This window comes from Arthrobacter sp. 05T420 (assembly GCF_056396305.1).
The window spans coordinates 1-111,386 of record NZ_JBFTLG010000016.1 but is presented as its reverse complement, the minus strand read 5'-3'; the positions used below and the strand labels follow the sequence as shown (position 1 = coordinate 111,386).

110 protein-coding genes and 2 pseudogenes are annotated in these 111,386 nt (G+C 65.8%); 60 read left to right on the top strand and 52 right to left on the bottom strand.

Features of this window, described 5'->3' with window-relative positions:
• Positions 1–19: 19 nt before the first annotated feature.
• The 3 genes from AC1DEM_RS16195 to AC1DEM_RS16185 form a co-directional block, all read right to left on the bottom strand.
• Positions 20–385 (bottom strand): DUF4386 family protein, encoded by a 366-nt coding sequence (locus tag AC1DEM_RS16195; RefSeq protein ID WP_476885323.1) that lies wholly within the window; start codon positions 383–385, stop codon positions 20–22.
• 703 nt (positions 386–1,088) lie between these two features.
• Positions 1,089–1,985 (bottom strand): SDR family oxidoreductase, encoded by an 897-nt coding sequence (locus tag AC1DEM_RS16190; protein WP_476885322.1) that lies wholly within the window; start codon positions 1,983–1,985, stop codon positions 1,089–1,091.
• Between the two features lie 38 nt (positions 1,986–2,023).
• Positions 2,024–2,629 (bottom strand): DnaJ family domain-containing protein, encoded by a 606-nt coding sequence (locus AC1DEM_RS16185; protein ID WP_476885321.1) that lies wholly within the window; start codon positions 2,627–2,629, stop codon positions 2,024–2,026.
• A gap of 257 nt (positions 2,630–2,886) precedes the next feature.
• Here AC1DEM_RS16185 and AC1DEM_RS16180 point away from each other — a divergent pair, with 257 nt between their 5' ends.
• Positions 2,887–3,120, top strand: coding sequence for a hypothetical protein (locus AC1DEM_RS16180; protein ID WP_476885320.1), 234 nt, complete (start codon positions 2,887–2,889; stop codon positions 3,118–3,120).
• A 142-nt stretch (positions 3,121–3,262) separates the two neighbouring features.
• On the opposite strand, the gene AC1DEM_RS16175 is transcribed toward AC1DEM_RS16180, so the two are convergent.
• Positions 3,263–4,246, bottom strand: a complete 984-nt coding sequence (locus tag AC1DEM_RS16175) for an MBL fold metallo-hydrolase (RefSeq protein ID WP_476885319.1) — start codon at positions 4,244–4,246, stop codon at positions 3,263–3,265.
• Positions 4,247–4,695: 449 nt separating this feature from the next.
• Here AC1DEM_RS16175 and AC1DEM_RS16170 point away from each other — a divergent pair, with 449 nt between their 5' ends.
• The 6 genes from AC1DEM_RS16170 (at position 4,696) to AC1DEM_RS16145 (ending at position 12,033) form a co-directional block, all read left to right on the top strand.
• Positions 4,696–4,899 (top strand): hypothetical protein, encoded by a 204-nt coding sequence (locus AC1DEM_RS16170; RefSeq protein ID WP_476885318.1) that lies wholly within the window; start codon positions 4,696–4,698, stop codon positions 4,897–4,899.
• 106 nt (positions 4,900–5,005) lie between these two features.
• On the top strand, positions 5,006–5,713 hold the full coding sequence (locus AC1DEM_RS16165) for a DeoR/GlpR family DNA-binding transcription regulator (RefSeq protein ID WP_476885317.1): 708 nt from the start codon (positions 5,006–5,008) through the stop codon (positions 5,711–5,713).
• A gap of 169 nt (positions 5,714–5,882) precedes the next feature.
• Entirely contained in the window at positions 5,883–7,481 is a 1,599-nt protein-coding gene (locus AC1DEM_RS16160; protein WP_476885316.1) for a PucR family transcriptional regulator, read from the top strand.
• Complete coding sequence (locus AC1DEM_RS16155) at positions 7,478–8,410, top strand: glutaminase (RefSeq protein WP_476885315.1); 933 nt, start codon at positions 7,478–7,480, stop codon at positions 8,408–8,410. Before AC1DEM_RS16160 ends, AC1DEM_RS16155 begins: the two co-directional genes overlap by 4 nt.
• A gap of 74 nt (positions 8,411–8,484) precedes the next feature.
• Complete coding sequence (locus AC1DEM_RS16150) at positions 8,485–9,999, top strand: amino acid permease (RefSeq protein WP_476885314.1); 1,515 nt, start codon at positions 8,485–8,487, stop codon at positions 9,997–9,999.
• 306 nt (positions 10,000–10,305) lie between these two features.
• Complete coding sequence (locus AC1DEM_RS16145; protein WP_476885313.1) at positions 10,306–12,033, top strand: thiamine pyrophosphate-dependent enzyme; 1,728 nt, start codon at positions 10,306–10,308, stop codon at positions 12,031–12,033.
• Positions 12,034–12,181: 148 nt separating this feature from the next.
• Here AC1DEM_RS16145 and AC1DEM_RS16140 read toward each other — a convergent pair whose 3' ends face one another.
• Entirely contained in the window at positions 12,182–12,721 is a 540-nt protein-coding gene (locus tag AC1DEM_RS16140) for a DinB family protein (protein WP_476885312.1), read from the bottom strand.
• A gap of 203 nt (positions 12,722–12,924) precedes the next feature.
• Positions 12,925–13,641 carry a DUF2306 domain-containing protein gene (locus AC1DEM_RS16135; RefSeq protein WP_476885311.1) on the bottom strand — a complete coding sequence of 239 codons (717 nt, stop codon included), beginning with the start codon at positions 13,639–13,641 and terminating at the stop codon, positions 12,925–12,927.
• Positions 13,642–13,773: 132 nt separating this feature from the next.
• Here AC1DEM_RS16135 and AC1DEM_RS16130 point away from each other — a divergent pair, with 132 nt between their 5' ends.
• A complete protein-coding gene (locus AC1DEM_RS16130) occupies positions 13,774–14,523 on the top strand; it encodes a TetR/AcrR family transcriptional regulator C-terminal domain-containing protein (protein ID WP_476885310.1) in 750 nt (249 codons plus the stop codon).
• A gap of 11 nt (positions 14,524–14,534) precedes the next feature.
• On the opposite strand, the gene AC1DEM_RS16125 is transcribed toward AC1DEM_RS16130, so the two are convergent.
• The 3 genes from AC1DEM_RS16125 to AC1DEM_RS16115 form a co-directional block, all read right to left on the bottom strand.
• Positions 14,535–15,323: an alpha/beta fold hydrolase gene (locus tag AC1DEM_RS16125; protein WP_476885309.1), complete on the bottom strand. Its 789-nt coding sequence runs from the start codon at positions 15,321–15,323 to the stop codon at positions 14,535–14,537.
• A 90-nt stretch (positions 15,324–15,413) separates the two neighbouring features.
• Positions 15,414–15,911 (bottom strand): SRPBCC family protein, encoded by a 498-nt coding sequence (locus AC1DEM_RS16120; RefSeq protein WP_476885308.1) that lies wholly within the window; start codon positions 15,909–15,911, stop codon positions 15,414–15,416.
• Positions 15,912–15,923: 12 nt separating this feature from the next.
• Positions 15,924–16,337 (bottom strand): ArsR/SmtB family transcription factor, encoded by a 414-nt coding sequence (locus tag AC1DEM_RS16115; protein WP_476885307.1) that lies wholly within the window; start codon positions 16,335–16,337, stop codon positions 15,924–15,926.
• A gap of 297 nt (positions 16,338–16,634) precedes the next feature.
• Here AC1DEM_RS16115 and AC1DEM_RS16110 point away from each other — a divergent pair, with 297 nt between their 5' ends.
• Both AC1DEM_RS16110 and AC1DEM_RS16105 read left to right on the top strand, forming a co-directional pair.
• Positions 16,635–17,648 carry a medium chain dehydrogenase/reductase family protein gene (locus AC1DEM_RS16110; RefSeq protein WP_476885306.1) on the top strand — a complete coding sequence of 338 codons (1,014 nt, stop codon included), beginning with the start codon at positions 16,635–16,637 and terminating at the stop codon, positions 17,646–17,648.
• Between the two features lie 286 nt (positions 17,649–17,934).
• Complete coding sequence (locus tag AC1DEM_RS16105; protein ID WP_476885305.1) at positions 17,935–18,507, top strand: MOSC domain-containing protein; 573 nt, start codon at positions 17,935–17,937, stop codon at positions 18,505–18,507.
• Between the two features lie 173 nt (positions 18,508–18,680).
• On the opposite strand, the gene AC1DEM_RS16100 is transcribed toward AC1DEM_RS16105, so the two are convergent.
• The 7 genes from AC1DEM_RS16100 to AC1DEM_RS16070 all read right to left on the bottom strand — a co-directional run bounded on the left by AC1DEM_RS16100 (position 18,681) and on the right by AC1DEM_RS16070 (position 23,336).
• Positions 18,681–19,112: an SRPBCC domain-containing protein gene (locus AC1DEM_RS16100; RefSeq protein WP_476885304.1), complete on the bottom strand. Its 432-nt coding sequence runs from the start codon at positions 19,110–19,112 to the stop codon at positions 18,681–18,683.
• A gap of 185 nt (positions 19,113–19,297) precedes the next feature.
• On the bottom strand, positions 19,298–20,347 hold the full coding sequence (locus tag AC1DEM_RS16095) for a sulfate/molybdate ABC transporter ATP-binding protein (RefSeq protein ID WP_476885303.1): 1,050 nt from the start codon (positions 20,345–20,347) through the stop codon (positions 19,298–19,300).
• On the bottom strand, positions 20,344–21,165 hold the full coding sequence (locus tag AC1DEM_RS16090; RefSeq protein ID WP_476885302.1) for an ABC transporter permease: 822 nt from the start codon (positions 21,163–21,165) through the stop codon (positions 20,344–20,346). Before AC1DEM_RS16090 ends, AC1DEM_RS16095 begins: the two co-directional genes overlap by 4 nt.
• An 8-nt stretch (positions 21,166–21,173) precedes the next feature.
• Positions 21,174–21,989, bottom strand: coding sequence for a molybdate ABC transporter substrate-binding protein (gene modA / locus AC1DEM_RS16085; RefSeq protein ID WP_476885301.1), 816 nt, complete (start codon positions 21,987–21,989; stop codon positions 21,174–21,176).
• Complete coding sequence (locus tag AC1DEM_RS16080; protein ID WP_476885300.1) at positions 21,986–22,396, bottom strand: TOBE domain-containing protein; 411 nt, start codon at positions 22,394–22,396, stop codon at positions 21,986–21,988. Before AC1DEM_RS16080 ends, modA begins: the two co-directional genes overlap by 4 nt.
• 126 nt (positions 22,397–22,522) lie before the next feature.
• Entirely contained in the window at positions 22,523–22,990 is a 468-nt protein-coding gene (locus AC1DEM_RS16075) for an SRPBCC family protein (protein ID WP_476885299.1), read from the bottom strand.
• Positions 22,965–23,336, bottom strand: coding sequence for an ArsR/SmtB family transcription factor (locus AC1DEM_RS16070; RefSeq protein WP_476885298.1), 372 nt, complete (start codon positions 23,334–23,336; stop codon positions 22,965–22,967). The genes AC1DEM_RS16075 and AC1DEM_RS16070 overlap by 26 nt, the downstream gene beginning before the upstream one ends.
• 187 nt (positions 23,337–23,523) lie before the next feature.
• Here AC1DEM_RS16070 and AC1DEM_RS16065 point away from each other — a divergent pair, with 187 nt between their 5' ends.
• Positions 23,524–24,135: a hypothetical protein gene (locus AC1DEM_RS16065; protein ID WP_476885297.1), complete on the top strand. Its 612-nt coding sequence runs from the start codon at positions 23,524–23,526 to the stop codon at positions 24,133–24,135.
• Between the two features lie 111 nt (positions 24,136–24,246).
• Here AC1DEM_RS16065 and AC1DEM_RS16060 read toward each other — a convergent pair whose 3' ends face one another.
• The 5 genes from AC1DEM_RS16060 to AC1DEM_RS16040 form a co-directional block, all read right to left on the bottom strand.
• Positions 24,247–24,627, bottom strand: coding sequence for a RidA family protein (locus AC1DEM_RS16060; protein ID WP_476885296.1), 381 nt, complete (start codon positions 24,625–24,627; stop codon positions 24,247–24,249).
• 68 nt (positions 24,628–24,695) lie between these two features.
• Positions 24,696–25,460 carry an amino acid ABC transporter ATP-binding protein gene (locus tag AC1DEM_RS16055; protein ID WP_476885295.1) on the bottom strand — a complete coding sequence of 255 codons (765 nt, stop codon included), beginning with the start codon at positions 25,458–25,460 and terminating at the stop codon, positions 24,696–24,698.
• Positions 25,457–26,407, bottom strand: a complete 951-nt coding sequence (locus AC1DEM_RS16050) for an amino acid ABC transporter permease (RefSeq protein WP_476885294.1) — start codon at positions 26,405–26,407, stop codon at positions 25,457–25,459. Before AC1DEM_RS16050 ends, AC1DEM_RS16055 begins: the two co-directional genes overlap by 4 nt.
• Before the next feature lie 12 nt (positions 26,408–26,419).
• Positions 26,420–27,379 (bottom strand): ABC transporter substrate-binding protein, encoded by a 960-nt coding sequence (locus tag AC1DEM_RS16045; protein WP_476885293.1) that lies wholly within the window; start codon positions 27,377–27,379, stop codon positions 26,420–26,422.
• Positions 27,379–28,692 (bottom strand): alpha-hydroxy acid oxidase, encoded by a 1,314-nt coding sequence (locus tag AC1DEM_RS16040; protein ID WP_476885292.1) that lies wholly within the window; start codon positions 28,690–28,692, stop codon positions 27,379–27,381. The genes AC1DEM_RS16045 and AC1DEM_RS16040 overlap by 1 nt, the downstream gene beginning before the upstream one ends.
• A 142-nt stretch (positions 28,693–28,834) precedes the next feature.
• On the opposite strand from AC1DEM_RS16040, the gene AC1DEM_RS16035 reads away from it, so the two are divergent.
• Entirely contained in the window at positions 28,835–30,508 is a 1,674-nt protein-coding gene (locus AC1DEM_RS16035; RefSeq protein WP_476885291.1) for a PucR family transcriptional regulator, read from the top strand.
• 89 nt (positions 30,509–30,597) lie between these two features.
• Here the strand turns inward: AC1DEM_RS16035 and AC1DEM_RS16030 are convergent, their stop codons facing one another.
• The 5 genes from AC1DEM_RS16030 to AC1DEM_RS16010 all read right to left on the bottom strand — a co-directional run bounded on the left by AC1DEM_RS16030 (position 30,598) and on the right by AC1DEM_RS16010 (position 35,374).
• Positions 30,598–31,719, bottom strand: a complete 1,122-nt coding sequence (locus AC1DEM_RS16030) for an NAD(P)/FAD-dependent oxidoreductase (RefSeq protein ID WP_476885290.1) — start codon at positions 31,717–31,719, stop codon at positions 30,598–30,600.
• A 48-nt stretch (positions 31,720–31,767) separates the two neighbouring features.
• A complete protein-coding gene (locus AC1DEM_RS16025) occupies positions 31,768–32,823 on the bottom strand; it encodes a Gfo/Idh/MocA family protein (protein ID WP_476885289.1) in 1,056 nt (351 codons plus the stop codon).
• On the bottom strand, positions 32,823–33,623 hold the full coding sequence (locus AC1DEM_RS16020; protein ID WP_476885288.1) for an amino acid ABC transporter ATP-binding protein: 801 nt from the start codon (positions 33,621–33,623) through the stop codon (positions 32,823–32,825). The genes AC1DEM_RS16025 and AC1DEM_RS16020 overlap by 1 nt, the downstream gene beginning before the upstream one ends.
• Complete coding sequence (locus AC1DEM_RS16015; RefSeq protein WP_476885287.1) at positions 33,620–34,408, bottom strand: amino acid ABC transporter permease; 789 nt, start codon at positions 34,406–34,408, stop codon at positions 33,620–33,622. The genes AC1DEM_RS16020 and AC1DEM_RS16015 overlap by 4 nt, the downstream gene beginning before the upstream one ends.
• Before the next feature lie 120 nt (positions 34,409–34,528).
• Complete coding sequence (locus AC1DEM_RS16010; RefSeq protein ID WP_476885369.1) at positions 34,529–35,374, bottom strand: ABC transporter substrate-binding protein; 846 nt, start codon at positions 35,372–35,374, stop codon at positions 34,529–34,531.
• A gap of 205 nt (positions 35,375–35,579) precedes the next feature.
• On the opposite strand from AC1DEM_RS16010, the gene AC1DEM_RS16005 reads away from it, so the two are divergent.
• The 3 genes from AC1DEM_RS16005 (at position 35,580) to AC1DEM_RS15995 (ending at position 38,643) form a co-directional block, all read left to right on the top strand.
• The gene (locus AC1DEM_RS16005; RefSeq protein ID WP_476885286.1) at positions 35,580–36,662 is read left to right on the top strand and encodes a LacI family DNA-binding transcriptional regulator; all 1,083 of its coding nucleotides are present in this window, start codon (positions 35,580–35,582) and stop codon (positions 36,660–36,662) included.
• A gap of 139 nt (positions 36,663–36,801) precedes the next feature.
• A complete protein-coding gene (locus AC1DEM_RS16000) occupies positions 36,802–38,097 on the top strand; it encodes a cation:proton antiporter domain-containing protein (protein ID WP_476885285.1) in 1,296 nt (431 codons plus the stop codon).
• 342 nt (positions 38,098–38,439) lie between these two features.
• Entirely contained in the window at positions 38,440–38,643 is a 204-nt protein-coding gene (locus AC1DEM_RS15995) for a hypothetical protein (protein WP_476885284.1), read from the top strand.
• A gap of 320 nt (positions 38,644–38,963) precedes the next feature.
• Here AC1DEM_RS15995 and AC1DEM_RS15990 read toward each other — a convergent pair whose 3' ends face one another.
• Positions 38,964–40,538 carry an FAD-binding oxidoreductase gene (locus tag AC1DEM_RS15990; RefSeq protein WP_476885368.1) on the bottom strand — a complete coding sequence of 525 codons (1,575 nt, stop codon included), beginning with the start codon at positions 40,536–40,538 and terminating at the stop codon, positions 38,964–38,966.
• Between the two features lie 707 nt (positions 40,539–41,245).
• Here AC1DEM_RS15990 and AC1DEM_RS15985 point away from each other — a divergent pair.
• The gene (locus tag AC1DEM_RS15985) at positions 41,246–41,500 is read left to right on the top strand and encodes a hypothetical protein (RefSeq protein ID WP_476885283.1); all 255 of its coding nucleotides are present in this window, start codon (positions 41,246–41,248) and stop codon (positions 41,498–41,500) included.
• Between the two features lie 32 nt (positions 41,501–41,532).
• Here the strand turns inward: AC1DEM_RS15985 and AC1DEM_RS15980 are convergent, their stop codons facing one another.
• A complete protein-coding gene (locus AC1DEM_RS15980; RefSeq protein ID WP_476885282.1) occupies positions 41,533–41,817 on the bottom strand; it encodes an Orn/Lys/Arg family decarboxylase in 285 nt (94 codons plus the stop codon).
• A 487-nt stretch (positions 41,818–42,304) separates the two neighbouring features.
• On the opposite strand from AC1DEM_RS15980, the gene AC1DEM_RS15975 reads away from it, so the two are divergent.
• From AC1DEM_RS15975 to AC1DEM_RS15960, 4 genes are read left to right on the top strand one after another with little or no spacing between them, the layout of a single operon-like run.
• Positions 42,305–42,736, top strand: coding sequence for a LexA family protein (locus AC1DEM_RS15975; RefSeq protein WP_476885281.1), 432 nt, complete (start codon positions 42,305–42,307; stop codon positions 42,734–42,736).
• 26 nt (positions 42,737–42,762) lie between these two features.
• Positions 42,763–44,043 (top strand): Y-family DNA polymerase, encoded by a 1,281-nt coding sequence (locus AC1DEM_RS15970; protein ID WP_476885367.1) that lies wholly within the window; start codon positions 42,763–42,765, stop codon positions 44,041–44,043.
• Positions 44,044–44,097: 54 nt separating this feature from the next.
• Positions 44,098–44,436, top strand: coding sequence for a hypothetical protein (locus AC1DEM_RS15965; protein WP_476885280.1), 339 nt, complete (start codon positions 44,098–44,100; stop codon positions 44,434–44,436).
• Positions 44,437–44,442: 6 nt separating this feature from the next.
• Complete coding sequence (locus AC1DEM_RS15960) at positions 44,443–44,835, top strand: hypothetical protein (RefSeq protein ID WP_476885279.1); 393 nt, start codon at positions 44,443–44,445, stop codon at positions 44,833–44,835.
• Between the two features lie 38 nt (positions 44,836–44,873).
• Here AC1DEM_RS15960 and AC1DEM_RS15955 read toward each other — a convergent pair whose 3' ends face one another.
• The 7 genes from AC1DEM_RS15955 to AC1DEM_RS15925 form a co-directional block, all read right to left on the bottom strand.
• Positions 44,874–45,668, bottom strand: coding sequence for an alpha/beta fold hydrolase (locus AC1DEM_RS15955; RefSeq protein ID WP_476885278.1), 795 nt, complete (start codon positions 45,666–45,668; stop codon positions 44,874–44,876).
• Positions 45,669–45,822: 154 nt separating this feature from the next.
• Positions 45,823–46,659 carry an ABC transporter permease gene (locus tag AC1DEM_RS15950; protein WP_476885277.1) on the bottom strand — a complete coding sequence of 279 codons (837 nt, stop codon included), beginning with the start codon at positions 46,657–46,659 and terminating at the stop codon, positions 45,823–45,825.
• Positions 46,656–47,600, bottom strand: coding sequence for an ATP-binding cassette domain-containing protein (locus tag AC1DEM_RS15945; RefSeq protein WP_476885276.1), 945 nt, complete (start codon positions 47,598–47,600; stop codon positions 46,656–46,658). Before AC1DEM_RS15945 ends, AC1DEM_RS15950 begins: the two co-directional genes overlap by 4 nt.
• A gap of 32 nt (positions 47,601–47,632) precedes the next feature.
• Complete coding sequence (locus tag AC1DEM_RS15940; RefSeq protein ID WP_476885275.1) at positions 47,633–48,478, bottom strand: DUF4097 family beta strand repeat-containing protein; 846 nt, start codon at positions 48,476–48,478, stop codon at positions 47,633–47,635.
• An 87-nt stretch (positions 48,479–48,565) separates the two neighbouring features.
• Positions 48,566–49,054 (bottom strand): histidine kinase, encoded by a 489-nt coding sequence (locus tag AC1DEM_RS15935; RefSeq protein WP_476885274.1) that lies wholly within the window; start codon positions 49,052–49,054, stop codon positions 48,566–48,568.
• 112 nt (positions 49,055–49,166) lie between these two features.
• Positions 49,167–49,460, bottom strand: coding sequence for an aldo/keto reductase (locus tag AC1DEM_RS15930; protein ID WP_476885273.1), 294 nt, complete (start codon positions 49,458–49,460; stop codon positions 49,167–49,169).
• 186 nt (positions 49,461–49,646) lie between these two features.
• A complete protein-coding gene (locus tag AC1DEM_RS15925; RefSeq protein ID WP_476885272.1) occupies positions 49,647–51,101 on the bottom strand; it encodes a purine-cytosine permease family protein in 1,455 nt (484 codons plus the stop codon).
• A 265-nt stretch (positions 51,102–51,366) separates the two neighbouring features.
• Here AC1DEM_RS15925 and AC1DEM_RS15920 point away from each other — a divergent pair, with 265 nt between their 5' ends.
• Positions 51,367–52,242, top strand: a complete 876-nt coding sequence (locus tag AC1DEM_RS15920; RefSeq protein WP_476885271.1) for a DUF6602 domain-containing protein — start codon at positions 51,367–51,369, stop codon at positions 52,240–52,242.
• Here AC1DEM_RS15920 and AC1DEM_RS15915 read toward each other — a convergent pair.
• Both AC1DEM_RS15915 and AC1DEM_RS15910 read right to left on the bottom strand, forming a co-directional pair.
• A complete protein-coding gene (locus AC1DEM_RS15915; RefSeq protein ID WP_476885270.1) occupies positions 52,235–52,729 on the bottom strand; it encodes a hypothetical protein in 495 nt (164 codons plus the stop codon). The two genes, AC1DEM_RS15920 and AC1DEM_RS15915, sit on opposite strands and share 8 nt — an antisense overlap.
• Positions 52,730–53,434: 705 nt before the next feature.
• Positions 53,435–54,610, bottom strand: a complete 1,176-nt coding sequence (locus AC1DEM_RS15910; protein WP_476885269.1) for a zinc-dependent alcohol dehydrogenase — start codon at positions 54,608–54,610, stop codon at positions 53,435–53,437.
• Positions 54,611–54,925: 315 nt separating this feature from the next.
• On the opposite strand from AC1DEM_RS15910, the gene AC1DEM_RS15905 reads away from it, so the two are divergent.
• The 5 genes from AC1DEM_RS15905 (at position 54,926) to AC1DEM_RS15885 (ending at position 59,828) form a co-directional block, all read left to right on the top strand.
• Positions 54,926–55,249, top strand: coding sequence for a hypothetical protein (locus AC1DEM_RS15905; protein ID WP_476885268.1), 324 nt, complete (start codon positions 54,926–54,928; stop codon positions 55,247–55,249).
• A 586-nt stretch (positions 55,250–55,835) separates the two neighbouring features.
• Entirely contained in the window at positions 55,836–56,612 is a 777-nt protein-coding gene (locus AC1DEM_RS15900) for an electron transfer flavoprotein subunit beta/FixA family protein (protein ID WP_476885267.1), read from the top strand.
• An 11-nt stretch (positions 56,613–56,623) separates the two neighbouring features.
• Positions 56,624–57,607 carry an electron transfer flavoprotein subunit alpha/FixB family protein gene (locus AC1DEM_RS15895; RefSeq protein WP_476885266.1) on the top strand — a complete coding sequence of 328 codons (984 nt, stop codon included), beginning with the start codon at positions 56,624–56,626 and terminating at the stop codon, positions 57,605–57,607.
• A gap of 605 nt (positions 57,608–58,212) precedes the next feature.
• Positions 58,213–59,304, top strand: a complete 1,092-nt coding sequence (locus AC1DEM_RS15890; RefSeq protein ID WP_476885265.1) for a cytochrome b/b6 domain-containing protein — start codon at positions 58,213–58,215, stop codon at positions 59,302–59,304.
• A 47-nt stretch (positions 59,305–59,351) separates the two neighbouring features.
• A complete protein-coding gene (locus AC1DEM_RS15885) occupies positions 59,352–59,828 on the top strand; it encodes a hypothetical protein (protein WP_476885264.1) in 477 nt (158 codons plus the stop codon).
• Positions 59,829–60,129: 301 nt separating this feature from the next.
• Here AC1DEM_RS15885 and AC1DEM_RS15880 read toward each other — a convergent pair whose 3' ends face one another.
• The 4 genes from AC1DEM_RS15880 to AC1DEM_RS15865 all read right to left on the bottom strand — a co-directional run bounded on the left by AC1DEM_RS15880 (position 60,130) and on the right by AC1DEM_RS15865 (position 64,470).
• A complete protein-coding gene (locus AC1DEM_RS15880) occupies positions 60,130–61,608 on the bottom strand; it encodes an HNH endonuclease signature motif containing protein (protein WP_476885263.1) in 1,479 nt (492 codons plus the stop codon).
• Between the two features lie 41 nt (positions 61,609–61,649).
• Positions 61,650–62,552, bottom strand: a complete 903-nt coding sequence (locus AC1DEM_RS15875; RefSeq protein WP_476885262.1) for an aminoglycoside phosphotransferase family protein — start codon at positions 62,550–62,552, stop codon at positions 61,650–61,652.
• 207 nt (positions 62,553–62,759) lie between these two features.
• Positions 62,760–63,065, bottom strand: coding sequence for a hypothetical protein (locus AC1DEM_RS15870; RefSeq protein WP_476885261.1), 306 nt, complete (start codon positions 63,063–63,065; stop codon positions 62,760–62,762).
• Between the two features lie 136 nt (positions 63,066–63,201).
• Complete coding sequence (locus AC1DEM_RS15865) at positions 63,202–64,470, bottom strand: COG4705 family protein (RefSeq protein WP_476885260.1); 1,269 nt, start codon at positions 64,468–64,470, stop codon at positions 63,202–63,204.
• A gap of 128 nt (positions 64,471–64,598) precedes the next feature.
• Here AC1DEM_RS15865 and AC1DEM_RS15860 point away from each other — a divergent pair, with 128 nt between their 5' ends.
• Together AC1DEM_RS15860 and AC1DEM_RS15855 are read left to right on the top strand one after the other, a co-directional pair.
• The gene (locus tag AC1DEM_RS15860; protein WP_476885259.1) at positions 64,599–65,297 is read left to right on the top strand and encodes a response regulator transcription factor; all 699 of its coding nucleotides are present in this window, start codon (positions 64,599–64,601) and stop codon (positions 65,295–65,297) included.
• Positions 65,294–66,670, top strand: coding sequence for a sensor histidine kinase (locus AC1DEM_RS15855; protein WP_476885258.1), 1,377 nt, complete (start codon positions 65,294–65,296; stop codon positions 66,668–66,670). Before AC1DEM_RS15860 ends, AC1DEM_RS15855 begins: the two co-directional genes overlap by 4 nt.
• Positions 66,671–66,744: 74 nt before the next feature.
• Here the strand turns inward: AC1DEM_RS15855 and AC1DEM_RS15850 are convergent, their stop codons facing one another.
• Entirely contained in the window at positions 66,745–67,698 is a 954-nt protein-coding gene (locus AC1DEM_RS15850; protein WP_476885257.1) for a LysR family transcriptional regulator, read from the bottom strand.
• 142 nt (positions 67,699–67,840) lie between these two features.
• On the opposite strand from AC1DEM_RS15850, the gene AC1DEM_RS15845 reads away from it, so the two are divergent.
• The 5 genes from AC1DEM_RS15845 (at position 67,841) to AC1DEM_RS15825 (ending at position 74,600) form a co-directional block, all read left to right on the top strand.
• Positions 67,841–68,983 (top strand): PrpF domain-containing protein, encoded by a 1,143-nt coding sequence (locus AC1DEM_RS15845; protein ID WP_476885256.1) that lies wholly within the window; start codon positions 67,841–67,843, stop codon positions 68,981–68,983.
• A 35-nt stretch (positions 68,984–69,018) separates the two neighbouring features.
• On the top strand, positions 69,019–70,104 hold the full coding sequence (locus AC1DEM_RS15840) for an ABC transporter ATP-binding protein (protein ID WP_476885255.1): 1,086 nt from the start codon (positions 69,019–69,021) through the stop codon (positions 70,102–70,104).
• Positions 70,104–71,912 (top strand): ABC transporter permease, encoded by a 1,809-nt coding sequence (locus AC1DEM_RS15835; RefSeq protein WP_476885254.1) that lies wholly within the window; start codon positions 70,104–70,106, stop codon positions 71,910–71,912. Before AC1DEM_RS15840 ends, AC1DEM_RS15835 begins: the two co-directional genes overlap by 1 nt.
• Entirely contained in the window at positions 71,909–73,027 is a 1,119-nt protein-coding gene (locus AC1DEM_RS15830; protein ID WP_476885253.1) for an ABC transporter substrate-binding protein, read from the top strand. The genes AC1DEM_RS15835 and AC1DEM_RS15830 overlap by 4 nt, the downstream gene beginning before the upstream one ends.
• Before the next feature lie 130 nt (positions 73,028–73,157).
• On the top strand, positions 73,158–74,600 hold the full coding sequence (locus tag AC1DEM_RS15825) for an SLC13 family permease (RefSeq protein WP_476885252.1): 1,443 nt from the start codon (positions 73,158–73,160) through the stop codon (positions 74,598–74,600).
• Positions 74,601–74,654: 54 nt separating this feature from the next.
• On the opposite strand, the pseudogene AC1DEM_RS15820 reads toward AC1DEM_RS15825, so the two are convergent.
• Positions 74,655–74,789: pseudogene (locus AC1DEM_RS15820) on the bottom strand (short-chain dehydrogenase); the annotation flags it as partial.
• Positions 74,790–74,899: 110 nt separating this feature from the next.
• On the opposite strand from AC1DEM_RS15820, the gene AC1DEM_RS15815 reads away from it, so the two are divergent.
• A complete protein-coding gene (locus AC1DEM_RS15815; RefSeq protein ID WP_476885251.1) occupies positions 74,900–75,991 on the top strand; it encodes a type I restriction endonuclease in 1,092 nt (363 codons plus the stop codon).
• A complete protein-coding gene (locus AC1DEM_RS15810; protein WP_476885250.1) occupies positions 75,988–76,656 on the top strand; it encodes a hypothetical protein in 669 nt (222 codons plus the stop codon). The genes AC1DEM_RS15815 and AC1DEM_RS15810 overlap by 4 nt, the downstream gene beginning before the upstream one ends.
• Positions 76,657–76,727: 71 nt before the next feature.
• On the opposite strand, the gene AC1DEM_RS15805 is transcribed toward AC1DEM_RS15810, so the two are convergent.
• Complete coding sequence (locus AC1DEM_RS15805) at positions 76,728–77,507, bottom strand: SDR family NAD(P)-dependent oxidoreductase (RefSeq protein WP_476885366.1); 780 nt, start codon at positions 77,505–77,507, stop codon at positions 76,728–76,730.
• A gap of 83 nt (positions 77,508–77,590) precedes the next feature.
• On the opposite strand from AC1DEM_RS15805, the gene AC1DEM_RS15800 reads away from it, so the two are divergent.
• Together AC1DEM_RS15800 and AC1DEM_RS15795 are read left to right on the top strand one after the other, a co-directional pair.
• Positions 77,591–78,196 carry a TetR family transcriptional regulator gene (locus AC1DEM_RS15800; protein WP_476885249.1) on the top strand — a complete coding sequence of 202 codons (606 nt, stop codon included), beginning with the start codon at positions 77,591–77,593 and terminating at the stop codon, positions 78,194–78,196.
• A 128-nt stretch (positions 78,197–78,324) separates the two neighbouring features.
• Positions 78,325–78,627: a putative quinol monooxygenase gene (locus tag AC1DEM_RS15795; RefSeq protein ID WP_476885248.1), complete on the top strand. Its 303-nt coding sequence runs from the start codon at positions 78,325–78,327 to the stop codon at positions 78,625–78,627.
• Here AC1DEM_RS15795 and mmuM read toward each other — a convergent pair.
• Entirely contained in the window at positions 78,596–79,594 is a 999-nt protein-coding gene (mmuM, locus tag AC1DEM_RS15790; RefSeq protein ID WP_476885247.1) for a homocysteine S-methyltransferase, read from the bottom strand. The genes AC1DEM_RS15795 and mmuM overlap by 32 nt on opposite strands.
• A gap of 116 nt (positions 79,595–79,710) precedes the next feature.
• On the opposite strand from mmuM, the gene AC1DEM_RS15785 reads away from it, so the two are divergent.
• The 3 genes from AC1DEM_RS15785 to AC1DEM_RS15775 are packed head-to-tail and all read left to right on the top strand — an operon-like array spanning position 79,711 to position 81,718.
• Positions 79,711–80,160, top strand: a complete 450-nt coding sequence (locus tag AC1DEM_RS15785) for a hypothetical protein (protein ID WP_476885246.1) — start codon at positions 79,711–79,713, stop codon at positions 80,158–80,160.
• On the top strand, positions 80,157–80,909 hold the full coding sequence (locus tag AC1DEM_RS15780) for a cyclase family protein (RefSeq protein WP_476885245.1): 753 nt from the start codon (positions 80,157–80,159) through the stop codon (positions 80,907–80,909). Before AC1DEM_RS15785 ends, AC1DEM_RS15780 begins: the two co-directional genes overlap by 4 nt.
• A gap of 32 nt (positions 80,910–80,941) precedes the next feature.
• The gene (locus tag AC1DEM_RS15775) at positions 80,942–81,718 is read left to right on the top strand and encodes an IclR family transcriptional regulator (RefSeq protein ID WP_476885244.1); all 777 of its coding nucleotides are present in this window, start codon (positions 80,942–80,944) and stop codon (positions 81,716–81,718) included.
• Here AC1DEM_RS15775 and AC1DEM_RS15770 read toward each other — a convergent pair.
• Genes AC1DEM_RS15770 through AC1DEM_RS15760 form a run of 3 tightly spaced genes read right to left on the bottom strand, consistent with a single transcriptional unit; the run spans position 81,715 to position 85,056 of the window.
• Positions 81,715–82,515, bottom strand: coding sequence for an IclR family transcriptional regulator (locus AC1DEM_RS15770; RefSeq protein ID WP_476885243.1), 801 nt, complete (start codon positions 82,513–82,515; stop codon positions 81,715–81,717). The two genes, AC1DEM_RS15775 and AC1DEM_RS15770, sit on opposite strands and share 4 nt — an antisense overlap.
• 37 nt (positions 82,516–82,552) lie before the next feature.
• Positions 82,553–83,602 carry an alanine racemase C-terminal domain-containing protein gene (locus tag AC1DEM_RS15765; RefSeq protein WP_476885365.1) on the bottom strand — a complete coding sequence of 350 codons (1,050 nt, stop codon included), beginning with the start codon at positions 83,600–83,602 and terminating at the stop codon, positions 82,553–82,555.
• 14 nt (positions 83,603–83,616) lie between these two features.
• A complete protein-coding gene (locus AC1DEM_RS15760; protein ID WP_476885242.1) occupies positions 83,617–85,056 on the bottom strand; it encodes an amino acid permease in 1,440 nt (479 codons plus the stop codon).
• Positions 85,057–85,358: 302 nt separating this feature from the next.
• Here AC1DEM_RS15760 and AC1DEM_RS15755 point away from each other — a divergent pair, with 302 nt between their 5' ends.
• The 3 genes from AC1DEM_RS15755 to AC1DEM_RS15745 all read left to right on the top strand — a co-directional run bounded on the left by AC1DEM_RS15755 (position 85,359) and on the right by AC1DEM_RS15745 (position 89,332).
• Positions 85,359–86,411, top strand: a complete 1,053-nt coding sequence (locus tag AC1DEM_RS15755; RefSeq protein ID WP_476885241.1) for a homoserine dehydrogenase — start codon at positions 85,359–85,361, stop codon at positions 86,409–86,411.
• Positions 86,404–87,819 (top strand): aldehyde dehydrogenase family protein, encoded by a 1,416-nt coding sequence (locus tag AC1DEM_RS15750; RefSeq protein WP_476885240.1) that lies wholly within the window; start codon positions 86,404–86,406, stop codon positions 87,817–87,819. Before AC1DEM_RS15755 ends, AC1DEM_RS15750 begins: the two co-directional genes overlap by 8 nt.
• Before the next feature lie 103 nt (positions 87,820–87,922).
• Entirely contained in the window at positions 87,923–89,332 is a 1,410-nt protein-coding gene (locus AC1DEM_RS15745; RefSeq protein ID WP_476885239.1) for an aspartate ammonia-lyase, read from the top strand.
• Positions 89,333–89,345: 13 nt separating this feature from the next.
• On the opposite strand, the gene AC1DEM_RS15740 is transcribed toward AC1DEM_RS15745, so the two are convergent.
• A complete protein-coding gene (locus AC1DEM_RS15740) occupies positions 89,346–89,822 on the bottom strand; it encodes an Lrp/AsnC family transcriptional regulator (RefSeq protein WP_476885238.1) in 477 nt (158 codons plus the stop codon).
• 74 nt (positions 89,823–89,896) lie between these two features.
• On the opposite strand from AC1DEM_RS15740, the gene AC1DEM_RS15735 reads away from it, so the two are divergent.
• Together AC1DEM_RS15735 and AC1DEM_RS15730 are read left to right on the top strand one after the other, a co-directional pair.
• On the top strand, positions 89,897–90,616 hold the full coding sequence (locus AC1DEM_RS15735) for an HAD hydrolase-like protein (RefSeq protein WP_476885237.1): 720 nt from the start codon (positions 89,897–89,899) through the stop codon (positions 90,614–90,616).
• A 157-nt stretch (positions 90,617–90,773) separates the two neighbouring features.
• The gene (locus tag AC1DEM_RS15730) at positions 90,774–91,175 is read left to right on the top strand and encodes an aldo/keto reductase (RefSeq protein WP_476885364.1); all 402 of its coding nucleotides are present in this window, start codon (positions 90,774–90,776) and stop codon (positions 91,173–91,175) included.
• Between the two features lie 318 nt (positions 91,176–91,493).
• Here the strand turns inward: AC1DEM_RS15730 and AC1DEM_RS15725 are convergent, their stop codons facing one another.
• Positions 91,494–93,533, bottom strand: coding sequence for an ABC transporter ATP-binding protein (locus AC1DEM_RS15725; RefSeq protein WP_476885236.1), 2,040 nt, complete (start codon positions 93,531–93,533; stop codon positions 91,494–91,496).
• The gene (locus tag AC1DEM_RS15720) at positions 93,530–95,272 is read right to left on the bottom strand and encodes an ABC transporter ATP-binding protein (protein ID WP_476885235.1); all 1,743 of its coding nucleotides are present in this window, start codon (positions 95,270–95,272) and stop codon (positions 93,530–93,532) included. The genes AC1DEM_RS15725 and AC1DEM_RS15720 overlap by 4 nt, the downstream gene beginning before the upstream one ends.
• Before the next feature lie 191 nt (positions 95,273–95,463).
• On the opposite strand from AC1DEM_RS15720, the gene AC1DEM_RS15715 reads away from it, so the two are divergent.
• Together AC1DEM_RS15715 and AC1DEM_RS15710 are read left to right on the top strand one after the other, a co-directional pair.
• Positions 95,464–95,991, top strand: coding sequence for a DUF427 domain-containing protein (locus AC1DEM_RS15715; protein ID WP_476885234.1), 528 nt, complete (start codon positions 95,464–95,466; stop codon positions 95,989–95,991).
• 81 nt (positions 95,992–96,072) lie between these two features.
• The gene (locus tag AC1DEM_RS15710; protein WP_476885233.1) at positions 96,073–96,453 is read left to right on the top strand and encodes a VOC family protein; all 381 of its coding nucleotides are present in this window, start codon (positions 96,073–96,075) and stop codon (positions 96,451–96,453) included.
• Between the two features lie 65 nt (positions 96,454–96,518).
• Here the strand turns inward: AC1DEM_RS15710 and AC1DEM_RS15705 are convergent, their stop codons facing one another.
• On the bottom strand, positions 96,519–97,439 hold the full coding sequence (locus AC1DEM_RS15705; protein ID WP_476885232.1) for a 2-hydroxyacid dehydrogenase: 921 nt from the start codon (positions 97,437–97,439) through the stop codon (positions 96,519–96,521).
• Positions 97,440–97,574: 135 nt separating this feature from the next.
• Between AC1DEM_RS15705 and AC1DEM_RS15700 the strand changes: the two genes are divergently transcribed.
• The 13 genes and pseudogenes from AC1DEM_RS15700 to AC1DEM_RS15640 form a co-directional block, all read left to right on the top strand.
• On the top strand, positions 97,575–98,498 hold the full coding sequence (locus AC1DEM_RS15700; RefSeq protein WP_476885231.1) for a serine hydrolase: 924 nt from the start codon (positions 97,575–97,577) through the stop codon (positions 98,496–98,498).
• Positions 98,499–98,979: 481 nt separating this feature from the next.
• A complete protein-coding gene (locus AC1DEM_RS15695) occupies positions 98,980–99,645 on the top strand; it encodes a response regulator transcription factor (protein ID WP_476885230.1) in 666 nt (221 codons plus the stop codon).
• 64 nt (positions 99,646–99,709) lie between these two features.
• Positions 99,710–101,251, top strand: coding sequence for a sensor histidine kinase (locus AC1DEM_RS15690; RefSeq protein WP_476885229.1), 1,542 nt, complete (start codon positions 99,710–99,712; stop codon positions 101,249–101,251).
• Between the two features lie 215 nt (positions 101,252–101,466).
• The gene (locus AC1DEM_RS15685; protein WP_476885228.1) at positions 101,467–102,801 is read left to right on the top strand and encodes a glycosyltransferase; all 1,335 of its coding nucleotides are present in this window, start codon (positions 101,467–101,469) and stop codon (positions 102,799–102,801) included.
• Positions 102,788–104,008 carry a glycosyltransferase gene (locus AC1DEM_RS15680; RefSeq protein ID WP_476885227.1) on the top strand — a complete coding sequence of 407 codons (1,221 nt, stop codon included), beginning with the start codon at positions 102,788–102,790 and terminating at the stop codon, positions 104,006–104,008. Before AC1DEM_RS15685 ends, AC1DEM_RS15680 begins: the two co-directional genes overlap by 14 nt.
• Positions 104,005–105,180 carry a glycosyltransferase family 4 protein gene (locus tag AC1DEM_RS15675; RefSeq protein ID WP_476885226.1) on the top strand — a complete coding sequence of 392 codons (1,176 nt, stop codon included), beginning with the start codon at positions 104,005–104,007 and terminating at the stop codon, positions 105,178–105,180. Before AC1DEM_RS15680 ends, AC1DEM_RS15675 begins: the two co-directional genes overlap by 4 nt.
• Complete coding sequence (locus tag AC1DEM_RS15670) at positions 105,177–107,063, top strand: ABC transporter ATP-binding protein (RefSeq protein ID WP_476885225.1); 1,887 nt, start codon at positions 105,177–105,179, stop codon at positions 107,061–107,063. Before AC1DEM_RS15675 ends, AC1DEM_RS15670 begins: the two co-directional genes overlap by 4 nt.
• A complete protein-coding gene (locus AC1DEM_RS15665) occupies positions 107,060–107,188 on the top strand; it encodes a hypothetical protein (RefSeq protein WP_476885224.1) in 129 nt (42 codons plus the stop codon). Before AC1DEM_RS15670 ends, AC1DEM_RS15665 begins: the two co-directional genes overlap by 4 nt.
• The gene (locus AC1DEM_RS15660) at positions 107,185–108,327 is read left to right on the top strand and encodes a phosphotransferase (protein WP_476885223.1); all 1,143 of its coding nucleotides are present in this window, start codon (positions 107,185–107,187) and stop codon (positions 108,325–108,327) included. The genes AC1DEM_RS15665 and AC1DEM_RS15660 overlap by 4 nt, the downstream gene beginning before the upstream one ends.
• Before the next feature lie 228 nt (positions 108,328–108,555).
• Positions 108,556–109,392: an alpha/beta fold hydrolase gene (locus tag AC1DEM_RS15655; protein ID WP_476885222.1), complete on the top strand. Its 837-nt coding sequence runs from the start codon at positions 108,556–108,558 to the stop codon at positions 109,390–109,392.
• A 156-nt stretch (positions 109,393–109,548) separates the two neighbouring features.
• The gene (gene uraD / locus AC1DEM_RS15650; RefSeq protein WP_476885221.1) at positions 109,549–110,046 is read left to right on the top strand and encodes a 2-oxo-4-hydroxy-4-carboxy-5-ureidoimidazoline decarboxylase; all 498 of its coding nucleotides are present in this window, start codon (positions 109,549–109,551) and stop codon (positions 110,044–110,046) included.
• Positions 110,043–110,384 carry a hydroxyisourate hydrolase gene (gene uraH / locus AC1DEM_RS15645; RefSeq protein ID WP_476885220.1) on the top strand — a complete coding sequence of 114 codons (342 nt, stop codon included), beginning with the start codon at positions 110,043–110,045 and terminating at the stop codon, positions 110,382–110,384. The genes uraD and uraH overlap by 4 nt, the downstream gene beginning before the upstream one ends.
• Before the next feature lie 241 nt (positions 110,385–110,625).
• Positions 110,626–111,386, top strand: a pseudogene (locus tag AC1DEM_RS15640) (pyruvate dehydrogenase (acetyl-transferring), homodimeric type); the annotation flags it as partial.

Sequence of the window (111,386 nt, the reverse complement as noted above, 5' to 3'; positions counted from 1 at the left end):
CGGCCGGGGGCGGGTGCCGCTAGCCGCGTCTCCGGGCGCGGGCCGGCGCGTCCTTCCCGAACCAGGCGCTGACCAGCAGCCACACGGACCACACCAGGATCAAGACAATCCCGGCCAGGATGGGAATGGTGTTCGCCGGGGAGAAGCCTTCGGCTCCGACAACCCAGCCCTGGGCTACATACGCCAGCCCGGAAAGCGCCATGAGATAGCCGATCAGCCCGGAGACGCGGTGTGCCCCGACAACCACGGCACCGGTCAGGAGCAGGGCCGCGCCCAGCACGAAGCTCTGGTAACTGCGCACCCCCCACTCGAGCCACCGGATGCCCTCGGCGGTCGCAAACCGGGCGGTTTTCTCCGGTTCCGCGGCGGCAGCCCAGGCGTCCACGGCGTGCTTTGGGCAACGCCGTCGACAGCCTGGAGCGAGGCATACAGGGCCAGCGCGGCGACCGCCGCGACAACGCCGAACCGTGCCGCCCAGGCCATGACCCCCTCCGGCGCTTTCAGGACCACCAGCAGGACCAGCAGCCCTGAGATGAGAAGCGCCATGCCAGCGAACTGGCCCAGGTGGACCGCTGTCCAGATGCCGCTGCGGGCGTACTCCGCGAATGTGGCCGGGTGGTCGTTCGCGCTGGCAGTGTCGGCGTGGAACAGTCCAGCAATCACCGACACCGCGAAGCCGGCAAACGCCAGCGTGGCGGCAAGGCGCAAAGGTGCGCGCAGTCCTGAATGCTGGTCCGGTCCAGCTGACGCGGCTTGCCGCGGGGTGTTGCTGTCCTGCGTTCCGGACATCCTCATGTGCGCCGCCCGCCTCGTGCCGTGCGCGCGGGCGAAATACCCGCGCCTGCTTTGCTTGCCATATAAACGCGCAGGCTACGCCGATTGCGCGGGCGAAGCCACGGACTTTGGACCTTGGACGGGCACATTGCGGACGCTCCCGAGTCCCGACGCGCCCCCACGCACGAATTCGCCGGAAAACTGCGGGTTCGCGGGAACTTTCCGGCGTACTGGCAGGCTTCCGGCGAATTCAACTTTGCCCGGCCACAGGTGCCGGCCACGGCACCGCCGACGATCTGAGCACCGTGCGCCCGTCAGTGGCCAAGCTGGGCAGCGAAGCGCGCAATGGCGTCTTCCGGCGTTGGAGCGGGACCGAAGACTTCTGTCTGGCGGCTCGTGTTGGCCACGTACCGGCCGGTGCCAAACCAGGCCGCCATGGCTCCCATGTCCCTCATACGCGAGCCGGACTTTCCTGAGATCTTGCCTATCCTGAGGAGCAGTCCGGTGGGAAGGGAGAGCACCCCAATTTTCTTGTTTGCCAGCCGTGACGCCAGTTCAGCGCCTTCCTGCATACTGATGGGGCGCGTCCAGCCGATATCGATGCGTTCCCCGTCGGCGATGTCCGCGTCGACGGCTTCGGCGAGGTAGGTCGCGAGGTCGCTGGTCAAGACGAACGTCAGGGGGACGCTCTTGGAGCCGAGCCAGATGATGCGGCCCTTCTCGAACGGGTCACCCCCAAGCCGGGCAATCTGGTCGAAAAATGCTCCGGGGCGCAACGCGACGAACGGGACACCGAGTTCTTCGAGCTTGTCCTCGGTGAGCTTCTTGCGCCAGAAATGCGGCACGCCGGGTGTCTGGTCACTCGTGAGGATGCTGGTGAGCACGAAGCGCGGCACCCCGGCCTTGCTCGCGGCGATGGCAAGATTGGCGTTGCCACGGGTGTCGATCTCGTCGGCGTTCTTGTTCTTCCCGGTGTAGCCGGCCGCCGTCGTGATTACCGCCGCGGTGCCGGTCATGGCGATGACGAGGGAATCGAGGTCGAGCATATCGCCGCGGGCTATCGCGACGTCCTTGGCTTCGAGTTTGGCCGCGTCCGAGGTCGGGCGCACAAGGGCGCGCACCTTGTTGCCACGGGCAAGGAGCCGGTCAACCACCTGGCCGCCGAGCCATCCCGTTGCACCGACTACCAGGACAGGTTCCTGTTCAGACATTGTTTGCTCCTAGATTGACAGTTTCCCCTGAGCTGCGCCTAGCCAGCCCCGTTCCAGAGCCGCCGCCACCAGGACCGCGTGGGTTCCGGCTCCGGCGGGGCTATGGCGGCCGCGGCAGCCCGGCGCCCCCGCCAGCGCTCCAGTTCGACGTCGACATCACGCGTCTTGGTGATCACGGGCGGGCCACCCTGGAGCTGCCGCCGGGCATCGATGATTCTGGCGTTGAAGTCCTCCACGATCTCGCGCACCTGATTTTCGTTGAACTGAGCATCGAGATGGTCATCGAGCTCGGCGTCCTCGGTGCGGAGCAGGATCGCCTTCGGGCCCAGGCCGGCGATGTTCTCCCGCTGGATCAGGCCCTTGACCCACCAGTCGGGGTCATACGCCTCGCCCAGGCCGGGAATGGGTTTGCCGGCGTACTTGAGGTTGTCGAACTTGCCCTGCGCCATGGCATCCCGGATGAGGTACTCGGCCTTGGCGGCGTCGTCGATCTTTGCGCGCTTTTGCCGGAGCTCTTCCTCGGCGGCGTGGAGTGCGTCGTTCTCCTGGGCGGTGCTGCCCGACGCCCGCACCGTCCGGAGTTCCGCGGCACGCTCCACCCGGCGCCGGAATGCGCTGCCGGAACCGTCTACCCCGCTGCTCATCAGCCACCACCGTCCTCACCTGCCGGAATCGCGGATCTGCTTTCCAGTATGCGGAACAGCCGGGCGGTGGCAAAAGGTCCGTTCGGCGGTATCGCCCCGGGGGGCCGGGCCCGGCCGGGCCGCACGCCCCCGCCGCGGCAGGATCCTTACACGCCCGTAACCCGGTGTTAACCCAGCCGTGCGAAGCTGGGGACTTCTGGTAAAACTAAGCACCCTTCCCATCCCTTCTGCACCGCAGACCTCAAGGAGTTGCAGCCGTGAACAGCCAAAACCGCAGCGCGTCCGGAAACTCCCAACAAACTAGCGTCGAGCAAGCGGCACAGGAACAGAGAAGCACTCACGTCACGCATGTCCGCGAAGACGTGGCCATGGCGGGCCGGTGCGCCAACGTCCACCTGCCCACCGGTCGCACCTGCACGCTGCCCGTGCGCCACCCGGGCTCGTGCAACTTCGTTGGGCCCCAGGACGCGGAGGACGTCGCAGTCCACTAGACGCTGTCGACTGGACCACAATCACTAGAACACAGGCCCTGGATCAAAAACCCGGCGCCAACGCAGGTTTGCGCAAAGATTACGGCGGACCCAGCCGCGGCGTCGCTGCGGGGGCGTTGAGGGTCACGAGACGGTGGCCGCCTCAGGCCCCTTCGAGGCAGAGGATGAAGCCGGGAAACACGTGCCGGCCGGGGCGTCCGCCCGCCTCGTCGATGGCGCGGCGGATTTCCTGGAGCTGCCCGACGGTCATCTGCAGCGGTGGTTCGTCGGGCTGGTAAGTGGTGAGGACCGGATAGTCGACGCCGGGTTCCCGCGACATTTCGATGTGGCAGCCCAGGACGTGGGTGACGGGGTGGGTGCTGCAGAACCCGATCAGCCGGTCGATGGTGCGGACAAACGCGGGCCAGTCGTGGATGTAGAGCCGGCCCGGGTAGACCGTGTCTCCGGTGAGGAGGAACCCGGTGTGGGGATCGTGGAAGGTGATCGCCGCGTTGTGGTGCCCCGGGCTGGGCCAGCACTGCAGGACGCGCCCGCCCAAATCCACCTGAGCCGGCAAACCGGCGTCGCCGCCAATCCCGCCAAACCCGTCGTCGCCGTTGGCATTACCGGAAGCGCCGGCGTCGCCGGAAGCGCCGGCGTTACCGGAAGCGCCGGCGTCGCCGGAAGCGCCGGCGAATCCGAAGAATTCCCACGCGCTGTCCCGGTCCGCGTCCACCACAACGGTGCCGGGGCGGCCGGCGAACTGGGCGTCCCCCGCAACATGGTCCCCGTGCGGATGGGTATGCAGGACAAGGAGTTGGTAGCTGGGGCGGGGATGCGCGGCAAGCCAGGCGTCCACGAGGCCGTCGACCACGCGGCGCAGCGGCAAGAAGCCCGGGGACGCCGTGGCGCCCGTATCGATGAGCACCGCCCGGGCGTTGCCGAACAGCAGGAACATGAACGGCGCTTCATAGTTGACCGCCATGTTCTGGCGCAGGATGAACGTGTGCTCGTCGCAGGCATGGACCTGGATGTCCGGGTCGGTGTTGTGCTTCGCGGATTCTGACCCGTGGATCCAGGAAACGTCCAGATCACCGGCACGGGGTTGGCCTGCGGTGAAGTCGATCAGGTCCGGGGGCGTCTCCATGCGTTCTCCTGTGCGTCGGCGCTGGTGGCGGGGTGCGGCGGCCGCCAGGTCCGCAATGACGCACCAACACTCCATGATGACCGGTTCCGACGGCGCCGGCGACACCCACACGCCGCGGATGGGCAGTTCGCGGCCGGTGCTTACACCGCGACGCTCTGGGCGTCGGCGTCCGGATCGGGAACGGCGGTGTTCGACTTCCGGGTCAGCGGAATGCGGACATCGCGCCTCGGCCCGGCCGGCCACCTCGCGAGAATCCCGGTCGTGGATGCGCCGGGTGGCAGACTAACGCTTCGCGCGGGTCGCAGGAAGGGCCAATAGGCTTTTTCCCAAGCTATTCCCAATGTGCCGTGATTACGTTGTATGGATAACCGGGATTCGGCTCTCGTCTGCCTTTCAAAGGAGCATTGGCGATGGAAAAGGATAGGTCTCACGACGTTGTAGATCTGGGAATGGCACTTCTCACTACGTTTGTTCACAATGACGCACAGGGATACACCGCGATGACCAAGGACCTTCCCGGGGGTGATTCCGAGGCTATTGCCGGGCTCGGCAGGGTAGGCGAACTGCTGGTCGGCATAATCGCCGAGATGCTGGGGGCGTCCAAGGAAGAATCTGTGCACCGGATTGCTGCGGCCCTTGCTGGTGCTGACTGAATCCGTGGGCCGTTGCCCGGATCCTCGCTGATCCCCTGATCTTCTCCGGACTCCACGACATGCGTCGCGGTCTGTTGGCGCCGGTACTCGTCACCGTTGGGGGCCAGTGCCCCGCCCATTTCGTCCGCGTGGCGGCCAAGAACGGGACATCACGGCGCTGGAGGAGCTGGGCCAGGTGGCATCGGTGCCGGGCGGCGTCCGGCTCGCGGATTGGACCAGCCAGGAGCCGCCGCGGGAGCGGGAATTCCGTGCCCAGCTGGAGCTGCCACGCAAGCAGGCCATCGCGGAGCTCGCGGCACAGTTCGTGGAAGATGACATGGTGGTGTTCCTCGACGCCGGAACCACCTGCCAGTCCGTGGTGCCGCATCTCGCCGGCCGCAAGAACATCACGGTGGTCACCAACGACTTCTATGTAGTGACCAGCCTCTTCGCCTACTCGCAGGTGGAGACCATCCACACCGGCGGCGTGTTGGACCCGGCCAGCGCCTCGAGCTGCGGTCGGATCGCAGCGGACGCGGTCAAGGGCATCAATATTGACCTCTTCTTCCTCAGCACCGGCACGTGGAACATGTCCCGCGGTGTGACCACGCCCTCGATGGACAAGGTGGAGATCAAGCTCGCCGCCTTGGAGGCGTCGTCGTCGTGCTTCCTGCTGGCGGACAGCACCAAGTTCGGCACGGTCTCGAAGTTCCGGGTGGCTCCACTCGGCAAGCTGGATGCCGTGGTCACCGACAGCCAGCTCCCGTTAGAAATGCAGGAGAGCATCCGCGAACTGGGCATGAGCGTGCACGTGGCGCCGCTGGCCGTCAGGTAACCAATTGACCAAGTGGCGCGCCTAGGGCTGCGGCGAGCGCCTTGGTCCACAGCCCTAAAACAAGCCGCTTAACTTAGGATCTTTTCCATACTTTCGGCGATGGCCGCTGGATAGCATGAGGTGTCCGGACAGAGCAGTCCGGGCGGGTGCCGATGTCAGAAGGAAGCCCATGGCCGCAGCTACAGTGGACGACATCCTCGCGGATCTCCCCCTCGGTTTCGCGAGCCTGATACTTCGGCCATCCCGCACCGATGCGGCGATCGAGCGCTTTCTGATCGTGGACGCCGACGACGAGACCTCCGACGGCGGGACAGCGTTTGTCCTGCTGATCGGCGTTCGCGGACGCTCCGCCTTGCCGGCAGTGCGGCGCCTGCTGAATAACCCTCCCTTGGTCCTGGCCGTCAAGGGCAGCCCGGAGGAACTGGCGGAAGCCGAAGAGCTGTTGCGCGCCGCCGGGACCGGACTGTTGTTGGTGGACCCGGCCGCAGACTGGGACCGCCTGCTGTCCATCGCCAAGGACCGGATCCAGCCACCCAGCTACCAGCGCGAAGTGCTGACCCTGCTGGAAGAAGATCTCTTCGCCATCGCCCAGACCACGGCCCGCCTGACTTCGAGCCACGTGGTTATTGAGGACGCCGCCAACAAGGTCCTGGCATACTCCACGGTCACCAACGCCATAGACGAGCTGCGCAAAGCCTCAATCCTGGCCCGGCGCGGCCCACGCAAATACGAACTCCTCCTCAAGGACCTCGGCGCCTACCGCGAGCTGCACCGGACTCGCCTGCCGGTCCGGGTTCCCGCCCGGCCCCAGGACGGCCTGCGGGAGCGCGTCGCCATCAGCCTGTTCGCCGGCGACCGCATCATGGGCTACATCTGGCTCCAGGAAACCGGCGCCGGCTTCGGCGACGACGTCGACTACGTGCTCACGGGCTCGGCCGCACGGGCCTCCGCCGAGCTGATCAGGTACCGCAACCAGCAGTCGGTGCACATGCGTGAGGACCGGATCGCGCGGCTCCTGTCGGGTCCGGCGGAAGCTGCCGCGAGCGCGCACAGCGAAAAGATCCCCGCGGACCGTCCCGCGGCCCTGATCCTGATTGGCCTGTCGGCGTCTCAAGCCCAGGAGGACGACGCTGCGCTCAAACATGGTGAGCTGGCCAACCTCGCTTCGATCCATGCGGCCGCCTACAAGCCCTCAGCAATTGTGGGGCAGTTTCACGGCGACACCGCGGTGATCCTTCCCGGGCTCCAGTCCGCCAATTCCGGGGCCGGGCTGCGGAGCGTGGCCGAGGCAATCGTCAAGGACGCCACGAAGCACCTCGGCATCAGCACCTTTGCCGCCGTCGGCCCCACAGTCCCCGAGCTTCTCTCGATCCATTCCGTGACCGGAATATCCGAAGCACTGCTGGGCTGCATGCGCCGCTCCGGGGAAGTCACAGTAGCCACAGTGGACGACTTCGAAGCCGAGATCCTCTTCCACGACGCTGTCAAGAACTTTACGACGGCGGCCTTCCGGCACCGCGGCCTTTGGGCCCTGCTCCGGGATGACGCGGAACTGGCCGAAACCCTGCGGGCATTCTTCGACGTGTCTCTGGACGTGGCTGAGTGTGCGAAGCGGATGCAGCTGCATAAGAACACCGTCTACTACCGGATCGGCAAGGTCAGCCGGGTTACCGGTCTGAACTTCAGCAATCCCCGCGATTCTTTGGTCGCCCTGCTTCATGTTCAGGAATGGGCCGGCACGCAGAAGGAGTACTTGGGCAAGAAATGATGACAGCACTTAATTCGCCCACGCTTGGCCTGGTACTCGACGACATTGTCCGCAGCCACCGGCCCCGGACCGAAGTGGGGTCAGTTCCCGCAAATATTCCCCATCTGCAGTCCCCGCCTTTCGACCGTTTCGGCATCGCGGTTGCCACGACGTCCGGGGAAGTACTCAGTTCCGGCGACGCCGATGTGCCGTTCTCAATCCAGAGCATCTCCAAGGTTTTCACCCTGGCGATGGCGCTCAGCGCCGATGACTCCGGTTCGTTGTGGTCCAGGGTCCTTCGCGAGCCGGCAGGGACGTCCTTTAACTCCCTGGTCCAGCTTGAAGTTGAGCACGGGATCCCGCGGAACCCCTTCATCAACTCGGGCGCCCTGGTGGTCACCGACCATCTGATGGAGAAGTCTCACGACGCGGCCGGCCGGGTCCTGCGCTTCCTCACCGGCCAGGTGGGTCAACCGGGTCCGTTCATCGACGAGATGGCGGCAAGGAGTGAACTCTCCAGCAGCAGCCGCAACCTGGCCCTCGCCCACTTTCTGAAGGAATTCGGCAACTTGCGGCGGCCCGCACAGGCAGTGGTCGAGAACTACGTCAGGCAGTGCTCGATCATGATGACCTGCGTGGAGGTCGCCAAGGCGGGGCTTTTCCTCGCGCAGGATGGCCGTGGAACACAAGGCGCGGTGATCTCCAGGAGCGAGGCCAAACGCGTCGGCTCCATCATGCTGACCTGCGGCATGTACGACGCAGCCGGCGAGTTCGCCTACCGCGTGGGGCTTCCGGGAAAAAGCGGTGTTGGCGGCGGCATCCTGGCGATCGTCCCCGGCGAATGCGCCGTCTGCGTCTGGAGCCCGCGGCTGGATTCCAAAGGAAATTCCCTGGCAGGCACGGCGGCTCTCGCTGACCTGTCCGACCGCACCGGGTGGTCGATCTTCTGATCTGACACCGGGCTGTCCCCACAATCTCCCTCCAGAACCCCATTTAGATCTCTGACAGATCGAAAGGAACACCCATGTCCAACAACCCCAATGACGAGGTTGACTTGCACCAGGCCGATGGTGGCCACGCCCACGCTTCGGATGCCTTGATCCACGCGGAGGACTCGGGATACCACAAGAACCTGAAGCCCCGACAGATCCAGATGATCGCGATCGGCGGTGCCATCGGGACCGGCCTGTTCCTGGGCGCCGGCGGTCGACTCAACGCGGCCGGCCCTTCACTGGTTATCGCTTACGCCGTCTGCGGCTTCTTCGCCTTCCTGATCCTGCGCGCCCTGGGAGAACTGGTGCTGCACCGGCCGTCGTCAGGATCGTTCGTGTCCTACGCCCGCGAATTCTACGGCGAGAAAGCCGCGTTCATCTCCGGCTGGTTCTATTGGATCAACTGGGCCACCACCACAATCGTGGACATCACCGCAGCGGCCCTCTACATGAACTTCTTCGGCAAATACGTCCCCTGGATGGGGGCCGTACCGCAGTGGGCCTGGGCGCTGATCGCCCTCATCGTGGTCCTCTGCCTGAATCTCGCCTCCGTCAAGGTGTTCGGCGAACTCGAGTTCTGGTTCGCCCTGATCAAGGTCGCAGCCCTCGTCGCGTTCCTGCTGGTCGGCACCTACTTCGTCGTGTTCGGCACCCCGGTGGAAGGCCAGGAAGTCGGCTTCAGCCTCATCACCGACAACGGCGGCATCTTCCCCAACGGCCTGCTGCCCATGATCATCCTCATGCAGGGTGTGCTGTTCGCCTACGCCTCGATCGAACTGATCGGCACCGCCGCCGGCGAAACCGAAAGCCCCGAAAAGATCATGCCCAAGGCCATCAATTCCGTGGTCTTCCGCATCGCCGTCTTCTATGTCGGCTCCGTCATCCTGCTCGCCCTGTTGCTGCCCTACACCTCTTACGAAAAAGGCGTCAGCCCGTTTGTGACGTTCTTCGGATCCATCGGTATCCAGGGCGTGGACGTCATCATGAACCTCGTGGTCCTCACGGCCGCGCTGTCCTCGCTGAACGCCGGACTGTACTCTACCGGCCGCATCCTGCGCTCCATGTCAGTGGCCGGATCGGCCCCGAAGTTCGCCCAGCGGATGAATAAGGCCGGCGTCCCCTACGGCGGCATCGCCATCACCGCCGGCGTCTCTCTCCTCGGTGTCCCGCTGAATTACCTGCTCCCCGGCCAGGCGTTCGAGATCGTCCTGAACGTCGCCTCTGTAGGCATCGTCGTCACCTGGGCCACCATCGTGCTCTGCCAGATCCAGCTCAAACGGTGGGCAGACAAAGGCTGGCTTGAGCGTCCATCTTTCCGAATGTTCGGCGCCCCCTACACCGGCTATCTCTCCCTGGTGTTCCTGCTCGGTGTGCTCGTCATGGTCTTCATCGACTCCCCGCTCACGCTGCTGGTGACCCTGGTCGCCTGCGCGCTGATGGTAGGCGGCTGGTACGCCTGCCGGAAACAGATCCACGACATCGCCGAAACCCGCAATGGCTTCACGGGTGCCGCCCCCGTGCTGGCCAACCGGACCCCAATCCACTAGTCGAAGAATCCTGATGACGACCGGCCACACAACCCGACATACAACCTGAAAGCCCCCCATGAAACCGCAAACCCCGCTGAGTCCCGGCCGCCCTATCACTATGCACGAGCGCCTCCCTTCAGCCGGATACGAAGGCCAGCCGGCGGCGTCGAACGACGGTTGCGAAGACGGCTGCTTCTTCTGTACCGGGCCGGAAACAGACTAGGCACCACCAACTCCTCCGCTGAAGTCAGTGGACATGCCATGCCCGCCAACCCAACCCAACCCAGAAGACAAGTAGTGATGAAAACGGAGTCTGCATCCACCATGACCGCAACCGACACTCACCCAGTTGAAGGCGACACCATCAAACCCGGCCAGACCGTCCCGGCGGCTGTTTTGGCCAACATCTACGGCGACACGACACTCAAGTCCGCCGGCCACGTGATTGTCGATTCGCTCGTCGCGCACGGGGTGGAACGCACCTTTGTGGTCCCGGGGGAAAGCTTCCTGGACGTCCTCGACGGGCTGCACGGCTCTGAGATCGAGACCGTGGTCTGCCGGCACGAGGGCGGCGCCGCGTACATGGCCGAGGCCGACGGCAAGATGAACCAGCGCCCCGGCGTCGCCATGGTCACCCGCGGACCCGGGGCAGCGAACGCCCACGTGGGGCTGCACACCGCCTGGCAGGACTCCACCCCAATGCTGCTCTTTGTCGGGCTGATTCCGTTCGCGCACCGGGACCGCGAGGCGTTCCAGGAGTTCGATATCAAGGCGTGGTTCGACACGGGCGCCAAACGCGTGATGGTCCTTGACCACCCCGAGCGGGCCTCCGAGATTGTCGCGGAGGCCATGTTCGCGGCCATGAGCGGCCGTCCCGGGCCGGTGGTGGTGGGCCTGCCGGAGGACATCATCCGCGCACAGATTGATCCGGCCCTGCACCCGCCCATCCCGGTGGCCGGGGGCGGGATGAGCAGCACGGATGCCGGCGCCCTCGCCGAAGCCCTGGCACAGGCCAAGAAGCCGCTGTTTGTTACCGGCGGAAACGACTGGACGCAGGAAGCAGCCGGGGAGCTCACCCGGTGGCTCGAGAAGCACCACATTCCGGCCGCGGCGGAATGGCGCACGCAGGGTACCGTCTCCTTCGACTCCCCCAGTTATGTGGGGCCTATTGGCTACGGCCGGCCCCGCCCCACGTACGATCTCTTGGACGAAACCGATCTGCTCGTTTTCGTCGGGACGGTCCCGGGGGACGTGATCACGGACGGCTTTGTCTGCAGGCAGGACTGGAACAAGAAGAACTTCCTGGTCACCATCGATCCCTCGCTGCGTGGCCGCTCCGGCCCGGTCTCCCGCCAGATTCTGGCCAAGCCGGAGGCCTTCGTCCGGGATCTGGTCAACATCGACCTACCCGTCAAGGAGGAGTGGAAGGCGTGGACGGCCCGGATGCGCGCCGAGCAGCAGTCCTTCGCCAGCCTGCCGCCATCGGCACCCGGCGACGGGCCCGCGAAGATGGACACCCTGATGGCGAACCTCGTGCCGCTGCTGCCGGAGGACGCCATGGTGACGTTCGGGGCAGGCGAGCACACCAACTGGGCGCACCGGTACTTCCCCACCCGGCGCTACGCCTCGATGATCAGCGCCCGGAACGGCTCCATGGGGTACTCCGTGCCGTCGGCCATCGCTGCCTCGCTTGCCAGTCCGGAGCGGCGCGTGGTCACCATCGCCGGCGACGGCGAATTCCTCATGAACGGCCAAGAGCTGGCCACGGCCGCCCAGTACGGAGCCACACCGCTGATCATCGTGATGGACAACCAGGAGTACGGCACCATCCGCACCCACCAGGAACGGCACTACCCGTCCCGGGTGTCGGGGACGCAGCTGAAGAACCCCGATTTCGGCATGATGGCCCGGGCCTTTGGCGGTTTTGGCATCACGGTCACCGAGGACCAGGACGTGCCGGCGGCCCTGGAGACGGCGTTGGCCGCCATCGACCAGGACGGCGTGTTCGCCCTCGTCCACCTCGTCGTCGAACAGCGGGTCAAGGCCTACTAGATCCGCCTCGAGATTGCACCCTGCCTTGATTGCAGACGGACGACGGCGGGAGCCTCCCGCCGTCGTCGTCCGCCGTTAGGGAAATCTCGGCCTCGGCTCCTATCGCCGCTACTCCCCCGTCTCGCCGTCTATTCCCCCGTCTCGCCGTCTATTCCCCCGTCTCGCCGTCTAGGGCCTCGCGGAGGAGGTCGGCGTGGCCGTTGTGCCGGGCATACTCCTCGATCATGTGGCACAGGATCCAGCGCAGGCTCGGTGCTGAACCGTCCTGCCACGGGCGCCTGGCCAACTGGTCCAGGCCGCCGCCGGCGAGGGCTTCCGCGACGCGGATCCGGGACCGATCCACGGCGTCCTGCCAGAGGGTGCGCAGCTGGTCCGGGGTGTCCCCGGCGGCCGAATGCCACTCCCAGTCCGGGTCAGCCTTCCAATCCACGGTGTCGAACGGGGCCTCCCGGTCCCGCGCATGCAGGGAATGGGAAAACCATCCGTCCTCCACATAGGCCATGTGCTTCAGCAGGCCGCCCAGCGTCATCGATGAGGCAGCGGCAGTGGCCCCGAACCCGGCGTCGTCCAGTCCGGCGCACTTCCACGCCAGCGTGGCCCGCTGAAAGTCCAGGAAGCCCAGGAGGGTCGCGGTTTCGTCGGCTGCAAGGGGAGGTTCCGGGCGGCCCTGATCGTCAACAATTGTCATGCGCGTGAGTCTAGCGGCGCTGCACCGGGCGGCTTCGTGGCGCGCCGGTGCAGTCCGCCCGCGCTGCCCGCCCGTCTCGCCCCGCCCGCCCGGGCTCGAATTCGCTGGAGACTCTCCACTTCGCCGGACGATTCCGGCGAGCCCGCGCGCTTCCGGCGACTTCGACGGCGGGGGCGAGCGCGGGCGACTTCGACGGCCGCATCCTAGCCCGGCGTGACAGCCCCCGCCACGGCCGTCCGCCCGGAAGGCCGCGGCACGCGCACAGACCGCCTGGCGCGGCGGCGGATGACGTACTCGGCCACCGCAACGTTGATCACCCAAGCCGCCCCCAGGAGCACTGCCCGGGTCGGCTCGTCGGGCGGCCCCACCAGCAGGATCCACGGCAGACCCGTCAGCGCCTGCGTTCCCGCGGCGACGCCGATCGCGTAGCCCCGGGTCATCCACGCGCCGTGCTGCACAAAGTCCCGGCGCACAATCGCTGCGACGCCCAGGACGATGCTCGCCGCCATGGCTGAGCCGAAGACCAGCCGCAGGACGAAGAGCGCGGGCCCGTCGCCGGGCGGCAGCGGATAAAAGAGCGTCATCCACAAACCGGACAGGGCGGCCAGCAGGCCCGCCGGAGCCAGGATGCGGCCGGCCACGCGGTGCCAGCCGCGGCGGCCGCGCAGTGCGGGGAGGAATTGGAACGCCCCGAGCAGGCTGTAGACGGTAACGCTGACAATGTGCGTTACCACGGGGACGGGCGAGGCGAAGAACCGGGCGTTCTGGGCCGTGACGACGGCGCCCCCGGTCAGTTCCGTCAGCCGCGCCGCGCCCGCGATCACCGGGATGAGGCTGAGAAGGATCAATCCGGCGGGTACGAGCCACTGCGGGCGGCGGCGGACACGGGGCGCGGGGGCGCTGCTGGCTTGAGTGGTCACGGCGGTCCTTGGCTGGGAAGGGCTGACGGCGGCAATACGTGGGCCGTGGTGTACGGCGTACACCTAATGCGCTCACGTTAGGTGTACGCCGTACACTTGTCAATAGGGAAACTATTACAGAGAGGTGGCCGGATGACCCAGCAAGCGGAGCGCACGCGCCGGATCCCGTTGAGCCGCGACCGCGTCCTGGCGGCCGCCGTCGCGCTGGCCGATGAGGTGGGGATCGAGGCGCTGAGCATGCGCCGGCTGGCGCAGGAACTCGGCGTCGTGCCGATGGCGCTCTACAAGCACGTGGCCAACAAGGAGGAACTCCTCGACGGCATGGTGGACGCCCTTGTCAGCGAGATCGATCCCCCCGTCCGCGATGCGGGCTGGAAGAATGCCGTGCGCCTGCGGGTGCTCTCGGCGCGGCGGGCACTCCTGATGCACCCGTGGGGCCGGCAGGTATTGGAGTCGCGCACCAACCAGACGCCGGCGGTCCTTGGCTACATGGACTCGTTCATCGGCATGTTCCTGGCCGGCGGTTTCTCCGTGGACCTGACCCACCACGTCATGCATGCCCTCGGCAGCCGCATGTGGGGGTTCACCCAGGAGCTGTTCGACGACTCCCCCCGCCGGGGCGCCGAGGCGCCGGCAGTTCTTCCGCCCGAGGCGCAGGCCGCCATGTTCCAGGAGATGGCTGAGCGGTATCCGAACATCCTGAAGGTCGCCACCGCTTCCGCGCACACGGACTCCGCGGTGGGAAAGGGGTGCGATGACCAGTTCGAGTTCGAATTCGCCCTCGACCTGCTCCTGGAGGGCTTTGAGCGGCTGCACCGGCAGCACTGGACCCTCCACCCCGGAATAGACTTCGACGCCGGCACGGTCCCAGCTGCCGACTAGTCTTCCAGGAACTAGTCCTCCAGGAACCGCAGCAGGTACGGAACGGTAGTCCGCATGGCCCGCAGGTCGCCGCCGCTGGCGGCCAGCTCGCCCAGGTAGTCGCCGTGGCTGCCGGGCACGATCATCAGGCGGGCCCCCGGAATGACTTGGGACATGCGCACGGCGTGTTCCGCACTGACGACGTCGCGGTCTGCGCTCAGCACCAGGGTGCGGGCCGTGATGCGGCGCAGGTCCTCGTCCGGCCAGCCGGGGAAGGCCAGGATCCGCTGGCGGTCCAGTTCGAACATTCGCTCGAGGTGCCCGGGCTCCGGGTTGAGCTGGCGGTCGGCGTCCTTGTACGCCTCCGGCATGTCATCGAGGGTGGCCTTCGCCATCCCCTCCCAGAACTCGTCGGCCACAGCGTCGCGGCTAACGAAGGTGGAAGCGGTGATGAGGCACCGCACGTGCGCCGGATGCCGCATGGCCAACGCCAGCGCGGTGTGGCCGCCAGCGCTGAACCCGAGCACATCCACGGACTTTACGTTGAGCTCATCGACTACGGCTTTGACGTCCTCGGCCGAGTCTTCTGCGGTGAGCGGCCGGCCGGTGGCCGCGGTCCGGCCGTGGCCTTCCTCGTCGACGGCGATCACCTGGCGGCTCTCGGCCAGCAGCGCCGGGATGAGCCCGGCGAAGCTGGTCTCGATGGTGGAGCCTCCGCCGGGGATCAGGAGCAGCGGGGGCTGGTCGGCCAGCGCGTGGCCATGGACCTCGTAGTACATGCGGAGGTCGCCGTTCGCCGCGTAACCGTGCGTGAATGCCACAGGGCATGGTACCGCCGCGCGGGCCGGGCTGAACAGGGGCTTTGCGAACGACGGCGGCAGATTCCCGCCGTCGTCCGCAAGAGGCGCAGGTCAGGCGTTGACGGACTCGGCGAGGATCGCGTCGACCTGGCCCAGCGCCTCCTTCATGCCCTCTTCCATGCCCATGGCGACAATCTTTTCCATCTGTTCCTCCGCCTCGAACGTGGACAGGATGGTCATACGGGTGCGGTCGCCGACTGGTTCCAGCGTCACCACACCGTGGATGGTGCCCATGTCCGCCACGGGATCGCCGTTGTCATCCGCGAAGCCGTCGTCGAACTCCAGGCGGTGCGGCGCGTCAATGGCCGTGAACCGCCACCAGCCCCGGGCCTTCTCCCCCTCGGGCCCCGTCATGAAGTAGCTGGCCGCGCCGCCGGGGACAAACTCGTGCTTCTCGAAGGTGGCCGGCCATGTGGGAGGCCCCCACCAGCGCTCGAGCAGGCGCGGGTCTTCCCAGATCTGCCAGACGCGCCCGACTCCGGCGTCGAACTCGGTGACCACGGTGAGGCTCAGCGCCTCAAGATTCTTGACTGAACTGATAACCGTCATGACGAACCCTTCCTATCCTTCGGCTTTATTGTTTTGCGTGTTCCTGGTTTCCTTGTTTGTTTTGTCAGGTTCTGTGGTGGTGGCTGTTTCGGCGAGAAGTTCTGCGATCCGGTCGGCCCGTTGCCGCCAGATGACCTCGTACTCATCGAGCAGCCGGCGGGCACGCTGCAGTCCGTCGTGGTTGGCCCGCACAATCTGCTCCCTTCCCCGCCTCTCCTTGGAGACAAGGGAAGCGCGTTCCAGCACCGCCACATGCTTCTGGACGGCCGCGAAACTCATGGTGTAAAGGGCAGCGAGCCCCGAGACCGAGTACTCGCCGACAGTCACGCGCCGCACGATGTCCCGGCGGGTTGTATCGGCGAGCGCCTGAAACAGGCGGTCAAGTTCTTCGTCGCTAAGACGGGCTTTGAGCTGATCTACAACCATTTGGTTGTAGAATAGTCCGGCCGTTCGGGGGTGTCAATGGGTGTCTTGAGGTCCGCTGCGCCGGCAAAGTCGCCACACTGCGCCCGCCGAGTTCGCCGGAAAGTCGCGGGCTCGCCGAGTTCGCCGAAAAGTCGCGGGCTCGCCGGAAGTTTCCGGCGAACCCGCCCGTGTCCGGCGACTTCGCTCGCTGCAGCCGCCGCGCACACCACCCTGAGACGGTCGAGGTGCCAGACAGGCCCAGATACTGCGCGGCATGGAGCCGATGTGCCGACTTTGCGCCGAGCGTAGAGTGAGCCCATGAAGCGTGTGGATATCGACCGCTTCGGCGGCCCCGAAGTCCTGAACGTGGTGGAGGTTGACGATCCACGACCAGGACCGGGCGAAGTCCGCGTCAGGGTTCTGGCTTCGGGTGTCTCGTTCACCGATACACAGTTGCGCGCCGGCACGTATCTCGGCGGGCCGAAGCCGCCTTTCACGCCCGGCTACGAGCTCGTCGGCATCGTTGATGAGCTCGGGCCCGGTTGCCTGCGGGTGCGAGTGGGAGACCGCATCGGTGCGCTGACAGTGTGGGGCGCCAATGCAGAGCGTGTCTGCGTACCTGAGGTGTACGCCGTCGCGGTGCCGGAGGACCTCGACCCGGCCGAGGTCGTAAGCCTCGTGTTCGCCTACATGACCGCCTACCAGCTGCTTCACCGCACGGCGAAGGCCAAGCCCGGGGAGAGCGTTCTGGTTCACGGCGCGGCCGGCCGAGTGGGCACCGCGGTCCTCGAGCTCGGAGCGCTGGCCGGCCTCCGCCTCTACGGGACCGCCTCGGGACGGGATCGCGCCGCGGTGGAGCGGCTGGGCGCCGTTGCGATCGACTATCAGAATGAGGACTTCCTGACCCGTGTCCGCGGGCTCACCGGCGACGGCGTGGATATCGCCCTCGACGGAATCGGCGGCCCGTTGTCGCTGCGCTCCTTCCGCGCACTCCGGCCCGGCGGACGGCTCGTCGTGTTCGGTCGCTACGCCACCATCGCGCAGGGGCGCAAGAACTGGCCGGGGGTGATCGCCTGGTACGCGGCCACCGGGACCGTCGCCCTCTGGGGCTGGCTGTCACCACGCCGCAAGGTGGTGTCCTACCGGATCCAGAAATTGCGCATCCATCACCAGGACTGGTTCCAGGCGGACTTCCTCGCGCTGCTTGAGATGCTCCGTAGGGGCGAGATTCACCCGGTGGTGGCCGAGCGTCTGCCGCTTTCCGAGATTCGTCGCGCCCATGAGCTGCTGGGGAGCACTGCGGCGAAAGGGAAGATCGTGCTCGTGCCCTAAGCCGGCATGGCCGCCGCCGCGGCACCGCGCTCACGGCCACGCCCCTCCCCTGCGCCAGAACCCACGGCCGAGTTCGCCACGCCGCCACCGCCGAGTTCGCCGGAAAGTCGCGGGCTCGCCGGAAGTTTCCGGCGAACCCGCAGGGTTCCGGCGACTTCGAGGAGAGCGCCGGACGCCGCCGCGCCACGCCCTCGGCCCCACCGCCACCCCGCCGTCGCCCTCGCGCACCGCCGCCGCCACGACCATCGAGGTGCCCGGGGCCGTCGAGGAAGGATAGTTTTAGGGCATGACGGCAAGCTACAGGTACGACGTCGAGGTCCTGCATCTCCTCGTGTCGCCGGCGCACGCCTACTTCGGCCGCGCACGCGATGGTGCAGCCCATGTCCCCACCACAGACGCGGACCGGGTGGAGCTGGTGGCCGGCAAGGGAATCGTCGGCGACCGGTTCTTCGGCAAGGCCGCCCACATGGACGCCGCCGTCACCCTGCTCTCGATCGAGGCCCTTGAAGCGATGGCCGAGGAGCTGGGGGCCGCGCCCTTCGACCCCCTCCTGACGCGGCGCAATGTTGTCCTTAGGGGTGCGCACCTCGCTCCCCTGCTCGGCCATGAGTTCGCGCTCGAATCAAGGGGAGACGTGGTCCGGCTCCGGGCCGGACGGCCTGCCCATCCCTGCGCCTGGATGGACCGGATGCTGGTCCCGGGCGCGCACGCCGCCATGCGCGGGCGGGGAGGCGTGCGCTGCCAGCCGCTTTCGAGCGGCATGCTGAGCCGCGGGCCGGCCGTACTGGTGAGCCCCGTGCCGCTCGACCCGGGACAGGCAGGCATCCCCAACCTGCTGCGCCCGTCGCGGCTGCCCTAACCAACACCCGCTGCTGTGACCGACACACGTCGGAGCAGCCGACACCCGCTGCTGTGACCGACAGGCTCCGCCGCAGCCCGGACGAGCAGCAGCAGTCACCGGCGCCCGAACTGATACTCCCGCCCGGGCCATTCCAGCCTTGGCTATTCCTTCCCTGATTGTTCCCGCTCTGACTATTGCCGTTCGGCGATTGCTTTCACACTCTTCACCAGGCTGTCCCACATGCCCTTCGAGTGCTCGGCCTCCTCGGCACTTGCATTGTTGTCCTGCGAGAGCGTGAATTCTGTGGCGCCTGGCTGCTCCTCGAGCGTCCACGTGAGCGTGTGGTAGTTCTCAGGCACATCCTCCTGGCCGCTCAGCGGGCTGAAGTGCGTGACGACCAGCCTCCGGCCGGGTTCGAACTCCAGGACAGTGCCCGTGTCCTCGTACGCCCTGCCGTCCCAAACGCCGCGCCAGGCGATGGGTCCGCCGACGGTCCAATCGGTCACGACATCGGTGCCGAACATGAACTCCTTGATGGCGGCAGGTTCGGTGAGCACGGACCACACCCGTCCTGCGGGCGCCTCGATGGTGATGGTCGACGTCGCTACATACTTTCCAGTCATAGCTTTCCCTTCTGCCAGAATCGGCTTCTCCCAGAATCGGTCAGCGCCGGCAGCGCCCGGCACCGAGACTACTCCGCGGACTGAAACGTCGGTAAGCCCTCCCGCCGCCGCGATACCCACCGCGCCGCTCCCGGCGCGCGCTTGCGCCTGCTCCCCGGCCGCGGCCGCAACGGCCCAGACCCCTCTTACGCCGGGTAGATGGCGATGGCGGCGGCCTTGATGACGAAGTAGACGGTCATGCCGGGAGTCAGGCCGAGGTCGGCGGACGCGGCCGGGGTGATGTCGGCGGAGAGGCCAGCGGCATGGACGCGGATCTGGTCCCCGTGCGGCTCGAGGTCCGTGATTTTCACTGGGAATGAGTTCCGTGGGCTGCCGTACTCTTCGGTGAGGAACACGGATACGGCCGAGGGCGGAAAGACCGCCACGCCGTCCTGCCCGGGACCGACGGAGCCGTCGTGGTGGCCCGCGACCACCATCCCCTCGGCGGTGGTGACGCCGGCGTCACTGACCGTGCCGGCCACCAGGTTCAGCCCGGCGAGGCCCGCGGCGAACCGGCTGCGCGGCCTTTCGAGGACCTCGCGGGTGGGTCCTGCCTCGCTGATCCGGCCGTCCTCGAGGACGATCACCCGGTCCGCCAGCATCAGGGCGTCCAGGATGTCGTGGGTGATGATGATGGCCCTGCGGCCGGCGAGGACGCGTTTGAGGAGCCGGCGGAGCAGCGGGGCCGCATGGATGTCGAGGGCGGCCATGGGTTCGTCCAGCAGCAGCAGCTCGGGGTCGGCGGCGAGGGCACGGGCCACGGCCACGCGCTGGGCCTGACCGCCGGAGAGCTGTCCGGGACGCCGCGAGGCGAGATCCCTGGCATCGACCTCGGTGAGCCAGTGCATGGCCGTTTTGCGGGCCGCGCTGCTGGACGCGCCGGCGCTGCGGGGCCCGAACGCGACGTTGTCCAGGGCGCTGAGGTGGGGGAAGAGTAGGGCCTCCTGGGCCAGGAGCGCCGTGCCCCTGGTGTGCGGCGCCCGCCAAATGTCCTTGTCCGCCGCGAGGTCGAACAGGACCCTGCCGCCCAGCACGGCCTTGCCCGCATCGGGGCGCAGCAGTCCGGAGATGATCGAGAGCAGGGTCGATTTCCCGGCACCGTTCGGGCCGAGGATGGCGATGGTCTCGGCCGGCCCCAGGCTGAGGGAGACCTCGAGGCCCCGCGCCGCGAGCGTTGCGTCCAGCTCAAAGGTCACCGGAACGCCCCTTCCGGTGCTGCTTCGACCCGCGGGCGCCGGTAGGAGAGCCCGACGACGGCCACCGCCACGGCGACCAGCAGGAGGGAGAGCGCGACGGCGGCGTCGGCGTCGGTTTCGCGTTGCAAATAGATCTCCAGCGGGAGGGTGCGGGTGACGCCCTGCAGGCTGCCGGCGAAGGTCAGCGTGGCACCGAATTCACCCAGGCTGCGGGCGAAGGACAGCACGGCGCCGGAGGCCAGGCCGGGCAGCACGAGCGGGACGGTCACGCGGCGCAGCACGGTGCTCGGGCGGGCCCCGAGGGTGGCGGCGATCGCTTCGTATTTGTTGCCCGCCGTGCGCAGCGCGCCTTCGAGGCTGACCACCAGGAACGGCAGGGCGACGAAGGTCTGGGCGAGGACGACGGCGGTGGTGGAGAAGGCGATCTGGATGCCGGCCAGTTCGAGGCTTCTGCCCAGGAGTCCCTGGCGTCCGAAGGTGTAAAGCAGGGCGATGCCGCCCACCACGGGAGGCAGGACCAGGGGCAACAGGACGAAGGCCCTCAGCAGCCGCTGACCCGGGAACGGGCTCCGGGCAAGGACGAGTGCCAGCGGCACACCGAGGACGATGCAGGCGGCGGTGCTCGCTGCCGACGTTCGCAGGCTCAGGCCGAGCGCCGTCAGTGAAGATTCGGAGGTAATCAGCGGGATGAACTGCGGCCAGTTGACCTTGGCCACCATGGCCACCAGCGGCAGCAGGACGAAGACTGCCCCTGCCGCCGCGATGGCGTAAATCCATGGCGGGATGCCGGTGTACCCGGTGCCGCTGCGTCGGTTCATGCGGCCCTCTACGGGGCGCCGAAGCCGGCGTCGCTCAGGACATTCTGGCCCTCGCTGCCGGTGACCGTGGCGATAAAGGCGGCGGCCAGTTCCTTGTTCTTGCTCGTGCCGACGGTGGCGATCGGGTTGGTGTTCACAGCCTGGTCCGACTCGGGGAAAGGAATGCCTTTGACCTTGTCGCCGGCGGTCTTGACGTCCGTGACGTAGACCAGACCGGCGTCGGCCTCACCGGAGGTGACCTTTCCCAAGACATCGGTGACGGAGGATTCCTCGCTGACCGGCGCCAGGGTGGTACCGGTGGCTTTTTCGACCTTCTCGGTCGCGGCACCGCAGGGAACCTGGGGTGCGCAGACCACCACCTTCACACCCGGCCTGGCGAGATCGGCGAAGGCACTGATCGACGCCGGGTTGGACGGCGGGACCGCGATCTCCAGGACGTTCGTGGCGAAGTTGACCGGGGCGCCGTCGGTCAGTTTCGCGTCGGTCAGCTTGGTCATGTTCTTGGCGTCGGCGGAGGCGAAGACATCCGCCGGGGCGCCCTGAGTGATCTGCGTGACCAGGTCCGAGGACCCTGCAAAATTCAGCGTGACTTTGGTGCCGGGGTTCTTGGCCTCGAAGTCACTGGCCAGCTTGGTGAAGGTCGATTTCAGCGAAGCCGCCGCGAAGACGGTCACCGCGCCTGTGAGTGCCGGGGTCGCGGACGCGCTGGCCGCGGCGGAGCTGTTTCCGGTGACTGCGGGGGTGCCGGATGCGCAGCCGGCCAGGGCCGCGGTCAGGGCGCCGGCAACCAGCAGGGCAGTAACGCGCTTGCGGGGGATGCTCATATGATGCTCTTTCCGTGGGGCGTTTCGATAATGACGGTGGTGGCCTTGACCACGGCGGTGGCGACAGATCCGAGCTCCAGGCCCAGTTCCCGGACGGCTTCGCTGCTCATCAGGGACACAACCCGGAAGGGCCCGCACTGCAACTCAACCTGGGCCATGACTTTGTCCGCGGTGATGCCCGTGACCAGGCCGACGAACCGGTTGCGGGCCGAGGACCCCACGCGGGTGGGGTCCTCGGGAAGCTGGGCCTGGTCGCGGGCGAGGTGGGCGAGTTCCAGACCGTCCACGGCCAGCCGCCCGGAGTCGTCCTTCACCGGGGTGAGAATCCCGTTCTCGGTCCAGCGCCGGACGGTGTCGTCGCTGACCCCGAGAAAGCGTGCTGCTTCTGATACGCGAATTTTCGGCATGACTCCATAATCTCCTATTTGCGGAAAATATGGGCACTCTGATCCTCAAATCAGTAAATAAACCCTCCTGTGGGTGTCATCCGCGGTCTGACGGGAGTCGCCCCGGCGCTCGCTGGCGCGCTGGGTCTAGGCCAGCACCTTGTCCAGCTTGGTGAACGAGGTGCCCCAGCCCTCGCGCGTCATGTCCATAAATTCGGCGCTGCCGAACGGGCCCTGGGTGAGATGCAGCCGGGTCCTGCCGCCCAGGTCCTCGAACTCCAGCCGCATTTCGATCCGGGCGGGGATGCCGGCGTCGGGCTCCGCCCGCTGGGTGGCCACCAGGAGCGACGGCGGGTCGTAGACGGAGATCACGGCGTCGATTGGTCCCTCCTTGGCGGCGCCGGCTTCCTCCCAGACCATGACCAGCCGCCACGCGCCTCCGACACGGGGCTCCACCACGATCCGGTCCCGGGGCGAGTCCACCCCTACGGGGCCGAACCAGGCGGCGAGCTGGTCCGGATCGGTAAATGCGTCGAAGACCAGTTCGCGGGGAGCCTCGAACTCCCTGGTCATGGTGAGGATGTGGGACTCATGGGTGTTCTGCTGCGTGTTCATTGCCTGGCTCCTGATTCTTGGGAACTTGCTGGATCTTCCGCAAATGCGCGTCGAGACGACTGAAGCTGGCATCCCAGAAGCGCCTGTACTCTTCCATATATTCGGCAACCTCTCGCAGCGGTGCGGCCTCGAGCTTCGAGGAGCGCCACTGCGCATTCCGGCTCCGGGTGATCAGCCCGGCGGCTTCCAGCACCTTGAGGTGGCGGGAGACCGCGGGGAGGCTGATGTCGAAGGGCTCGGCCACCTCATTCACGGTGGCCTCACCCTCCGCCAGTCGGGCCAGGATGGCCCTGCGGGTAGGGTCGGCGAGCGCCGAGAAGATGAGGCTGAGCCGATCGGTTGGCATCTGGTGTGCGCGCCCTTCATATTTAACATTCCCGCTAATTAACTGATGGGTTAAATATGCTCCTGCGGCCGCCCGCGCGTCAAGGGTTTCCTGCTCCCACCTTCATACACACAGTCTCTCGATTTCGGCGCCCGCCCGGCCCATAATCGGGGGTATCCAGTCAACGTTCTGCCGAGAGGAGCCGGCTGTGGCAACTACGACCTTGCTGGCAGGGATAAGGTACGCGGCCGCCGCTCTCACGTTGGGGGCGGTTCTCCTGACCGGGACCGGATGCTCCTACGACAACCCAGCAGAAACCGCGAAGATCACACCGGCGACCAACGGGATCAGCACGGTGGTCGGCGCGGTGAAGCTGGCGGACATGCTCATCCTCTCCCACGGAGCGGACCAGCCCGGACGGATCATCGGAACCGTATTCAACACATCCTCAACGGACGCGACCGTCACCATAGCAGGCGGTTCAGGGCCGAAGGTATCGATTCCGGTCAAGGCCAACGCGTACACCTCGCTGGCCCAACCGCCGGCCATGATGCTGGACCCCACGGCGGGCCCCCCGGGCTCCATGGTCACGGTCCGCGTCAGCGAAGACGCCACCGGCACTTCGGCCGATGTGCAACTCCCGGTCCTCGACTCCACGCTGCCCGAATATCAGTCCTACATGCCCGCCGCGCCCGGCTCCCCATCCGCCACACCCGGGAGCACAGCTTCGCCGGGCACGCCCGGGACCAGTCCGTCCTCTTCCAGTCCAACCTCTTCCAGTCCAATCTCGCCCAGCCCCTCCCCCAGTCCCACCCACTGACCCCGGTGGCAGCCCGCTGAATGCGAGTGTCCGTTGAACCGCGAATCCACCGTTCTACGGAAACTCCCGGCCGTGGCCGAGCGATCACTCCTCAGCGAGTCCCGGAAGCCGTTAGGGCATGGCCGCGACCACGTCGATCTCGACCAGGAAGTCCCCCAGGAACGATCCCACCGTGGTTCGCGCAGGGTAGGGCGCCTCCATGAACTCTGCGTACACTGCGTTGAACCCGTCAAAGTCCCGTCCCGGGTGGTGCAGATGCACGGTTGCCTTGACCACGTGGGAAAAGTCCAGGCCGTGCCCGCCAAGGACGGCGGCCAGGTTCTTCATGGTCTGCCCGGTCTGTTCTTCAATGGTGGTGCCGGCGGTTTCGCCGGTGTCCGGGTGGTGCGGCGTCTGGCCGGCGGTGTAGAGGAACCCGTTGGCGGCGATGGCCTGGGAATAGGGCCCGGCCGGGCTGGGTGCGAGGTCGGTGCTGATCTGCTGTCGCGGCATGAGCTGTGTCCTTTCAGGCGGCCGGCCTGCTGGCCGGCCGGGGTGGTTGATGTTCGGTGGCTATTGTTCTAGAGGACCTTTGAGAGAAAGGCCTGTGTGCGTTCGTGTTGCGGGTTGCCCAGGACCTCGGCCGGGGCCCCGCTTTCGACCACGACTCCCTGGTCCATGAAGACAACCTGATCGCTGACCTGGCGGGCAAAGCCGAGTTCGTGCGTCACCACCACCATGGTCATCCCCGCCTCGGCCAGGGACTTCATGACGTCGAGCACCTCGCCCACGAGCTCCGGATCGAGGGCCGATGTTGGTTCGTCGAAGAGCATGAGCCGCGGTTTCATGGCCAGCGCGCGCGCAATCGCGATCCGCTGTTGCTGCCCGCCGGAGAGCTCCTGGGGGTAGGAGTGTCCCCTGTTGCCGAGTCCGACGCGTTCCAGCAGGGTCTGAGCTTCGGCGGTGACTTCGCTCCGGGGCCGGCCCAGGACATGAACGGGCGCTTCCACGATGTTCTCCAGCACGGTCATGTGCGGGAACAGGTTGAAGCGCTGGAACACCATTCCTGCGGTCCGTCGCGAGCGTGCCGTCTGCCGCTCTTTCATTTCGTAGAGCCGTCCGTTGCGCTCGGCGTAGCCGACCAGCTGTTCGTCCACGTACAGGCGTCCGGCGTCGACCTTTTCCAGGTGGTTGATGCACCGCAGGAAGGTCGTCTTTCCGGAACCGGAAGGGCCGATCAGGCAGGTCACCGAGCCGCGTTCGACCCTGAGATCAATGCCCCTGAGGATTTCCGTGGAGCCGAAGCTCTTGCGGACGCCCTGGGCTTCCACCATGGCGGTGTTCATCGTATTGTCCTTGTCTTTGAACGGGTCGTTGATCGGGTCTTTGAACGGAAGTTCCGTCGCGGCGCTGCGTCGAAGCCGCGGCCATAGCGCCGTTCGAGTTTGGTTTGGAAGAAGCTGAGGATGGTTGTCATCAGCAGGTACCAGAGGCTGGCGACGATAAGCAGCGGGATGGTTTGGTAGTTGTTGGAGTAGATGATCTGGGCCGAGTACAGCAGGTCCGAGATCGCCAGGACGCTGACCAGTGCCGTGCCCTTGAGCATGGAAATGACCTGGTTGCCGGTCGGCGGGAGGACCACTCGCATCGCCTGGGGAAGGATGACCCGGCGCATGAGCTGGCTGCCATTCATCCCCAGGCCCCGGGCGGCGTCGTACTGGCCCTTGTCCACCGAGCCGATGCCGCCGCGGATAATCTCGGCCATGTACGCTGCCTCGTTCAGGGAAAGCCCCAGCAGCGCGGCGCCCAGCGGGGTGATGAGCACATTGGCCGATCCCAGGACCAGGGACGGGCCGCCGAGCGGAAGGCCGAAGGCGATCACCGGATACAGGGCGGCAATGTTGTACCAAAAGATCAGCTGCACCAGCAGGGGCGTGCCCCGGAAGAACCAGATGTAGCCCCGGCTGATGGTGCTCACGATCGGGTTGGCCGAGAGCCGCATGACCGCCAGCACCGTGCCCAACGCGATGCCGACACTCATGGACACCACGGTCAGGAGGACGGTCAGCCCGGCCCCGGCGATGACCTGCGGGGCGAAGAGATAGGAGACGACGACGTCCCAGTGGTACCGCCGGTTCACCGCCACGTCCCACGCGGCGCTGAGCGCGACCAGGATGAGGACGACGGCGGACGCCAGCCGGAGCGGGTGCCTGAGCGGCACCACCGGGATGGAGTCGCCCGGCGCCGCCGGCGTGTCCTGGCGGGTGTCCGGGAGGGCGTGTTGTTGCTGCATGATCGTCACCTCCTATTGGGCGAAATTGACGCGGGCGTCGGTGATGGCGCTGGATTCAAGGCCGTACTTCCCGAGGACCTTGAGGTAGGAGTCACTCTTGATGACTTCGGAGAGTGCGGTGGAGACGGATTTCACCAGGCCTGAGTCCTTGGGAATGCCCACACCGACCGGCGTGAAGTCATATTTTGAGGCGATCTCGATCTGGGGATTCTGCGTCGCAGCGAAGTTCAGAATCGGTGAATCCGCCAGCACGGCGTCCAGCCGCCCGCTGGACAGGGCCGAGATGGCCTGCCGCGTGTCCTGGAACTCGCTTCTCTGAATCGTTTCCTTACCGCCCGCGGCGCAGGCTTTGTCGTAGTCGGGGACGTTGACCGTGAGCTGGTAGGACCCGGTCAGGAGGCCGACCTTCTTCCCGCACAGGGCGTGTTGATCGGTGATCCCGTGCGGGTTCCCCTGGGCCACGGCAATGGAGTTGCCCATTTGCATGTAGTCGACGAAGTCCAGGACCTCCATCCGCTTTTCCGTGGGAGTCATGGAGGAGACGGTCATGTCGTACCGGCCCGCGGCCATCCCCGGGATGATGGAGTCGAAATTGGCCACCTGGATCTCCACCTTCACGCCCAGGGCCTGGCCGAGGAGGCGGGCGATGTCCGGGTTGGTCCCGGTCATGTCCTGGGTTCCCTCACGGTAGAACTGTGTCGGCGGCTCGTTGGTGGGAATGGCAACGCGCAGGACCTTCGTGGATTTGATCGGTTCCGGGAGCAACGCGGCCGCGGCATCGTTGACCGCGAGGGCAGGGACCCCGGTGCCGTTCCCGCCGGAGTCGCCCGACGGCGTCGACGGTGTCGACTGTGAGGCGGCGGTGCTTGGCGCGCACGCGGTGGCTGCGAGCAGGAGCGCCGCAATGGCCATGACGGCGGGGATGCCGCGGTGAATGCGCTTCGCGGGAGCGGGTGCTGTGCGGGTTGTCATCAGGGGGTCCTCAGATCGGAGTAGGCCAGCTGGGCCGGGGGATGTTGGGCAGAGGGAATATCGGTGGGAAGAGTGCGGGCGAAAGCCTCGCTGCGGTGGCGGATCAGGTCCCGGCCCTCGTCGCGCAGCTCCTGGATGGTGGACACTCCGAGCAGCATCATGGTGCGCGTCATTTCCGCCGCCAGCAGCTTCAGGACATGGGCAACGCCTGCCTGGCCAGCGGCAGCAAGCCCGTACAGGTAGGGGCGGCCGATCGAGCAGGCGTCGGCGCCGAGGGCAAGGGCCTTGACGACGTCGGAGCCGCGGCGGATGCCGCCGTCGACGATGATTTCAACCCGTCCGGCCGTCGCCTCGACGATTTCGGGCAGTACGTCCAGGGCCGAGGCCATGTGGTCCAGTTGCCTGCCGCCGTGGTTGCTGATCTGGATGGCGTCGATGCCGATCTCGGCTGCCAGGACGGCGTCCCTGGGGTTGACCAGGCCTTTAAGAATGATGGAACCATTCCACCGCTCCCTCAGGTCCCGGATGTCGTCCCAGTCCGTCGGTTCGTAGGATCCCGCCAGGAGCGTCCGCCACATGTCGGGGGTGCTGGAGAGCGGGCCTTCGGGGATTTCCGCGTCCAGGTTCGGGAAGGCGATCGCGTCGTTGGCAAGGAAGCCTAGGGCCCAGCGGGGGTGCAGCGCCCCTTCGATGACGGTTTTGGGCTTGATGGACGGCGGCGCGGTGAACCCGTTGCGGTAGTCGCGTTCCCGGTGGCCGATGGCGCGGCAGTCGACATTGACCACAAGCGCCTCGTACCCGGCGTTCGAGACCCGGTCCAGGACAGCCTGCAGGAGGCCTTTGTCGGCCGTCGGCTCGAGGTTGAACCACCGCCGCAGCCCCGGGGCGGCGGCGCTGACATGCTCCATGGTGGTGGTGCTCAGGTGTGCCAGCCCGTAGGGAACGCCAGCCCCAAAGGCCGCGCGGGCCACCGCCGTTTCGCCGTCAGGGTGGAACAACCTGGTGCCGCCGGTTGGGGACAGTGTCAGCGGCATAGCGACCGCGCCGCCCAGGAGAGTGGAGCTGAGGTCCAGGTGCTCCACCGATCCCCACTTCGGGAGGAAGGCCCAGTCATCAAAGGACACCCGGTTGCGCCGCAGGGAGACCTCGTCCTCCCCGCCGCCCTCGATGTAGTCGAACACGCTGCCGGGAAGGCGCTTGGCGGCCAATTTCCGCATGTCCTCAACGCTGTAGCACCGCCGCTGCAGCCGCTCCGCCACCGTCCGGGCCGGCCCTTGAACTGCAGCCAGTGACTTGATGTCTTTGATTCTCATTTCGCGTCCTTCTGTGTCTTGCGTGGATGTCCTGCGTGGAATCTTCGGTCAACTGCGTCCCTCAATGGTGACGAAGATCTCACCCCGCCTACATGTTGATTCCTCCAAAAGAATCGATTTTGACCTGTGATATCGTCCACACATGGATGCAGGGGAACAGGCCGGTATTGAGCTCGGCCAGAACGCTGCAGCGGTGCGGTTGTCGGACTGCATCCAGCTGATGCAGGCCGATCTGGTGCATGCCAATCCCGCGCCGGACAACCTCGCGCATGCCGTCTCGGACGTGCTCATGTATGACCCGATGGACGAATGGACCAGCATCGAGGACCGGATCATCCTGGCCGTCGGACTCAGGTGTGACTCGCCGGACTTTGACCAGCTGCTGCACCGGGCGTCCAACAGCAACGCGGCCGCAGTGATCGTCAAGGCGCACGGGGCGTCCCTGGACGATCTCCGGTCCGCCGCGGTCCGCCACAGCCTCGCCGTCCTGGTCGCACCGGACAACGCGGATTGGACGCGGCTGGTGGCACTGGCCCGGGCGTCGGTCATGGGTGCGGCCGTGGATTCCGTCTCCGGGGTCCGGCTGGGGGATCTCTACGCCTTCGCCAACGCCGCCGCGTCCATCACCAGCGGCGCAGCAAGCATCGTGGACCCGCTCGGACGCGTGCTTGGCTATTCGACCCTGCCGGGCCAGCCCATCGACGAGTTGCGCCGCGTCACCACGCTCTCCCTGCAGGAGATTACGCCTCCTGCCTTCGACGCGGATTTCAAGATCGTCTATGCGTCCGGGAGTGCGGTGCTGATCCCGGCAGCGGATGATGAGATGGCCCGCCTAGCCCTTGCCGTGAGGGCCGGCGGTGAGCTGCTTGGCTCGATCTGGATTATCGATCCCGGCGAGAGCAAACGGGAAGCTGCCCTGGAGGCGCTCACCAGGATGGCGCCGCTGGCAGGGCTGCACATGCTCCATGCCCGTTCGGCGTCCGATTTTGGCGAACGGCGGAACGGGGACTTGATTCGAACGCTGATGGACGACACCGTCCACGCGTCTTTTGCCGCCGCCCAGCTCGGGCTCGATGCCACCGCGGGGCTCGCGGTCGCGGCTTTTTCGATCAACCGCCCGGAATCCGGGAGCCTGGAGTCGGTGCGTGAAATTCACCGGCTGCTGCACCTTGTCACAACGGTTTGCAACATCCAGTTCAAGACGAGCCACACCGCCCTCATTGGCTCGGTGGTCTACGCCCTTCTGCCCTGCGGGGGACGCAGCCCCAGGGCCGCGCACCGGCGCGTAGCCAGTGAGATCGGGGCGTACGCGCACACAATCAGCTCCTATCCGATCATTGCCGCCGTCGGCGGCATCGCACCCCGGCTGGAGGACCTCCCTCGATCCAGGGCTGAAGCTTTGCAAACGCAGCAATATCTGCTCCACCGGCACACGGCGGTGCCGGCAGAGACTGGGGGCTCTGCCGCCGGGCTTTTCGAGGACCACCGAATCCCGCTGAACCTCTTGAAAGTCGGGTCCTTCATCGACGACAACGGGCTAGCGGATCTCGACGACATCGCCAGGATCCAGGCCCACGACGCCGAGCAGCAGACCGACTATCTGGAGACCCTGCGGGCCTACCTGACGTCGAACGGAAATATCTCCGCGATGGCCGCACGACTCCACGTGCACAACAACACCGTCCGCTACCGGGTGGGACGCCTGGCCAAGGATTTTGACCTCGACCTCGACGACCCGCAGCAGCGGCTCTGGCTCTGGCTGCGCCTGACAACCATGGACCTGGCCCCGGAGGCTGCGCCGACGGCGCCGGAGTAGGTACAGGACACTGCCAGAGCCAAAAAGTCGGGGCAGGCGGGGCCGGTGATCACCGGTCCCGCCTGCCCCGAAGGCTAATTTGGCTCTGCCTACGAGAAGCGCCCCGGCCGGAATGTGGCCAGCATCGGGTGCTTGGCGCCAGTCATGATCTCGCCCGCGAGGAGTTCGCCCGCGATGAGTCCAAGCGTGGCGCCCGAGTGTGTGAAGGCAACGAAGCAGCCGGGCACCTGGCCGAGTTCTCCGAGGACCGGCTCGCCGTCGCCCGGGATGGGCTTGTAGCCGATCTTCCAGGAGGCCGGTTTGAGGTCGGGGTTGCCGGCAAGGAGCTTGGATGCTTCATCGGCGAGCTCCTGGACCACATCATCGGGGATGCTGAAGGAGCCGTCGGCGTGTTCGGTGATGCTCTCCTCGTACCAGTCGTGATCCAGGGCAAGTCTGTTCCCGGGGTTGGGCCGGACGGCGGCCCGCGGGGTGTTCAGCACGGCCTTCAGCCCGTGGTCCACGGGTTTGGTCAGCACCAGCATGGAGACCGGGGAACCGTTGGGGATCTCGACGCCGAGGGGCGCGACGACGGCGGGCGTTGCCGCGCCGCACGCCACCAGTACAGCGTCCGCCCCATAGGTTTCGCCGGCGGCCGTCTCGACGCCGGTGGCCCGGCCGCCGTCGACCGTAACGGACACCTTGCCGGCGTTGAGGACCAGTTCGCCGCCCAGGGCGTCGAATTCCTCCATGAGGAAATCCACGAGATCGGGCAGGCTGACCCAGCCCTCACCGGGGTTGAAGATGGCGTTCTCCGGCACGGCGTCCGGATCGATGCCGGGGGTGGCGGAGGCAATCAGTTCCGGCGCCAGGAGCTTGGAGTCGTAACCGATGGATTTCTCGTAGGCATGGCGGGCTTCGGTGGCGGAGGCTTCTCCGGCGGCGTTCCACATGAGGCCGCCGCCGAACTGCAGCCAGTCCCGGTCCGGGTCGGCGGCAAAGAGGGTGCGGTAGCGGTCTACGCCGGCAACCCGGAGCTGGTGGTACGGGGTGGAGCGTTCCCCGGCGGAATTCAGCCACGACAGTGATCGGCCGCTGGCCTCGCTGGCCAGGCCGCGCTCGGTCAGGAGGACCACAGAGGCGCCGTCGCGGAGCAGGTGGACGGCGGTGGAAACTCCGAGGATGCCGCCGCCGATGATGGCGACGCGTTTGGTTGAGGCGGTGGAGGACATATGAACTCGCTTTCTCAGGAATGGATGGTGCACGCGCGGAGCCGAAATTCAGGCGAGGGCGTGGATTTCTTCGATGATCTTCAGGACGTCCATGGACTGTGAGGCAGTTACCGGTAGCGGGCCCTCGCCACGGAGGGCAGTCGCGAGCTCGGCATAGAACAACGGATAGGCACCGGGAACAGGTGCGATGGGCTGCCGGTCTCCGCTGACACCCAAGGTCCCCCAATGGGTTTGGGGCTCGACGCCGTAGCCCGGGTCCGTGGGCAGCATGCCCGCCGCGAGCGCCTGTTCCTGGCCGTCCAGCCCCCACTTCGTGTAGCCGGCGTCGGAGCCCAGGACGTGGAAGCGCGGACCAACCTGCGCTGCCATCCCGTTCATCCACAGCCGTGACCGGACCCCGGATTCGTGGAGCAGGGACACGAAAGCCTCGGTGTCGGCTCCGTCCGGATCCGGGCCGTGGTTGGCGGTCTCCCCGTAGCTTGCCGCCACCGGGCCAAAGAGCTGGATGGCCTGGTCGATCAGATGGGCACCGAGGTCGTTGAGGATGCCGCCGCCCGCGGCGGCCGCCGCGGTGTCCCGCCAGTTCCCGAAGCCCTCCGGCCGCCACCACTCAAAGCGGGATTCGAAGGTGCGGACCTCACCCAGCGCGCCAGCGCCAATGAGTTCCTGGAGCGTCAGGAAGTCGGCATCCCACCGGCGGTTCTGAAATACCGTGAGCTGCACGCCGGCGTCGGACGCCCGGGACATGAGCTCCCTGCCGTGGGCCGATGACGTCACAAACGGTTTGTCTACCACCACATGGAGGCCGTGGGCGATGGCTGTGGCCGCCAAGTCGAAATGCGTCACCGGCGGCGTACCGAGGACCACGAGGTCCAGGTCACCGGCGTGGGCAAACAGGGCCTCCGGGGTCGGGACGATCCGGGCCGTCGGGTAGAGCTTCGCCGCCGCCGCGACGCGGTCCGGATCCGCCGTGACAATAACGTCCAGCGAGTAGTCGGGATCCGCCGCAATCAGCGGCGTGTGGAAGACCTTGCCCGAGATTCCGAACCCGACGACGGCGGTGCGGATCGGTGCAGCTACGGTGTTTCCCTTCGGGGTCTCCATCAGAGCACTTCCGAGAGGAAGCGCTGGAGGCGTTCGCTTTGGGGGTTGTCGAAGAGGTCGGAGGGCGTGCCGGACTCGACAACTTCGCCTTCGTCCATGAAGACAACTTGGTCGGCGACTTTGCGGGCGAATCCCATCTCGTGGGTGACCACCAGCATGGTCATGCCGCGCCGGCCCAGGCCTGCCATGAGGTTCAGCACGCCCTTGACCAGTTCCGGGTCCAGTGCGCTGGTGGCCTCGTCGAAGAGCATGACCTCCGGTTCCATGGCCAGGGCACGGGCGATCGCCACGCGCTGCTGCTGTCCGCCGGAGAGGTCCCGGGGCCGGTGGTCGGCGCGTTCGGCGAGGCCGACCTCGGCGAGGCGGCGCTGGGCGCGTTCCCTGGCCTCGGCCTTGGGCATCCCCTTGACGCTCCAGAGGGCCAGGGCCACGTTCTCGAGGGCGGTGTGGTCCGGGAAGAGGTTGAAGTGCTGGAACACCATGCCGATGCGGGCGCGCAGGAGGTCCGGTTTGACCTGCAGTGCGCTTTCGCCGGCGAGGAGCACGTCCCCGCTCTTGGGCTCATGCAGACGGTTGACGCCGCGAAGGAGGGTTGACTTGCCGGAGCCGGAGGGCCCGATGATGCAGGTGGTGGTGCCTGGGGCGACGGTCAGGCTGACGTTGCGCAGCACCTCGATGTCGCCGTAGGCCATGGTCAGGTTTTTCAGTTCCAGGCTGGAGCCGTGGAAGGTCTCGATGTCCGGGACTGTGTTGTTGGTGTTGCTGGCGCTGGCGCTTGCGGTGTTGCTTGCGAGGCTCATGTGTTGCTCCCGGTGGTCAGCGGTGAGGCCGCGTCGAGTTCTTTGAGTTCCTTCAGCCCGCTGCTGGGCGCCGCGGGGCGCCGCCGTCCGGTGCGGAAGCGGTTGTCGAAATAGTTGACCAGGTGGGTCAGGGGAACCGTGATCGCCAGGTAGAAGATGCCGGCCATGACCAGGGGCGAGAGGTTGCCGGAGAGGACTGCGGCGTCCTGGCCCACGCGGAAGAGTTCCCGTTCGCTGACCAGCAGGCCCAGGAAGTAGACCAGCGAGGAATCCTTGACGATCGCGATGAACTGGTTCACCAGCGCCGGCAGGACCCGGCGGACACCCTGCGGGACCACCACCAGGGCCATGGACTTGGCGTAACTCATGCCCAGTGCGCGGCAGGCCTCACCCTGGCCTTTGTCGACGCTCTGGATACCGGCGCGGAAGATTTCGCCGATGTAGGCGCTGGCGATCAGGCTCAGGGCGATGATCCCCAAGGGGTAGGGCGAGGGGCCGAAGATCGACTGGCTAATGCGGGCGAAGCCCTGGCCAATCAGCAGGATGGTGAGGATGGCCGGGAGTCCTCGGAATAGGTCTGTGTAGATCCGGGCCGGGACGCGGAGCCATCGCGAAGGGGATATCCCCATCACCGCGACCACCATGCCGAGAGCAACGCCGATAATCGTTGCTGCAATGGAGATGATGAGGGTGTTGAGGAGACCGACTCCCAGAAGCTGGGGCAGGACCTCGGCCATTGCGCCGAGGTCGAAGAAAGTGCGGGTGATGGTGCTTAACCAGTCCATGGTTGCTCTCAGACGTAGGTAGCTTGTGGATCCCGGGCGGGCCGCGCTGTGCGGCCCGCCCGGTCATGTGGCAGTCGGGCCAGGTGCCGGACGTGTGCCTTACGGTGCTTGCGGGGCCGTTTACTTGCTGGGCGTCGGGCTTGCCGTCTGCTCGGCCTTCGGCAGGTACTGCTCGGGCATCGGGGATCCCGGGAACCACTTCTGGTACAGCTTCTTCCAGGTGCCGTCCTCCATGGCTGCGGCCAGGCCCTTGTTGAGGGCATCCTTGAAGGCGGTCTTCCCCTTTGCCACGGCGAAGCCGGCGGGAGCATCGAATGACGGGATGTCCGCGGCGCTGACCAGTCCGTACTGGTCCCGATAGGCCTTCGCGGCCTCGTAATCCAGGAAGTGGGCATCGACGGATCCGCTGTTCACCGCGGAGATTGCGGTGTTGTTGTCCGGGAAGCGCACCAGGTTCGCGGAGGTGAAGTTCTTGACGGCGTAGGCCTCCTGCAATGTTCCCTGCACGACGCCGAGGCGCTTCCCGCCGAGCCCGTCGGCGCTGGAGATGCCCGACGTCGGCTTGGTGATGACGGTCAGGTAGCCGGCCAGGTAGCCGTCGGAGAAGTCGACAGTCTGCTTGCGCTTGTCTGTGATACCGATCGCCGCAACACCGGCGTCGAACTGGCCGTTAGAGACGGCCGCCAGCAGGCCGGAGAAGTCCTGTCCGGTGAAGACGACCTTGTCGACTCCGGCGCGGTGGGCGACGTCTTTGAAGAGTTCGACGTCGAAGCCAGTGAAGTTGCCCTGGGCGTCGGCGAAGGTATAGGGCTTCGAATCACCCAGGCTGGCAACGCGGATGGTGCCGGCCTCAATGAGGCCGTAGGGGTTGTCCGCCGGCGCGGATGAGGCGGACGAGCTGCCACCGCAGCCGGACAGTGCCAGCACCGCGGCAACAGCAGCGGCGATGAGCGCCGCTGGGCGCATTTTGTTTCCTGTGTTCACAGCGTTTCCAATCGTGGGAGTGAGGGGCGGGGCAGGCGGGCAGTGGGCCCCATGATGCGGGACTTTGTCGATGGGTGTCTTGCTGAGTCCGGTCTCAGTCCCTAGGATTGAGACCGGACTCACATCGATTGCTAGAAATGTAATCGAAGCCACATGAGGCGTCAAGGGTCCGCTACGAAAGGCCGTAATGAATAGTGATGCTTCCCGGCGCCGCGACGTCACTGTCGCCGACGTCGCAAAAGCCGCCCAGGTCTCCAAGGCCCAGGCCGCCCGCGCCCTGGGCAACTACGGTGCCGTGAGCGACGACGTGCGTGAGCGGGTGCTGGCTGCCGCCGAAGAACTGGAGTACCGGCCCAACGAGCTCGCCCGGAGCATGAACACGGGGAAATCGCACACCATCGGGGTGGTGGTCGGCGACATCGAAAACCCCCATTTCGGCCTGGCCACACGGGGCATTACGGACACCGCCAAGCGCAGTGGCTTCAACGTCATCCTTATCAACACTGACGAGGACACCGAGGCTGAAATCGACGCCGTCAGGGTGCTCCTCGACAAGCGCGTTGACGGCCTGATCGTGGCGCCGGCGTCCTCCGTGGAAACGCAACATTTACGGCGCGTTCACGAATCCGGCCGTCCACTGGTCCTTCTGGACCGCAAGGCGTCAGGGCTCGACGTCGATACCGTGGCGGTGGACATGGAGGACATCTCCCATGAATCCACCAGCTATTTACTCAAGTCCGGCCACCGGAGGATCGCATTCGTCTCCACGCTCAAGACAGCCGGGCCGTACCACGACGGCATGCAGTTGGACTCGTCCCAGATTTCGGACCGCCGCGACGGCATGAAACGGGCGTTCGATGAGGCGGGACTGGACCTGCCGGACGATCTGATCCGCCTCAACGCCGGCGACGACGAGTCGATCAAGAAGATCATCCGAGAGCTGGTGCAGCGCCCGGACCCGGCGACGGCGATCATCGCCTCCGACGGGTTGATCGGTCTCAGCGTGGTCGAAGCGATCCACGAGCTTGGACTCTCGATTCCGGATGATGTTTCCTTCCTCATGTATGACGACTTCGCCTGGACGCGCCTGACCACTCCCCCGCTCACGGTCATCGCGCAGCCGGTCTATGACATGGGCGTTGCGTCCGCGTCGGCCTTGATCCGGCAGATCGAAGGCCGCAAGGCACCGGCGGCGGCACCTATATTCACGGCCGCGCTGATCCGCCGCGGCTCGGTCTCGGCTCCGCGGGCGGTCCGTGACGACACCTGACACCTACTCCGTCCGCGGCGGTTCCTGGCCCGTAGGGGCTTTGGACACGGGCCCGGGGCGGCCCACCCCGCCTAAAATTGGGCATGGCCGGTTCCGACACATTCGAAGCGGGGCCCACGGAAGCGAGCACAGTTCCGTCATGGAACTGACGGTGGTCGTCCTTGTCACCGGTGCCCTGTTCGCGTGGGCGCTGGTTTCGGTGCGGCTGGAGCAGGCGGACCTGACCGCTCCTATTGTGTTCACCGCACTCGGCGCGGCCCTGGCCTGGTTCGGGCTGGTCGACGGCTCCGCTCCCCCGGCGGTTACCACCCCGATTGTCGAGGTCACCTTGGTCTGGGTGCTCTTCTCCGACGCCGCCCGCCTGCCGCTCCAGCAGTTGCGCCGGGACGTGGGCCGCTATGTGCGGCTGCTGGGAGTCGGTCTGCCCCTGACGATTGTGTTCGGGTGGGCCCTGGCCGCCTGGTTCTTCCCCCACTTCGGGCTGTGGCTGGCCCTCCTGGTAGGTGCGGCGCTGGCCCCTACGGACGCAGCACTCGGGCTCCCCGTGGTGACGAACCCGGCGGTGCCGTCCCGGATCCGCCAGCTAATCACGGTCGAGAGCGGCCTCAACGACGGCATCGCCACCCCGGTGGTCATGCTCGCGATCGCCGGCGCGGCTGCCGCGGCAGGCCTGGAGAGTGCCGAAGGTCCGGGCAGCGCCGCCGTCGAGCTGTTCATCGGCGCAGGTGTCGGCGCGGCGGCCGGCGCCGCCGGCGGATGGCTGCTGCAGCTTGCCCGCCGGCGCGGGACCGCCGCCGAGGACTTCGCCGGCATCGGCGTCCTGGCCCTGAGCCTGCTCGCCTACAGCGCCGCCCTCGCCGTGGGCGGCAACGGATTTGTCGCCGCGTTCTGCGCCGGGCTGGCGTTCGGCACGTGCGCCGGTCAACGGGGGCCGGCTGAACTCGTCTTCGTCGAGCAGATGAGCGGGCTGGTGTCACTGCTCGTGTGGCTGGCCTTCGGTGCCATCACCGTGCCGATCATGCTTGCGCACTCAGTCCCTCTGACCATCGCGTATGCCGTGGTCAGCCTCACGGTGGTGCGCATGCTGCCGGTGGCGCTGGCCTCGATTGGTGCCGGCCTCGACCGGGCCACCGTCCTCTTCGTGGGCTGGTTCGGCCCCCGGGGCCTGGCTTCCCTCGTGTTCGCGCTGCTGGCGCTGGAAGCCCTGGGACCAGTGTCCGATCAGGCTGTGGCCGTCATCGCTGCCACCGTACTGCTCAGCGTCCTGGCCCATGGCTTCAGCGCCGCGCCCTTGGCCGCCCGCTACGGACGGGCCGCCACGGCAGCCGGACCGGAGCCAGGCGGGCCGGTGCCTGTCACACCCGCTCCCGCCCGGGGCCTGAGCCGCAAGCACACGCTCACCCCGCGTCTTTGGCCCAAGCGGGCCCGCCCCTAGGCACGGGACCCGGGCGTCGGCGTCGCCGTTCGCGTCACGCCGCACGGCTGTGATGAGTCTCACGCACGATTTTCGCCATCTGGCTTGAGCCGCCCGCAAGGCGCTGTGCACTATGGAAAGGCAAGGCGGGGAACGAGGTTGCCCGCCGACGCAGCCCTGATGTTCGCTCCGACGCTACGCGTCAGTGAACTTGGGGCACCCATCCTGGTGGACGCAATGAGGCCAAACCGGTGAGCTCAATAGAGCTGCCCAAGGTCTCAGGCGTTCCTGGTTTGGCCCCACGGCGGCTCCGCATCGGTGCGGCAGCCGGACCTCCGGATTCATGAATGGAAGCACTGAACAATGACGTTTGAAACTGCCAACTCTGTAACCCACAAGCTCTGGGACCGCTCCACCATGCACCACGAGCTGGACGCCCTGATCCACGAGCACTCCGAGCGCCACAACACCTCCAAGAGCAACATCGCGGTCCACGCCAGCGGCCCGAACACCTTCACGCTCAGCCTGAACCACGGGGCAGCCAACCTTGAGGCAGTTTCCTCCTAGCACACACAACGACGACGGCGGGAGCCACCTCCCGCCGTCGTCCGTGGTTAACGGCCCCCGCGGTACCGCGTGACGGTGCCCGCGCCGCGCACGGCGGCTTATCCGCTGCATGGTTGGCCGCGCTGGCCGACAGGGTTACACCCAGAAGATCAGGCTCCACCAGGCCGCTTCACGGAGACCGCCGCCGACTAAGCTCTGTCCGGTGTCAGCAGTCCTCCCGGGCGCAGGCATTTCCTCGGCCGCGCGGTGCCGGCCTCAGCGGCTCCGGCGGTTCTTCTGACGCATCGACCGCCGACGATGTTCCCAGTTTGAGGAGAACCTCAGGCCCGTCGAAAGGCAGGGTAGGCGAAGATCCCCAGAGGGTCTGCCGCAGAGCGGATGCTCTGGAGTCGCGGCGCGTGGTCGCCGAAGTAGGCCGATCCTGGGTCAGCGATGCGCGAGTCGAAGTAGTTGAAATAGGCGCTGCTCCCCCAATAGGGTTCCAGAGCGTCCCGCGAGCCCCTGACATAGGCATCGAAAAGGGCCGGATTCACGCCGTCCCCGAACGTGGCGGTGTACTGGACTGTAGCGATTGCGTTCCTGTGACCGAAGCCGGTGGCACCAGCGTCAACGTCGCGAACCGCTCCTCCCAGTGCGTCCAGGGACACACCCGTTTCGGTGGCGCCCGGCAGATTGTGGCCCACCACGCATCGATCGACGAGCCGGGACGCACCGGTCGAATCGAGCAGGTCGTATGGAACGTGGGAAGTGGCGCTGAACGCTTCCCGTTGCAACGAACCGCCCTTATTGGTGGTGCACTGCGCGGCGGGAATGCCGCTGCATCCGGCATAACCGAACATGACATCGAGGTAGGACCTATCCGGCCTGGCACTCTGGACCAGCGGCCGTACACCCGAAATCTCGTGGAGGCGGGCTAGCTGCGCACCGAGACCCGATGCCGGCCCAATCCATGTAGCTGTCAGTTGGATGGTCGGGGCCTTGTGGCGGGCGCCGCTGAGCAGTTTGAGGGTGGACCACAGCCGTCGATCAGCCGTCGGAGCCCAGTTCTGCCAGGCAAGGATGACCGGTATGGCGTCAGAGAAGGACCATTCGAGGAATACAGTGCTGATGGTGGGAGCGGGTACGGTCCTGAAGGTCAGGGATGTCAGTATGCCGACCTGGCCGCCGCCTCCGCGGCAGGCCCAGAAGAGGTCCGTGTTCTCGCGGGCACTTGCCGTGACCTTGTCGCCCCTAGAGGTGACAAGCTCGACAGACACAAGCGCATCCGATGTCAGCCCGTAAGCCCTGGTCAGGACCCCCACTCCCCCGCCCAACGTCAGGCCAGCTACGCCGACGGTCGGACACGACCCGCCGGCGAGGGCCCTGCCCTTCAGGCCCAGGGCCGCGTAGACCGCGATGAGTGAGGCCCCCGCCCCAACTGTCACCGTGCCATCCATATGGACCGTGATTTCCGACAATCCCCGCACATCAACAACTAGCGACGGCGCCAGCCCAGCCGCTCCTGCGTCCCCGGAGGAGTATCCCGAGTAGCTGTGTCCCCCGGCTCGGGTCACTAGTGGCACCGCCTCCTCAGCGGCGAAACGGACAGCCGCGGACACGTCGTCGGACGTGGCGGCCGAGAGAACGGCCAATGGTCGGGCAGCGTCGAAGCGTGGGTTCTCGACCCGCTTCACTTCCTCGTAGGCTCCGGCTCCCGGAAGCTCGAGCCGGCCCGCCACTCGAGACCCGAGCCCCTTCCAGTTTGGCCCGGCGGCGGGCGGGGAAGTCGTCGGGGGAAGTGTTGACGGCGCCGTTGCATTGGTTACAGGTGCCCGAGGAGGTCCCTCACATGCAGCCAACCCCGCCGCAACGAGTCCCACGGTCGCTCCCGTGAGGACTTTCCTTCGGTCGATCATTGACATGGAGAAAGCCTATGCTCACACGGCTTTTTCGGCAGCGATGCAGTCACGCAAGCTGCGCGTGTGTTCCTACCGCGCGCATCGGGGGGACAAGAACTGACCGGCCGCTCCAAGACCTCTTGGACAAGGCAAGCCCCGATCCCCCCGTGAGGCTCCAGTGATAACAACTTCTCCTCGCCGGGAGCGTGGATGCCAGGTTCCTCGAATCCGGGATCGTCGACGGGGATACCAGCCTCCAACCGGCCGACCTCCAGCCCGCCGGTTCGGGGGCCCGTCAGCGAGTCACAAAGCGCCCGCTGGTGTACTTTCTGCCCGCACGACCGACCGTGCGCACACGCGTCGTCGCAGGTCACCCCTCCCCTTGGCAAGAAAAGCCGTGATTTAGCCGCCAGATGGCGGGAGACGTCACATTCTTTCCACATTGGCAGGGCTCAAAACCAAGACGCTCTTAGAACCGGTGCGCTGCAACCCTGGACAGATACATCCGATCAACGTCGGTCAGCGCCCAAGCTGGCCCCCTACCGCAACATGTTCTGAACGCTCGCCCGTATGGCCTGGGGGCTAGCCGCTGTGGCATCGGCGGAGCTGAACTGGACAGGGTTGTCTCCCTGGCATAAATTCGTCTTTGGCAGCGCGCCGTGGCGCGCTGCCAAAGCTTCGGCGGCGGAGCATCCTGGAGATGCAAAAGGTACAAAGGAACAGATATGAGCGCGCATTTTGACCGGTTCCTCGCAGAGGCCTTGACCGATGACCGGGAAACAGACGGCGGGTTGGACCAGGAAGAGCTGTACGGACTGTACACCAGCTGGTGCCTGATAAACCAGAGCCAGCCAGAGCCTGCCGAAGCCCTCTGGGCGGCCCTCGAAGGCCGCCGCATCAAGCCTGAGGACAACACTCTTGCCATGTCCGGTCCCGCCGCGTTGGATTACATCGTGGCCAGTTCCCCCGACCTGGCGTAACTGGCACGACGAAGAGTTGGCGGCGCCTGTGCTTACCGCCTGACGGCCCGGATGGTTTGCAGGGACGGGTCGGCCGGGTCGGGGAGCACCATGCCGGCCTTCAGGCCGGATTCGAGGTAGTCGATGATGGCGGTGTTGATCCCTTCGCCAGGGACGACGACGGGGATCCCAGGCGGGTAGGGGGTGATCTGCTCGGCGGCCGCGCGCCCTACCGCGTTCTTAACCCAACTCCACGGCCAGGATAAGCACGGGACGTAGACTGCCCTGTTATGCTCCTGGCGGCGCAGGTGGTTTCGTTGGGTCAGCAAGGAAAGCACCAAGTCGCCTACCGACATCCTCCGTCGTCCAGAACGAGACCCGTTGCGGACCGTCCGCGGCATCAACGTCCAATTCCACGGTGAACCCAGGCTCGTCGCCTATAGTCCGGCTAACGCCGAAGCCGATCAGCCGGTTGTGACCCGGCAAATCTCCTCCCATGAGGATGCTGATTCCCGCGGATCCTTCGGGACCCTCGTCAGACGGCGAGCCGGTGCCGCCATTGACCATCCAACGAGCACCGCCCTCCAAAACCGCCTTGTGCCCGGCACAGACAGGCACTTCCAGGCGGGAACCGGGCATCAGCTTGTAGACGACTGTTGGAGTCTCGGGACAGCGCAGCACAGAGCACGTGGTCATGCTGGCGATGCTACCGAAGGGGAAGGGGATCTGGAGTCCGGATCCCCCGCAACTCCGCAAAGCGGTTCTTTTGTCGGTCCGTCCGGCTACACTGAATGAATCGAACATATATTCGAATAAAGGTGTGTTGTGGGCGTTGTTGTCGGTCCCCGCGTGATAGATGCGGGCATGTCGTTGTTATCCGTGCTGATCTCTCCGGTTCCCGTCGCGGCGGGGTACCCGTCCCCGGCGCAGGACTACTTTGATGGCCGGATTGACCTCAATGAGCACCTGATCAAGGACATCACCAGCACCTACGTCGTGCGGGTGTCCGGGGATTCGATGGAGGGCGCCGGCATCAGCGACGGCGATGAACTGATCGTGAACCGCGCCCTGGAACCCAAAGACGGGTCCGTTGTCATCGCCGTCCTGGACGGGGAGCTGACCATCAAGCGGCTGCGGGTCACGGGAAGCGGGGTGGTGCTGCAGGCGGAGAATCCAGCGTACCCGGACATCCGGGTCCCGTCGGTCTCGGATCTGGTCATCTGGGGCGTCGCGACCCGGTGCCTGCACCATGTGTGAGGCCAGCCATGTCTAAGCCGGCCACGATGCGGCGGATGCCGCAGATCGCACACGTGGATGTGAACTGCTTTTACGCCTCGGCCGAGCGGGCGTTCGACCCGTCCCTGGAGGGCCGGCCCGTCGTCGTCCTGTCCAACAACGACGGCTGCGCCGTCACCCGGTCCGCGGAAGCCAAGGCCCTCGGCATCCCTCTGGGCGAGCCGTGGTTCAAACTCGCCCCGCGCGCCAAGGAATGGGGGCTCGTTGCGCTCTCCAGCAACTACGAGCTCTACGGTGACATCAGCGCCCGGGTGATGGAACTGCTGGGCCGGTACTCCGCCTGGCTGGAGGTGTACAGCATCGACGAGGCCTTCCTCGGCGTCAACGGCACCCCGGAGGAACTCCTGGCCCTGGGCCGGAGCATGAAAACAGCCGTGCGGCGCAACGTCGGGGTACCTGTTTGCGTCGGGATCGCCGGGACCAAGACCCTGGCGAAGCTGGCCAACAAATGGGCCAAGAACAACCCGGCCTTCGACGGGGTCTGCCACTGGGACTCCGTGGCCGCCGCCGACAGGGAATCCCTGATGCGTCGACTGTCCGTGATCGAGATCTGGGGTGTCGCCACCCGGCTGACGAAACGGCTCAACGCCCTCGGCATCCAGTCCATCCTTGACCTGTCCCGGGCCGATCCGGTGATGATCCGGGACCGCTTCTCCGTGGTCATGATGCGCACCGTCCTGGAACTGCAGGGGACCCCGTGCATCCCGATGGAGGAGGAACGGATCGGCCGCGACCAGCTCATCTTCTCCCGCTCCTTCGCCACCCCCATCACCACCGTCGGCGGCATGCGGCAGGTCATGAGCGTCTACGGCCAGCAGGCCTCGGCGCGGCTGGCCAAACACGCACTGCAGGCCAAGGTCCTGACCGCGTTCGCCGGCACGTCACACTTCAACCCCAAAGACACCTCCTACCCTTCGGTCTGCGTGCCGCTGCCGATGCCCACCGCGGACCCGGTCCTGCTCACCAGGGCTGCCCACGCACTTCTCCCCCACATCCGCGGGGGCATTCGGTACGCCAGGGCCGGCATCATGGTCACCGACCTCCGTCCCACCGGCAACCAGGCACCCCTGGCCCTGTTCGAAAACCCGCACGAGGAACGCCACGTCGGCACCCTCCTGGAGGACGTGGCCCGCCGGTACGGCCGCGGCTCCATCGGCCTGGGCCACGCCGGAATCCGGGGCGGACCGGACTGGACCATGAAACGGGACATGCTCTCCCCCCGCTACACCACCCACTGGGACGAACTCCCCCTCGTCAAAGCCGCCTAACCCACCACACGCCCGCACCACCGCACTGAACTGCTCCATGAAAGAACTTCCGCCATGACCCCTGCACCCGAAGCCCCCGCCCAGACCCACGGCCTACAGGTCCGGACCGACCAGCAAGGCAAGCCCCTCGCCATCCGGCACGACGGGCGTATCTGGGTAGTCGATCCCGGCACGGAATCCCAGCGCTGGTCCGGAAGTGGCACGGACTGGGACACCCGGCGCGCTCCGGCCGCAGGCAGCGGCGGCCGGGTCAGAACCGAACACTGGCGCGTGCAGGCCCGCCTCGGCTCGACGTCTGCGCTGCGGACCTTTACGCTGCGCCGTGAATCTACATTGCGCCGTGAACGGCCCTCTCCGGTGTGGTTCCTCGAGCACATCAGTGACAGCGACTAGGCACCAGTGCCAGCGAACCGTCAACCCATCAGCGGTCAAACATGGGAGGGGATCAGAAAAGAATTCACGCTGCCGGCCCTGGACCAGGTCCACCGCCGCCTCTCCGAGCTCATGGAGGACCCGGAACCGGTAATGCAGCAACTCGTCCGCGTCTTCATCGACGACGGCACCTTCTGCCCCGGATTCCAGTTCCTCCCCGGCGGGCAGCTCCGCCCGCCGGTAGTTGAACTCTTTCAGCGCGCGCTGGAGCTCAAGATCCCGCACAACTACTTCACGGTCTGGATGGTCACCCCATCCCGGGACCTCGCCGGCTCCCGCCCCATTGACCTCCTCAAAGCCGGCACCACTCCCCTGCTTCGCGCGCTGGAAGCCTTCGGTTCGCGGCAGCCCGGCCGGTGACGCTTCAGTTTCGAGCGCTTGAAGCGACGCCCGGCCCTTTAGTCTCGTATCGACGCGATAAATGAGTTGACCAGATCGACGACGGGGCCTGCCGGAATCAGCGTCTGGGCATGATTGCGGCCTGGCAGGGCTTGGAACTGGGCCGTGGGCATGAGCCGGGCCGCCCGTTCCGAGTCCGCATGCCGAAGCGGATCCTCCGTGCCGGCGAGCAGCAGGGTGGGTGTGTCCATTTTCCGCAGATCCGCCTCCGGGATTCCGGGTTCGTCCTCGCTCCGGCGGAAGTAGGCGCGCAGGGCAGCGGGGTCGTTGGCGAGAAACGCTGCGGCGGTCTGCGGATCGATTTCACGACCTGTAGCGTCACCCCACTGGCGCAGAAATTCTGGCACGCCGCCCCGGTCCAAGGCCTGGTCATATCCGGGGAAAAAGATCGATTCAATTTGCCCGGCCGGCGAGCGGTAAGTGCCGCCTGCGGAAGTGAACGTCTTCACACGCCCGGGACTGCTGGCGAGCAGGGAGAATCCAACTCTCGCGCCCGCGGAATACCCCAAGTAGTGGGCTGCCTGCACACCTGCGGCGTCCAGAACCGCCAGAATATCTCCGACCAGCAGGTCCATGCTGTAGGCGTCTTCGTGCTGCGGTTTGTCGCTCCGGCCATGCCCCCGCAAATCCAGGGTCAGCACGCGAAAGCGCTCCTCAAAGGCCTTCGTGTAGCCGAGGCCCCGCCAGACGGCGCCGGAAAGCCCTGAGCCGTGCACCAGAACGATGGCCTGGCCGGCGCCCGATTCCTGGAAGGATATTCGGACGCCGTCGACGGCGTTGAAGGCTTCACCCATGGCCTGCTCCTCCTTTAGGGACCCTTTAGGGACAGTAACGACCCTAGTCGCGCCCCGGCGGCAAACCGCAACAAAACCGGCGGCGGCAAGCCGCAACGGAACCGGCGGTCGCGATAATCTCGCGGCCGCCGGCTGTTACAGGTGAGACTTGGGCTCAACGCACCGACTTCCGCTCGTAGATCGCCATCGACCAGGCGTACCCGGCGACCACGATCACGACGCACCATCCAATCGCCAGCGCCGGGCTCCAACCGAGCGGGGTGCCGAGCAGCAGCCCGCGGATGGCCTCGATGAACGGCGTGAACGGCTGGTACTGCGCGAACCACTGCAGCCACTCCGGCATCGACGCGGTCGGCACGAAGCCGCTGCTGAGGAAGGGCAGGAAGGTCAGCAGGAGGGGCCAATTGCTGGCTGTCTCCACCGACTTCGCCTGCATGCCCATGGCCACCCCGAGCCAGCTGATCGCGTACGCGATCAGCACCAGCAGACCGGCGGCGGCGATCCACTCGACCGGCCCGGCCGTCGGGCGGAAGCCGATCAACAGGCCGACGCCGAGCACCAGCGCGACGGCGATGGTCGCCTGGATGGTGTTGCCCAGCACGTGCCCGGCGAGCACGGCAGCCCGCGAGATCGCCATGGTGCGGAACCGCGCCGTGATGCCCTCGGTCATGTCCATCGCGACCGTCGTCGCGGTGCCGCCGGCGCTCCCGGCAATGGTCAGCAGCAGGATGCCCGGCATGATGTACGCAACGTACGCTTCGCGCCCGCCGGCCGGATCCGCGCCGGGCAGGCCTGCGCCGAGTGTGCCGCCGAACACGAACACGAAGAACAGCAGGAGCACCACCGGCCCCACGATGGTGAACACTGACAGGCCGGGGTAGCGCACCATGTGCAGGAGGTTGCGGTGCAGCATCGTGAGCGAGTCGGCGACGACGTGCGAGCGCCGGCTGGTGCCCGGGGCAGCCTTGCGCTGGGCGGTGATGGTGGTCATGACGCGGTTCCCTTCGTGTCTGCCCGGCCGGTGAGCGCGAAGAACACGTCATCGAGGTCCGGGGTGTGGATGCTGAGGTCGTCGACCTCGACGTCGGCCGCACCGAGGCGGTCCAGCACGGTCCGCAGCGCGCCGACCCCGCCGTCGCTGGGCACGGTGAGCGCCAGCCCGGCGTCGTCGCGATCGGACTCCCCGAGCAGGCGGGAGGCGGTCTCGAGGGCCGCGGCGTCCGCGAACCGGAGCCGGATGTGCCCGCCGGGCACCAGTCGCTTGAGCTCGTCCGGCGTCCCATCGGCGACAATGCGGCCGCCGTCGAGCACCGCGATGCGGTCCGCGAGTTCGTCCGCTTCTTCGAGGTACTGGGTGGTGAGCAGGACGGTGGTGCCGTCCGCGACGAGGCTGCGCACGATGTCCCACATCGTGTGGCGGCTGCGCGGGTCAAGGCCCGTGGTGGGCTCGTCGAGGAAGATCACGCTCGGTGTCGCGACGAGGGTCATCGCGAGGTCGAGCCGACGCTGCATCCCGCCGGAGTAGGTGGCGAGCGGCTTGCGGGCGGCGTCGACGAGGTCGAACTGCTCGAGCAGCTCGGCCACCCGGGTCTTTGAGCGCTTCGCCCCGAGGTGGCGCAGCCGCGCCATCAGCAGCAGGTTTTCCTCGCCGGTGAGCAGTTTGTCCACCGCGGAGAACTGGCCGGTGAGGCCGATCGCGGCGCGCACGCCGTCGTGGTCGCGGACGACGTCGCATCCGTTGACGAAGGCTGTGCCGGCGTCGGGCCGCACGAGCGTGGACAGGATGTGCACGGTGGTCGTCTTGCCGGCGCCGTTCGGGCCGAGCAGCGCGGTGACGGTGCCGGCGTTGACGGTGAGGTCGACGTCGTCGAGCACCACCTTTCCGCCGTAGGACTTCCGCAGCCCGTGGACTGCGATCGCTGGGGTGTTCATGTGCGTGGTTCCCTTCTGTTGGTTGCCCGGATTTACCGCGCGCGCCGGATGTTGATGTTGCCGTGCTGCGTGCGTGCGCGCACTTCGACGGTCCGTTCGGACGCGTCGGGGGCGCCGTCGCCGTCGAGCTCGTTGCGGACGTGCCCGGCCTTCGAGGACAGGTCCAGCCAGGCGGCAACGCCGGGCCGCACGCCGATGGTGACCTGGCCGAAGCCGCTTTCGACCTGGATGGAACCGCTCGAGACCTCTGCCAACTGGATGCTGCCGTAGGCGGTCTTCGCCGTAACGGAGGCTCGTGCCTTTGTGATTTCGAGGTCGCCGTAGGAGAGCTTCGCGTCGAGATCTCCGCCGGAGTCCCCGATCTGAATGGTGCCGTGCGATGCCTTGAGAATCGCGTCGCCGGTGACCGTGCCGACCCGGATCTGGCCGTGGTCGGCCGTGATCTCGATGCCGCCGTCGGCGGTGCCCACGGTTGCGTTGCCGTGCGAGGCGCGCAGCCACAGGTCGCCGGCGGCGTCGACATCCACGGGACCGAGCGAACTCTTGATGCGGGTGGCGCCGAGGCGGCCGACGGTGCGCAGTCCGCCGACGGCGATCTCGGCGGCGAGCCGCGACCCCGTGGGCAGCTCGACGGTCACATCGACCGACTCGGTGGGGCCGATCCAGCTGAGGCGGGGCTTCGGGCCTGTGATGGTGAGCCGCTCGCCGTCGACGTCGACCCTGGTCTCCTCCGCGCCCCGGCGGTCCACCGCCTTCTCGGGGTTGGTCGGCGACACGGTCACGACTGTGTCGGTCCGGTCGCTGGCGAAGACATCGACCGCGCCGACCTGCAGGTTGATGGCGAGGTCGATCGGGCCGGGGGTGTTGTAGGTGGGCATGCTAAAGCCTCCCTTTCTCTGCGCGTGTTCGTGTTGCCCCGCGGGTCCGCGGGGTTGGTGAATGGTGACGGTGGTGGGCTGTACGGGTTAGCGCGCCCAGCCGGCGAAGTTGTCGCCGGTGCGCAGCGTCCGCTGCGTGGATCGACGTTGCTTGGGTTGGAGGGCGGCCGCAATCGCGCGGACCAGCCAGGTGTTGACGGACATGCCGTCGGCGGCCGCCGCCTCGTCCACCCGTGCTTTGAGGGCGTCCGGCAGGCGGAGCGTTGTGCGCGAGGTGCTCGCGTCGTCGAGGTCGACGGTTGCCGCGGGCCGCTCGTCACTGTCCGGCTCGATGTTCGGCTGGGTGACTACGAACTCGATCTCGCGTCCGCGCAGCCGCATGTCGACCGCCCCGGGCGCGAGGTCGCGGGTGATCTCGCCGGCCGCGGCCGACAGAGCGTCGAGCAGCACGAGCCGCACCGCGGCATCCAGTCCGGCGGCGAGCCGTTCGGCGACGGCGCGGGTGTCCTCCGTGCCGTTCTCCGCGGCATCCACTAACTGCCGCTGCAGGTCGCTGACGTATTGTCCAAGTTCCATGCCACCATAGTGACACCACTATGGTGTCACGTCAAGGGATTGTGGTGTCATCGGTTTCGACGCGCAGATGACCGCGTCCGGGGACGCTTCTACTGACGTTGGCTCGGACCGGCTAATCACCGGATGTTCCGCCAACATCGACAATGAGGTTCAGCGCTTGGATCGCGTCGGCCGGCAGCTCGAGGGCGGCAGCCGAAACATTGTCCCGGAGGTGCGCGAGTGAGGACGTGCCGGGGATGAGCAGGATGTTCGGCGAGCGTTGCAGCAGCCACGCCAGGGCGACACCCATCGGGGTTGCCTGCAGGCGTCCACCGACATACCGGAGGGCGCCGGACTGAAGGGCCGTGAAGGGCTCGGCGATTGAACCGGGGGTGGGACTCTCAAACCCGCCGACCCGCAGATGCACGATTGATGCCCAGACCCACGGCCTCGTTCAAGTCGGCGAGCGCAGCGGCGCGGTCGGCGGGCGGCCCGAACACGTGCGGGCCGGCCAGCTGCATCGCCCCATATCCCATGCGGGTCAGCGTGAGATCCTCCGCGAGTGCGAAGGTCCCCCCGGGGAGCTGTCCGGATGCCATGTCCTGCCTCCAGTTCAGGGCTCGAGGTGCATGTTCGCGGCTTCCTCTAGCTCGGCTGCCTGGGCCTCGGCCAGTCGCATTTCCGCGGCCGTATCGATATGGCGGGTGAGCACCCAGTAGAGGAAGCCTGAGACAGGCAGCCCGATGAACAGCGAGATGTCAGCGCCACCCATGGCCTCGGCGGCCGGTCCGATGAAGAGTTTTCCGGCGGCGAAGAAGGGAATCATGACCACGAAGCCCACGAGGTACGCGACAATTCCGGCCCAGCCCCAGCGTCCGTAAATGCCATGGGGGTGGAAGATCTCCGCGATGGCATAGTGACCCTTGCGCACGATGAAGTAGTCGGTAAGGTTGACCGCTGTCCACGGGATGAAGAAGTACAGCACCAGCAGCAGGAAGTCGTTGAAGTTGGCGAGGAAATCGGCGGATGCGATGTTGGCGAAGATGAGTGAGATGACCGCGGTGATCACGATGGTGACGACGCGGATTCTGATGGTGGGGCGGATACGGCGCAGACTGTCGATGGAGGAGATCAGAGTAAGGGATCCGCCATACATGTTCAGCGCAGTGACCGACACAAGCCCGAGGGCTGCGATGAACAAGGCGATCGATCCGAATCCCGGGAAAAGTTTGTCGGCAGTGCCTTGGATCGAGCCGATGGTCTCGAAATCCTTGCCGGCGGCCGCGGCGATGAATGAGCCCAGGAACATGACCCAGATACCGCCCAAGGCACTCCCCCAGAACGTCCACTTGAACGTCCCTCGGGCGGATTCCGGCGGGAGGTAGCGGGAATAGTCCGAGACATAAATGGCCCAGGAAATCTGGTAGCCGGCGGCCACGCCTAGTTGCCCGAGAAACGGGACGAGGTGGAAGTCGGATATGGCGAACGCGCCGCCGGGCAGGTCAAGGTGGGTGAGCACCGCCACCGTGAGCAGCGCCAGCATGATGATGGTGAGGTATGTCAGGTAGCGCTCAAAGCCGTGGATCAGGTCGTAGCCGAACAGCGCGATTATCGCGGCGATTATCGTGACAACCCAAAACCAGAGCGTTTCGTTTCCGATGTGGACGGACCCGGCCACGGCCTCGCCGGCCAGGATTGTGTTGAAGACGTTGAATCCCGCGTACTGCAGGTACGCGAACAACCACACCAGCAAGGCCCCCACGTACCCAAACTGCGGACGGGACTGGATCATTTGGGGCAACCCGAGCTGCGGGCCCTGCGAGGAGTGCGCTGCCATGAACAGGGTGCCAACCAGCACACCAATCGCGATCGCGATCAACGACCAGATCAGATTCCCGCCCGTCGTGATGCTGATCAGCCCCACCGCGAGCGTGGCGATCTGGGCGTTGCTCATGAACCAAAGCGGCCCTATGTGGGAGACCTTGCCGTGCCTCTCATTGAGAGGCACATAGTCGATCGACCGGACTTCCAGTCCCCGGCCGCTCACCGGCCCCGTTGCTGTGCTCATGACATCTCCTAGAACGTGCGATGCTGCCGCATCGGTGCCGGATCGAAAGGCTGCAGCGACCGGAACCTGCTCCGGCGCCGACAAGCAGGAAGCGAATCAACTCGGATCATGCCCTCGCCCATAGACAGCATCATGGGCCTCCTTTTGTGCGAATGTCCACGGCCGGGCAATTGTGGTCGCGGTTGCGCGCCCCGCCTGGCAACACTAAGCCCCGGGAGTCAACGGAATCGGGGCAGCCCCTTGGCCTTCTCCCTACAATCAAGGGGTGACCACCGCAGAGCCTCAGCCTTCATCTCCCACAGTGCAGAAATACTGGGACGCTGTTTCCCGGCGGTTGAGCATCGAGTCACAAGAGATGGCGGGCTTGATTAAGCATCAGGGGGAAAAAGGGAGAGCCAACGAAAATTCAGTTCAGTTGCTGCTCGCGAAGGTCCTCCCCCCGTCGGTGAGGCTAGCTTCCGGAGAAATTATCGATTCCGACGGTAGCGCCTCCGCCCAGATGGACACGCTTGTCCTGTCCAACACGTCCCAACCGGTGCTCTTCGCACAAACGGATGAAAAGATCTTCCCCGTTGAATCTGTCTTGCTCTGCATTGAGGTCAAAACGACTCTGACGCAAGAAGAGGTCACTGACATCGCAAAGAAGGTTCGGAGGCACCGAAAGCTGAAAGGCTCGACCGGGACCGATCCCGTCTTTGCCGTTTTTGCCCACAAGGCAGGATCTTCGCCCAGAACGGTAGCCAAGTGGTTCTTCGAATTGGACCCGCCTGACCGGCCGGCATTCTTCCTGGTTAACGATGCAGCAATTTTCGGCATCATAGACGACACGGCCCCCTCCGGCTACCAAGTTGTCATGCCTTTCGCGCCGAAAGCAGGAGAAGCGGACAAGTACGCCTTCGGCGACCCCGCCACGTCGGATGTCCATTACTGGAAGCCCGTTGCTGCGCCAGCCGGCGATCAGGTGCGCATCGATCACGGGGCAAGCATGCTGCTATTCATCAGGGCAGTTTTGAGGGCGCTGAGCGAGCAGGAGCATGCCCAGATCGAGTGGCTTGAAAGCTATCTCAACAAAGTTCGTTCTCAGCGGGTCAAGTTCGGAAAGGATGCTGAACCTGTCGTGGAGAGCTCGCCGCCTATCTAGTTTCCACCGCGTCCAAGAAGTCGCTGACGGTGAGGTGCTTGACCTGCAGCACGGCGCATGCGGTCATCACGATGCATCTGTTTTGCGCCGTGAATGTTTCATCCGACACAACAATCACCTCGAATGCATCTTTGAGCTGGTATGCCAGGGAGATCGTAGCCAGCGCCGGTTGATCAAGGTTTTCAGGATCGTCCAGGTCCATGATGCTTGACCCGATTCCGTCGTGGGGAAACAACTTCATAACAGCTTGGACGCTTGTAAAGTTCAAAACTGCCCGCGATTGAATGCTTCGCCATCCGGAAGTCGCCCAGATGGTTATCGGTTGCCCTTTGGCATACGTCCGGCGCTGGTCCTTGACCACCTCGCAGTAGACCAGCAAACCTGTGTCTCGAAGTTCTACTAAGCGATCGGTGATGGTGTCGTCATCGACAGCCAGCGCGTTCAAAGATTCCATGGCGGAGCAATCCAGAATATAGATGTCCACCATATCTACTCAGCCCCCAGACCGAGCTCAAAAAAACCACCACGCTCGGGCCCGTGAGTATGTCAAAACGGCTCAGACCACTGAGACGGCCTGATCCAGGTCCACCCACGAACCCTTTTAACCTGCGCTAGGGAATGCGCGAATAACGATCACCTTTGTGCCAACAGCCATAAGGTGAGCCGAACCCCGAACGGCGTTTTTACGGTGCAGTCTCCGAGAGGCACTTACGCTCCGCATCACGCGGAGTAGGCGGGCTAAGATCCCTGTGCCAGTTAGTGAAAGCTTCGCGAACCCCACCGTCCCAGTCGTATTTCGTGGTCCAGAACTGAGCTCGCACTAGCAGCAGTAAATTGAGGGACAGGGGATGGTCATCTCCGGTGATCACCATGTCATGCGGCCAGAAATTCCTTGGCCTCGGCGTGCTCCATTGCATTTCGTTGCCCCCCCGTTCGACCACGGCCCAAAACGACCGTAATGCGTTCAGCATGGCACTGAGCCCCCGAACTGTAAACGGAGCAGTCGGTCAGGTTTCTGACACCACGATTTCCAGTACGTGCGCAGGGCACTGCGCACGTACTGGCGGCCTTCAACAATCACCTCGCTATGAGATGGCTGGGCTCCCGTTCCCGTGGAATCGGGAGCCCAGCTACGCCTGGATCTGGCCTGACGGAAGGCGTTAGGCAATCACCAGGAGCGGGCACATCTTGGCTACGGCTTCAGGACCACCTTGATGCAGCCGTCTTCCTTTTTCTGGAAGATTTCGTAGGCGGCCGCGGCGCCGTCGAGGTCAACCTCGTGAGTTTTCAGGTCCATGACGCCGAGCGGGTCCGCAGAATCTTCCACGAGCGGGAGAAGCTCGTCCGTCCAACGGCGGACGTTGCACTGGCCCATTCGCAGCTGGATCTGCTTGTCGAACATGGTCAGCAGCGGCATGGGGCTCGCCGTGCCCCCGTAAACCCCGCTGAGCGAGACTGTGCCGCCCCGGCGAACGGAGTCGATCGCTGCGTGCAGGACCGTCAAGCGGTCTACGCCGGCCGTCTCCATCGCCTTCTTTGCCAGGGCATCGGGCAGGAGCCCGACCGCATTCTGAGCAAAGGCGCCGACGGGCGAATTGTGCGCTTCCATGCCGACGGCGTCGACCACCGCGTCAGGGCCCCTTCCGTCGGTCATATCGCGCAGCTGGTCACCGACGTCTTTTGTGAAGTCAATCGTTTCCACTCCGTGCCGCTCTGCCATGCGGCGGCGTTCCGGAACCGGCTCGACGGCGATGACCCGCTGGCCCAGGTGCCGGCCGACCCGGCTGGCGAACTGCCCCACCGGACCGAGCCCAAAGACCGCAAGTGTGCCGCCGGCGGGGACGTCCGCGTATTTCACTCCCTGCCAGGCTGTGGGAAGAATGTCGGAGAGGTAGAGGTACCGCTCATCGGGCAGCTCGTGCCCCACCTTGATCGGTCCGTAGTCGGCGTGGGGCACGCGCAGGTATTCCGCCTGCCCGCCGGGGACCGAGCCGTAGAGCTCGGAGAACCCGAACAGGCTTGCCCCGCTGTTGTGAGCATGGACCTGAGTGGTCTCGCACTGGGATTGCAGCCCCTGCTTGCACATCCAGCAATGGCCGCAAGAGATGTTGAAGGGGATGACCACCCTGTCGCCCGGCTTCAGGTTCCTGACCTCGGAGCCGACCGCCTCAACCACACCCATGGGTTCGTGGCCCAGGATGTCGCCGGCCTTCATATACGGGCCAAGGACCTCGTACAGGTGGAGGTCCGATCCGCAGATCGCCGATGATGTGATCCGGACGATGGCGTCCGTCCCCTGCTCAATGACCGGATCAGGAACCATCTCCACGCTGACCGACCGCTTTCCCTGCCAGGTAAGTGCCCTCATATTCGCTCCTTCAGTCGCAATCCAAATTAGTAAGTCTACTGATCAATACGATCATTCCTTGTTCGCGCCTGAATGGGAAGGAGCCCCACGCCCCGGTGCTCGCGGGAATGCCGACCAACCGCCGTCGGACGGGAGCATGCTGCCGTTGTGTTGGCGACGCTGAGCACGAGGTTTTGTCATTTTCAGAAGAGCACCATTGAAAGGCAGAGGCCAGCCGCACGATTGCTGAGGTTATTTGATGGCCAAGAGGCCCCTTGGCAGATCCGCAGGCATAGGCTACAAACAGAACATCCCAACCACGCCGGGGAGCTCGTCATGGACACTGAAACTGCCGACGTCGTCGACCATGATGTCACCACCATCACCTGCATATGCGGCAACACTGTCAGCCAAAACGGATTGATCCAGTGCAACTCACAAGGCATCCCCGTTCACAACGGCGGTGACACTCCTGTCCCCGCAGGGCTGGCCACATGGCCTGACGATGAGGACCTCTACACGCTGTGTCCGTCATGCGGCCGCGTGTATCGTGACGCGGTCATCGAAGAGACAGGAACCGCGCCCGTGGCCTTCCGGGTCGATGTCACCGCCGGCCCAATTGCCGAGGCCATCCGCGTCCATTGGGAGCTCAACACCTAGGTCCGACGATCACCGGGTCACAGGACCAGGCAGCCTCATAGGCCGGGTTCTTCTTCCTCCGCCAGTCTGCTCATGCGCAGTTCGTCCTCCACCGCGCGGGCAGGCCAATAGTCCTTCGCCAGCCCACTTGCCCTGACTTTGTCCGCTGCCGGGACGAGCTTGCCCAGCAGCCCGGCCGCCTGAAGCAGGGCGATCAGCGCCGTGGTTCTCCCATCTGCAGCCTTGGCATCAGGCTTCGCGGGAGCGGGCGCAACTCGGCGCGGCCCTCCAGCATGGAGACCACCGCTTGGTTCAGCTCCGCTTGCGGTGTTTCAGCGCTCATACGAACATCGTGGCGCGGTTGAACCGCCGCCACAATGAGGATTTGGAAGCGTCGACGTCGGCTCCTGCGTTGCACTGCCGCTGGCCAACCGCTTCCAAAAGTTGCTGCCCCAGGGAGCGGACGACGGCGGGACGTCCCGCCGTCGTCCGCGGTGCAACCCGCGACACGGGCCCCGTGCGCCCGGAAGGGCAGCACTTTCGTAGACTCAATGGAGATCCGACGTGTCTCCCCCATTGAGACAGCCCGCCACAGGAAGAGCCATCGATGAAGATTTTCGTCCTAGTAAAGGAGGTCCCCGACACGTACGGGGACCGAAAACTGAACCTCGAAACAGGCCTCGCCGATCGAGAAGCCAGCGAGACAGTCATTGACGAGGTCGGTGAGCGGGCCCTTGAGCTGGCACTAACGTACGCCGACGCACATGCGGGCACTGAGGTCACGATCCTCTCCCTCGCTCCCGAGGGTGCCACCGCGACGATACGCAAGGGGCTGGCGATGGGCGCGGGGAGCGCCATCCACATCTGTGACGAGGCGCTGCGGGGTGCGGATCTTGGCCTGACTGCTGAAACCCTCGCGGCAGCCATCCGTCGCGCTGAGTTTGACCTTGTGATCACTGGCAACGTCTCCACCGATGGATCCGGCGGCATGATTCCCGCGATGCTTGCAGAATTGCTTGACCTGCCGCTTGCTACCGGCCTCAGCTCCGTAGAGATCAGCGAGGCCGCCGTATCTGGCACCAGAGGCGTTGAATCCGGCGTGCAGAAGGTATCCGCAAACCTACCCGCGGTGATTTCCATAACCGAGGCGCTTCCCGGGCCGCGCTTCCCGAACTTCAAGGGAATTATGGCCGCGAAGAAGAAGCCCTTGGAGGTGCTTACCCTCGCAGACCTCGGGATCACGGCCGACAACCCGGACGCTGCCCGGTCCATCATGCTGACCGTTGCGGAGAAGCCCCCGCGGGCAGCGGGCGTAAAGATCGTTGACGAGGGTGATGCCGGCGAGAAGCTGGCTGACTTCCTTATCGAAAACCGACTGGCGTAAGGAGTATCGACATGACTGAATTCCCTCGTGACGCAATCCTCGTCGTCGTGGAAACCGGGCCCTCCGGTGAGCTCGAGAAGGCTGCACCCGGACTCTTCGGCGCCGCCGCTGCAGCTGGCACGCCCATTGCCTTGGTGCTTGCCTCCCCCGGCACCGGGAGCGCCGCCGCCGCGGAGGCCGCGGCCCTGGGTGCCGCGCACGTGCTGATCGCGGAAACTCCGGATCCGTCCGCGCTCGGCGTGCCGAGCGTTGACGCGCTGGCCGCCGCTGTGCAGCAGGCGCAGCCGGACGCGATCCTGATCTCGCATTCCCTGAATGGGCGCGACCTTGCCGGCCGCTACGCTGCACGTTCGCGGGCAGCGATCTCCGCCGATGCGATCGGGGTGTCGCGTGATGACGAGGGCGTCGTGGCACACCACTCCGTCTACGGCGGTGCCTACAACGTGACCTCGACGTCCACGTTTGGGGCGCCGGTCATTACGGTGCGCCAGGGCTCCATCGAAGCGCGCGCTACGGCTCAGCCGCCGGCGTCGGACACCCTGGCGGTGACGCCCTCCGGGAAGCCGGCCGCGCGGATCGACTCGTTCGATGAGGCAGTTGCCGCCACCTCACGACCGGAGCTGCGTGGCGCTGCGAAGGTTGTGGCCGGTGGCCGCGGCCTCGGGTCGGAGGAACAGTTCGCCCTCGTTGGACAGCTCGCCGATACCCTCGGTGCTGCCGTTGGCGCTTCGCGTGCCGCGGTGGATGCAGGCTACATCCCGCAGTCGCAGCAGGTAGGCCAGACCGGGGTTTCCGTGTCATCACAGTTGTACATTGCGCTGGGCATCTCCGGCGCGATTCAGCACCGGGCTGGCATGCAGACCGCGAAGACGATCGTTGCCATCAACAAGGATTCAGACGCGCCGATCTTCGAGATCGCCGACTTCGGGGTGGTGGGCGACGTCTTCAAGGTTGTGCCCCAGCTGATCAGCGCCCTTGAGGCTCGGAAGAAGTAGCGATGGCAACTCTGTCTCGGAATATCCGGCGGGGCCTGCCGCGCGTCGAAGGCGGTGACCCCTGGCCTGCAGCAGGCGAGGCGCCCGCACGCATTCTCACGGCAGAAGCGGCACCCCGGTCTGCACCTGTTTCTGCGGCGGAACCGGCTGCCGCCGGGCCCTCTGCTCCCCCTGCTCCGCCTGAAGCGGCCCAGGAAACGACGCCGGCAACGGCACCGGGTGCGGCGCTGCCTGCTCCCGTCCCTGCGGCAAGCGCAGGCGCCGCCGTGGTGCGGCAGCTTCGCCGCGGCCTGCCGCGGGTGCCGGGCGGCGAACCTTGGCCGCCAGCGGGCTCGGTATCAGTGCCGACTCCTTCCGCGGCTCCCGCCGCAGTTGTGGCCGCCGTCGCCACTCCCGCGCCGGCCGCGGATGCCGCTGCAGAAGCTGCTGTCGAAGCAGCAGTGCCGACAACGACGTCGCCTGCAGCTGCTCCGGACACCGCAGCCGCCACGCTGACGGTGGGAAGCACCCCGCTTCGTCGCGGGCTTCCTCGCGTCCCCGGTGGTGAACCCTGGCCGCCCGCTGGACTTGCTCCGGCCACCAGCATGGTGGCGGCCGCTAGCGCGGTGGCGCCCGTTGCCCAGGCGGAGACCGTTGCTCCGGCTGCCAGCGTGGTGGAGACCGTTGCCGAGGCGGAGCGGTCGACGACGGCGAGTACACCCGCGGTGACAACCGCCCCGGCATCAATGGCACAGCCCGTCGCCGCTGAAAAGCCGGTAGCCGCTAAGAAGCCCGTGAAGCCAAAGGCCGAGGCGAGGCTCTACGGATCGCGCACCCTGGGCCAGTGGATCAAGCTCGCCGTGCTCTTCGCGGTCGGCGCCGTGGCCGCCGCTGGGATTCTTGTGCTCGCCGCGCGCGGTGTGACGACGCTGCCGGGCGTGCCGGAGTTCCTTGAGAAGTACCCCGGCGCGTATGGCCTGCCCGCTACGGCAGAGCCCGGCTTCCCCTGGTGGGCGCAGTGGGCGCACTTCTTCAACATTTTCCTGATGGTGCTCATCATTCGCTCCGGCTATCAGGTGCGCACCGAGCAGAAGCCGCCTGCGTTCTGGACGCCAAAGCGCGGTGGCAAGAAGATCAGCATCAACCTGTGGCTGCACCAGGCGCTCGATATTTTGTGGCTGGCCAACGGACTCATCTTTGTGGTGCTGCTGTTTGCCACCGGCCGCTGGGCGCGAATCGTACCGAGCAGTTGGGAGGCGTTCCCGAACGCGCTCTCCGCGCTCCTCCAGTACATGACCCTCGACTGGCCGGTTGAGTCCGGCTGGGTGAACTACAACAGCCTGCAGCAGATCATGTACTTCGTGGTGGTGTTCATCGCGGCCCCGCTCGCGGCAATCACGGGTGTGCGCATGAGCGAGTTCTGGCCGAAGGACGCGAAGACACTGAACAAGGTCTACCCGGTGGAGGTTGCGCGCGCGATCCACTTTCCAACCATGCTGTTTTTCGTGCTATTCATTCTCGTCCACGTGTTCCTGGTGTTCGCGACCGGTGCGCTCCGCAACCTGAACCACATGTTCGGCGGCACCGACGAGGTGAACTGGGTCGGCTTCTGGCTCTTCGCGGCCGCAATCGCCATCACGGCGGCCGGTTGGTACGCCGCCCGCCCGCTGGTGCTGGCACCAATCGCGAAACGGTTCGGTCAGGTGAGCAGCCGCTAGGCGTCACCGCCCGCACGTTCACCGCCGGCACATGGAAGTATTCACTTATGACTACCGATAATGATGATGCCAACCTCCCTGCGCACATGGACTCTCACGGCACAGACGACTCGACCGAAGTCAGCCGTAGCTGGGACCACATAGGGGCCATCATTGTTGATGCTTCGCTGCAGCGACGACAGAACTACCACGAGACAGTCAGGCCGCGCGTTATCGCTCTGGTGGAGGCCTGGCCCGATGCCGCCACGACCAGTGGATTCCGGCGGCGCCTCGATACGGGGGCGCTTTCCGAAGTTATCAGCTGGCCGTCGCCTGGCCGCCTCGCCCAGGTGGAGGACTTGACGCGGGTCTTAGAGAGTCAGGGCATCGAGACGGTAATGGATCTCCGAGGAAGGCTCAGCGACCCCGCCAACAGAGCCGTTCTGCGGGAGGCTCTCGGGGCCGTGCGGCACGTCAGTCCTAAAACGCTGGACTACATCGACACCCTGAGCGGAGTATCGACAGGCGGGGTTGTCGAAGAGTAAGTGCGGAGAATGGTCCAGGCCGCTGGCATCGAGGAGCCGTCCTCCGGGCCTATCACTGCAGGGATCAGGCGTCAGCAGCGGGGTGAGGCATATGGTCGCGAGTTGGAATCCTCAGCCCTGGTCCCGCCTTCTAGGGCTACCTTTCATCAATTGACGCAGGGCTGCGCTACCTCCGCCTGCGTTTGGGTGCCGTTCGCCTGCAGCGCCGACCAGCGGCCGCCGGAGGCAGGTGCCCCAGGCCAACAGCCGGCGCATCCGTCGAACCTTTCATTGAACGGGAGGGGAACTTGGAGCGCCGATCCTACGCCGCGATGAACAGTGCCCAGTCAGGAAAGGGATCCACGGGTAATGGCAGTTCGGTTTCTCCGGGTCCGACGGCGCCGGCAAGTTCGTCCGGCCAGTCGGGCGGTTCCAACTCCCGGCCTTCACCCGCGTGGCCGAGGCGCTCCGGCCAGTGCGGTGGTTCCCAGTCTTGTTGTTCGCTGGGATAGGAGCGTCCCGCAGGTGAGATCCAGCCGGGTGGCTGGTCCCGGGTCGCGTCAACCGGCCTCCACGCTGTGGTGTGTCTGAGCCGGTGGTGCCGACGGCATGGCTGGCCCAGGTTGGTAATGCCGGTGCCGCCTCCTTCGGACCAAGCCAAAACGTGATCCGCTTCGTTATCCAGGGAATGGTTATTACAACCCGGGAAAGGGCACCGGCCATCCCGAAGGCGCAACCATTGGCGCATCGCCTTCGGAACCCGGTAGCTGGTCCGTCCGATCTCCAGCGGTGCTCCGCTGCGCGGATCGGTCAGCACCCGTAGGAACGATCCGGCGCCATCCCCCACAAGCCGGCGGGCGATGCTCGGCGGAACGGGCCCATACCCGTCCAGCGTGGCCGGTTCCGTGGCCGCGCCCAAAAGAGACAGCACCGGCACGGTCACCAGGACCTGCGCCTTGGGTGACGGAGTTCCTTCCGCCACCCCCGCCAGCAGCCAGTCGGCGGCGACGTCCGCACGGAGCTGGGCCAGGGTCCGGGATTCATTCGGCTCCTGCAGGGCACGGGCCGCTTCCGTGGTACGGGACCATACACCCACCGCCACGTCCGCAGCCACATAGGCCGAGAGCCAGGCCATGCCGTCCCGGTCCGGCACATATTCCAGCCGGCGGTCCTCCACACCCCTGCGGTACCGCGCTTCGATGCTCACAGGATGGTGCAGCTCACGCCATTTGCGCGCCTTGGCCCGGAACCTACCCGGCACCAGCTCCCCAGCCGGGCAGCCGCGCGCGGCAAAGGGAGCTTCGGGGTCCAGGAAATGAGCCTCCAAAGCAGCCGCCCCGGCAGGGTCCAGGCCGGACGTTTCATCACACATCACCCGCGCGTGTTGCCAAGAAATGCTCCCTGCCCGCAGCGCAGCCAACGTCAGGGGCAACCCGGTGGTCAGGGTGGCTGACTCCGCCAGAAGCGCCGCCGCTGATCTTTCACTCACGGTCAGGACGCAGGCCACCTCTGCTGTCAGCGCCATTTCCTGGGCGGTGCGCTCCTGCGGCGAGGCGGCTGGGCCCGTCATGGCGGCGGAAGCGCGGGCATACCCGGCGGCGAAGTGCACTTTCAGCGCGGCCAGCCTGGCTTCCACGCTGGCCACCTCAGCCATGCCGTCCAGGCACGCGTCGGCTTCATCCCGAAGAGGGTCCGCGCCAGCCGAGGCCGCGTTCCCGGCTCCGCGACCGGCAAATGCCACCAACCTGGCAAGGGAGGCCTCCATGGCCTCCAACAACTCCGCAGCTGCTCTGCCTTCCATACCCACACCGTAATGGGAGCCACTGACATTTAACGCCGGCGTCAGAGTTGCAGGCTAAGTCCGTCAGCCAGGATCTGCCTGATCCCGAACTTTCCTACGGCGAACATCCGCGGATTGTCGTCGGAGTTGCTCAGCATCGCGGTGGACAGGAGGAGGGCCCAACCGCGCGCCCTCATCCAGATGTCCCCGTCCACCGCGGAGCCAAAGGCGCCCATGAAGCGGCGGCGGCTGCCGGCGTCGAACATCAGCCACGCCACCGCAAGATCGACAGCCGGGTCCCCTGCCCCGACGTCGCCGAAATCGATGACGCCCGCCAGGGAGCCGTCGTCCCCAAGCAGAATGTTGCCGGGGTGGAGGTCCCCGTGGAGCATCATCGCCGGACCATCCCAGGCTCTGGCGGCACAGGCCTGCGCCCACACTGCCCTCAGCGCTGCCGCCTGCGGGTAGCGTTCGTGGTCCCCGAGCCGTTCCACCAGCACAGCGTCACGCTCTGTCAGCGGCACACCCCGGAAAGGGTTCACCGGGACGCCGGTTTCGGCCGGCACGTGAAGGGACAGCAGGAAATCGGCCAGGCCTTTAGCAGCCGGCCCTCGGCCTGCCGGGCCGACGTCGGCCGCAGCAGCTCCCGGGACCCACCGCACGATGCTCCACGGCCATGGAAACTCCGACGTCGGCCTGCCGGCATGGACGGGGACAGGAACCGCAACCGGGGAGCGGCGAGCTATGTCGGGAAGGTAGCGCTGCTCATGCAGTACCAGCGGAACGGCCTCCGCCCTGCGCGGCAGCCGGACGGCCAGGCCGTCACCGAGCCGGAAGGTCGCGTTGTCCCACCCGTTCGCAACCCGCGCTATCGGACAATCGCCGAGGTCGGGCCGCTGGTCCCAGACGAGGCGTTGGACCACCGCGCTGCTCACGTCCACCGTGGCCGGCGGCATTCGTGCCATTCAGAAATCCGCCTTCCTTGTGCCTGCAAGGCAGTCCGATCCTTGCCCTTGTCCGAATATAGTTCAAGGCCCCAAGAGGGGACGGCGCGGACGGGGACAGGGCGCGGAACGACGTCACGGAAGCGGACGACGGCGGGACGTCCCGCCGTCGTCGTGGGACAGCATGAAGTTGCGGCTAGCTCATCCGGCGGCCGGACAAGTCAGCGGTCAGCCCGCGCCCTGGCCCTCGCGGCCCACCTCTTCCAGAATCCTGGCGGTCGGCGCTGCCGTCATCAGCTGCCCTATCACCTCGGGTTTGTCCCACACCTGGCTGCGCAACTTGTCCAGAAAGCCGGTCGCGGCGTCCTTGGTGTCGAAGTCAAGGAGCACGGCCACGCTGTTCTGGTCCTCGGTATCCCGGAACAAGCGGACGGACCGGGCGCCCGAGGCGGCGCGGCCTGCGGGATCGGTGTCGAAGACTTTCTTGAATGCGTCGTAGTCCCGGACCGGGTAGCTAATCTGCAGGGTGAACATCGTCGTTCCTTTCCCTCGGGCTGATGGCAGGGACCACGATAGGCCGTCCAGCGTTTTCCCGGTAGGGCCGGACGGTGGGCTTGATCGGGCGCAGGTCCGGGCTGCCACAACCGTCCCGTGGGGACCGGCGGGCTGCTCAGGCACCTCCGAGCGTTGCAAGGAGGTTCTTCAGGGCAGTCTGTTCGGTCGCCGGCTTGGGGTTGGGCGAGCGGACAGCGGACAGGACGGGATCGATCTGCTTGTCGATGTAGGTCCACGCGGTGCAGTCGGCAGCGTTCAGCGCAGATTGGTTGTCATCCCAGGCGGTCTCGAGATCGGTAACCCGGGCCGCGGCTGCGGCCTGGTCGCCCTTCTTGACGAACGCGAGGGTGTCGGAGGTGATGGTTCGGAACTCGGCCATGTTCGAGGCAGGGAAGTTTGCCTGCGCCGCCGCTTGGGCCTCGGGCTGGGTCGGCGCGGCGGAGCCGGCCTGGCAGGTTGCTGCAGGGCCTTCGTCGGCAAGAGCGCTCTTGTGCGGGAGGCTGCTGGTGTAGGCGAGGAGCATGATGGTGGCGACCGCGACACCTGCCAGGATTCCCAACGCGGTCCGACGACGTCCGGGGGGCGCCGCAGGCGCTGTCTTGCCCGAGGTGCGTTCGGCCGTGTCGGTTTTACTGATTGAGAGATATACGACCGTGGCGAGGATGGCCAAGAGGAAGATGATGCTCGTGGTGAGCGTTCCCAGGCCCAGGCCGCCCTCGGGGGCTGTGAGACTGAGCCAGTCTCCGATATTCGCTCCCAGGGGACGGGTGAGGATGTAGGCAATCCAGAAGGCGAGTACCGGGTTGGCCCCGAATCGCCAGAGGGCGGTGACGATGCCGATGAGGATGAGGGGCAGCAGAATCGACGCGCCGGGTCCCCATCCGGTGAGATCGAGCGTCCAGTCGCCCAGGGCCGTGCCGAGGGCGAAAGTCACGAGGACAGCTAGCCAGTAGAACGCTTCGCGGGGCCTGGTGGTGATGCTGTGGATGGAGAGGGTCCGTTCTTTGACGAACCAGATGGTGAAGACCACAGCCAGCATCCCTGAGAATACGCTGGCGCTGATCCAGAGTGGCACGCCTGCCTGGTCTGTGAGCAGGTCGGTGTAGAGCGTTCCGGTAATACTCAGCAGAACCACCGTGAGCCAGTACGCGTCCGGGCGGTAGCCTCGGAGCCTCATCTGCACAGCAAGTACGACGGCGGTCACTCCGGTGAAGATGACAGCTGTTTCAACCAGACCTACTCCCAGGGCTACGTTGATGAAGTCGGCGAAGCTCTCGCCGACCGTCGTGCAGAGGACTTTGATGATCCAGAACCAGATCGTGATCTCAGGAACCTTGCTCAGCAGCTTGGTTGGGGGCGGCGATGTCATCTCTCGGGTGCTCATGAACTGCACCCTTCCATTCGATGCTCCGGTGAAACTGCGAAAAAAGGTGCCCTGTCTGAGAATCCTCACAGACACGTCGATGGACACCGTGGCGCCAACGCGGTGCCCGTTTCGGCGAGAATGGCTCCATGGCTGAACCTTGTGACCGTCCCGTACGAGTGCTGGTCGTCGAAGACGACACTGAACTTGGGCCCCTCCTCGCCCGCGGCCTCGGCGACGAAGGTTACGACGCACGCTGGATCGAAGACGGCCTGACAGCCCTGATCTCAGCACAGGAAACGGACTACGGCGTCGCGATAATCGATGTGATGCTGCCGGGGATGTCCGGATTCGAACTCTGCCGCCGATTGCGCGAGGCGTCTCCCGCGCTCATCATCCTGATGCTCACGGCCCGGGACGACGTCAGCGACCGCGTGCGAGGGCTGGACTCCGGCGCCGATGACTACCTCACCAAACCCTTCGCTTTCAACGAGCTCGCAGCGCGTCTGCGGGCGCTCCGTCGCCGGGAGAGTCTGGCGCTCAGTCCCCGGATCGAGGTCGGAGAGCTGATCATCGACGGCCACAACCACCTCGTCCGAGCGGGCGGGAAGATGGTTCCGCTGAGCCCCAAGGAATTCGCGCTGCTGCGATTTTTGGCCCAACACGTCGATGAGACAGTGTCCCGGGAGAGGATTCTGTCGGAGATCTGGGGAAAGCTTCAGCACGCAGATTCGAATATCGTCGATCAGTACATCAGCTACCTCCGCCGCAAACTCGATCCCCTCCCGACCGGGGTGAGCCTGCGCACCGAACGAGGAATCGGTTTCCAGCTTGCGCGCGAGCCGTGAAGGCGGTTTCCAGGCTTTCCATCCGTACCCGGATCACGATGGGCACGCTGCTGCTGGCCGCCCTGTTCTTCGGTACCGTTGGCCTCGTTGTGCGGCAGCAGGTCGAGGGCATTATGCAAAACGCCGCTTTCGAAGTACTCCAAAGCGACGCCACCCAGTTCGAAACGGCCATTGAGCAGGAGCCGAACGAACCTCGCGACCATCCCGGCGAAGGTCAGCTCGTCGCAGTCATCGATCCTGCCGGAACCAGCCAGGTTTCGACGCTGCCGGCCGCCATCACCTCGAATATGGCACTTATCAACCGAGCCAGCACCGGCCCGCAGCAGCTCGTCGCGGGTGAGGCCACCTACTTGGTCGCCGTCGAGACCGTCCCGACCGGCGCCGGAAACTGGACCATCATCTCGGCCCGCAACCAGCAGGAATCTGATCTCGTCCTCAACAACCTCACAACGGGGGTGACCTTAGGCCTGGGCGCCCTCACGCTTCTGTTCGGCGCTGCCTCGTGGCTTCTTACAGGAGCTGCGCTCCGCCCGGTCACGCAACTGCGCCGAAGCGCGGAAGCGATCGTCGCGGCCGGCGCCGAAGACTTGCTGCCCGTGGGTCCGGCACGGGATGAGATCACCGGCCTCGCCGCGACCCTAAACCGGCTCATCACGACCCTCCGGGCTTCGGCCTCCCGGGAACGGCAGCTTGTCTCGGACGCCAGCCATGAACTACGCACCCCACTGGCCGTTCTGCAGGCGCAACTTGAGCTGCTCCGCACCGGCGACCGCAGCAGCATTGACTCCGATATCCTCGGCGCCGAGCGCGCAACCACCCGGCTCTCCGAACTCGTTGAAAGCCTGCTGGAACTCTCGCGCCTGGATGCCGGACGCCCGCCAACGTCGGCCACCGTCGTGGGCGACCTCGTCGATGAGGCCGGGGAAGCCATCGATCGGGCGCGGCTCCGCGCCATGGGCGAGGACGTCGAGATCGAACTGATCACACCTGACCACGCAAACGGCGCCGTACCGACGCCGATGCCGGCTCTTCTCTACGGGAGGGTGCTCGATAATCTGCTCTCGAATGCCCTCCGCGCCGTCGACGGGAAAGGAAAGATCACCGCCACCATCAGGCAGGAACACTCCCACATCATCACCGTCATCACCGACACCGGCCCTGGCATCGACCCGGAGTTCCTTCCCCACGCCTTCGATCGGTTCTCGCGGGACGAGAGCGTGCGCGGCACCGCGACCGGCTCGGGATTGGGTCTGGCAATCGTCGCGGCCGCCGCAGAATCAGTCCACGGCACCGTCACCCTCGAGAATGCAGCTACCTCCGGCCTTATCGTGAGACTCGAGATCCCCGTCCCCCAGGAACGCCCGGCGCAGTAGGTTCACACCGGGCGGACGACGGCGGAACGTCCCGCCGTCGTCCGCGTACATTGGGTGCCGCTCCGCTTTTGAATTCAGATGTTGACCGAGCCGAGCTGGCCCGGTCGGCCGAAGGTCTGAGGCATCGCACGAGATGCCTCCCGCAGGGTTTGCTGGAAGCCGAGCATGGCTGGCGTCGACGTGCGCCCTTTAAGCTGTCCGAGCAGAATCCGGCGGACCGGGACGGGAATCCGCGGATCGAGCGGAACAAGCCTGACGTCGTCCCGCAGATTTGTGAGCGATAGCCGGGGGGCTAGGGCCACGCCGAGTCCTGCCGCCACCATTGCCTGAGCTTCCTGATAGTCGTGGGCGTCATAGGAGATGTCTGGAGCGAACCCTGCCGCGTGGCAGCTTCTGGTCAACACGTCCGCCACGGGGTGCCCGTCCGCACGGATGATCCACCGGGCCGCAGCGAGGGAGCTGAGATCCACCGGGCCGCTGCGCCCCACGTCACTGCTCCCCGCTACGACTAGGACGGTGGGATCGTCCACGAGCTTTTCGGTGTCGATTTCCGGGTCCGTGAATGGGCTCCAGTCGTATTCCCAAAGGAGGGCCAGCTCCACCTCGCGCATCAGCAGCAGTTCGCGCAGGGGGTCCCTCAATGCGCTCTTAACTGACACGGAAACGGCCGGATGCTCCCTGGCGAACTGGGTCAGAACCAACGGCAGAATGGAGGCGGAGGCCGTGGGGAAGGACCCGATCCGCAGGCTGCCGGCTCGCAGCCCACTCAGTGCGTCAAGATCGGACTGGGCGCCGGCCAGCTCCCGCCGGATGGACCGAGCCCTGGCCACCAGGGCAGCACCCGCGTCCGTTAGAACCACGCCGCGGGCATGCCGTTCGAACAGGGTCTGCCCAGCCTCGGTCTCGAGTCGGCGCATTTGCTGGGAGACCGCGGACGTCGTGTACATCATCGCCTCGGCGGCCGCGGTCAGGGATCCATACTCGGCAATTTCTGCCAGCAGGAAAAGGCGGCGAACATCAAGCTCCATGACAAGAGTGTAGTTGAAGTTAAGCCACATAAAGAAAATGAACATTGTGCTCAACGCTGCAGGAGCCGAAAGTAGATATGACCGAGGCCACACAGGCGCCGTGGACGGCCCGGACCACAACTACTTTCGAATCGAGAATCCATTGAGAATCCCAGCAACCCTGGTCAGGGGCGGAACCAGCAAATGCTGGCTGTTCGACGGCCAGGACGTCCCGGCGTCGAGGGACCGGGTCGAGGCCCTCCTCATTGACACTTTCAACGCCTCCGACCCCCGCCAGATCGACGGTGTCGGCGGGGCCACGTCCACCACCTCCAAGGCGGCCATCGTTTCGGCCGCCTCCGATGACGACGTTGATGTTGACTACCTCTTCGCGCAGGTCGGGATCGGCGACGGCCGCGTCGAATGGGGCAGCAACTGCGGCAACTGCGCGACGGCGATTGCCCTCTACGCGGTGAGCCACGGTTTTGTGCGGACCACACCGGGAACCACCCTCGTCCGCATGCGCAACCTGAATACCGGCACACGGCTCGAAGCCGACGTCGCCACACCGGACGGAAAGCTGCCAGTCTTTGGCGAGGCGCAAGTCCCTGGCACCCTGGCCACAGGGGTGCCCGTCACCCTGGCCTTCCTCGACCCCGCAGGCGGCAGCACCGGCTCTGCGCTGCCCACGCGGCACGCACGCGAAGAACTTTCCGTGGACGGCCGAAACTATCTGGTCTCCATGATCGACGCCGGAGCACCGATGGTTCTGGTGGCGGCCGAATCCCTGGGCCTCACCGGAACCGAGAGCCTGGCCGAACTCTCAGAGTTCGTGCCCCTGCTCACCGAAATCCGAAGCGCTGCCGCCTTGCGCATGGGGCTCAGGGCCGCCGGCTCCCCGGTTGACCATGCGGTGCCCAAGGTGGGGATCGTCGGCCCCGCGGCGGACTTCTTCACCACCAGTGGCCAGCACATCAGCGGCTCGGCCTACGACGTCTCGATCCGGACTCTGTCCATGCACGCCCCCCACCCGGCAATCGGGCTGACGTCCGCCGTCGGCATCGCCACCGCTGCCATCACCGCGGGCACTGTAGTCAACGCCGCCTTGGCCGACGGCGCGATTCAGACCGCTCCCGACGCCATGACCCACCTCCGGATCGGCACCGCGGCCGGCATCATCGCCACCGTCGCCACCATCGACCCGTTCGGGCGACCTGCCCGGATCGGACTCGAACGGGCCGCCCGCGTCATCAGCGAATCCATCATCTTTACCCGCGCGACCGCCACCGTGCGGGCCAGCGCCTAACTACGCACAAATAGACCTGACAAAGGAGTCGGACAATGAAAGTCACTTTGGAGAACATCGACCTGAAATACGGCGATACCTACGCTGTCCAAGGCGTCAACGCCGAAATCGAGGACGGACATTCCCTGGTGCTGCTGGGCAAGTCTGGCTGCGGCAAGACCAGCACCATGCGCTGCATCGCCGGACTGGAAACCCCTATCCGCGGCAGAATCACCATCGGGGACCAGGTGGTGTTCGACAGCGAAAAGAACATCAATGTTCCCTCCCACAAACGCAACGTGGGAATGGTGTTCCAGTCCTACGCCGTGTGGCCACATCGAACCATCTTCGAGAATGTCGCCTTCCCGCTCCAAATGAAGAAACTGGGCAGAAAGGAAATTGCAGAGCGCGTCGATGAGGCACTCCACCTGGTGGGTCTGGACGGGTTCCAGAAACGCGGCGCCAGCCTCCTCTCCGGCGGCCAGATGCAGCGAGTGGCCTTGGCCCGAAGCCTGGTGATGCGCCCCAGCGTCCTGCTGCTGGACGAGCCCCTCTCCAACCTGGACGCCCGGCTCCGGGACCGCCTGCGGATCGAACTCCGCGCACTGCAGCAGAAGCTGAACCTGACCTGCGTCTACGTCACCCACGACCAGGGCGAAGCCCTTGCCCTCGCGGACCGGATCGCCCTCATGCAGAACGGCAGGCTCGCCCAGGTGGGAAGCCCCGGCGAAATCTACGAAAACCCGGCCAGCGCCTCAATCGCGGACTTTCTGGGTGTCACCAACATCTTCCCGGTGCTCAAGAACGGCCACCCCGGAACGTACAAGATGGCGGAGCACAGCCTCGAACTGTCCACCGTCGAGTACACGCTGGACGGCGACGCCGTCAAGGCCTGCATCCGCCCGGAGGACGTCATTGTCTCCGCTCAACGGCCAGACGCTGACTCCAACAACTGGGCCGGTGAGGTCTCGGTGGCCAGCTACCAGGGCTCAAACGTGCGCTACCTGATCGAGCTCGACGGCGGCCCCGCCATCGAGGCCCTCGTTTCCCGTCGGGACGGCGCGCCAGCCGAAAAAGGCAACAGGGTCTGGGTCACAGCGAGCCCGTCCGACATCCAGGTCCTGCCCGCCGAGGTGGCCTGATGTCCGCCGCCACCACAGACCTCCGCAAGCGGCCAGATCAGCGGCCGGCCACGCCGCCCCCTGTGAAGCCCGGCCCGCAGCCCCGACGCCGGATGGGCGGCCAGCTCGGCCACCAGTTCAGGAAGTCCATGCCCACGTGGCTGATGCTGGCCCTGCTGACCATCCTGATCCTCATGCCCGTGGCCCTGATCCTTTTCTCGGCATTCAGCAGCTCCACACCCCGGCCGGGTTCGATCGGACTCAGCGGCCTGACGCTGGAGAACTTCAAGGTTCTCTCCTCCCACCAGTCAATGGTCGCACTGACTAATTCCCTGGTGGTGGCAACATCCTCTTCGGTGCTGGCCATGTTCATCGGGGGCACCTTGGCCTTCCTCGCGGCCAGGACCAACATCTGGGGCAAGGCCATCATCTACTTCATCGGCATCGCACCGATGTTCCTGCCCTCGCTGGTGGGCGCACTTGCCTGGTCGCTCCTGGCCGGACCCGCCACGGGCTACCTAAACCTGCTCACCCGCGGCATCGGCCTGGGCAACCTCTTCAATGTCTACACGATGCCTGGCCTGGTCTTCGTTCTGGCGTTGTACTACGCCCCCTATGCGTTCTTGCTCATCCACGGCGCCATGACCCTCATGAACCCTGATCTGGAGGAAGCCGCCAGCGTCCACGGCGGCTCTCTCGGCAAGATCCTGAGCACTGTAACGTTCCCTCTCGTCACACCGGCGATTCTCGGCTCCGGCGTACTGATCTTTGCCCTGACCATGGAAAACTTTCCAGTCGCCCAGATGATCGGCACTCCCGGCCAGATTGAAACGCTTCCCACCTTCATCTACCGCCTGATGAACTCCGCACCTGCCAGGGGCAACGAGGCCGCGGCGGTCGCCGTCGTCCTGACCGTCGTCCTGATCGCCGTCACCGCAATCCAGCAGCGCGTGGTGATGAAAAGGAACTTCACCACTGTTTCCGGCAAGGGCATGAAGCCCCGAATGATGGACATCGGGAAGCTCCGCGGCGTGGGCCTGACATTCGCTCTGGTGTATTTCGCCCTGGCAATCGTGCTGCCGGTGGTGGCGCTGTTGCTGGCCTCACTGCAATCCTCGCCCTACGTATCCAACCTGGGCCAGCTTTTCGGCGAAGACGCACTTTCCTTCTGGTCGCTCTTTCAGACGCTGCAATCCGCCACATTCCTGGACGCGGCACGGAACAGCGTGCTGGTGGCCGTCTGCGTCGCAGTCCTGGGTGCCGCGCTGGCGTTCTACCTCAGCTACCTCGTGTACCGGACCAAGACCCCCGGCCGGAAGAGCCTGGAGTTCGTGGCAATGCTGCCGCTCGCCATCCCGGCGATCGTCATGGGCCTGGGCCTGCTGTGGACCTGGCTGGTATTGCCGCTTCCCGTGTACGGAACCATCGTTGTGCTGATCATTGCCTTTATCGCGATTTACCTGCCCCAGGGCTACCGGGGCATGTCCGCCAGCATCCTGCAGGTGGACAAGGACCTCGAGGACAGCGCAGTACTTCTTGGCTCCACCAGGGCCCGTGCGGTGTCCTATGTGACACTGCCGCTGATGAAGACCGGCGTGATGTCCACCGTCCTGCTGCTGCTGATGCTGGCGATGCGGGAACTGTCCGCCGCGTTGTTCCTTTTCACCTCCAACACCCGGCTCCTGGCGATTGTGGTCTTTGACAACTACGACAACGGCGCGCTGCGCTCCGCAGCCTCGACGAGCCTGCTCTACATCCTGGTCATCCTGGCCCTGGTGGTCATCGCGAAGGCCTTCGGCGCCCGCGCAACCAACGGAGAAGCACGATGAAAAACATCCTCAAGACGACGACGTCGGTGCTGGCCGCCGCCGCACTCGCGGTCACCGCCGGCGCCTGCAGCGCCCCCAAGACCGTCACCCTGGTCAGCAAGCCCGAGTCCCTCTCCACCGCCTCCGAACTGGTCATCAACGGCCAGACCGTGGCAGACGGCGAGCTGTTCGCCAAGGCCAAAGCCGAGGGGTCCATCAGTCTTTACAGCGGCTATGTGGAAAACAGCGAGAAGGAAGTCATCAAGGCCTTCACGCAAGACACCGGGATCAAAGTGAATCTGGTCCGGCTGGTGCCCAACCGTCTGTTGGAGCGCGTGCTCAGCGAACAGGGCGCCAACAAGCTGGGGGCCGACGTCATCCGCACCTCCGAGTTCTCCTCGGTATCAGCCATGAGCAAGGCCGGCGCTTTCACGCCGCACAAGGTGCCCAACTTCGCCCAGTTGGATGACACGGTGAAGTACGACGGCGGGAAGTTCTACCGTGTCTTCGACCCGGCCTTCACCTTTGCCTACAACACAGCCCTGGTCAGCGAGGCGGACGCCCCAAAGTCCTGGCAGGACCTGCTGGATCCGAGGTGGAAAGGAAAGATCGGCACTACTCAGGTCGGCGCCGGCGGCAGTTCAGCGTCCCTGGTGCGCTTCCAACTCGACGCCCTCGGCGAGGACTACCTCAAGGGATACGCAGCCCAGCAGCCACGGATCTTCGATTCCTCCGGCGCCCAGCAGGAAAGCCTGTCTCGCGGTGAAATCCAAGTGGCCACGGCCGTGGTCAGCAGCGTCAACATTGCGGCAAGCAACAACGCGCCAGTGAAGTTCGTAGTCCCCAAGGAAGGATTCGCGCTCTACGACTACTTCCTGGGCATGACCCCCACGGCTCAGCACCCAGCCGCTGCGCAGCTTTTCATGAACTGGAACCTCAGCAAACGCGGAGCCAGCGTTTTCTCCCAGATCGGCGAATACCCGGCCGACTCGACCGCCCCGGCTCCCAAGGTGATGGATGTCCAGCTACCAGCCATGAACACAGGGCTTCCCCGTCGCGGAACTCCCGAGGATCTGGCCCGCCACGGAAAGGAAGACCAGGCCACCTGGAACCAGGTCTTCGGCTACATCGGCTAAATCCCACAGACTGCAGCGGGGCGGTCAAGGCGATCACCCGGATCGCCGACTCATCGCAACGACGGCCGCCCCGCTGTTTCAAACGCCTCCCTCGCCTCCCTCGCGGAAGCTACTCTCTCAGGAGACCATCATGACTAAGACTGCGCACCGCGCCACTGCCCCGGTGGGCGAGACCCGGGACGACGGTCCCAAGCGTCGCGCCCGTCGCCGTATCCTACTGATGGCGGTGGCCGGTTTCGCGATCCTGGGACTGGCCGCCCTTCTGCTGGGGGGTGACATCTCCAACCCGGCGGCCACCACAAGACCGGAGCCGACCATGACCGCCATCCAGATCATCCCGCTCGTCATCCTCGTCTTAATGTTCGTCGTCGCCACAAAATGGCCGCTGAACATCGGGGTGATGGGGCTGGTCGCATCCTTCGGCGTCGGCTACTTCATGCTCGGAATGACCGACAGGGAGATCCTTAACGAGTTCCCTGCCAGCATCGTTGTGACGATCATCGGCGTCACCTACTTCTTCAGCATGGCCCAGAGAAACGGCACCATCGAAATCATCGTCCAGGCCTGCGTGCGCCTCGTCAGGGGCAAGACGCTGCTGCTGCCCTGGGTGTTCTTCCTGCTCGCTGCCGCACTCACGGCCCTGGGCACTTTCTCCCCCGCCGCCGTCGCGCTCCTGGCACCGGCGGCCATCACCTTCGCCTACGAGTCGCGCATCCATCCCGTGCTCATGGGGGCATTCATCATCAATGGAGCCCACGCCGGCGGTTTTTCTCCGTTGTCCGTGGCCGGCGTGCTGGTACACGACATCGCACTGCAAAACGGGTTTCCCATCTCTCAAGGTGCACTCTTCACCGCCAGCTTCGCCCTCAACCTCATCCTCACCGTACTGACCATCGTCGTGTTCGCCCTTCTGGGCAGGCTGCGCGACGGTAAGAGCGGCCAGCATGTCGATCTCGACACTGCCCGTACCGGCCGTCCCCACGGCCAGCAGGTCCTCACGCTCACGCTGATCGCCGTGATGCTTGTGTGCACCCTGGGATTCCACATGCCGATCGGATTTGTGGCCCTCAGCGCCGGCCTCCTGCTGGCACTCGTCAACATCAAGGAACACCGAACGTTCATCGGCGGCATCTCCTGGTCCACGGTCCTGCTGGTGGCCGGCATGATCACCTACGTCTCCCTGCTCCAGCACGTGGGCGTCATCGACACACTTGCCGAGCAAGCCCTGGCCTTGGGGGCACCGCTGCTGGTGGCACTCGTCCTCTGTTACGTGATTGGCGTCGGCTCAGCCTTCGCCTCCTCCACGGCTTTGCTGACCGCATTCATCCCGCTTGCCGGTCCGCTGCTGGCCACAAGTTCGCTGAGCGCCTCCGGAACGGTAGCGGCACTGGCCATCGCTGCCACCGTCGTGGATGTCTCACCGTTCTCCACCGACGGTGCGCTGGTGGTGGCCAACGCCCACGAGAAGGACCGGCAACGCGTCTACCGCCAGTTGATGATCTACGCCGGGGCAGTCGTGCTTGTCGCCCCAGCGCTGTCCTGGGCCCTGCTCGTACCCACCGGCATCATGTGATCAATCCCGCCGTTGCCTGCTTCCGTTTTGGGCGCCGCTCCCCTACAGCACCGACTAGCCGCCGTCGGAGGCGAGGATGGCGCCGTTGATGTTGGTGCCGTCGTCGCTGAGCAGGAAGGTGATGGAGGCGGCGAGCTGCGCGGCGGTGGCGGGCGTGGGGACGGTCGCCTGCATCAGCGGGCCCAGGCGTTCGGCCGCGAGCTGGGATCCCAGCCCTAATCTCACCCCAGGGCCAGTTTCATCAAATTGGCATAGGGCTGCGCTACGGTTGGCAGCACAGTCAATTCTTAGGGGGACAAATGGAGTTTGCAGAAAAACTTTCGGCTTTGGCAGCAAAGGTGCGCCAACAGCGGGGTGTGATCCAAACGGAAGAGGCAACCAAGAATGCCTTCGTCATGCCTTTCATTTCCACAATTCTTGGCTATGACGTCTTCAATCCCATGGAAGTCGTTCCGGAGTTCATCGCGGATGTTGGGCTCAAGAAGGGCGAGAAGATCGACTATGCGATCGTCAAGGACGGTGAGGTCCAGATCCTGATCGAGTGCAAGAAGTCCACGGAACCGGTGAAAATCGAGCACGCATCCCAGCTCTTCCGGTACTTTGCCGTGACTAACGCTAGGATCGCAATCCTGACGAACGGCGAGGTGTACCAGTTCTTCACAGACCTCGACGCTCCGAACCGCATGGACGCCAAGCCGTTCCTTGTTCTCGACCTGAGCGACATCGACGAATCCCTCATACCCGAGCTTCAAAAACTGTCCAAGGACGTATTTGATCTCGACTCGATCATCAGCGCGGCCGGCGAACTGAAATACATCGGTGAACTCAAGAGGACCCTGGCGGCTCAATTCAAGGAGCCGGAGGACGAATGGGTTAAGTTCCTCACCGGTCGCGTGTATTCGGGTCCCTACACCCAGAAGGTGCGCGAGCAGTTCACCGCGTTGGTGACCAAAGCGTCCAAGCAGTTCCTGAACGACCAGGTCAACGAGCGGCTGAAGAAGGCCCTCGGCGGCGCGGCCTTCCCGCAAAATGAGGACGTGACAGTGGCTGCCACCGTCACCAGCGCACCTGTGGCCGAAGCGGATCTGGCCGAGGCAGACGGCTTGGAGACAACACTGGAGGAAATCGAGGGATATCAGATCGTGCGGGCCATCGTCTGCAGCGAGGTCAAGCCCGCTCGGGTGGTGCAGAGGGACGCAAAGTCCTATTTCGCGGTCCTGCTGGACGACAACAACCGCAAGCCGATCGCGCGCTTGCACTTCAACCGTACCCAGAAGTACATCGGCATTTTCGACGACAACAAAGAAGAGACACGGGTGCCCATTAGCTCGCTGGAAGAGATCTACGAGCACACGGAAGCCCTCCGCGCGAGCGTAAAGAGCTACCTGTGAACGCGACCGCTCCCGACCTCGACCGGCTCCTCATCGCTATCGCGGCTATGCCGACGCCCTGGAAGAAATGGCCCGGCGGTTACAAGCGCATCGATTCGGCATTGGTCGATGCGGTCATGTCGATCCGTTTCCGATACGGGAGGGAACGTCAAGACGGGTCCTGGACGGGAGCCCGGGGCGCCGTTCTGCGATACGAGAAGCACTCGGAGCACGTCGCCGCCTCAGAGCGGATGCGCCACCTGGCGGGACAGGACCCGGTTGCACTCGAAAAGATTCTGAATCGCCAGAAAGTGCATGCCGGAAAGACCAAGGCTTTTGCCATCGTGGAATCTGCAAAGCGCTTCGCTGCCATTGGGGTCACCGAGCCAGCGCACCTGAGTCCCGACGACGCTAATCACAGGACTCAGTACACAGGAGTGTCGGGCCTCGGCCCTGTTACGTGGGAATACTTCACAATGCTTCTGAGCCATGATGGCGTGAAGGCAGACACTTGGATCACTGAGTTCGTGGGGCGCGCGGTCCAGCGACGAGTGAGTTCAAAATTTGCCGCCTCCCTCGTCAAGGCGGCTGCCGAGAAACTCGGCGTTGGGCAGAAAGAACTCGACCACGCCATTTGGAGCTGCGCCAGCACGACAGGTTTGAAGGACATGCCCGAATTACCCTGAGCCTCCGAGGCAGGACGTAACGGACGACGGCGGGGCTTCCCGCCGTCGTCCGCTTGCGTTTGGCGCGGTGCTTACAGCGCGGACCAGCCGCCGTCGGAGGCGAGGATGGCGCCGTTGATGTTGGTGCCGTCGTCGCTGAGCAGGAAGGTGATGGAGGCGGCGAGCTGCGCCGCGGTGGCGGGTGTGGGGACGGTGGCTTGCATCAGCGGGCCGAGGCGTTCGGCCGCGAGCTGGGATCCCCAGTTGGCCACGATGTTGGTGATGGTGGGGCCGGGGGCCACGGCGTTGAAGCGCAGGCCCTTGGGCCTGTACATGACGGCCGAGTTCTTGGTCAGGCCGACGACGGCGTGCTTGGACGCGGTGTAGGCGGCGCCGGCGGCGGACCCGCGCAGGCCGGCCTCGGAGGCGACGTTGACCACGGAGCCGGTGCCGGCGTCCAGCATCAGCGGCACCACGGCGCGGGTCAGGCGCATGAAAGCGGTGACGTTGATCCGGAAGACGCGGTCCCAGAGGTCGTCGTCCACCTCGTGGATCGGGGCGAAGTTGTCCATGATGCCGGCGACGTTCGCCAGGGCGTCCACCCGTCCGCCGGCGGCTGCGACGACGGCGGCGACGGTCTCCTCGGTGGAGATGTCACCGGCCACGGGAACCAGGTCCAAGCCCGCGTTCTCGGCCACGAGGTCATCCAGGCGTTCCTTGCTGATGTCGGCGGCAATGACGCGGCCGCCTTCCTTGGCGATGCGCAGCGCAGTGGCCTGGCCGATGCCCGAGGCGGCACCGGTGACGACGACGATCTTGCCCGCGAATCGGCCGTTGGTGGTGGCTTCCTGCCATGATGCTTCGGTGCCCATGATGCCCTTCCAGACGTTGCTGACGGTGATGCGGTCCACGTTATGACACTCTGTGTCATTATGGAAGGGTGAATACTGGTGGGATGCCTTCGGATGCTGTGAAGACCGCCGTTCCGCGCCCCGCCGGGCGGCCGGCGACGATTGATCCCGACGCCGTGGCCGCCATCGCGCTGCGGCTGTTCGCCGAGCGCGGCTACGAGCAGACCTCCATGGAGGACATCGCGCGCGAAGCGGGGATCGGGCGCAAGAGCCTGTACCGCTATTTCGCCAGCAAGGCCGAACTCGTCTGGGGCGGCATGGAACCGGTAATCGAGGCCTCCGGCCGGGTTCTGGCGTCAGCCCGCGGTGATGGTTCGACCGACGGCGACATCCTGGCAGCGCTGCGGGAGGCGGCTGTCGCCGGAGTTGCTGTCCTGCCGGATCTGGCCGTCACGCGCGGCCGGCTGAGGCTGATCGCCGAACACCCCGAGCTGGCCAGCCGGAGCTACGAGTCCCTGTCGCCGCAGCGGGAGCGGGCCCGGGCGTATCTGGTTTCGGCCGGCGTCCGCGACGACGTTGCTGTGTATCTGTGCGCCGCGCTGATCGGGGCGACGTTCGAGGCCTGGATGCAGTGGGCCGCCGGGACGGATCCGGATCCGGCGCCGTATTTGGTGGCGGCCGTGGGGGTGCTGCGGGTGCCGGAGCCGTAGATCGCCGTCCCACGCAGCCGAATTGGCGCTAAGTTCCGAAATAGGACTGCACGATTGACGTTTCTGCCCGCTCAGCGTTCGGCTTTGCGGGCAGAGTGAAAGTCGCAGCGTCCTACTACGGTAGGGCTATGACCTTTGCGAATGTGGGAACGCTCGGCGCTGTCTCAGGTAAGCGCGACGAGTTGGTGCGCCACCTGACTCAGCGCAGCGAGACCCTCCAACAGATCGGCTGCCTTGCTTACGAGGTTGGAGTGAACGACGACGACCCGGACACCGTGTTTGTACTGGAACTGTGGGAGAACGAGGAGGCGCATCAGTCTTCCCTCGCGTTGCCGGAGGTCCAGGCATCCATCACGGTCGCACGCCCGCTACTGTCCGGTACGTTCGGAGGGTTTCGATTCAACGTTGTGGGGTCGCCACTTCGCGACTGACGCGAACCGCTGACAGCCTTGCCACGGCGGCAATGTCCCGCGGCGTCGTCCGGCAGCACCCTCCAACAATCCGGGCACCGAGGCCACGCCAGGCGCGGGCCTCTGCCGCAAGGCTTGGAAGCTGGTTGCTACCGGAGCCCGCGGCGCCGTCCGGCGCCGGGGCCGGATCCCACGTCTTGCTCACCGCGTCATAGCATTCCCCCGAATTCGGATAGGCGATCAGTGGCGTCCGGGTGGCGCTCCGTAGGGCCCCAAGTGCGGGTGTAACCAACTCCAACGGCACACAATTCACCCCGATGGCTGCCACGTGCGGGTGCCCTGCACAGAGCCCGGCGACACCGGCCAGGGGCGTGCCGTCACTGATATGCCCACCATCCCGGAGCGTGAAGGAGAACCACGACTCGACGTCGAACTCCTCCACAAGGCCCAGGAGGGCCTCGGCCTCCGGAAGCGAGGGCAGCGTCTCGCACGCCAGAAAATCGACTCCGGCCTCCACCAACGCCGCAATCCGGGGACGGTGGAAATCCATGAAACCGCTCTTGCCGAGGTCGTATTCGCCCCGGTACTCGGATCCGTCCGCGAGGTAGGCGCCGTAGGGACCCACCGACCCGGCAATCAACAACGGGCCAGCATCCGGGTTTTCGTCCAGGTGCTCGCGGCGCGCCTCGTCGGCCAGGCGCACACTTAGCGCGACCAACTCCAGGGCTTTGGCCTCGCCAATGCCGCGCTGTTTGAATCCCTGGGGCGTGGCCTGGTAGCTCGCCGTGATGGCGACAGCCGCGCCGGCGCGGAAGTAATCGCGGTGCACCTGCCTGATCAGGTCCGGCTGTTCGAAAAGGACCTTGGCCGACCACAGCGGATCCGCCAAATCACATCCGCGCGCTTCAAGCTCAGTGGCGAGCGCGCCGTCCGCCACCAGGTCTTCACCGGCGTTGAGCGCGCGGGACAGCTTTGCGTTGCTGGGCATTCTCCAGTCCTTTATGTTGGTCATAATAAGCATTTCCAAATGCTTGTAATGATCATCACTATATGCCACGATGGCAGTCAAACAATCCGCTAGAACGGCAAAGAAGAGGCATTCCCTTGAACATTGAGATGAAGTCCGTACGCAAGCTGCGCGTGCATTGGCCCATAGCGTCAGAGAGCTTTGCCCGGCTCGCGAAGGGTGAAACCGAGGCCTTCCAGGATGACCAGGGCATCGTGGCCCTGCTCCAGGCATTGGCCGCATCCCCGGAATTGGGCGATTTCGGAAATTACAGGCACGTCTTTGAGTCCGGCGTGGGCTTCGAAGGCTTCACCGTGACGGAGGGAGCCAATCCCACGCTGGGGCAGGTGGGCCAGCGGACCATTTCGACCACCTTCGTCCTCACAACCTACTTCGACGCTGCCCTGGATGACGCTGCAGTGGACCGGTTCGTGCGCCGCATTGTGGAAATCCACCCTTGGGAAGTGCCGGTCATCGAACTGTCCGGCCCTATAGGCGTCTCCAGCACCACCTTGGCGGCAGCCTTCGAGAACGAGGCCGCGTCATGATTGAAACCACCACGACCGGACTTTGGGCCGACCTGCAGCCGCTACTTGCCGGACGGACGTTTACCGACTTGACGCACGCTTTCCATCCTGGCCAGCCGCACTTCCCGGCTTTCCCGGACGAGATCCGGGAAGCCGTGTACGACCTCGAGAAGGGCGACGGTTTCACCGCCCACCGCTATTCGATCGTCGGACAGTGGGGAACGCATGTTGATCCCCCTTCGCACTTCATCCGCGGGGGCCGCACCTTGGACCAGATTCCCGTGCAGGACATGGTCCTGCCTCTGGTCGTCCTGGACATCACGGACCGAGTCAGCGCCGATGCCGATGCCAGCCCCACGATCGAAGATGTTCAGGCGTGGGAGAACCGCAACGGCACCGTCCCGGCCAGCTCTTTTGTGGCCCTGCGGACCGGGTGGAGCCGACGCTGGCCTGACGCGGACGCCATGGCAAACAGGGACGGCGAGGGCATCAGCCACACTCCGGGCTGGTCCCAGGAAGTTCTTACCTTCCTGCTGGAACAGCGGTCGGTTGCGGCTGTCGGCCATGAACAGACGGACACCGATCCAGGACTGGCCACTTCCCGCCAGGACTTCAGCCTGGAGACCTACGTTCTGGCGAAGAACCGCTGGCAGATCGAGCTGCTGGCGAACCTGGACGGACTTCCCGAAGCGGGAGCTGCACTTATTGCGACTTGGCCGAAGCCCCTGCAGGGCAGCGGCTTTCCTGCTCGGGTCTTTGCCATCTCCTAAGACGGGTCCGTCCGGCGGCTAGAATCGGATCCATGTCCAAGACATCCAGTATGGGACGCGGAATTATGGCCGTCCTTGCGGTTGGCGCCCGCAACGCAAGAGGCCTTCCCGGCGGAACAGTCGCTGACATAGCTGCCGACCTGGGCAAAGACCGCAGCCAGGTTTCGCGAAGTCTGCGGGGAGCGCAAGAGGAAGGCTTTCTGGAACGCCGGGATCAGCGGTCTTACGAACTGGGCTGGTCGCTCTTTACGGACGCCCAGATGTTGACGGAGCAGCGGCTGCAGACCGACGGCGCTACCGCCTTGGAGGGCCTTGCCGGCGAGACGGATGAAGGCTGTTTCCTGGGGGTGCTCAGCGGAGACAGCACGGTGACTATCGGCGAACGCGTACCGGCCAGCAGCAACATGGTCGGCTCGTGGCTGGGCCGGCCGTACCCCGCTTACTGCAGTGATGCCGGCCAGGCCCTTCTGTGGCAGGCATCGGACGCCGAGGTCCGGACCGTGCTCGCGGCCGCTTCATTCGTTCGCCACGGACCCAACACGCCGGGGGACGTCGAGGACTTCCTGACACGGCTGCACGACGCGCGGGCGCGGGGGTACTCCATCGTCGATGAGGAGGCCGAGCCCGGACTCTATTCCCTGGCCGTTCCGATCCGGGATTTCAAGGGCGACGTGGTGTCTGCGCTGCAGGTCGTCGGGCCCAAAACGCGCCTGGCACCGCGGCGTGAGCTGTGCGCCGCGGCTCTTGTGTCGTGGGGAAAGTGGCTTGAGTCGGCGCTGGGTCACGCGTTGCCGCAGGAGCAGGCCTAGCCGGGCAACGCTTTTTGGCCGGCATTGTCCCGGGTAATGCGGTCACAGGACCCCAGCCGGTCCGCGGCTTCCGTCAGGGCCTTGGCAAGGCGCTTGATACTTGGTTCAATCTGGGGCCGGGCGCCCAGGACGCTGAGCGAGGCGAGAATCGTTCCTTGCGGGTTGCGGACGGGCACCGCCAGTTCATAGACGCCGTGCTCGAATTCTTCAGCCGCCGCAATGAAGCCGCGGGGCCTGTCCCGCTCCATCAGTTCACAGACATCAGCCGGCGAATGCGCCGCGCCCGGGCCGCCGACGCCTATGAAGTTGACGTCGCTGAGCAGGTCCTGAATGGTCGTCTGTTCATGGTCCCAGAGCAGTGCGCGGCCGGATCCGGTGCACCACACGGGTGTCACCATGCCGGGCTTCACGAAGCTTCCGGGGAGCGCGTCATTGGTGGAAGTCCGCAGGAGGATGACACGGAAGCCTTCGCGGACGGAGATTCTGAATCTGAGGCCGAACCTGGCCACCAAGGCCTCCAACTCGGCCCTTGACGCGTGAACCCAGCCGGTGTTGAGCGACGCCGCCAGGGCGAAGAATCGCGGGCCTGTTCGGAACGGGCCCCTTTCGACACGTTCCAGCAGACCCAGTTCACACAATTCCTGAGTTATCCGGGAGACCCGGCTCTGTTCCATATCGAGCTCCGAGGCGAGTTGCGAAACGCCGAGAAGCCTCCTGCCCCACTTTTCCCGGTCCGCGACCAGGCGAACAATCCGCAGTCCTTGTGTCATGGACGACGATTCCGAGGAAGAATCCACTGTCAATGCTCCTTCCACCCGATAGCCACGCCTATTCTCACATGCCTTCGAGGCCGGCCAAGATGCGGCGTCCTCCCGCCCACACGGTGTAGAGGTCCGCGAGGATTGCCGAGTTCGCTGCTTCAAGCTCTGCGGGGGTGATTTCTTCGCTACCTTGCCGACCGAAAAGCACAACCTCGTCCCCGGGTGCGACGTCCGCTATGTCCGTGACGTCAACGACCATGGAATTCATTGAAACGAGGTCGACGACGGCGGCACGGCGGCCATGAACTAGCACGCTGCCTTGGCATGCCAGCGCCCGACGGTAGCCGTCGCCGTACCCTGCGGTCACCGATGCCAGCCTGGAGTCCCGCGTCAGGGTGCGCGTGAGCCCGTAGCCGACCTTGCTGCCGGCGGCATAGCTGTTGACGGAGGCAATCCGGGCCTTGAACGTCAGGCACCGTTGAAACCGCCCCGCGGCCGGATCCGAATCGCCGTACAGAACTGCCCCGGCACGGACCATGTCCAGCCAGGAGTCGGACACGTGCAGCGCGGCGTAGGAATTCGCGCAATGCAACAGGACGTCCTCCCGGGGAGTACCGGTGAGCTGGAGCAGGGCCATCGCCTGGCTTTGAAAGCGCAGCAGGACCTGTTCAATATGCCGGGTGCTGTCCTTGGGGAAGTGGGTCATGATCCCGGCCAGCTGGAGCCACCGGTGGCTGACGATTCCCGCCGCGCACGCCCGGCCGAGCGCGGTTGAGACGTCAAGGCTGTGCCTGCTCATCCCTGAAGAATTAATGTCGAGATGGATCCGAAGCGGCTTTCCCGCCTGGGCAGCGATGCTGCGCATCTCCCACGCGCTCTCCGGGTCGGCAACAAGTTCCTCGATGTCATGGTCCAGCCCGGCCCTTATCTCCTGTGGCGCCGCGGCACGGACGCGCAGGATCCGGCCCTCAAAGCCGCAGCGGCGCGCGAGGGCTGCCTCCTCATTGCTCCCGACTCCGACGAAAGGGACGTCAAGACGAACGAGGGACGGCAGCATCAGGTCAGCTCCATGGCCGTACGCATCGGACTCGGAGGTCCCCGGCCGCGACGGTGGGTTGACGATGGTGGACGTTGAAACTAGGCCGGCACTCCTGTGCGCGCCTGGCGCCCGTACTTGAAATAGAAGAAGGCGTAGCAGGCGCCCACAAAGGGGACTCCGAAGTACAGTGCCGCGATCTGGTTCGGGTCGAAGGCAATGCCGATGAGCGAAATCAGGCATAGCGCGAACGCCAGGATCGGCACCAGCGGGAACAGCGGGGCCCGGTAGGGAAGGGCAGAGACATTGCCGCCGTTCTTGACGAAGGCCCGCCGGTGGAAGAAGTGTGAGGCAACGATCGACATCCAGACCCCAACGACGGCGAACCCGGCCACCGACACTAGGGCCAGGTACACCGTCTCGGGAGCAATGACACTGCTGATCAGCGAGGCCAGGCCGCCCAGCATGCTGACGGAGAGCGCGATCATGGGGATGCCGCGCCGGGTCAACTTCTTCAGCGCACGCGGGGCGTGTCCCTCGTCGGCGAGCGAGTACAGCATCCGGGCACAGGAGAAGAGTCCGCTGTTTCCGGCCGACAACAGTGCCGTGATGATGACGAAGTTCATGATGTCGGCGGCGAAGGGAATGCCGATGGATGAGAACACTGTCACGAACGGACTTTCGTCCAGTCCGACCTGGTCAAACGGGACGGTTGCGGCGATGACCGCGATCGCCCCGACGAAGAAGATCAGCAGGCGCACGACCGTGCTGCGCATTGCTTTCGGGATGCTCCTGGCAGGATCTGCTGTCTCGCCTGCAGCTACACCGATGAGCTCGGATCCGGAAAAGGCGTAGAACACTGCAAGCGCTGTAACGAGGACACCCGTGAAGCCGTTCGGGAAGAGCCCGCCGGGGGTGTTGAAGTTCTCGAACATGCTGGGGTGGCTGCCGCCCTCGCTGAGCGGGTGGAAACCGATCAGCGCCGCGCCGCCCAGGACAATGAGGCCGATGATCGCCGCGACCTTGACGATGGCGAACCAGAATTCGGATTCGCCGAAGAACTTCGAAGAGACTGCATTGAGGCCAAACAAGACTGAGGCGAAGATGACGCACCAGACCCACACGTCAAGGCCCGGGAACCAGCGCTGCATGAGGAGACCTGAGGCGGTGAATTCGGACCCGATGGCTACCGCCCAGCAAAGCCAGTACAACCAGGCCGTGGCGAACCCGGTGGCGGGCCCGATCGAGCGCGCGGCGTAGATGTGGAAGGCGCCCGAGACCGGGTAGGCGATGGCAAGCTCGCCGAGGCACGCCATCACGAGGTACACCACGAAGGAGCCGATCAGATAGGCGATGACCGCACCGAGCGGCCCGGCCTGGGAAATCGTGTAGCCCGAGCTCAGGAACAGTCCGGATCCGATCACCCCGCCCATGGCGATCATGACCAGGTGCCGCGGTCCCATGGACCGCCGGAGTCCAGTCTCGGCCGACGGCGGGGCGGTGGGCTGTGGTTCCAGCTTGGTGGGTGTTGAGGATTCCATGGTGTCTCCCAGGTGAGTGGTCAGGTCAGATGCGAACGGTGCGCGTGAGCCTCGGGTCGAGGGGGCAACGGGTGGCTGCGGCTGAACAAGAGGATAGTGATGAAGGTAACACGGAATGACCTAACTGGTCATTAAAAACATTTAGACATGCATATGTTGCACGCGTGTTACCTCGGGCCGTGCATGTCGAATCGACATGCAGATGGTCAATTCGCCCCGTTCTTCGGTCAGAATCACATGCCCTGACTGACATGGAATGCGGTCAACATTGGGGGACCAATGTAATTGACTGAAGGAGCACCATGACCACCTATGACATTGCGCTGATCGGCTTCGGCGGCGTTAACAGGACCCTGGCCGAACTGATCGCGACACGCGGCGAGGCCCTTCGCGCCGATCTGGGATTTGGCCTGCGGGTAGTGGCCATCACCGATCTTCGCCTCGGATCCCTGGTCCGGCCTGAGGGCATTGACCTCACCATGGCCCTGAACCTGGGCGGCGGGAGTGACACCTTCGCCATGCACGGCGGAACCGCGGACACCAATAACGAATCGGTCATCCGCACGTGCACCGCCGACATCATCTGCGAGGCCACCTACACGAACCCCGAAGACGGCGAGCCTGCCGTGTCCCACGTCCGGTGGGCGCTCGAGTCCGGCAAGAGCGTGTGCACCACGAACAAGGGCCCGGTTGCCCTCCGCGGCGCCGAACTGACCTCACTGGCCGAACAGAACGGCGTGCACTTCGAGTTCGAAGGCGCCGTCATGAGCGGCACGCCTGTCATCCGCTTGGCGAAGAAGATGTTCTCCGGCCTGAAGCTGAATGGTTTCGAAGGCATCCTCAACGGCACCAGCAACTACGTGCTCGGACGAATGGAAGCCGGCCTGGACTACGATGCGGCCGTTCGCGAGGCGCAGGAACTGGGCTACGCCGAGGCAAACCCCGCGGCAGATGTCGAGGGCTACGACGTCCAGCTCAAGGTCCTGATCCTCGCCAACGAACTGCTCGACGCCGGCATCGAGCTCAAGGATGTTCAGCGGCAGGGGATCTCGACGGTGACGGCCGACGATATCCGTAAGGCCTCCCGGGCGGGACGCCGCTGGAAGCTCGTCGGTTCAGCACGGCGGAACCCGGACGGGACCGTAACAGCAGGTGTGACCCCCGTCGAGCTCCCCCTCGACCACGGGCTGGCCGGCGTTTCGGGAGCGACGAACGCCGTCGCCTTCGAAACAGACCTCCTGGGCCAGGTCACGGTCTCGGGACCGGGAGCCGGCCGCGTGGAGACTGCCTACGCCCTGCTCTCTGACATCATCGCCATGCACGCAGCCAAGACGGGAGCCGTTGCACATGTCTGAGTCAACGCTGTGCCGCATGGAAACGGCGCTGTCGCAGCACTTCCGTGAGGTGACAAGCCCCTACGACGGCCGCGTCGTCGGTTCGGTTCCGCTGACGGCCGCCGCCGCCGGCGGAGCCGTGCTCGAGGCGGCCCGCTCCGGTGCACGGAAGGCACAGGCCTTGTCCCGCAACGCGCGCGGAAAGATTCTTGACGCCGCGGCGACGGACATCGAACACCGGATCGAGGAGTTCGCCCGGACCATCGTGGCCGAGTCCGGAAAAACCATCCGGCAGGCACGGAAGGAAGTCCTGCGGGCCGTCAACACCCTCCGTCTCTCCGCGGCCGAGGCCCGCAGTAACGCCGGCGAAGTCATCCCATTTGACTCGTATGAGGGCTCGGAGGACCGGACCGGCTGGTACTCGCGGGAGCCGCTGGGCATCATTGCCGCGATCACGCCCTTCAACGACCCGCTCAACCTGGTGGCGCACAAGATCGGACCGGCCATTGCCGGAGGAAACGCCGTCATCCTCAAGCCCTCCGCCCTGACTCCCCTGTCGGCACAGCTGCTCACGGAGGCGCTTGTGGACGCAGGACTCCCGTCCGACGTCCTCGTTGTGGTGCACGGCGGCCGGGACGTGGCCGAAACAATCATCGCGTCCCGGGACGTGCGAATGGTGTCCTTCACCGGCGGATTCTCCACCGGCGAAAGCATCGCCCGTACCGCCGGCCTGAAGAAGCTTTCCATGGACCTTGGCGGAAACGCGCCGGTGATCGTCCTGCACGACGCCGACCTTGAGGAGGCCGTGGAATCCTGCGTCTCCGGAGCGTTCTGGGCCGCCGGGCAGAACTGCGTGGGGGTGCAGCGGATTCTCGTGGCTACCCCGCTGTACGCAGAGTTCCGGCAGCGGTTCCTGGCTGCAACGGCCCGCTTGGTGGTCGGCGACCCGTCGGACGAGCGGACGGACGTCGGGCCGATGATCAGCCCCGCCGCATTGCACGAACTCCGGACCAAGCTGGACGAGGCCGTCGGCGCCGGCGCCGTACTTCTCACTGGCAACGTGGCGGACGGCAACGTGCTTCAGCCGACCGTCCTAGAAGCCGTCCCGGCGGACAGCAGGCTGTGGACCGAGGAAGTGTTCGGGCCCGTCGTCATGCTCCGTGCTTTCGACACCTTTGAGGAAGCCATCGACGTGGCGAATGCCATCGAGTTCAGCCTCCACGCAGGCATTTTCACGGACTCCCTGAGCAACGCCATGGACGCTGCACGCCGGCTGGAAGCAGGCGGCGTCATGATCAACGATTCATCGGACTACCGGTTCGACGGCATGCCGTTCGGGGGTGCCAAATACGGGAGCATGGGCCGGGAAGGCGTCCGCTTCGCCTACGAAGAAATGACCCAACCGAAAGTCATTTGCATCAAGAACTAAGGGCACGGAGGGGCGCGGCCGGACGTTGCGCCCCTCCAATTTCCGCCCCGGGCACCAACATCAGCATCACCACGCGACGATCCCACACAGAGGATGGAAAATCATGACCACCCGCATCGAGACGGATTCGCTCGGGAGCATTCCCGTGCCGGCTGCCGTCTACTGGGGGGCACACACGGCCCGAGCCCTGGAAAACTTCACCATCAGCCGTATTCCGATCTCCCGTCACCCGCATCTGGTACGCGCACTGGCGATGATCAAGAACGCCGCGGCCCGGGCCAACGGTGAACTCGGAGTCCTCACGCCCCCGCAATCCGAAGCCATCCGCGCGTCGTGCCAGGAGATTCAGGACGGACAGCACCACGAGCAGTTTTGTGTGGACGTCATCCAGGGCGGAGCAGGCACGAGCACGAACATGAATGCCAACGAAGTGATCGCGAATCTTGCGCTGGAAAAACTGGGCCACCGGCGCGGCCAATACGAGCACCTGCACCCAATCGATCATGTAAACCGGTGCCAATCCACCAATGACACCTATCCGACCGCCATCAAGCTGGCCCTGATTTTCGCCACCGCGGAACTCAACCAAGAACTGGGCCGGCTGGCCGAAGCCGCCAGGAGCAAGGGCGCCGAATTCGCCGCCGTCGTGAAGATGGGCAGGACCCAACTTCAGGACGCAGTCCCGATGACCCTCGGGCAGGAATTCAATGCGTTCGCCGCAACAGTGGAGGAAGACCGCGCCAGGCTCCGGGAGTCCACGGGGCTGATGCTCGAGTGCAGTCTGGGCGCCACCGCCATCGGCACCGGCATCACCGCCGAACCGGGATATCAGCACCTGGTCCTGCGTGCGCTGTCCGAAATCTCCGGCGTCCCGGTTGTTCCCGCCGCAGACCTCGTCGAGGCGACTTCCGACGTCGGCGTCTTCATGCACCTGTCGGGGATGCTGAAACGGACGGCGATAAAGCTGTCCAAGATCAGCAGTGACCTCCGGTTGCTGTCCAGCGGACCGCAGAACGGCTTTGGCGAGATCGTCCTGCCTGCCCGTCAGGCCGGATCGTCAATCATGCCGGGGAAGGTGAACCCGGTGATTCCGGAGACGATAAACCAGATCGCCTTCGCGGTCGCCGGGGCAGACACGACAGTAACGATGGCGGCGGACAACGGCCAGCTCCAGCTCAACGCGTTTGAACCTGTTATTGCCCATGTACTTCTTCAGAGCATTTCCTGGCTCGAACAAGGAGTCCGTATTCTCCGGACACACTGCATGGAGGGCATCGAAGCGAACACCGAACGCCTCGGCCGCCAGACTGCAGCCTCGGCGGGACTTGCGACGGCGCTGATTCCGGCTATCGGTTACACAGCAGCAGCGGCGGTTGCCAAAGAGGTTCTTCAGAACGGATCAACGGTACTCGACGTCGTCACTGACCGGAACCTCCTGGACCGGGCGGCAGCCCAGGCCCTCCTGGACTCCGCGGTGCCGCCCGTCACGGTCGCGGAGATGTCGCCGGCCTGACGGCTCGGCCCGCTCAGTCGGCGAGGCCGGCGCCGACTGAGCCGGCTGAGCCGCGCCGGATGACACTGGAAAGCGTCATTGCCGTCACCGTGTCAGTGACGCCCGGAATTGAGGCGATCTGCTCCCAGATCTCCTGGATCCTCTCCAGCGAACGGGCCTCAACCCTCACCAGCAGATCAAAGTCACCGCTGACGACGTCACACAACACAACTTCCGGAATCGACCGCAAGGCGGTAATGACATCCAGGCCCCGTACGCGGTCCTTCCGGTAAACCATCAGGAAAGCGGAAACGGGACTCTGGCCGGTGGGGCCCGAAACCACCGTGTAGCCCTGGATATACCCCTGGCGTTCCATCCGGTCGATCCGCTGGCGCACGGCATTGCGGGACAGCAAGACCTTTGTCGCCAGTTCAGCGTGACTTATGCGTGCGTTCTTCGTGAGCTCCGCAAAGATCTTCTGGTCTATCTGATCAAGACTCACTCGATCCATGCCCACCCTTCACAGCAATCAATCCCCGGCACAACCCGAGCTGAACCAAACCCAAGACCGAAAGCTCCAGATAAATGATACTTCCGCAGCAAGCCCGTCCGACGCTCATCGACATCACCTGCGTCTTGTTCGACATGGACGGAACGCTCCTCGACTCGGCACCGGGTGTTACCTCAAGTGCTGCCCACGCCCTGGCGGCTGTCGGTGCGCCGGTCCCGGCACAGGATGCGCTGCGCCGGTTTGTCGGGCCGCCGATGATCGAGTCCTTCAGAACAGTCGCGGGACTGGATGAACCAACCGCCCAAAGAGCCCTCCAACACTACCGCAAAGCGTATGCGGATCGCGGTGCTGAGCAGTCCAGCCTTTACGAAGGAATCATCGAACTGCTCGAGGAGCTTTATTCGGCCGGTATTCCCATGGCCGTGGCCACCTCCAAAGTGGAAGACCAAGCCGTACGACTCGCGCGGCGCTTTGGCATGGAAGGCCACTTCATCAACGTCTGCGGGGCATCCGACAGCGAGGGACGGGCCACCAAAGCGGAGGTCATTGCCGAACTGCTGCTGCGCCTACGAGCCCTCGGCATCGACATCTCCAACCCGGCAATGGTCGGCGACCGAAGCCACGATGTCGAGGGAGCAGCCGGCCATGGAATCGCCACGATCTTCGCGTCCTGGGGGTACGGCGAGGAAAAGGAAGCGTCGGACGCGGCCGCAGTTGCCTCCTCCCCTGCGGCTCTGCTGCCAGTGCTCCTGAAGAACAGCCTGCGCCCTAGGGAGCAGGAACTGGGGGCCTAAGAGCGTCCGGAAAGTCTTAGCCCGCGGGACAATGAGTCAAGCCACCCGATATCAGCCCACGCGGACGGTAGCCAGCGGCGGTTTCCGTTTAGCCCGCGGCGGGCAGTGCGTCCGGAATGCGGGGCTTGGCGTTGCCGGCGAAGGTGAACTTCGCGTTATCGCCTTCGCCTTCCACGTCCACCACCAAGGCGTCCTGACCGGAAAATACGCTCCCGGCCAACCTGCGCCGGCAGCATCCCGCCTCACAGGCGAGGACGGCAAGCTCAAGTCAGACAACCGCTACCTGACCGACGACATCCTCACCCGCGTCCAGCAGCTCAAACCGCTCGCCGCGGGCGCAGGGCTGTCCATGCCCGCACTCGCCGTCGCCTGGGTGCTGCAAAACCCCAACGTATCGGCGGCCATCGTCGGTGCTTCCCGTCCTGACCAGCTCATCGATACAGCCTCCGCAGTAGGAGTGAAACTGGACCCGGCCCTGCTGGCACAGGTCGACCACATCATGGAACCGGTCATTGAACGTAACCCAGCAAAAGTGGAGTCCTTCCCGGCCCGCCCATGACCGCGCGGGCAGCAAATGACGTGCGTCTGGGAGCACGTCATCGACGAGCGCGATGTAGAAGTTGAGCTTGCCGGCGTACTCCGGCGCTCCCCGTCACGAACGGGGCATTTTTTAGTGCAGACACTGTCTGCACAACCGTTCTGCTCAACCGTTCTGCTCAACTGTTCTACCGGCCCGGCAAAGGGAACTGAGTCTGTTACTACCGGAGTCTGTGCGTCCGTTCCTACGGGCCGATAGCGGATATTACGTAAAGTTGATTTGCCCGCAGAGATGCTAAACGTCTCCGTCTTGAAGCCGACAGACGAATCGTTGTTTCCCTTAGACCTCCGCCACCGGAGCCGCGAACTGCGCGGCGTACAGCGCCGCATAGGCCCCGCCGGCGGCCAGCAGCTGAGCATGCGTCCCCTGTTCCACGATCTGCCCGGATTCCATCACCAGGATGAGGTCGGCGTCGCGGATGGTGGAGAGCCGGTGCGCGATCACGAAGCTCGTCCGGTCCGAGCGCAGGGCACTCATTGCCTTCTGCACCAGCACCTCGGTGCGGGTGTCCACCGAGCTCGTGGCCTCGTCCAGGATCAGCACGGACGGCCGGGCCAGGAACGCCCGGGCGATCGTGAGCAGCTGCTTCTCGCCCGCCGAGACATTGCCGCCCTCGTCCTCCAGCACCGTATCGTAGCCCTCGGGCAGGGACCGGACGAACCGGTCCACGTACGTCGCCCGGGCCGCCTCCAGAATGTCCGCTTCGGAAGCAGAAGGCCGGCCGTAGGCGATGTTGTCCCGGATGGTCCCGCCGAACAGCCAGGTGTCCTGCAGCACCATGCCCATCCGCGAGCGCAGCTCGTTGCGGGTCATCGCGGTGACGTCCGCGCCGTCGAGCGTGATCCGCCCGGCGTCGAGCTCGTAGAAGCGCATCATCAGGTTCACCAGGGTGGTCTTGCCCGCGCCGGTGTGCCCCACAATGGCGACCGTCTGGCCAGGCTCGGCCACGAGATTCAGCGAAGTGATCAGCGGCTTGTCCGGGGAGTAGGAGAAGGAGACGTCCTCGAACACCAGCCTGCCCGGGCCCCCGTCGGGCGCCACTGAAGGGACAGGATCGGGCCCCTGTTCCTCGGTGTCCAGGAGCTCAAACACCCGCTCGGCCGAGGCCACGCCGGACTGCAGCAGGTTGGCCATGGAGCCCAGCTGGGCCAGCGGCTGGGTGAACTGCCGGGAGTACTGGATGAACGCCTGCACGTCGCCCAGCTGCATCGCCCCGGAGGCCACCTGCAGGCCGCCCACCACGGCGATCCCCACGTAGACCAGGTTCCCGATAAACGTCATGGCCGGCATGATCAGGCCGGAAATGAACTGCGCGCCGAAGCTCGCCTGGTACAGCTCCACGTTCTTCTGCCGGAACCGCTCCTCCACCTCGCGCTGCCGGCCGAAGACCTTCACCAGCGCGTGCCCGGTGTACGTCTCCTCGATCTGCCCGTTGAGTTCGCCGGTGTGCTTCCACTGCGCCACGAACAGTTTCTGCGACCGTTTGGCGATCATCGCCGTCGTCACCAAGGTCAGCGGAATCGTCACCAGCGCAATCAGCGCCAGCGTGGGCGAGAGCAGGAGCATCATCACCAGCACGCCCACCACGGTCAGCAGTGAGGTCACGGCCTGGCTGATGGACTGCTGCAGGCTCTGGGAGACGTTGTCGACGTCGTTGGTCACCCGGCTGAGCACCTCGCCGCGCTGCACGGAATCGAAGTAGCGCAGCGGCAGCGCGTTGATCTTCGCCTCGATCCGTTCGCGCAGCCGGAAGACCGTGCGCTGCACGACGCCGTTGAGGATGTACGCCTGAAGCCAGCCGAACGCCGAGGCCAGCACGTACAGGGCAACCGCCCACAGCAGCACCGTGGCCAGCGCGGTGAAGTCGATCCCGGTGCCGGGTGTGAGCGTCATGGCGCTGAGCATGTCCGCCTGCTGGGTCTGCCCCGCCGCGCGCAGCTGGGCGATCACCTGGGCCTGGGTCTCACCGGGCGGCAGCTGCTTGGACACGACGCCGGCGAAGATCAGGTTGGTGCCCTCGCCCAGGAGCCGGGGCCCGATCACCGAGAACGTCACGCTCACGACGGCGAGGAACAGTACCAGCGTCAGCCACAGCCGCTCGGGGCGCAGCTCCCCCAGCAGCCGCCGGGCGGAGGCGCCGAAGTTCATGGCCTTCTCCGCCGGGATGTTCATCCCGGCAAACGGTCCGCCGCGGCCGGGTCCGCCCGCGGGGCGGGGGATCCGCAGCGGCGTCTGCGCGGCCGCAGGCGCCCCGGAAGCCCCCGAAGCCCCGGCAGCGGAGGCGGGGGCCGGCGTCGGCGCCTTGTCCGTGCGGCTCATGCTGCCTCCTCCGCCGCGAGCTGGGAGTTCACAATCTCCTGGTACGTCCCGGACGTCTCGAGCAGCTCCGCGTGCGTGCCGTGGGCGACGATCCTACCGCGGTCCAGCACCAAGATCTGGTCCGCGTCCACAATGCTGGAGACCCGCTGGGCGATGATCACCATGGTGGCCCCGGCGGTGTGCTGCTTGAGCGCCAGCCGCAGCCGGGCGTCCGTGGCGGTGTCCAGCGAGGAGAAGGAGTCGTCAAAGATGTAGAGCTCGGGCCGTTTCACCAGGGCCCGGGCGATCGCGAGCCGCTGCCGTTGGCCGCCGGAGACGTTGGTGCCGCCCTGGGAGATCGGCGCGTCCAGGCCGCCCTCCAGTTCCTCCACGAAGTCCTGCGCCTGCGCGATGCTCAGGGCCCGCCAGATCTCGTCCTCGGTGGCGTCCGGTTTGCCGTAGAGAAGATTGCTGCGAACCGTGCCGGAGAACAGGAAGGGCTTCTGCGGGACCAGCCCGATGTGCCCCCACAGCAGGTCCGGATGGAGTTCGCGGACGTCAACGCCGTCGATCCGCACCGAGCCAGAGGTCGCGTCGAACAGCCGCGGCATCAGGTTCACCAGGGTGGTCTTGCCGGAACCGGTGGCCCCGATGATCGCCGTCGTCTGCCCCGCCCGGGCGGTGAAACTCACGTCCGAGAGCACCGACTGCTCGGCCCCCGGGTAGGCGAACCCGACGTCGCGCATTTCCAGCTCGCCCCGGGCCGCCCGCCCGGCAGCACGCGAAACGGGATGCAGCGGCGGCCGGACGCTGGATTCGGTCCCGAGCACCTCGCTGATCCGGTCCGCGGAGACGGAAGCGCGCGGGATCATGATCGCCATGAATGTGGCCATCATGACGGACATCAGGATCTGCATGAGGTAGCTCAGGAACGCGATCATGGTGCCCACCTGCATGGACCCGTCCTCGATCCGGAACGCGCCGAACCAGATCACGGCCGCGCTGGAGACGTTGAGCACCAGCATCACTGTGGGGAACGCGAGCGCCATGAGCCGGCCGGCGCGCAGCGCGCTGTCCGTGACGTCCTCGTTGGCGCGGGCAAAGCGCGCGGTCTCCACATCCTCCCGGACGAAGGCCCGCACCACGCGGATGCCGGTCAGCTGTTCGCGCAGCACCCGGTTGACGGTGTCGATCCGGCCCTGCATGAGTTTGAACAGCGGCACCATCCGGATAATGATCGAGCCCACCCCGATCAGGAGCACCGGCACGCTGACCGCGATCAGCCACGACAGCTGCACGTCCTGCCGGATGGCCATGATCACCCCGCCGATGCAGAGCATGGGCGCCGTGACCATCAGCGTGGCGGACATCAGCACCAGCTGCTGGACCTGCTGTACATCGTTCGTGGAGCGGGTGATCAGGCTGGGCGGACCGAACCTGGTGACTTCCTGCTCGGAAAACTCGGCCACCTGGGTGAAGATGGACCCGCGCACGTCCCGGCCCAGCGCCATTGCGGCCTTCGCGCCGAAGTAGACGGCGGCGATGGTGCAGGCGACCTGCAGCAAGGTGACCATGAGCATCATGCCGCCAATGCGCAGGATGTAGTCGGTGTCCCCGCGCGCGACGCCCTGATCGATGATGTCGGCATTCAGGGTGGGCAGGTACAGCGAGGCAATGGACGCCGCCAGTTGGAAGACGACGACGGCGAGCAGCAGCCGGCGCTGGGGCCGCAGGTATTCGACGAGCAGTTTCCAGAGCATCCGGTCTCCACTTCGCTGTGTTAGTTCCCGCTGCACGCGGTGATTCGAACGTCAGTTTACGTCCGCATCCCGGGAATGGACTGGGTTCCTCTCAGGGCGAATCCGCTGTGTCTGCGCCGGCGGGCGTTGCCAAAGTCGTCAAATAGGCACAGCTCGTGTTCCATCCTGGCGGAAGATGGCAACATGGGGACATGAACCCTGCTCACGGTGTTTCCGGCTTTTTCCGGCGTCCCGTGCCCATTAAGCCGAAGGCCGGTCAAGAATCGGTGTGGGACTACCCGCGGCCGCCAAGGGTGGAGCCGCGATCGGAACGGGTCATCGTGCGGCTTGGCGGGCAGGTCATTGCCGACACCACCGATTCAGTGCGCGTCCTGGAGACGAGTCATCCGCCTGTTTACTACTTGCCATTGGACTCATTCCTTGCCGGCGCGCTCGTCCCGGTCGATGGCACCAGCTTCTGCGAGTTCAAGGGTGAAGCGCGCTACTTCGACGTCGTTGCCGGCGGCGTCGTCGTTCCCCGTGCCGGGTGGACTTACCCGGAACCCACCCGGGGTTTCGAGGCGCTCAGTACCCGGGTGGCCCTCTACCCCGGTCACATGGACGCCTGCGAGGTCGACGGCGAGCAGGTGACCCCCCAGGGTGGTGACTTTTACGGCGGTTGGATCACCACGAAGATTGTCGGTCCTTTCAAGGGCGGCCCGGGCACTGCCGGGTGGTGAGAACAGATTTTGCGTTCCTGCAGGACTTGTCCCGATTTGGGGCTGGCGCTAAAGTCCACGGGCCGGGTGTAGCTTGGCCTGATGCTGACTATTGGCTCGATCGTGATCCGGGTGGACAACCTGGAACGCCAGATGGGTTTCTGGCAGGCCGCCCTGGGCTACGAGCCGCGGTGCGCGCCCGACGGCGACTTTGTCATCCTGCAGTCGCCAGGCGGTAAAGGCACGTGCATCTCCCTGGACCGCGTCCCCGCGGCCGTCCAGATCCCCCCGCGCCTGCATCTGGACCTGTACACGGACCAGCAGGACGCCGAAGTCCAGCGGCTCCTGGCCCTGGGCGCCACACGGGTGGAATGGAACAAGCGGCCGGCGGACGCTGACTACGTGATCCTGGCCGATCCGGAGGGTAACAGGTTCTGCGTGGTGGACACCGCCGGGACGGGCAATTCGCCCGCTCCCGCGTAGGCCCCTCACCGGCCGCCTCATCCGCCAGCGCCCTCGTGGCCGCCCGGCGCCTAGCCGCGCAAACTTCAGCCGCCCAGCACCACGTTGGCTGGGCCCTCGCCGGCCAGCATGAGATCGATCTGGCGCTGCAGCAGCCGGCCCATCCGGGGGCGCATCGCCGAGCTCGCGCCCCCCACGTGCGGGCTGATGATGACACCCGGCGTCCGCCACAGAGGGTGGTCCTGGGGCAGGGGCTCGGGATCGGTGACGTCCAGGGCGGCACGGATCCGTCCGGAGGTGGTGTGCCGGACCAGTGCATCAGTGTCCGCCACCGGGCCGCGGGCCACGTTCACCACCAGGGCGCCGTCCGGCATTGCCGAGAGGAAGGCGTCATCAATCAGGTGCCGGGTGGAGTCGCTGAGCGGAACCCCCACCACCACGATGTCGTGCACGGGCAGCAGCGCCGGGAGTTCCGCGATGCCGTGGATCCGGCCACGCTCGTCCGTGCGTTCCCGGCTGGCCACCCTGGTCACGCTGGTCTCGAACGGAAGGAGTCGGCCCTCGATCGCCTTGCCCACCCCGCCGTAGCCAACAATCAGGACGCGGCGGTCGGCCAGGCTGGCGGTGGGCCTGGCGTCCCAGCGGCCTTCCTGCTGGTTCTGGATGAGGCGGGGCAACTCCCGCTGGCTGGCGAGGATCAGGGCGAGCGCCAGCTCCGCGGTGGAGGTCTCGTGCACTCCCGACGCGTTGGCGAAGACCCGGCCGGCCGGCAGGAACTCCGCCACGCCGTCGTAGCCGATCGACTGGCTCTGCACCAGGGCCGTCTCCACGGATTCCAGGCCCTGCAGGACCTGCGGGCCATCCATGTAGGGCGGCACCACGATGTCGATCCGCGGCAGGGGCGGCTCACCGGTGAGGTCCCACTCCAGGATGGTGACGTCCGGGTGCGGCTGAAGGTATTCGCGCAACGAGGCGTCCGGCAGGCTGACAGTAATTTTCCGGCTCATAAGTGCCAGCGTAGTGGACCCGGCAGCGGGATTTTGCCCGACTTTGGCCGCTCCCCGCGCGCTGCGTGGACTTCGCCCCCGGCCGCGCCTAACGTCGGAGGCAGCTACCCAGGCGAGTCCGGAAGGCCCACGCACATGACGAAACCGGGCCCCCGGCCGGCCGCTCCCACCCACCGCAGGAACACTGTTCTGGTCTGGGCCGTCGCCGTGCTGGTGCTGGCCGCCGTCGTGATTCTCGGCGCCATCCGCACCGTCCCGCCAACGGCCAGTGATTTCCTTACCAAAGACTTCCTGACCAGTGACTTCCTGACGGCCTCCCAGCAGACGGCGCCGAGCCCGGCCGCGGCCGCCGCGGCGCCCCCGCCAGCCGCCGTCGACCTCGCCGCCGGGATCAAGCGGATCCTCGGCGACCACCCCGATCACAGGATCGGCGTCGCCGTGATGGACACCCGCGACGGCCAGCTGCAGAGCTACGGCGACGTGGCACCGTACACGGCGGCGAGCACCGCGAAGGTCCTGACCGCCGCCGCGTACTACCATCTGGTGGAAACCGGCGATAAGTCCCTCGACGCTCCCCTGGGCGCGTTCAACGCCGCGTTCCAGCTCAAGGCCATGATCAACGCCAGCAACAACGACGCGTGGCTGCTGCTGATGCAAGATATCGGCTACCCCAATCTCACCGCCTACGCCGCCACCCTCGGCATCACCTACGACCCCGAGAAAAACCTCATCGCGCCGCCGGACATGGCGCGGCTCCTGACGCAGCTCGCCACGGGCAAACTGCTCAACGCCGATCACACCGCGGAGCTGCTGGGCTACATGCAGCACACCAATGACGAGAACCTCATCCCGGCGGCGCTCGCCCCTGGCATAACGGTGCACCACAAGTACGGCGTGGTGCTGGGCTACGTCCACGACGCAGCGCTGCTCAGCGCCGGGGACCGCTCCTACGCGGTGGTCATCTACACGTGGGGCCCGAACGACGCCGACAGCGCGGCCCGCCTGGACCTCATCCACGACCTGACTCACCAGGTCACGGGTGCCCTGTTCGGGCAGTAACGGGCACTAACACGGCAGTAATAAAGTGCACCTGCGCGGGAGCTGTTAACAGTCTGAAAATCACCCGACCAAAGGTAGCGCACGCTCCATTACAGGGGCAGGATGAAAGAAGCGGGAATAGTCTCAGCCGCAACTGCCCGATGGAATCCCACAATGCTGGGCCGCCCTCTGGAGGAGCACAGATGTCCATTCCTTCTGAATCGCGTACCTGCCGTCCCGCCGAAACCGGGACCCTCGCTCCCCCACGGCCCGCCGCGCCGCCCTGACCGGAACGCGCCGCCCAAACCGCGGGCCCCGCACCCTTGGGGCCCGGAACCGCCCGCACTCCGGGCAGATCGAGGCTGCTGGGGCCTCGGATTCCTCCCGACTCGTGAGCAGGAGACGCCGCAGTATTGGGACAAGCCAGGATCCCGTTGTACGGCCCGCACCGACGCGCGGCCCAGAGGGAACTCCCGGACCCGGGCTTTTCCAGGGAGTCACCTTGATCCGCATCCTCATTGCAGAAGACGAAGAACGCATCTCCCGGTTCATCGAAAAGGGCCTGCGCGCGGCAGGCTACGCGCCCACCGTGGTGGCCGACGGCGTCACGGCCGTGGACTACGCCTCCAGCGGCGAATTCGATCTCCTGCTCCTCGACATCGGGCTCCCCCGCCTGGACGGTTATGCCGTCCTGGCGGCGCTGCGCCGCGGCCAGGTGGGCATCCCGGTCATCTTCCTCACGGCCCGCGGGTCATCCACCGACACCGTCGCCGCGCTGGAGGGCGGCGCCGACGACTACATCGTCAAGCCGTTCCACTTCGATGAACTCGTGGCCCGGATCAAGGCCCGCATCCGCAAGGGGGACACCGGCGATGTGCTGGCGGGAAGCGTCATGCGCTACGGGCCCCTGGAACTGAACCTGCTCACCCGCACGGTCAGCGTGGACGGCCGGATGGTGGAGCTCTCCGCCCGCGAATTCGCCTTGGTGGAAATGTTCCTCCTCCACCCCGGCCAGGTCCTGAGCCGCCAGCAGCTGCTCAGCCACGTCTGGGGCTACGACTTCGACGGCACCTCCAACGTTGTGGACGTGTACGTGCGCCAGTTGCGGATGAAACTCGGCGCCGACCGCATCCTCACCACCCGGGGCGCCGGGTACCGACTCAGCTAGGCAAACTCTGAGCCACACGGAGAAACGCTGCAAGGCCAGCCGATCGTCACACGAAGGGAACAGAGTGGCCACCTTGGATGAACGTCCCAGCGGGGACGCCCAGGCCGGGCCGACGGCTGCCTCTCCTGAGTCGGAATTCCAGGACCCGTCCGGCTGGGGTGCGAAGTTCCACTCGGTGCGTTTCCGGGTGGTGGCGGCCATGCTGGGCATGATGCTCGCCGGGCTCGTCACCGCGGGGTTGGTCACGTTCGTGGTCCAGTTCCAGGAGTCCGATGCCAGGCTCGACCAGGCGCTTCAGGACAGGGCCAACGCCGTGGTGAAGCTCGTCCAGACTAAGAAGAAAACGTCCGGGGACTACGCCAACAGGACGTACATCAGTGCCCTTCACGAGGCCGCGGAAGATATCGAGCCGCGCAACAACGAGGTCATGGCCGGGATCGTGGACGGGCGCGTGGCGTGGACCGTTGAGGGCAACGGGGACAACGCCCTCCTGAAGAACACTTTGTTCGCCGACGCCGCCGAGCTCAGGAATCCGGCCGGCGCGTCCTTCGGCGAGCTGAATTCGGACGGCCGCCCGCTCCGGACTGTGGTGTTGCCCATGAGGGGCGTCACCGGGACGTTCCTCTTGGTCGGTCGGGACGCGGGCGACCAGCGCGCACACAATGCCAGCACGGTCCAGACGTATTCGCTGGTGGCCCTCGGCATGCTCTCAGCGGCCGCGCTGATCGGCGGCATCGTCGCCGGGCGGCTGCTCGATCCACTCCGCCGTATGCGCGAGACTTCCAGGGCGGTGGGCCCGGAGGACCTCACGCAGCGGGTGGAGGTGCGCAAGGGCGAGGACGACGTCACCCTACTGGCCAAGACCTTCAACACCATGCTGGAAAGGCTGGATGAGGGCGCCCAGCAGCAGCAGCAGTTCCTGGACGACGCCGGCCATGAGCTGCGGACCCCGCTGACCATTCTCCGCGGGCACCTCGAACTCTTGACCGTGGATGATCCGGACGATGTCATTGCAACGCGTGACGTGCTGCTGGACGAGGTGGACCGGATGCAGCGACTGGTGGACGACCTCCTGCTCCTCGCCAACTCCGGGGACCCCGGCTTCATCCGGCGGGAACCCGTCCGGATCCCGGAGTTCCTGGACCAGGTCATGGATAAAGTGCACGTCCTGGCCGACCGCCACTGGCAGATCGATGAGAGAGCCGACTACACGGTGGAGGCGGATCCGCAGCGACTCACCCAGGCCCTGGTCCAGCTCGCTGCCAATGCCGTCAAGTACACCGGACCGTCCTCCACAATCGCGCTCGGATCCCGGATTGAGCACCCGACGGCGGACGACGGCACCTCGCTACCCCCGCTGGACACCCTCCTGCTGTGGGTGCGCGATGACGGGATCGGCATCGCCGCCGAGGACCAGCAACGAATCTTCGAACGGTTCGGCCGGGCGCACACGGGCCGCGGCGGGGAGGGCTCGGGGCTGGGCCTGGCCATCGTCTCGGCAATCGCCCAGGCCCACGGCGGCGTGGCCACAGTGGAGTCCGAATACGGCCACGGGGCCACATTCCTGATCCGGATCCCCCTGCAGTCCGCCAGCATCCGCGTCTGAACTGGCCGCGTCTGACTAACCCCCGCACCTAACCGGGCGCCTACCTTAGCGCGGGCGCCGATGCGAGGCCTTCGCTGAGAAATCCTTAATCTTCTCCTCATCCCACCCTCACTCTTGGGGGGCAGGCTGGTACCTATCATCGGAGAGCGCCGGCACCGGGGACAGTTGCGATCGCAGTCAGGCCCGGGGCACCAGGGGGCGGGGGAGGATTTGCTGTGGAGCCACTGCGGATAGTTCTGTACTCGCATGATTCAGTGGGCCTGGGGCATGTGCGTCGGAATCTGGCACTGGCCCACGCGCTGAACAACCAGCTTCCCGGCTTGATCGGCCGCCCCGTCACCGGAATCCTCATCACCGGCACGGCCTTGGCCCCGGCGTTCCGGTTGCCCGAGGGCTGGGACTGGGTGTTGCTTCCCGGCGTGGCGAAGGGGTCCGGGGGCTACCTGCCCCGGAACCTGGCGTTGCCCATGCACGAACTCGTGCCGCTGCGGGCCAGGCTGCTGCAGGCAACGCTGGCCGGGTTCTCCCCCCATCTGGTGGTGGTGGACCGGCACGCCACGGGCGTTCATGGCGAACTCGAAATAGCCTTGCGGCGCGCACGCACCGCCGGGCCCGTGCGCGTGGTGCTGGGCCTCCGCGAGGTCCTTGACTCGCCCGCCGCGGCCCTCAGCGAATGGGCCAAGGTGGGCGGGCCCCGCGTGGTCAAGGCCCTCTTCGATGCCATCTGGGTCTACGGCGATCCCGCAGTCCACGATCCCGTGGCCTCCGGCGAAATACCGTTCGCTCTCCGAAAGCTCATCCGGTACACGGGCTACCTCGCCGATGGCCGCCCTTCGGTTTCCGGCACCAGCTGCATGCCCGGCCGGTACTGCATGACGACGGTCGGCGGGGGCTCGGACGGGTATGCCCTGGCCCGCGTCGCCGTCGCCACTCCGGTCCCGGACGGGCTGGGACACCTTGTGGTCGCCGGACCCCAAATGCCCGCCGAGCAACTGAACGACCTCCGGCAGCAGGCACGCCCCAACGTCAAAGTGGTGCCCGTAGTGGATGACATAGTGTTCCACATCCGGCACGCCGGCGCCGTCGTGGCCATGGGCGGCTACAACACGGTGTGCGAGATCATGAGCACCCCCGTCCCGGCGCTGATCGTCCCCCGCACGCAGTCGCGCGCCGAGCAGCGGATCCGGGCCGCGTCCCTGGCCGCGGCCGGCTACCTGGAGCAGCACGACATTGGCACGCTGACCCCCGAGGGCCTGGCCGGCTGGCTGGCCGCCCGCCTCGGCACCACCGTGGACCGCCGTCGAGCGGTGCTGGACGGCCTGATCCGGGTCCCGCAGCTGGCCGCCGAGCTGCTGCAGCCGCTGGAAAATTCCGATCAGGCCAACTCCGATCTGGTCAATTCCGATCTGGTCAGCGCAGATCTGGCCAATTCCGATCTGGTCAGTGCAGATCTGGCCAATTCCGATCTGATCAACGCAGATGAGTTCCGGGCGGACGAAAGCGTTGCCGCAGCCCGTTCGAAGGGCGGTGCGAGCCGTGTCGCCGTCTGAACCGGGGACCGCCTACGTCCTCAAGATGTATCCGCGATTCTCCGAAACGTTCATCGTTGCGGAAATCCTGGCCCGCGAGGCGGCGGGGGACCGGATCGAGATCTTCTCGCTGCTGCCCACCAACGACGCCCGGTTCCACCCCGAGCTCGCCCGGGTCCAGGCACCGGTGACCTACATTGACCGCCCCATCAAGACGGTGGCGCTGTGGGAGGCCCTCCAGTTGGCCGACGAAGCCGGGCTCACGGCCGCCATTGGCCGGAATTTCGCCGAACTCGCCGCCGTCACGGCGGACGAAGCCGTCCAGGCCATCAACCTGGCCACCGCCTTGCAGGGCCGGAACATCCGGCACATGCACGTCCACTTCGCCTCGGGCGCCACGACGGTCGCCCGGCTGGCGTCCTTCATTGCCGGCATCCCCTTCTCGTTTACGGCCCACGCGGTGGATATCTTCCATGAATCGGTCCGCGACGACGATCTGCGGCTCAAGCTCGAGCAGGCCCACCACGCCGTGACCATCAGCCAGTACAACATCCGCTACCTGCGCCGCCGCTTCCCGGGCTCGACGTCCCGGCTCCACCTGGTGCGCAACGGCCTGGAGCTGGAGCGCTTCCCTTACCGGGAGCCCCACCCGCTCGGACCTACCCTGAGGGTCGCCGCCATCGGTCGCCTGGTGGAGAAGAAGGGCTTCCAGCATCTGTTGCCCGCGGCCGCGGAACTGCTGGACCAGGGGGTCAAAATGGACCTCCGGATCGCCGGGACCGGGATCATGGCCGAGGAGCTGGAGGCCAGCATCGATCAGCTCCGGCTCGGCGGATACGTCCGCCTCCTTGGCCCCCAGACCCAGGACCAGGTCCACGAACTGCTCAACTCCGCCGATATCTTCGTGGCGCCCTGCGTTGTCGGCGCCGACGGCAACGCGGACGGCATGCCCACGGTCCTGCTTGAGGCCATGGCCACCGGCGTGCCCTGCGTCAGCACGTCCGTCACCGGGATCCCCGAGGTGGTCCGGAACGGCTCCACCGGGATCCTGGTCCGGCCGGGTAACCCGCACGCCCTGGCCCGCGGCATCCGCACGCTCGTCTCCCCCGTCACAGACCGGCTTGCCATATCCCGCAATGCCCGCGCCGTGATCGAGGAGGACTACGACGTCCACCGCCAGGCCGAGCTCCTGAGGTCCCTCTCGCGTTCAGAAAGGAGAGTCGCATGACACGCGTGGCATACGTGTGCGCCGATCCCGGCGTGCCTGTTTTCGGCACCAAGGGTTCCTCGGTGCATGTCCAGGAAATCGTCCGGGCGTGGCGCGGGACCGGCGCTGCCGTCACGGTTTACTGCACCCGGCTCGGCACCGAGCGGCCCAGCGATCTTGCCGATCTCGACGTCGTCGAAGTCAGGCCGGAATCCGTCCCGGCCCCCGCCCGGGAACGGGCGGTCCAGGACGCGGCGCTGGGTCTGGCCGACGAGGTCCTGCGCAACGGCTGCGGGCTGTTCTACGAGCGCTATTCGCTGTTCAGCCCCGCGCTGTCCGTGGTGGCCCGCATCCTGGACGTGCCGTCGGTACTCGAGGTCAATGCCCCGCTCATCGAGGAGCAGCAACGGTACCGTCAGTTGCTGGATGTGAAGAAGGCTGAGACGGTGTTCCGCCGCAACGCCGCAACGGCCGACGTCGTCGCTTGCGTCTCGGATCCCGTGGTGCGCTGGGTGCGGGCGCGGGTGCCGACGGCCAGGACTGTGCTGGCACAGAACGGCGTGAACGTCGAGCGGATCCCTGGCCGCCGCCCCGGCCGCCGGAATCCGGACCACCTCACGGTCGGGTTTGTCGGAACCTTGAAGCCGTGGCACGGAGTCCCCGCCCTGCTGCACGGCGTGGCCCTGGCCAACCAGCAGACCCTTGACCCGGGCCTGCGCTGGCAGGTCCAGGTGGTGGGTGACGGCCCCGGGCGGGAGGATCTCGAACGCCTCGCCGAGTCCCTCGGCGTGCCAACGGTGTTCGCCGGCGCCGTTCCGCCGGCTGCCGTGCCCGGACTCCTGGCAGAATTCGACGCCGCCGCCGCCCCCTATCCCCCGGACGCCCCCGGCCAGGACGATTACTTCTCGCCGCTGAAGGTCTTTGAGTACATGGCGGCCGCGCTGCCCGTGATCGCGAGCGCCGTGGGCCAGATCCCGTCCATCATCGAGGACGGCCGCACCGGGATCCTCGTCCCGCCCGGGGATCCGGCCGCCCTCGCCGATGCCCTCATCCGGCTTGGCGAAGACCCGACCCTGCGGGAAAGGCTCGGGCTCGAGGCCCGCAGCGAAGCCGTGCAGAGATTCAGCTGGAGCGGTGTGCTGTCCCGGATCACCGGGGCCCTGCCGCCTGCCCGCAGACTGGCACGGCAATGACCACCGCTGCCAGGCATGTGCACCCCCGTGGCCGGTGGACACTGTGGCGCAAGACCCGCGCCGACGCACCCGCGGAACCCACGCCGATGTTGCGGACGTTGCGGTGCATCCGCCCGCATCTGCGCGGGCACAGGCTGCTCATCACCTGGGGATTCATTGCCATGGCCGTGGAAATCCTCTTCCGGCTTCTGGAGCCGTGGCCGGTGAAGATCGTCCTCGACTCCGTCTCGCACTCCCTCGGCGCCAATCTGCGCAAGTCCCCGCTCAGCGTGGAAGCAAGCACCGAAGTGCTGCTCCTCTGCGCCGGCGCGGTGATTGTCATCAGCCTGGTCCGAGCCGTGGCAAGCTACGTGTCCGCGATTGCGTTTGCCCTCGTGGGCACCCGCATATCCTCCGAATTGCGCGCCCGCACCTTCCGCCACCTCCAGGGCCTGTCGATGCGCCACCACAGCCGCGCCTCCACCGGCGACACGGTCCAGCGGCTCGTCGGAGACGTGTCCCGGCTGCAGGACGCGGCCGTTACTGCGGGGCTCCCTCTCCTCGGCAATTTCGTGTCCCTGGTCGCAATGATGATCATCATGCTCTGGCTCGATCCCTTCATCGCCCTGGTGACGTTCCTGTCCATCGGAATATTTGTCTTGTTGTCCCGCAAGAGCTCCGGATCGATTACTACCGCGGCCCGCACGTCACGCAAGGGCGAAAGCGCGCTGGCCACCACCGCAGCACAGACCCTGGGAGCAATGCGTGAAGTCCAGGCGTATGGACTCGAAGACACCCTCAGCTCGGGCTTCCGCAAGAGCAATCAGGCAGCACTTGGCTCAGGGGTGGCCACCCTGCGGCTCTCTGCCAGCCTGCAACGGAAAACCGACGTCCTGACGGGACTTGCGACGGCTGTGGTCCTGGCTGCCGGCGGATGGAGGGTGATGCAGCATGCGATGACACCCGGAGATTTGGTCGTTTTCCTGTTCTACCTGAAGACCGGACTGCGGCCGCTCAAGGATGTGGCCAGGTACACGAGCCGCATCGCCCGCGCCACGGCCTCCGGGGAACGGGTGGCGGACCTGCTCGAGGCCCAGAGTGACGTGCCCGAGGCACCGCACGCCGTCGCCCTCAAGAGCCCGCACCCGGACATCGTGTTCGACCATGTATGGGCCGGCCACTTCGAAGAAACCGCCGTGCTCAGGGGGATCACGCTGACCATACCAGCGGGTCAACACTGTGCCCTGCTGGGGCCCTCCGGGGCCGGGAAGTCCACGCTGGCAAGCATGATCCTTCGGATGGTGGACCCCTGGGAGGGGAGTGTCAGCCTCGGGGGGCAGGACCTGCGGGCCCTGACGATCGCTTCCGTGCGCGCCCATGTCTCGATCCTGCTCCAAGACTCCGTGCTGTTCGGAACCTCGGTCCGGGAGAACATCAGGTTCGGCCGCCTCGATGCCACCGATGAGGAGATTGAAGCCGTGGCTGCCCTTGCCCAGGCCGACGGTTTCATCCGTGCACTGCCCGAGGGCTACGAATCGGTCCTCGGCGAGGCGGCCAACGATCTTTCCGGGGGCCAGCGTCAACGGCTGGCCGTCGCCCGCGCCATGCTCCGCAAAGCGCCCATCGTGATCCTGGACGAGGCGACGGCCGGGCTCGATCCGGCATCTCGGGATTCGGTCCTCGACGCCCTGGACACACTCACCGAGGGCCGGACCTCCATCACGATTACCCACGACGTCAACTCGGCCCAATCGTGCGACCGGGTGATCTGGCTCGAAGACGGCGAAATCCTCGAAGACGGGCCCCCACAGTCATTGCTGGCCGATCCGGACTCCCGCTTCGCCGGCTGGGTCCATCGGCAGCAGACCGCAGAACCGGGTGAACTGTTCAAGGTGCCGAAATGAGCACCGCCCCGCAGGAACAATGGCTGAAGGGATCACGGCTGCAGGGATCATGGCTGCAGGCGGCAGAGCAATTCCTGGACCCGGCGTACTGGCATGTCCGCCGAGCCTTGGAGTTGATCGCATGAGCTGGCGCTCGCCGGTGCCGCGGTCCGCCGTCGACTCTTCCGGGCAAACCTGGCAGATCCACCGGGCGTGGCCGGACAGCACGGTGGGCGACTACGTCCTGGAGGTCGTTGCGGCGGGGCAGGCCGGCGTCCGGGGAGGCGTGTTGCGTGCCGGAGCGTTCGAGCTGTTGCCCGAGGACGATCCGGCGCTGCCGTCCCTGCGGGCGGAGGCCCGGCACGGGGAACTGGTGTCCTACCGGCCGCACATGCGCGCCGTCATCCGGGCCGCGGCCGGCTACATCAAGGTCTTCCTGCCGGGCGGTGCGATGGTGCCAGCCGAACGCTGCGCGCAAACCGAACTTCTCCTGGACCCCGGGACCTTCACGGCGCCCAGGGTGCTGCGGAACTCTCCGGACGTCATCGTCTTCAGCGCCGTTCCCGGCCGGACGCTCGGGGATTTGGCCGACGACCCCACGGGTCTCAGCGATGCAGGGTTCGACCGGCTCTGGGAGCAATGGCAGCTCGCCTGGACCGCCCACGTGGGCAGCTCCGCCGGGCTCGCAGCCCTGGGCGCCCTGCCCGTCCATTCCCCGGAGGTGGAGGTCGCGGATCTGCGGCGGTGGGTGAAGCGGTGGCTGCGGCACTACAGTGGCATCCCGGAAGCTGCAGCGCACGGAACCGCTCTGAGTGCCCGGGCCGACCAAGTGGCGCAGAACCTGCTCCGGACGGCACCGGATCCACTGGTCTGGGCGCACGGCGACCTCCATGACAAGCAGATCCTGGCCGCCGGAGGCTCCGCGCCGCTGGGCCTGCTGGACTTCGACGACACCGCCCAGGCCGAGGCCGCCCTGGATCTGGCCAACATGGACGTTCATCTGGAACTGCATGCCCGCCACCCCCGCACGTCGCTGGACCGGTACATGGCGGCCCACACCCGGATCCTGGCCGCCGCGGAAGAGCTCCACGTCAGCCCGGACCGGTTCCATGCTTATTCCGACGGCGCCTGGCTGCGACTGGCCTGCTCCCCCCTGCCGACGCGCTCGAGGATGGCCCTGGCTGTGCTCGACGAACGTGCCGCGGACAGGCCGCTCGCGTCCGGCTACGAGTCCGGCTTCGTGTCCAGCTTCGCGAGCGAGGCGAGGGAAACCGGGGGCCGCTGACATGGGCAGGCACCCGCCCGTACCGGCGGCCGTAGGCCGCCCTGGCGGAGAAGTTCCGCATTCCGGATGGTGAACAGGCCCTAGCGGCGGGGGTGGTCCCGGCCGCTAGAGTGGGGCCCACGTACTGACTGCACTGCACATTGAACGCCCAACATCGACCGCCCAAGATCGAACCACACCGAACCACACCACCAAACCGAACCGCACTCACCCGGGAGGACCGCTGGCATGGCTTACATCAAGGTTGGAACCGAAAACAGCACAGACGTCGAGCTCTACTACGAGGACCACGGGTCCGGTCAGGCCGTGGTCCTGATCCACGGCTACCCGCTGGACGGCTCGTCCTGGGAGAAGCAGACCACGGCCCTGCTGGGCGCCGGCTACCGCGTCATCACCTACGACCGCCGCGGCTTCGGCAAGTCCAGCAAACCCACCGACGGCTACGACTACGACACGTTCGCGGCGGACCTGAACACGCTCCTGAGCGACCTGGACCTGACCGACGTCGTGCTGGTGGGCTTCTCGATGGGCACCGGCGAGGTGGGCCGGTACCTCGGCACCTACGGCTCTGCCCGGGTGTCCAAGGCCGTGTTCCTGGCCTCCCTTGAGCCCTACCTCCTGCAGACCGAGGACAACCCCGCCGGCGTCCCGCAGTCGGTCTTCGACGGGCTGCTGGAGGCCGTGACCGCGGACCGGTACGCCTTCTTCACGGAATTCTTCAAGAACTTCTACAACAGCGAGACGTACCTCGGCACGCCCCGGCTCAGTCAGGAGGTGATGAACGCCGGCTGGAACCTCGCCACCAGCGGCGGGCCCACGGCGTCGGTGGCAGCCCAGCCTACCTGGCTCACGGACTTCCGTGCCGACATCCCCAAGATCGATGTCCCGTCCTTGATCGTGCACGGCACGGCAGACAACATCCTGCCGATCGACGTCGCGGGCCGCCAGTTCGCCAAGGCGCTGCCCAGTGCCGAGTACGTGGAGATCGACGGTGCCCCGCACTGCATGATCTGGACCCACGCGGCGGAGGTCAACGAGGTTCTGCTGCGGTTCCTGGCGAGCTAGCCGGGGCCGTAGCCGATCCCGGCCCGCCGGTTGACACCCGCCACCCGGTACTGTTCAATCTTTTGCATATGCTGAAATAACAGTTCCACGATACGAATATTCTCTTCGTATAGCCCTACGCCGTGGATGCCAGCATTGACACAAAGGATCTGGCACATGCTGTTGGAAGACTTTAACGCTGCCGGACGCGCGGAGGCTGCGGCCGCCCTGCGTCCCTGCCTGGACATTGGGCGGTGGATACAGGAGATCGTCGATTCCCGGCCCTTCGGCAGCACCGGCAGCCTCCTCGAAGCCGCCGGCCGCGCTGCGGAACCCTTCACCGATGCGGAAGTGGAGGCCGCCCTGGCCCACCATCCCCGCATCGGCGAACGGGCAGCAGGAAACAGCGCGGAGGCCCGCCTCTCCCAGTCGGAGCAGGCAACTCTCGGCGCCCCGGATCCGGCCGTCGCCGCTGCCATCGCCGAGGGAAACCGGAACTATGAAGAAAAATTCGGCCAGGTTTTCCTTATCCGCGCGGCCGGCCGCAGCCGGGAGGAGATCCTAGCCGCCCTCAACACCCGGCTCGCCCACACTCCCGACGAGGAACAAGTGGTCATCGGCCAGCAGCTGCGCGAAATCGCGGTACTCCGACTCGAAGGACTGATCGGCGCATGAGCACCTCCCACATCACTACGCACGTCCTGGACACCGGCTCCGGCAAGCCCGCCGCGGGCCTCGCCGTCACATTGGACGTGCTCGACGCCGGCCGCTGGGTCAGGATCGCGGCCGGGGCCACGGATGACGACGGGCGCGCCAAATCACTTGGCCCCGACCGTCTGGACTCCGGCACGTACCGGCTGGGCTTCGACACCGGAGCCTATTACGCCGCCGCCGGGACCGAGACCTTCTTCCCCGAGGTCACCCTGACATTCGCTGTGTCCGAAGCGCAGGCCCATTACCACGTCCCGCTGCTGCTCAGCCCCTTCGCCTACTCCACCTACCGGGGCAGCTAAAGCCGCAGCCGTTAGGTCTGCAGCCAGGCTCCAACCCCAAAAAGCAACGCGGGGTCAGATACGGCCCATCTCGGGCGCCTTAATGGGCCGTATCTGACCCCGCGTTGGTTGTGTCGCCCGATTGTGACTGCAGGGCCGTCTTGACGCGCGGATCGCCGCCTAGATAATCTCGAAATGCAAAAAAGTTTTCTCACAGAATGAAAACTTGAGCCAACTATTCAACGATGAAAAGAGGTTGGACGTGGCTGCAGGAGAAGATACCTCCCATATCCTCAGCGGGTTGACAAACCAGCTGCCTGATCGTGATCCGGAAGAGACCGCCGAATGGCTGGAGTCCCTGGATACCCTGATTCAGGAACAGGGCACCGAACGTGCCCAGTACATCATGCGCAGCCTGCTTCAGCGGGCCGGGGCGCAGAGCGTGGGTGTTCCGATGGTCACCACCACGGACTACGTCAACACCATCCCGGTGGACCAGGAAGCGGAGTTCCCCGGGGACGAGGAGATCGAGCGCAAGTACCGGGCCTGGCTGCGCTGGAATGCCGCCGTCATGGTGCACCGGGCGCAGCGGGCCGATATCGGCGTCGGCGGGCACATCTCCACCTACGCCGGTGCCGCAACCCTGTACGAGGTCGGGTTCAACCACTTCTTCCGCGGCAAGGACCACCCCGGCGGCGGGGACCAGATCTTCTTCCAGGGCCACGCCTCCCCCGGCATGTACGCCCGCGCCTTCATGGAGGGCCGGCTGACCGAGGAGGACATGGACGGCTTCCGGCAGGAGAAGTCCAAGGAGGGCCACGCCCTGTCCTCCTACCCGCACCCGCGCCTGATGCCGGAGTTCTGGGAATTCCCCACGGTCTCGATGGGCATCGGCCCGATGAACGCGATCTACCAGGCGCAGTCCAACCGGTACCTGCACAACCGCGGCATCAAGGACACCTCGGACCAGCAGGTCTGGGCGTTCCTGGGCGACGGCGAAATGGACGAGCCCGAGTCCCGCGG

Excerpts from the sequence above, each read along its gene's own strand:
- AC1DEM_RS15795 (WP_476885248.1), top strand. The coding sequence starts at position 78,325 with ATGACCTTTGCGAATGTGGGAACGCTCGGCGCTGTCTCAGGTAAGCGC.
- AC1DEM_RS16175 (WP_476885319.1), bottom strand. The coding sequence starts at position 4,246 with ATGGAGACGCCCCCGGACCTGATCGACTTCACCGCAGGCCAACCCCGT.
- AC1DEM_RS16045 (WP_476885293.1), bottom strand. The coding sequence starts at position 27,379 with ATGACAACCCGCACAGCACCCGCTCCCGCGAAGCGCATTCACCGCGGC.
- AC1DEM_RS16145 (WP_476885313.1), top strand. The coding sequence starts at position 10,306 with ATGACCGCAACCGACACTCACCCAGTTGAAGGCGACACCATCAAACCC.
- AC1DEM_RS15760 (WP_476885242.1), bottom strand. The coding sequence starts at position 85,056 with ATGGAATCCTCAACACCCACCAAGCTGGAACCACAGCCCACCGCCCCG.
- AC1DEM_RS15815 (WP_476885251.1), top strand. The coding sequence starts at position 74,900 with ATGGAGTTTGCAGAAAAACTTTCGGCTTTGGCAGCAAAGGTGCGCCAA.
- AC1DEM_RS15950 (WP_476885277.1), bottom strand. The coding sequence starts at position 46,659 with ATGACCACCATCACCGCCCAGCGCAAGGCTGCCCCGGGCACCAGCCGG.
- AC1DEM_RS15955 (WP_476885278.1), bottom strand. The coding sequence starts at position 45,668 with ATGGGTGAAGCCTTCAACGCCGTCGACGGCGTCCGAATATCCTTCCAG.
- AC1DEM_RS16020 (WP_476885288.1), bottom strand. The coding sequence starts at position 33,623 with ATGAGCCTCGCAAGCAACACCGCAAGCGCCAGCGCCAGCAACACCAAC.
- AC1DEM_RS15935 (WP_476885274.1), bottom strand. The coding sequence starts at position 49,054 with ATGGAACTTGGACAATACGTCAGCGACCTGCAGCGGCAGTTAGTGGAT.
- AC1DEM_RS15900 (WP_476885267.1), top strand. The coding sequence starts at position 55,836 with ATGAAGATTTTCGTCCTAGTAAAGGAGGTCCCCGACACGTACGGGGAC.
- AC1DEM_RS15660 (WP_476885223.1), top strand. The coding sequence starts at position 107,185 with ATGAGCTGGCGCTCGCCGGTGCCGCGGTCCGCCGTCGACTCTTCCGGG.
- AC1DEM_RS16005 (WP_476885286.1), top strand. The coding sequence starts at position 35,580 with ATGAATAGTGATGCTTCCCGGCGCCGCGACGTCACTGTCGCCGACGTC.
- AC1DEM_RS15675 (WP_476885226.1), top strand. The coding sequence starts at position 104,005 with ATGACACGCGTGGCATACGTGTGCGCCGATCCCGGCGTGCCTGTTTTC.
- AC1DEM_RS15965 (WP_476885280.1), top strand. The coding sequence starts at position 44,098 with ATGACCCCTGCACCCGAAGCCCCCGCCCAGACCCACGGCCTACAGGTC.
- AC1DEM_RS15755 (WP_476885241.1), top strand. The coding sequence starts at position 85,359 with ATGACCACCTATGACATTGCGCTGATCGGCTTCGGCGGCGTTAACAGG.
- AC1DEM_RS15775 (WP_476885244.1), top strand. The coding sequence starts at position 80,942 with ATGTCCAAGACATCCAGTATGGGACGCGGAATTATGGCCGTCCTTGCG.
- AC1DEM_RS15895 (WP_476885266.1), top strand. The coding sequence starts at position 56,624 with ATGACTGAATTCCCTCGTGACGCAATCCTCGTCGTCGTGGAAACCGGG.
- AC1DEM_RS15715 (WP_476885234.1), top strand. The coding sequence starts at position 95,464 with ATGAACCCTGCTCACGGTGTTTCCGGCTTTTTCCGGCGTCCCGTGCCC.
- AC1DEM_RS15800 (WP_476885249.1), top strand. The coding sequence starts at position 77,591 with ATGCCTTCGGATGCTGTGAAGACCGCCGTTCCGCGCCCCGCCGGGCGG.
- AC1DEM_RS16010 (WP_476885369.1), bottom strand. The coding sequence starts at position 35,374 with ATGCGCCCAGCGGCGCTCATCGCCGCTGCTGTTGCCGCGGTGCTGGCA.
- AC1DEM_RS15905 (WP_476885268.1), top strand. The coding sequence starts at position 54,926 with ATGGACACTGAAACTGCCGACGTCGTCGACCATGATGTCACCACCATC.
- AC1DEM_RS16025 (WP_476885289.1), bottom strand. The coding sequence starts at position 32,823 with ATGGAGACCCCGAAGGGAAACACCGTAGCTGCACCGATCCGCACCGCC.
- AC1DEM_RS15885 (WP_476885264.1), top strand. The coding sequence starts at position 59,352 with ATGACTACCGATAATGATGATGCCAACCTCCCTGCGCACATGGACTCT.
- AC1DEM_RS15940 (WP_476885275.1), bottom strand. The coding sequence starts at position 48,478 with ATGCCCACCTACAACACCCCCGGCCCGATCGACCTCGCCATCAACCTG.
- AC1DEM_RS16070 (WP_476885298.1), bottom strand. The coding sequence starts at position 23,336 with ATGCCAACCGATCGGCTCAGCCTCATCTTCTCGGCGCTCGCCGACCCT.
- AC1DEM_RS16055 (WP_476885295.1), bottom strand. The coding sequence starts at position 25,460 with ATGAACACCGCCATGGTGGAAGCCCAGGGCGTCCGCAAGAGCTTCGGC.
- AC1DEM_RS16170 (WP_476885318.1), top strand. The coding sequence starts at position 4,696 with ATGGCACTTCTCACTACGTTTGTTCACAATGACGCACAGGGATACACC.
- AC1DEM_RS15915 (WP_476885270.1), bottom strand. The coding sequence starts at position 52,729 with ATGGTGGACATCTATATTCTGGATTGCTCCGCCATGGAATCTTTGAAC.
- AC1DEM_RS16030 (WP_476885290.1), bottom strand. The coding sequence starts at position 31,719 with ATGTCCTCCACCGCCTCAACCAAACGCGTCGCCATCATCGGCGGCGGC.
- AC1DEM_RS15995 (WP_476885284.1), top strand. The coding sequence starts at position 38,440 with ATGACGTTTGAAACTGCCAACTCTGTAACCCACAAGCTCTGGGACCGC.
- AC1DEM_RS15710 (WP_476885233.1), top strand. The coding sequence starts at position 96,073 with ATGCTGACTATTGGCTCGATCGTGATCCGGGTGGACAACCTGGAACGC.
- AC1DEM_RS15780 (WP_476885245.1), top strand. The coding sequence starts at position 80,157 with ATGATTGAAACCACCACGACCGGACTTTGGGCCGACCTGCAGCCGCTA.
- AC1DEM_RS16155 (WP_476885315.1), top strand. The coding sequence starts at position 7,478 with ATGATGACAGCACTTAATTCGCCCACGCTTGGCCTGGTACTCGACGAC.
- AC1DEM_RS16100 (WP_476885304.1), bottom strand. The coding sequence starts at position 19,112 with ATGACTGGAAAGTATGTAGCGACGTCGACCATCACCATCGAGGCGCCC.
- AC1DEM_RS15735 (WP_476885237.1), top strand. The coding sequence starts at position 89,897 with ATGATACTTCCGCAGCAAGCCCGTCCGACGCTCATCGACATCACCTGC.
- AC1DEM_RS16185 (WP_476885321.1), bottom strand. The coding sequence starts at position 2,629 with ATGAGCAGCGGGGTAGACGGTTCCGGCAGCGCATTCCGGCGCCGGGTG.
- AC1DEM_RS16080 (WP_476885300.1), bottom strand. The coding sequence starts at position 22,396 with ATGCCGAAAATTCGCGTATCAGAAGCAGCACGCTTTCTCGGGGTCAGC.
- AC1DEM_RS15850 (WP_476885257.1), bottom strand. The coding sequence starts at position 67,698 with ATGGAGCTTGATGTTCGCCGCCTTTTCCTGCTGGCAGAAATTGCCGAG.
- AC1DEM_RS16130 (WP_476885310.1), top strand. The coding sequence starts at position 13,774 with ATGACCCAGCAAGCGGAGCGCACGCGCCGGATCCCGTTGAGCCGCGAC.
- AC1DEM_RS15720 (WP_476885235.1), bottom strand. The coding sequence starts at position 95,272 with ATGCTCTGGAAACTGCTCGTCGAATACCTGCGGCCCCAGCGCCGGCTG.
- AC1DEM_RS16190 (WP_476885322.1), bottom strand. The coding sequence starts at position 1,985 with ATGTCTGAACAGGAACCTGTCCTGGTAGTCGGTGCAACGGGATGGCTC.
- AC1DEM_RS15865 (WP_476885260.1), bottom strand. The coding sequence starts at position 64,470 with ATGAGCACCCGAGAGATGACATCGCCGCCCCCAACCAAGCTGCTGAGC.
- uraD (WP_476885221.1), top strand. The coding sequence starts at position 109,549 with ATGCTGTTGGAAGACTTTAACGCTGCCGGACGCGCGGAGGCTGCGGCC.
- AC1DEM_RS15665 (WP_476885224.1), top strand. The coding sequence starts at position 107,060 with ATGAGCACCGCCCCGCAGGAACAATGGCTGAAGGGATCACGGCTGCAG.
- AC1DEM_RS15985 (WP_476885283.1), top strand. The coding sequence starts at position 41,246 with ATGAGCGCGCATTTTGACCGGTTCCTCGCAGAGGCCTTGACCGATGAC.
- AC1DEM_RS15925 (WP_476885272.1), bottom strand. The coding sequence starts at position 51,101 with ATGAGCACAGCAACGGGGCCGGTGAGCGGCCGGGGACTGGAAGTCCGG.
- AC1DEM_RS15740 (WP_476885238.1), bottom strand. The coding sequence starts at position 89,822 with ATGGATCGAGTGAGTCTTGATCAGATAGACCAGAAGATCTTTGCGGAG.
- AC1DEM_RS15910 (WP_476885269.1), bottom strand. The coding sequence starts at position 54,610 with ATGAGGGCACTTACCTGGCAGGGAAAGCGGTCGGTCAGCGTGGAGATG.
- mmuM (WP_476885247.1), bottom strand. The coding sequence starts at position 79,594 with ATGCCCAGCAACGCAAAGCTGTCCCGCGCGCTCAACGCCGGTGAAGAC.
- AC1DEM_RS15840 (WP_476885255.1), top strand. The coding sequence starts at position 69,019 with ATGAAAGTCACTTTGGAGAACATCGACCTGAAATACGGCGATACCTAC.
- AC1DEM_RS16115 (WP_476885307.1), bottom strand. The coding sequence starts at position 16,337 with ATGGTTGTAGATCAGCTCAAAGCCCGTCTTAGCGACGAAGAACTTGAC.
- AC1DEM_RS15745 (WP_476885239.1), top strand. The coding sequence starts at position 87,923 with ATGACCACCCGCATCGAGACGGATTCGCTCGGGAGCATTCCCGTGCCG.
- AC1DEM_RS16060 (WP_476885296.1), bottom strand. The coding sequence starts at position 24,627 with ATGCCGCGACAGCAGATCAGCACCGACCTCGCACCCAGCCCGGCCGGG.
- AC1DEM_RS16075 (WP_476885299.1), bottom strand. The coding sequence starts at position 22,990 with ATGAACACGCAGCAGAACACCCATGAGTCCCACATCCTCACCATGACC.
- AC1DEM_RS15870 (WP_476885261.1), bottom strand. The coding sequence starts at position 63,065 with ATGTTCACCCTGCAGATTAGCTACCCGGTCCGGGACTACGACGCATTC.
- AC1DEM_RS16035 (WP_476885291.1), top strand. The coding sequence starts at position 28,835 with ATGGATGCAGGGGAACAGGCCGGTATTGAGCTCGGCCAGAACGCTGCA.
- AC1DEM_RS15945 (WP_476885276.1), bottom strand. The coding sequence starts at position 47,600 with ATGAACACCCCAGCGATCGCAGTCCACGGGCTGCGGAAGTCCTACGGC.
- AC1DEM_RS16160 (WP_476885316.1), top strand. The coding sequence starts at position 5,883 with ATGGCCGCAGCTACAGTGGACGACATCCTCGCGGATCTCCCCCTCGGT.
- AC1DEM_RS15830 (WP_476885253.1), top strand. The coding sequence starts at position 71,909 with ATGAAAAACATCCTCAAGACGACGACGTCGGTGCTGGCCGCCGCCGCA.
- AC1DEM_RS15875 (WP_476885262.1), bottom strand. The coding sequence starts at position 62,552 with ATGGCACGAATGCCGCCGGCCACGGTGGACGTGAGCAGCGCGGTGGTC.
- AC1DEM_RS15835 (WP_476885254.1), top strand. The coding sequence starts at position 70,104 with ATGTCCGCCGCCACCACAGACCTCCGCAAGCGGCCAGATCAGCGGCCG.
- AC1DEM_RS15750 (WP_476885240.1), top strand. The coding sequence starts at position 86,404 with ATGTCTGAGTCAACGCTGTGCCGCATGGAAACGGCGCTGTCGCAGCAC.
- AC1DEM_RS15880 (WP_476885263.1), bottom strand. The coding sequence starts at position 61,608 with ATGGAAGGCAGAGCAGCTGCGGAGTTGTTGGAGGCCATGGAGGCCTCC.
- AC1DEM_RS16150 (WP_476885314.1), top strand. The coding sequence starts at position 8,485 with ATGTCCAACAACCCCAATGACGAGGTTGACTTGCACCAGGCCGATGGT.
- AC1DEM_RS15670 (WP_476885225.1), top strand. The coding sequence starts at position 105,177 with ATGACCACCGCTGCCAGGCATGTGCACCCCCGTGGCCGGTGGACACTG.
- AC1DEM_RS15970 (WP_476885367.1), top strand. The coding sequence starts at position 42,763 with ATGCGGCGGATGCCGCAGATCGCACACGTGGATGTGAACTGCTTTTAC.
- AC1DEM_RS15990 (WP_476885368.1), bottom strand. The coding sequence starts at position 40,538 with ATGATCGACCGAAGGAAAGTCCTCACGGGAGCGACCGTGGGACTCGTT.
- AC1DEM_RS16015 (WP_476885287.1), bottom strand. The coding sequence starts at position 34,408 with ATGGACTGGTTAAGCACCATCACCCGCACTTTCTTCGACCTCGGCGCA.
- AC1DEM_RS16050 (WP_476885294.1), bottom strand. The coding sequence starts at position 26,407 with ATGCAGCAACAACACGCCCTCCCGGACACCCGCCAGGACACGCCGGCG.
- AC1DEM_RS15705 (WP_476885232.1), bottom strand. The coding sequence starts at position 97,439 with ATGAGCCGGAAAATTACTGTCAGCCTGCCGGACGCCTCGTTGCGCGAA.
- AC1DEM_RS15725 (WP_476885236.1), bottom strand. The coding sequence starts at position 93,533 with ATGAGCCGCACGGACAAGGCGCCGACGCCGGCCCCCGCCTCCGCTGCC.
- AC1DEM_RS16110 (WP_476885306.1), top strand. The coding sequence starts at position 16,635 with ATGAAGCGTGTGGATATCGACCGCTTCGGCGGCCCCGAAGTCCTGAAC.
- AC1DEM_RS16000 (WP_476885285.1), top strand. The coding sequence starts at position 36,802 with ATGGAACTGACGGTGGTCGTCCTTGTCACCGGTGCCCTGTTCGCGTGG.
- modA (WP_476885301.1), bottom strand. The coding sequence starts at position 21,989 with ATGAGCATCCCCCGCAAGCGCGTTACTGCCCTGCTGGTTGCCGGCGCC.
- AC1DEM_RS15805 (WP_476885366.1), bottom strand. The coding sequence starts at position 77,507 with ATGGGCACCGAAGCATCATGGCAGGAAGCCACCACCAACGGCCGATTC.
- AC1DEM_RS16090 (WP_476885302.1), bottom strand. The coding sequence starts at position 21,165 with ATGAACCGACGCAGCGGCACCGGGTACACCGGCATCCCGCCATGGATT.
- AC1DEM_RS15700 (WP_476885231.1), top strand. The coding sequence starts at position 97,575 with ATGACGAAACCGGGCCCCCGGCCGGCCGCTCCCACCCACCGCAGGAAC.
- AC1DEM_RS15655 (WP_476885222.1), top strand. The coding sequence starts at position 108,556 with ATGGCTTACATCAAGGTTGGAACCGAAAACAGCACAGACGTCGAGCTC.
- AC1DEM_RS16105 (WP_476885305.1), top strand. The coding sequence starts at position 17,935 with ATGACGGCAAGCTACAGGTACGACGTCGAGGTCCTGCATCTCCTCGTG.
- uraH (WP_476885220.1), top strand. The coding sequence starts at position 110,043 with ATGAGCACCTCCCACATCACTACGCACGTCCTGGACACCGGCTCCGGC.
- AC1DEM_RS15825 (WP_476885252.1), top strand. The coding sequence starts at position 73,158 with ATGACTAAGACTGCGCACCGCGCCACTGCCCCGGTGGGCGAGACCCGG.
- AC1DEM_RS16140 (WP_476885312.1), bottom strand. The coding sequence starts at position 12,721 with ATGACAATTGTTGACGATCAGGGCCGCCCGGAACCTCCCCTTGCAGCC.
- AC1DEM_RS16120 (WP_476885308.1), bottom strand. The coding sequence starts at position 15,911 with ATGACGGTTATCAGTTCAGTCAAGAATCTTGAGGCGCTGAGCCTCACC.
- AC1DEM_RS15860 (WP_476885259.1), top strand. The coding sequence starts at position 64,599 with ATGGCTGAACCTTGTGACCGTCCCGTACGAGTGCTGGTCGTCGAAGAC.
- AC1DEM_RS16040 (WP_476885292.1), bottom strand. The coding sequence starts at position 28,692 with ATGAGAATCAAAGACATCAAGTCACTGGCTGCAGTTCAAGGGCCGGCC.